The 115,343-nt window shown below is 42.3% G+C and carries 98 protein-coding genes, 3 tRNA genes and 1 riboswitch (1 of these 102 running past the window's edge); of the genes, 41 read left to right on the forward strand and 60 right to left on the reverse strand.

The genetic code is table 11. The annotated features are described in order from the left end of the window. Nucleotides 1-106: 106 nt before the first annotated feature. Together BO26_RS24785 and gmhB are read right to left on the reverse strand one after the other, a co-directional pair. Nucleotides 107-238, reverse strand: a complete 132-nt coding sequence (locus BO26_RS24785) for a hypothetical protein (RefSeq protein WP_477707004.1) — start codon at nucleotides 236-238, stop codon at nucleotides 107-109. 120 nt (nucleotides 239-358) lie between these two features. Beyond that, nucleotides 359-925 carry a D-glycero-beta-D-manno-heptose 1,7-bisphosphate 7-phosphatase gene (gene gmhB / locus BO26_RS03725; RefSeq protein WP_036768909.1) on the reverse strand — a complete coding sequence of 189 codons (567 nt, stop codon included), beginning with the start codon at nucleotides 923-925 and terminating at the stop codon, nucleotides 359-361. Between the two features lie 192 nt (nucleotides 926-1,117). On the opposite strand from gmhB, the gene metN reads away from it, so the two are divergent. The 6 genes from metN to proS all read left to right on the forward strand — a co-directional run bounded on the left by metN (nucleotide 1,118) and on the right by proS (nucleotide 6,777). Further along, nucleotides 1,118-2,149 (forward strand): methionine ABC transporter ATP-binding protein MetN, encoded by a 1,032-nt coding sequence (gene metN, locus BO26_RS03730; RefSeq protein WP_036768911.1) that lies wholly within the window; start codon nucleotides 1,118-1,120, stop codon nucleotides 2,147-2,149. Further along, on the forward strand, nucleotides 2,142-2,795 hold the full coding sequence (locus BO26_RS03735) for a methionine ABC transporter permease MetI (protein WP_036768914.1): 654 nt from the start codon (nucleotides 2,142-2,144) through the stop codon (nucleotides 2,793-2,795). The genes metN and BO26_RS03735 overlap by 8 nt, the downstream gene beginning before the upstream one ends. Before the next feature lie 65 nt (nucleotides 2,796-2,860). Beyond that, entirely contained in the window at nucleotides 2,861-3,676 is an 816-nt protein-coding gene (locus tag BO26_RS03740; RefSeq protein WP_036768916.1) for a MetQ/NlpA family lipoprotein, read from the forward strand. A gap of 144 nt (nucleotides 3,677-3,820) precedes the next feature. Next, nucleotides 3,821-4,219, forward strand: a complete 399-nt coding sequence (rcsF, locus tag BO26_RS03745; RefSeq protein WP_036768917.1) for an Rcs stress response system protein RcsF — start codon at nucleotides 3,821-3,823, stop codon at nucleotides 4,217-4,219. Next, complete coding sequence (gene tsaA / locus BO26_RS03750) at nucleotides 4,219-4,926, forward strand: tRNA (N6-threonylcarbamoyladenosine(37)-N6)-methyltransferase TrmO (RefSeq protein ID WP_036768919.1); 708 nt, start codon at nucleotides 4,219-4,221, stop codon at nucleotides 4,924-4,926. Before rcsF ends, tsaA begins: the two co-directional genes overlap by 1 nt. 126 nt (nucleotides 4,927-5,052) lie before the next feature. Then, a complete protein-coding gene (proS, locus tag BO26_RS03755; protein ID WP_036768922.1) occupies nucleotides 5,053-6,777 on the forward strand; it encodes a proline--tRNA ligase in 1,725 nt (574 codons plus the stop codon). A gap of 93 nt (nucleotides 6,778-6,870) precedes the next feature. Here the strand turns inward: proS and nlpE are convergent, their stop codons facing one another. Then, entirely contained in the window at nucleotides 6,871-7,536 is a 666-nt protein-coding gene (gene nlpE, locus BO26_RS03760; RefSeq protein ID WP_072023207.1) for an envelope stress response activation lipoprotein NlpE, read from the reverse strand. Nucleotides 7,537-7,804: 268 nt separating this feature from the next. On the opposite strand from nlpE, the gene rof reads away from it, so the two are divergent. After that, nucleotides 7,805-8,071, forward strand: a complete 267-nt coding sequence (gene rof, locus BO26_RS03765; RefSeq protein ID WP_036768925.1) for a Rho-binding antiterminator — start codon at nucleotides 7,805-7,807, stop codon at nucleotides 8,069-8,071. A 33-nt stretch (nucleotides 8,072-8,104) separates the two neighbouring features. On the opposite strand, the gene tilS is transcribed toward rof, so the two are convergent. From tilS to rpsB, 18 genes are all read right to left on the reverse strand, one after another. Beyond that, a complete protein-coding gene (gene tilS, locus BO26_RS03770; protein ID WP_036768928.1) occupies nucleotides 8,105-9,433 on the reverse strand; it encodes a tRNA lysidine(34) synthetase TilS in 1,329 nt (442 codons plus the stop codon). A 209-nt stretch (nucleotides 9,434-9,642) separates the two neighbouring features. Then, nucleotides 9,643-10,602 (reverse strand): acetyl-CoA carboxylase carboxyl transferase subunit alpha, encoded by a 960-nt coding sequence (gene accA / locus BO26_RS03775; protein ID WP_036768930.1) that lies wholly within the window; start codon nucleotides 10,600-10,602, stop codon nucleotides 9,643-9,645. 12 nt (nucleotides 10,603-10,614) lie between these two features. Further along, on the reverse strand, nucleotides 10,615-14,097 hold the full coding sequence (gene dnaE, locus BO26_RS03780) for a DNA polymerase III subunit alpha (RefSeq protein ID WP_036768932.1): 3,483 nt from the start codon (nucleotides 14,095-14,097) through the stop codon (nucleotides 10,615-10,617). Nucleotides 14,098-14,181: 84 nt separating this feature from the next. After that, nucleotides 14,182-14,769, reverse strand: coding sequence for a ribonuclease HII (rnhB, locus tag BO26_RS03785; protein ID WP_036768934.1), 588 nt, complete (start codon nucleotides 14,767-14,769; stop codon nucleotides 14,182-14,184). Next, nucleotides 14,769-15,953, reverse strand: coding sequence for a lipid-A-disaccharide synthase (lpxB, locus tag BO26_RS03790; RefSeq protein ID WP_036768937.1), 1,185 nt, complete (start codon nucleotides 15,951-15,953; stop codon nucleotides 14,769-14,771). The genes rnhB and lpxB overlap by 1 nt, the downstream gene beginning before the upstream one ends. Before the next feature lie 4 nt (nucleotides 15,954-15,957). Continuing rightward, complete coding sequence (lpxA, locus tag BO26_RS03795; protein WP_036768939.1) at nucleotides 15,958-16,746, reverse strand: acyl-ACP--UDP-N-acetylglucosamine O-acyltransferase; 789 nt, start codon at nucleotides 16,744-16,746, stop codon at nucleotides 15,958-15,960. Nucleotides 16,747-16,749: 3 nt separating this feature from the next. Continuing rightward, nucleotides 16,750-17,202 carry a 3-hydroxyacyl-ACP dehydratase FabZ gene (fabZ, locus tag BO26_RS03800; RefSeq protein ID WP_036768941.1) on the reverse strand — a complete coding sequence of 151 codons (453 nt, stop codon included), beginning with the start codon at nucleotides 17,200-17,202 and terminating at the stop codon, nucleotides 16,750-16,752. A 120-nt stretch (nucleotides 17,203-17,322) separates the two neighbouring features. Beyond that, the gene (lpxD, locus tag BO26_RS03805; RefSeq protein WP_036768943.1) at nucleotides 17,323-18,351 is read right to left on the reverse strand and encodes a UDP-3-O-(3-hydroxymyristoyl)glucosamine N-acyltransferase; all 1,029 of its coding nucleotides are present in this window, start codon (nucleotides 18,349-18,351) and stop codon (nucleotides 17,323-17,325) included. A 3-nt stretch (nucleotides 18,352-18,354) separates the two neighbouring features. Beyond that, nucleotides 18,355-18,852 (reverse strand): molecular chaperone Skp, encoded by a 498-nt coding sequence (gene skp / locus BO26_RS03810; protein WP_036768946.1) that lies wholly within the window; start codon nucleotides 18,850-18,852, stop codon nucleotides 18,355-18,357. A 109-nt stretch (nucleotides 18,853-18,961) separates the two neighbouring features. Beyond that, a complete protein-coding gene (gene bamA, locus BO26_RS03815; protein ID WP_036768950.1) occupies nucleotides 18,962-21,355 on the reverse strand; it encodes an outer membrane protein assembly factor BamA in 2,394 nt (797 codons plus the stop codon). Nucleotides 21,356-21,389: 34 nt separating this feature from the next. Further along, on the reverse strand, nucleotides 21,390-22,745 hold the full coding sequence (rseP, locus tag BO26_RS03820; RefSeq protein ID WP_081861837.1) for a sigma E protease regulator RseP: 1,356 nt from the start codon (nucleotides 22,743-22,745) through the stop codon (nucleotides 21,390-21,392). 30 nt (nucleotides 22,746-22,775) lie between these two features. Next, complete coding sequence (gene cdsA, locus BO26_RS03825) at nucleotides 22,776-23,624, reverse strand: phosphatidate cytidylyltransferase (RefSeq protein ID WP_036768954.1); 849 nt, start codon at nucleotides 23,622-23,624, stop codon at nucleotides 22,776-22,778. A gap of 9 nt (nucleotides 23,625-23,633) precedes the next feature. After that, on the reverse strand, nucleotides 23,634-24,329 hold the full coding sequence (ispU, locus tag BO26_RS03830; protein ID WP_051690869.1) for a (2E,6E)-farnesyl-diphosphate-specific ditrans,polycis-undecaprenyl-diphosphate synthase: 696 nt from the start codon (nucleotides 24,327-24,329) through the stop codon (nucleotides 23,634-23,636). 283 nt (nucleotides 24,330-24,612) lie between these two features. Continuing rightward, on the reverse strand, nucleotides 24,613-25,809 hold the full coding sequence (gene ispC, locus BO26_RS03835; protein ID WP_036768959.1) for a 1-deoxy-D-xylulose-5-phosphate reductoisomerase: 1,197 nt from the start codon (nucleotides 25,807-25,809) through the stop codon (nucleotides 24,613-24,615). 149 nt (nucleotides 25,810-25,958) lie between these two features. Next, nucleotides 25,959-26,516, reverse strand: coding sequence for a ribosome recycling factor (gene frr / locus BO26_RS03840; protein ID WP_012776835.1), 558 nt, complete (start codon nucleotides 26,514-26,516; stop codon nucleotides 25,959-25,961). Nucleotides 26,517-26,636: 120 nt separating this feature from the next. Then, nucleotides 26,637-27,365, reverse strand: coding sequence for a UMP kinase (pyrH, locus tag BO26_RS03845; RefSeq protein ID WP_036768963.1), 729 nt, complete (start codon nucleotides 27,363-27,365; stop codon nucleotides 26,637-26,639). Nucleotides 27,366-27,514: 149 nt separating this feature from the next. Then, the gene (tsf, locus tag BO26_RS03850; protein ID WP_036768965.1) at nucleotides 27,515-28,372 is read right to left on the reverse strand and encodes a translation elongation factor Ts; all 858 of its coding nucleotides are present in this window, start codon (nucleotides 28,370-28,372) and stop codon (nucleotides 27,515-27,517) included. A 152-nt stretch (nucleotides 28,373-28,524) separates the two neighbouring features. Then, nucleotides 28,525-29,250, reverse strand: coding sequence for a 30S ribosomal protein S2 (gene rpsB, locus BO26_RS03855; RefSeq protein WP_012776832.1), 726 nt, complete (start codon nucleotides 29,248-29,250; stop codon nucleotides 28,525-28,527). Between the two features lie 426 nt (nucleotides 29,251-29,676). Here rpsB and map point away from each other — a divergent pair, with 426 nt between their 5' ends. The 4 genes from map (at nucleotide 29,677) to BO26_RS03875 (ending at nucleotide 34,736) form a co-directional block, all read left to right on the forward strand. Further along, nucleotides 29,677-30,474, forward strand: a complete 798-nt coding sequence (gene map, locus BO26_RS03860; protein ID WP_036769123.1) for a type I methionyl aminopeptidase — start codon at nucleotides 29,677-29,679, stop codon at nucleotides 30,472-30,474. 137 nt (nucleotides 30,475-30,611) lie between these two features. Further along, the gene (gene glnD / locus BO26_RS03865; protein ID WP_036768967.1) at nucleotides 30,612-33,266 is read left to right on the forward strand and encodes a bifunctional uridylyltransferase/uridylyl-removing protein GlnD; all 2,655 of its coding nucleotides are present in this window, start codon (nucleotides 30,612-30,614) and stop codon (nucleotides 33,264-33,266) included. 47 nt (nucleotides 33,267-33,313) lie between these two features. Then, nucleotides 33,314-34,138, forward strand: a complete 825-nt coding sequence (gene dapD, locus BO26_RS03870; RefSeq protein WP_036768969.1) for a 2,3,4,5-tetrahydropyridine-2,6-dicarboxylate N-succinyltransferase — start codon at nucleotides 33,314-33,316, stop codon at nucleotides 34,136-34,138. 211 nt (nucleotides 34,139-34,349) lie between these two features. Further along, on the forward strand, nucleotides 34,350-34,736 hold the full coding sequence (locus BO26_RS03875) for a DUF3461 family protein (protein ID WP_036768972.1): 387 nt from the start codon (nucleotides 34,350-34,352) through the stop codon (nucleotides 34,734-34,736). A 63-nt stretch (nucleotides 34,737-34,799) separates the two neighbouring features. On the opposite strand, the gene BO26_RS03880 is transcribed toward BO26_RS03875, so the two are convergent. Beyond that, nucleotides 34,800-35,249: a flavodoxin gene (locus tag BO26_RS03880; RefSeq protein ID WP_036768975.1), complete on the reverse strand. Its 450-nt coding sequence runs from the start codon at nucleotides 35,247-35,249 to the stop codon at nucleotides 34,800-34,802. Between the two features lie 729 nt (nucleotides 35,250-35,978). Here BO26_RS03880 and BO26_RS23390 point away from each other — a divergent pair. Continuing rightward, a complete protein-coding gene (locus tag BO26_RS23390; RefSeq protein ID WP_157835522.1) occupies nucleotides 35,979-36,575 on the forward strand; it encodes a hypothetical protein in 597 nt (198 codons plus the stop codon). A gap of 69 nt (nucleotides 36,576-36,644) precedes the next feature. On the opposite strand, the gene truC is transcribed toward BO26_RS23390, so the two are convergent. From truC to BO26_RS24790, 4 genes are all read right to left on the reverse strand, one after another. Further along, nucleotides 36,645-37,391 (reverse strand): tRNA pseudouridine(65) synthase TruC, encoded by a 747-nt coding sequence (gene truC, locus BO26_RS03890; protein WP_036768981.1) that lies wholly within the window; start codon nucleotides 37,389-37,391, stop codon nucleotides 36,645-36,647. A gap of 1 nt (nucleotide 37,392) precedes the next feature. Next, the gene (locus BO26_RS03895; RefSeq protein WP_036768984.1) at nucleotides 37,393-37,725 is read right to left on the reverse strand and encodes a YqcC family protein; all 333 of its coding nucleotides are present in this window, start codon (nucleotides 37,723-37,725) and stop codon (nucleotides 37,393-37,395) included. Nucleotides 37,726-38,260: 535 nt separating this feature from the next. Further along, nucleotides 38,261-38,812 (reverse strand): SecY-interacting protein, encoded by a 552-nt coding sequence (gene syd / locus BO26_RS03900; RefSeq protein ID WP_036768987.1) that lies wholly within the window; start codon nucleotides 38,810-38,812, stop codon nucleotides 38,261-38,263. A 7-nt stretch (nucleotides 38,813-38,819) separates the two neighbouring features. After that, entirely contained in the window at nucleotides 38,820-39,014 is a 195-nt protein-coding gene (locus BO26_RS24790) for a hypothetical protein (protein ID WP_477707005.1), read from the reverse strand. A 417-nt stretch (nucleotides 39,015-39,431) separates the two neighbouring features. Here BO26_RS24790 and BO26_RS03905 point away from each other — a divergent pair, with 417 nt between their 5' ends. The 8 genes from BO26_RS03905 to xni all read left to right on the forward strand — a co-directional run bounded on the left by BO26_RS03905 (nucleotide 39,432) and on the right by xni (nucleotide 45,672). After that, entirely contained in the window at nucleotides 39,432-39,962 is a 531-nt protein-coding gene (locus BO26_RS03905) for a GrpB family protein (RefSeq protein ID WP_036768989.1), read from the forward strand. A 23-nt stretch (nucleotides 39,963-39,985) separates the two neighbouring features. Further along, nucleotides 39,986-40,387 (forward strand): hypothetical protein, encoded by a 402-nt coding sequence (locus BO26_RS03910; RefSeq protein ID WP_036768992.1) that lies wholly within the window; start codon nucleotides 39,986-39,988, stop codon nucleotides 40,385-40,387. A gap of 54 nt (nucleotides 40,388-40,441) precedes the next feature. Next, nucleotides 40,442-41,053, forward strand: a complete 612-nt coding sequence (locus BO26_RS03915; RefSeq protein ID WP_036768996.1) for a 2OG-Fe(II) oxygenase family protein — start codon at nucleotides 40,442-40,444, stop codon at nucleotides 41,051-41,053. A gap of 93 nt (nucleotides 41,054-41,146) precedes the next feature. After that, nucleotides 41,147-41,569 carry a hypothetical protein gene (locus BO26_RS03920; RefSeq protein ID WP_036768999.1) on the forward strand — a complete coding sequence of 141 codons (423 nt, stop codon included), beginning with the start codon at nucleotides 41,147-41,149 and terminating at the stop codon, nucleotides 41,567-41,569. Continuing rightward, a complete protein-coding gene (locus BO26_RS03925) occupies nucleotides 41,569-42,225 on the forward strand; it encodes a 5'-nucleotidase, lipoprotein e(P4) family (RefSeq protein WP_051690865.1) in 657 nt (218 codons plus the stop codon). Before BO26_RS03920 ends, BO26_RS03925 begins: the two co-directional genes overlap by 1 nt. Before the next feature lie 252 nt (nucleotides 42,226-42,477). Beyond that, nucleotides 42,478-43,329 carry an NADPH-dependent 7-cyano-7-deazaguanine reductase QueF gene (gene queF, locus BO26_RS03930; protein ID WP_036769002.1) on the forward strand — a complete coding sequence of 284 codons (852 nt, stop codon included), beginning with the start codon at nucleotides 42,478-42,480 and terminating at the stop codon, nucleotides 43,327-43,329. A 154-nt stretch (nucleotides 43,330-43,483) separates the two neighbouring features. Beyond that, nucleotides 43,484-44,851 carry a nucleotide 5'-monophosphate nucleosidase PpnN gene (gene ppnN, locus BO26_RS03935; protein WP_036769004.1) on the forward strand — a complete coding sequence of 456 codons (1,368 nt, stop codon included), beginning with the start codon at nucleotides 43,484-43,486 and terminating at the stop codon, nucleotides 44,849-44,851. A 65-nt stretch (nucleotides 44,852-44,916) separates the two neighbouring features. After that, nucleotides 44,917-45,672, forward strand: coding sequence for a flap endonuclease Xni (gene xni / locus BO26_RS03940; RefSeq protein WP_036769006.1), 756 nt, complete (start codon nucleotides 44,917-44,919; stop codon nucleotides 45,670-45,672). Here xni and BO26_RS03945 read toward each other — a convergent pair. The 8 genes from BO26_RS03945 to BO26_RS03980 form a co-directional block, all read right to left on the reverse strand. Continuing rightward, the gene (locus BO26_RS03945; RefSeq protein ID WP_036769008.1) at nucleotides 45,669-47,042 is read right to left on the reverse strand and encodes a TolC family outer membrane protein; all 1,374 of its coding nucleotides are present in this window, start codon (nucleotides 47,040-47,042) and stop codon (nucleotides 45,669-45,671) included. The two genes, xni and BO26_RS03945, sit on opposite strands and share 4 nt — an antisense overlap. Before the next feature lie 2 nt (nucleotides 47,043-47,044). Then, on the reverse strand, nucleotides 47,045-48,373 hold the full coding sequence (locus BO26_RS03950; protein ID WP_036769009.1) for an HlyD family type I secretion periplasmic adaptor subunit: 1,329 nt from the start codon (nucleotides 48,371-48,373) through the stop codon (nucleotides 47,045-47,047). Nucleotides 48,374-48,439: 66 nt separating this feature from the next. After that, complete coding sequence (locus tag BO26_RS03955) at nucleotides 48,440-50,170, reverse strand: type I secretion system permease/ATPase (protein WP_036769011.1); 1,731 nt, start codon at nucleotides 50,168-50,170, stop codon at nucleotides 48,440-48,442. Nucleotides 50,171-50,245: 75 nt separating this feature from the next. Continuing rightward, entirely contained in the window at nucleotides 50,246-50,641 is a 396-nt protein-coding gene (locus BO26_RS03960; RefSeq protein WP_201771245.1) for a protease inhibitor Inh/omp19 family protein, read from the reverse strand. Between the two features lie 53 nt (nucleotides 50,642-50,694). Beyond that, nucleotides 50,695-52,149, reverse strand: a complete 1,455-nt coding sequence (gene prtA / locus BO26_RS03965) for a serralysin (RefSeq protein WP_268870600.1) — start codon at nucleotides 52,147-52,149, stop codon at nucleotides 50,695-50,697. Nucleotides 52,150-53,587: 1,438 nt separating this feature from the next. After that, nucleotides 53,588-54,688 (reverse strand): 23S rRNA (cytidine(2498)-2'-O)-methyltransferase RlmM, encoded by a 1,101-nt coding sequence (gene rlmM, locus BO26_RS03970; RefSeq protein ID WP_036769014.1) that lies wholly within the window; start codon nucleotides 54,686-54,688, stop codon nucleotides 53,588-53,590. After that, nucleotides 54,681-55,076 carry a DUF423 domain-containing protein gene (locus tag BO26_RS03975; RefSeq protein WP_036769016.1) on the reverse strand — a complete coding sequence of 132 codons (396 nt, stop codon included), beginning with the start codon at nucleotides 55,074-55,076 and terminating at the stop codon, nucleotides 54,681-54,683. The genes rlmM and BO26_RS03975 overlap by 8 nt, the downstream gene beginning before the upstream one ends. A gap of 314 nt (nucleotides 55,077-55,390) precedes the next feature. Then, entirely contained in the window at nucleotides 55,391-56,311 is a 921-nt protein-coding gene (locus BO26_RS03980) for a transcriptional regulator GcvA (protein WP_036769018.1), read from the reverse strand. 433 nt (nucleotides 56,312-56,744) lie between these two features. Between BO26_RS03980 and csdA the strand changes: the two genes are divergently transcribed. Together csdA and csdE are read left to right on the forward strand one after the other, a co-directional pair. Continuing rightward, the gene (csdA, locus tag BO26_RS03985) at nucleotides 56,745-57,953 is read left to right on the forward strand and encodes a cysteine desulfurase CsdA (protein ID WP_036769020.1); all 1,209 of its coding nucleotides are present in this window, start codon (nucleotides 56,745-56,747) and stop codon (nucleotides 57,951-57,953) included. A 3-nt stretch (nucleotides 57,954-57,956) separates the two neighbouring features. Next, nucleotides 57,957-58,418, forward strand: coding sequence for a cysteine desulfurase sulfur acceptor subunit CsdE (gene csdE, locus BO26_RS03990; RefSeq protein ID WP_036769022.1), 462 nt, complete (start codon nucleotides 57,957-57,959; stop codon nucleotides 58,416-58,418). On the opposite strand, the gene tcdA is transcribed toward csdE, so the two are convergent. Both tcdA and mltA read right to left on the reverse strand, forming a co-directional pair. Beyond that, complete coding sequence (gene tcdA / locus BO26_RS03995; RefSeq protein ID WP_036769129.1) at nucleotides 58,415-59,227, reverse strand: tRNA cyclic N6-threonylcarbamoyladenosine(37) synthase TcdA; 813 nt, start codon at nucleotides 59,225-59,227, stop codon at nucleotides 58,415-58,417. The two genes, csdE and tcdA, sit on opposite strands and share 4 nt — an antisense overlap. A gap of 47 nt (nucleotides 59,228-59,274) precedes the next feature. Next, nucleotides 59,275-60,372: a murein transglycosylase A gene (gene mltA, locus BO26_RS04000; RefSeq protein ID WP_036769024.1), complete on the reverse strand. Its 1,098-nt coding sequence runs from the start codon at nucleotides 60,370-60,372 to the stop codon at nucleotides 59,275-59,277. A gap of 217 nt (nucleotides 60,373-60,589) precedes the next feature. Here mltA and BO26_RS04005 point away from each other — a divergent pair. From BO26_RS04005 to BO26_RS04015, 3 genes are all read left to right on the forward strand, one after another. Next, a tRNA-Met gene (locus BO26_RS04005) sits at nucleotides 60,590-60,666 on the forward strand. Between the two features lie 87 nt (nucleotides 60,667-60,753). After that, nucleotides 60,754-60,830: transfer RNA gene (locus tag BO26_RS04010), tRNA-Met, on the forward strand. A 30-nt stretch (nucleotides 60,831-60,860) separates the two neighbouring features. Next, a tRNA-Met gene (locus BO26_RS04015) sits at nucleotides 60,861-60,937 on the forward strand. 93 nt (nucleotides 60,938-61,030) lie between these two features. Here BO26_RS04015 and amiC read toward each other — a convergent pair. Further along, a complete protein-coding gene (gene amiC, locus BO26_RS04020) occupies nucleotides 61,031-62,278 on the reverse strand; it encodes an N-acetylmuramoyl-L-alanine amidase AmiC (RefSeq protein WP_036769026.1) in 1,248 nt (415 codons plus the stop codon). A gap of 246 nt (nucleotides 62,279-62,524) precedes the next feature. Here amiC and argA point away from each other — a divergent pair, with 246 nt between their 5' ends. Continuing rightward, the gene (gene argA / locus BO26_RS04025) at nucleotides 62,525-63,862 is read left to right on the forward strand and encodes an amino-acid N-acetyltransferase (RefSeq protein ID WP_036769028.1); all 1,338 of its coding nucleotides are present in this window, start codon (nucleotides 62,525-62,527) and stop codon (nucleotides 63,860-63,862) included. Between the two features lie 117 nt (nucleotides 63,863-63,979). Here argA and recD read toward each other — a convergent pair whose 3' ends face one another. From recD to BO26_RS04065, 8 genes are read right to left on the reverse strand one after another with little or no spacing between them, the layout of a single operon-like run. Further along, nucleotides 63,980-65,836 (reverse strand): exodeoxyribonuclease V subunit alpha, encoded by a 1,857-nt coding sequence (gene recD, locus BO26_RS04030; protein ID WP_036769030.1) that lies wholly within the window; start codon nucleotides 65,834-65,836, stop codon nucleotides 63,980-63,982. After that, nucleotides 65,836-69,444 carry an exodeoxyribonuclease V subunit beta gene (recB, locus tag BO26_RS04035; protein WP_036769032.1) on the reverse strand — a complete coding sequence of 1,203 codons (3,609 nt, stop codon included), beginning with the start codon at nucleotides 69,442-69,444 and terminating at the stop codon, nucleotides 65,836-65,838. Before recB ends, recD begins: the two co-directional genes overlap by 1 nt. Then, nucleotides 69,441-72,329, reverse strand: coding sequence for a pitrilysin (ptrA, locus tag BO26_RS04040; protein WP_036769033.1), 2,889 nt, complete (start codon nucleotides 72,327-72,329; stop codon nucleotides 69,441-69,443). Before ptrA ends, recB begins: the two co-directional genes overlap by 4 nt. A 15-nt stretch (nucleotides 72,330-72,344) precedes the next feature. Continuing rightward, the gene (gene recC, locus BO26_RS04045; protein WP_036769034.1) at nucleotides 72,345-75,716 is read right to left on the reverse strand and encodes an exodeoxyribonuclease V subunit gamma; all 3,372 of its coding nucleotides are present in this window, start codon (nucleotides 75,714-75,716) and stop codon (nucleotides 72,345-72,347) included. Next, nucleotides 75,694-76,080 carry a prepilin-type N-terminal cleavage/methylation domain-containing protein gene (locus BO26_RS04050; protein WP_036769035.1) on the reverse strand — a complete coding sequence of 129 codons (387 nt, stop codon included), beginning with the start codon at nucleotides 76,078-76,080 and terminating at the stop codon, nucleotides 75,694-75,696. The genes recC and BO26_RS04050 overlap by 23 nt, the downstream gene beginning before the upstream one ends. After that, nucleotides 76,077-76,544 carry a YgdB family protein gene (locus BO26_RS04055; protein WP_036769036.1) on the reverse strand — a complete coding sequence of 156 codons (468 nt, stop codon included), beginning with the start codon at nucleotides 76,542-76,544 and terminating at the stop codon, nucleotides 76,077-76,079. Before BO26_RS04055 ends, BO26_RS04050 begins: the two co-directional genes overlap by 4 nt. Before the next feature lie 5 nt (nucleotides 76,545-76,549). Continuing rightward, nucleotides 76,550-77,137: a prepilin peptidase-dependent protein gene (locus BO26_RS04060; RefSeq protein ID WP_036769038.1), complete on the reverse strand. Its 588-nt coding sequence runs from the start codon at nucleotides 77,135-77,137 to the stop codon at nucleotides 76,550-76,552. Between the two features lie 42 nt (nucleotides 77,138-77,179). Next, nucleotides 77,180-77,695, reverse strand: a complete 516-nt coding sequence (locus BO26_RS04065) for a prepilin peptidase-dependent protein (RefSeq protein ID WP_051690866.1) — start codon at nucleotides 77,693-77,695, stop codon at nucleotides 77,180-77,182. Between the two features lie 681 nt (nucleotides 77,696-78,376). Here BO26_RS04065 and BO26_RS04070 point away from each other — a divergent pair. Beyond that, nucleotides 78,377-78,688: a type II toxin-antitoxin system HigB family toxin gene (locus BO26_RS04070; protein WP_036769040.1), complete on the forward strand. Its 312-nt coding sequence runs from the start codon at nucleotides 78,377-78,379 to the stop codon at nucleotides 78,686-78,688. Then, the gene (locus tag BO26_RS04075) at nucleotides 78,685-79,107 is read left to right on the forward strand and encodes a helix-turn-helix domain-containing protein (RefSeq protein ID WP_036769042.1); all 423 of its coding nucleotides are present in this window, start codon (nucleotides 78,685-78,687) and stop codon (nucleotides 79,105-79,107) included. The genes BO26_RS04070 and BO26_RS04075 overlap by 4 nt, the downstream gene beginning before the upstream one ends. A gap of 163 nt (nucleotides 79,108-79,270) precedes the next feature. Here BO26_RS04075 and thyA read toward each other — a convergent pair whose 3' ends face one another. The 4 genes from thyA to rppH all read right to left on the reverse strand — a co-directional run bounded on the left by thyA (nucleotide 79,271) and on the right by rppH (nucleotide 83,797). After that, the gene (thyA, locus tag BO26_RS04080; protein ID WP_036769044.1) at nucleotides 79,271-80,065 is read right to left on the reverse strand and encodes a thymidylate synthase; all 795 of its coding nucleotides are present in this window, start codon (nucleotides 80,063-80,065) and stop codon (nucleotides 79,271-79,273) included. Then, complete coding sequence (gene lgt / locus BO26_RS04085) at nucleotides 80,062-80,937, reverse strand: prolipoprotein diacylglyceryl transferase (protein WP_036769046.1); 876 nt, start codon at nucleotides 80,935-80,937, stop codon at nucleotides 80,062-80,064. The genes thyA and lgt overlap by 4 nt, the downstream gene beginning before the upstream one ends. 73 nt (nucleotides 80,938-81,010) lie before the next feature. Further along, nucleotides 81,011-83,257 (reverse strand): phosphoenolpyruvate--protein phosphotransferase, encoded by a 2,247-nt coding sequence (gene ptsP / locus BO26_RS04090; protein WP_036769048.1) that lies wholly within the window; start codon nucleotides 83,255-83,257, stop codon nucleotides 81,011-81,013. Between the two features lie 9 nt (nucleotides 83,258-83,266). Next, the gene (rppH, locus tag BO26_RS04095) at nucleotides 83,267-83,797 is read right to left on the reverse strand and encodes an RNA pyrophosphohydrolase (RefSeq protein ID WP_036769049.1); all 531 of its coding nucleotides are present in this window, start codon (nucleotides 83,795-83,797) and stop codon (nucleotides 83,267-83,269) included. Between the two features lie 112 nt (nucleotides 83,798-83,909). Beyond that, nucleotides 83,910-84,014: riboswitch (TPP riboswitch) on the forward strand. Nucleotides 84,015-84,089: 75 nt separating this feature from the next. On the opposite strand from rppH, the gene thiB reads away from it, so the two are divergent. From thiB to rluA, 5 genes are all read left to right on the forward strand, one after another. Further along, complete coding sequence (gene thiB / locus BO26_RS04100; protein ID WP_036769051.1) at nucleotides 84,090-85,103, forward strand: thiamine ABC transporter substrate binding subunit; 1,014 nt, start codon at nucleotides 84,090-84,092, stop codon at nucleotides 85,101-85,103. Then, entirely contained in the window at nucleotides 85,079-86,683 is a 1,605-nt protein-coding gene (thiP, locus tag BO26_RS04105; RefSeq protein ID WP_036769053.1) for a thiamine/thiamine pyrophosphate ABC transporter permease ThiP, read from the forward strand. Before thiB ends, thiP begins: the two co-directional genes overlap by 25 nt. Beyond that, nucleotides 86,676-87,383 (forward strand): thiamine ABC transporter ATP-binding protein ThiQ, encoded by a 708-nt coding sequence (thiQ, locus tag BO26_RS04110; RefSeq protein WP_036769055.1) that lies wholly within the window; start codon nucleotides 86,676-86,678, stop codon nucleotides 87,381-87,383. The genes thiP and thiQ overlap by 8 nt, the downstream gene beginning before the upstream one ends. 653 nt (nucleotides 87,384-88,036) lie before the next feature. Next, on the forward strand, nucleotides 88,037-90,943 hold the full coding sequence (gene rapA, locus BO26_RS04115; RefSeq protein WP_036769133.1) for an RNA polymerase-associated protein RapA: 2,907 nt from the start codon (nucleotides 88,037-88,039) through the stop codon (nucleotides 90,941-90,943). Nucleotides 90,944-91,023: 80 nt separating this feature from the next. After that, nucleotides 91,024-91,836: a bifunctional tRNA pseudouridine(32) synthase/23S rRNA pseudouridine(746) synthase RluA gene (rluA, locus tag BO26_RS04120; RefSeq protein ID WP_236637254.1), complete on the forward strand. Its 813-nt coding sequence runs from the start codon at nucleotides 91,024-91,026 to the stop codon at nucleotides 91,834-91,836. Between the two features lie 237 nt (nucleotides 91,837-92,073). Here rluA and djlA read toward each other — a convergent pair whose 3' ends face one another. Further along, a complete protein-coding gene (djlA, locus tag BO26_RS04125) occupies nucleotides 92,074-92,892 on the reverse strand; it encodes a co-chaperone DjlA (RefSeq protein WP_036769058.1) in 819 nt (272 codons plus the stop codon). A 183-nt stretch (nucleotides 92,893-93,075) separates the two neighbouring features. Here djlA and lptD point away from each other — a divergent pair, with 183 nt between their 5' ends. The 6 genes from lptD (at nucleotide 93,076) to apaH (ending at nucleotide 99,814) form a co-directional block, all read left to right on the forward strand. After that, a complete protein-coding gene (lptD, locus tag BO26_RS04130; protein WP_036769060.1) occupies nucleotides 93,076-95,430 on the forward strand; it encodes an LPS assembly protein LptD in 2,355 nt (784 codons plus the stop codon). 69 nt (nucleotides 95,431-95,499) lie between these two features. Then, nucleotides 95,500-96,801: a peptidylprolyl isomerase SurA gene (gene surA / locus BO26_RS04135; protein ID WP_036769063.1), complete on the forward strand. Its 1,302-nt coding sequence runs from the start codon at nucleotides 95,500-95,502 to the stop codon at nucleotides 96,799-96,801. Beyond that, complete coding sequence (gene pdxA / locus BO26_RS04140; protein ID WP_201771246.1) at nucleotides 96,788-97,780, forward strand: 4-hydroxythreonine-4-phosphate dehydrogenase PdxA; 993 nt, start codon at nucleotides 96,788-96,790, stop codon at nucleotides 97,778-97,780. Before surA ends, pdxA begins: the two co-directional genes overlap by 14 nt. Continuing rightward, nucleotides 97,773-98,591 carry a 16S rRNA (adenine(1518)-N(6)/adenine(1519)-N(6))-dimethyltransferase RsmA gene (gene rsmA, locus BO26_RS04145; RefSeq protein WP_036769067.1) on the forward strand — a complete coding sequence of 273 codons (819 nt, stop codon included), beginning with the start codon at nucleotides 97,773-97,775 and terminating at the stop codon, nucleotides 98,589-98,591. The genes pdxA and rsmA overlap by 8 nt, the downstream gene beginning before the upstream one ends. 12 nt (nucleotides 98,592-98,603) lie before the next feature. Further along, the gene (apaG, locus tag BO26_RS04150) at nucleotides 98,604-98,981 is read left to right on the forward strand and encodes a Co2+/Mg2+ efflux protein ApaG (RefSeq protein ID WP_036769069.1); all 378 of its coding nucleotides are present in this window, start codon (nucleotides 98,604-98,606) and stop codon (nucleotides 98,979-98,981) included. Between the two features lie 2 nt (nucleotides 98,982-98,983). Continuing rightward, nucleotides 98,984-99,814 (forward strand): bis(5'-nucleosyl)-tetraphosphatase (symmetrical) ApaH, encoded by an 831-nt coding sequence (apaH, locus tag BO26_RS04155; RefSeq protein ID WP_036769072.1) that lies wholly within the window; start codon nucleotides 98,984-98,986, stop codon nucleotides 99,812-99,814. A 42-nt stretch (nucleotides 99,815-99,856) separates the two neighbouring features. Here apaH and folA read toward each other — a convergent pair whose 3' ends face one another. Then, nucleotides 99,857-100,342: a type 3 dihydrofolate reductase gene (gene folA / locus BO26_RS04160; RefSeq protein ID WP_036769074.1), complete on the reverse strand. Its 486-nt coding sequence runs from the start codon at nucleotides 100,340-100,342 to the stop codon at nucleotides 99,857-99,859. Nucleotides 100,343-100,520: 178 nt separating this feature from the next. Between folA and BO26_RS04165 the strand changes: the two genes are divergently transcribed. Beyond that, on the forward strand, nucleotides 100,521-101,135 hold the full coding sequence (locus BO26_RS04165) for a LysE family translocator (RefSeq protein ID WP_036769077.1): 615 nt from the start codon (nucleotides 100,521-100,523) through the stop codon (nucleotides 101,133-101,135). Nucleotides 101,136-102,227: 1,092 nt separating this feature from the next. Here BO26_RS04165 and carB read toward each other — a convergent pair. The 8 genes from carB to ribF all read right to left on the reverse strand — a co-directional run bounded on the left by carB (nucleotide 102,228) and on the right by ribF (nucleotide 113,876). Next, a complete protein-coding gene (gene carB / locus BO26_RS04170) occupies nucleotides 102,228-105,452 on the reverse strand; it encodes a carbamoyl-phosphate synthase large subunit (RefSeq protein WP_036769078.1) in 3,225 nt (1,074 codons plus the stop codon). A 15-nt stretch (nucleotides 105,453-105,467) separates the two neighbouring features. Beyond that, on the reverse strand, nucleotides 105,468-106,631 hold the full coding sequence (carA, locus tag BO26_RS04175) for a glutamine-hydrolyzing carbamoyl-phosphate synthase small subunit (protein ID WP_036769080.1): 1,164 nt from the start codon (nucleotides 106,629-106,631) through the stop codon (nucleotides 105,468-105,470). A gap of 435 nt (nucleotides 106,632-107,066) precedes the next feature. After that, nucleotides 107,067-107,888 (reverse strand): 4-hydroxy-tetrahydrodipicolinate reductase, encoded by an 822-nt coding sequence (gene dapB / locus BO26_RS04180; RefSeq protein ID WP_036769082.1) that lies wholly within the window; start codon nucleotides 107,886-107,888, stop codon nucleotides 107,067-107,069. A gap of 117 nt (nucleotides 107,889-108,005) precedes the next feature. Next, the gene (ispH, locus tag BO26_RS04185; protein ID WP_036769085.1) at nucleotides 108,006-108,959 is read right to left on the reverse strand and encodes a 4-hydroxy-3-methylbut-2-enyl diphosphate reductase; all 954 of its coding nucleotides are present in this window, start codon (nucleotides 108,957-108,959) and stop codon (nucleotides 108,006-108,008) included. Further along, nucleotides 108,940-109,410 (reverse strand): FKBP-type peptidyl-prolyl cis-trans isomerase, encoded by a 471-nt coding sequence (fkpB, locus tag BO26_RS04190; RefSeq protein ID WP_036769087.1) that lies wholly within the window; start codon nucleotides 109,408-109,410, stop codon nucleotides 108,940-108,942. The genes ispH and fkpB overlap by 20 nt, the downstream gene beginning before the upstream one ends. A 180-nt stretch (nucleotides 109,411-109,590) precedes the next feature. Next, nucleotides 109,591-110,094 carry a signal peptidase II gene (gene lspA / locus BO26_RS04195; protein WP_036769090.1) on the reverse strand — a complete coding sequence of 168 codons (504 nt, stop codon included), beginning with the start codon at nucleotides 110,092-110,094 and terminating at the stop codon, nucleotides 109,591-109,593. After that, a complete protein-coding gene (gene ileS / locus BO26_RS04200) occupies nucleotides 110,094-112,907 on the reverse strand; it encodes an isoleucine--tRNA ligase (protein ID WP_036769092.1) in 2,814 nt (937 codons plus the stop codon). Before ileS ends, lspA begins: the two co-directional genes overlap by 1 nt. Nucleotides 112,908-112,931: 24 nt before the next feature. Further along, entirely contained in the window at nucleotides 112,932-113,876 is a 945-nt protein-coding gene (gene ribF, locus BO26_RS04205; RefSeq protein ID WP_036769093.1) for a bifunctional riboflavin kinase/FAD synthetase, read from the reverse strand. Nucleotides 113,877-114,225: 349 nt separating this feature from the next. Here ribF and rpsT point away from each other — a divergent pair, with 349 nt between their 5' ends. After that, on the forward strand, nucleotides 114,226-114,489 hold the full coding sequence (rpsT, locus tag BO26_RS04210; protein ID WP_036769096.1) for a 30S ribosomal protein S20: 264 nt from the start codon (nucleotides 114,226-114,228) through the stop codon (nucleotides 114,487-114,489). 70 nt (nucleotides 114,490-114,559) lie between these two features. On the opposite strand, the gene nhaR is transcribed toward rpsT, so the two are convergent. Further along, on the reverse strand, nucleotides 114,560-115,343 hold the 3' portion of the coding sequence (gene nhaR / locus BO26_RS04215; protein ID WP_036769098.1) for a transcriptional activator NhaR. 131 nt of this gene lie beyond the right edge of the window; 784 of the gene's 915 nt are visible here — the last part of the coding sequence; its start codon lies beyond the right edge, outside the window; it ends in the stop codon at nucleotides 114,560-114,562.

Here is a 115,343-nt window from a genome sequence, read left to right on the forward strand (position 1 = left end):
AATCTCACCGTTAGTTCGTTATGAATTAACTGCGCTTCACTCTTCAAGACTTTAAAACGTATTTTTTTGTGATACGGTCTTGTGAGTGCCCACACAGATTGTCTGATTAATTGTTAAAGAGCGGGCCAACATAAAAATTATCATTCTCCGTCAGCCGGGCTGCGTATACTACGCTTTTCGCCCGCAGAGTCAAGCGCTTATTGCCTTTTCCCTGCCTGACCTCACCCGGTTTATCCACGTTGTGTCGGTCAGTGGTGGCGCATTATAGGGCCTTCTTCGGCGCTGGCAAGCGTTTATTTGAAAAAAACTTTCGTTCGCGGATTTTTTCAACAAACCGATGACATAAAGAACAAAAAGCCTATTTTTTGATGTCTTTAATCACTTTAGGCAAGTCTACTAAGCTATTTATTATCAAATCAGCTGCTTGTTCAGCTTCATGAGTAACTGGTTTACCTGTACGAACTAATACTTTGGTACCAACTTTTGCTGCCGTCGCTGCTTGCATATCTTCCAGTTTGTCACCAACCATATAAGAAGCACTCATATCAATACTAAGCTCTTTCTGTGCTTCCAGAAGCATACCTGGTTGTGGTTTACGGCAATCACAGCGCTTCTTATATTGTTCTTCAGTCGCATCTGGATGATGAGGACAATAATAGATGCCGTCCAAATCCACCCCACGGTCTGCCAATGACCAATCCATCCATTCTATCAGTTGTAAAAATTGCTCTTCATTAAAAAAACCCCGAGCAATACCCGACTGGTTTGTCACTAATACCAGTGCATATCCCATTCTTTTCAATTCAATCATGGCTTCAATTACACCATCAATAAACTGAAAACCATCTATTTCATGTACATAACCATGATCGATATTTATTGTTCCGTCACGATCTAAAAATACAGCAGGAATACTTTGTGTCACCCGATTGCTCCAAGAATGTAAGAAGGCTTCAGTATCGCATGATTTAGCCACGAATGAGAATGCAGCAATTAATTTATTCCCGGTTGACTTAGCCGTCTAGACACCTTAACATCCGATTCAACGGGTGGTTTGTTTTTTCAAAAATGTTCAAGCTATCAATTTCGAATTTTATAAGAATAAATAAGAATAAAAATGATAAAACTGTCTCATATCAACAAAATATTCCAGCAAGGTGCCCGTTCTATCAAAGCACTTTCAGATATCAGCTTACATGTCCCACAAGGGCAAATTTATGGTGTCATTGGCTCATCAGGGGCGGGTAAAAGTACACTGATTCGCTGTGTGAATATGCTTGAGCGCCCAACTTCCGGGCAAGTACTGGTTGATGGTCAAGATCTTACTATCCTATCTGATAGTGATTTGACCCATGCACGCCGTCGGATCGGCATGATTTTCCAACACTTCAATTTGCTGTCTTCGAGAACAGTTTTTGGCAACATAGCCTTACCGTTAGAACTAGATAATGTTCCAAAGACTGAGATCAAAAAGCGAGTAGACGAGTTATTAGAACTTGTTGGGCTTGCAGATAAACATGATGCTTATCCTGCAAATTTATCTGGCGGACAGAAACAACGTGTTGCTATTGCCCGGGCTTTAGCTAATTCACCTAAAGTACTTTTATGTGATGAAGCAACTAGCGCCCTAGATCCAGCAACAACGCGCTCTATTCTGGAATTATTGAAGGACATTAATCGTCGTCTGGGTCTAACTATTCTATTGATCACACACGAAATGGATGTCGTCAAACGGATTTGTGACCAAGTAGCGGTTATCAGCGGTGGACAGTTGATTGAACAGGACATAGTCAGCGAAGTGTTCTCTCATCCCAAAACACCTATCGCTCAAGCATTTATTCAATCAACTTTGCATCTGGATATCCCTGAAGACTATGTACAAAAAATGCAAAGTAACCCAGCACCAGATCTTAGTCCGCTACTGAAATTAGAATTCACAGGTCAATCTGTAGACGCACCACTGATTTCAATGTCGGTACGTCGTTTTAATATCGATATGAACATATTAAGCTCTCAAATCGACTATGCTGGGGGAGTTAAATTTGGTGTGATGTTAGCTGAATTGCACGGTGAAAATAGTAGTGTCGAATCAACAATTAAGTTTTTACAAGATCATCATGTGAAAGTGGAGGTTCTCGGTTATGTCTGAAGGAATGATTTTATTGCTAGTTAAAGGCGTCTGGGAAACTCTGGTAATGACTTTTGTTTCTGGTTTTTTTGGCTTTATTATCGGGCTGCCAATAGGTGTATTATTATATGTCACCCGTCCTGATCAGATTATGGAAAGCAATAAACTCTATCGTTTTCTTTCCGCGATAGTTAATATTTTCCGTTCCATCCCGTTTATTATTTTACTGGTTTGGATGATTCCCTTTACTAGATTAATTGTAGGAACATCTATCGGCTTACAAGCGGCCATTGTTCCATTAACTATAGGTGCAGCACCATTTATTGCTCGTATGGTTGAAAATGCTTTATTAGAAATTCCATCAGGATTAATTGAAGCAGCTCGCGCAATGGGAGCAACTCCGTTCCAGATTGTGAAGAAAATTCTATTACCTGAAGCATTACCAGGTTTACTCAACGCAGCCACAATTACTCTGATAACTTTAGTAGGTTACTCCGCAATGGGAGGTGCTGTAGGTGCAGGCGGGTTAGGTCAAATTGGCTACCAATATGGTTATATCGGCTATAATGCAACAGTTATGAATACCGTATTAGTGTTGCTGGTTATTTTAGTTTACTTAATTCAACTAAGTGGTGATCGTTTAGTTAAAGCCACAACACGTAAATAATAAAATTATTTTAATAACAGCACAGGTATCAGTGCTAATAAATCAGTATTCAATAGGGGTAAAATATGTCTGTTAAATTAAAAACTATCGCAACTATCAGCGCCCTTCTAGGTTCATTAATTCTGGTTGGTTGTGGTCAGGAACAACGAGATCCAAATCATATTAAAGTAGGCGTTATCGTTGGTGCAGAACAGGAAGTTGCTGAGATTGCAAAAAAAGTAGCTAAAGATAAATATGGTCTTGATGTAGAGCTGGTAACTTTTAATGATTTTGTACTACCAAACGAAGCACTGAGCAAAGGTGATATTGACCTAAATGCATACCAACACAAACCGTATTTAGATCAACAAATCAAAGATCGTAGTTATAAACTAGTCACTGTTGGTAACTCTTTTGTTTATCCAATTGCTGGTTATTCCAAAAAAATCAAATCTCTGGATGAATTGCAGGATGGTTCTCAAATTGCACTACCAAATGATCCAACGAACTTAGGCCGTTCTTTATTGTTGTTACAGAAGCAAAATTTAATCAAACTGAAAGGTGGCATAGGTTTATTGCCAACAGTTTTAGACATTGTTGAAAATCCTAAAAATCTAAAATTAGTTGAACTGGAAGCCCCCCAATTACCACGTTCACTGGACGATCAAAAAATTGCTCTGGCAATTATTAATACGACATATGCAAGCCAAATTGGCCTGACTCCAGCAAAAGATGGTTTATTTGTTGAAGATAAAGACTCTCCATATGTAAATCTACTTGTTAGCCGTGAAGATAATAAAGATGCTGAAAATGTTAAAAAATTCGTTAAAGCCTATCAATCTGATGAAGTTGACGAAGCTGCTAATAAGATCTTTAATGGTGGTGCAGTGAAAGGTTGGTAATCTTTCATATTACGCTCATCAATATTAGAATAATCAGGCGGACAGTTTGTCCGCCTGATATGTTATGACATCATGTTTTCGATACATTTTCACTAACCTGATCGATTAACTTAACTCTAATTGTCATAATTCAAGGAATTATTAATGCGTCAGCTACTTGCCCCTTTATTAGCACTGTTCATAGCAGGATGCTCAATGCAACAGGCAACCTTTACTGATTCTTCCCAATTATCGGATATGAGGCTCAAAAAACTATCAACCGGAGAAAAAAAGCGCCTCTCCTCATCCGTAAAATTATATACCAAGAGTGAAGAATTATTAGGTACCTCATTTAAAGAGTTAGGGATTGTCTCTGGTCAATCATGCCGCAATTCGTTACAAGACCCACCAGCTAATATCACCATAGCGCGTAACCAAATGATAACGAAAGCCACTTATTTGAATGCTAACGCGGTTTTATTACATCAATGCGAAATGTTATCAGGACAAGGATGCTACCAGATAGCAATATGTGAAGGTTCAGCTCTGCTTATTACTCAATAATGACCGACTTTCATTTCACACAAATAGGGGTTATTCACTCCCCTTATAAAGAGAAATTTGCTGTTCCCCGTCAACCAGGTCTTATTAAAGATGGTGGCGGGAAATTAGTGCTTCTTCCACCTTATAATCAACCAGACGCAATCCGCGGGTTAGAACAATTCAGTCATCTATGGGTTATCTTTATTTTCCACCAAACAATGGAAGGTGGATGGAAACCAATGGTGCGACCACCCCGTTTAGGTGGTAATGCAAAAATGGGTGTATTCGCAACCCGTTCAACTTTCCGGCCAAATCCAATTGGTATGTCTCTAATTGAGCTTAAAAGAATTAAATGTAGAAAAGGTAGTGTTACTCTAGAACTGGGTAGTATGGACTTAGTTGATGGTACTCCTGTTATTGATATCAAGCCTTATCTGCCTTTCGCTGAATGTCAGCCACATGCAATAGCCGGTTTTGCTCAGGAAGCGCCTTCAGCCAGTATGAACGTGATATTTTCACCAGCCGCCGAACAGCAACTCATCTTAATTGAAAACACTTACCCGAATTTACGGCGATTTATCAGTCAGGTTCTAGCTCAAGACCCCCGCCCAGCTTACCGTAGAGAAGAATCGAAAAATCGGGAATATGCGGTTCATTTACTGAATTTTAATGTGCGTTGGAAAGTTTGTGGCACACTTACCGAAGTGGTTTCTATAGAATCCCGCTAAAAATCAGCATATACCCTTTTGACATCTTAAACTCACTGGTAGACTAAAGGTTTATTTTCACTATTTTATTGACTGGCAAATTTTTGCCAGTCAGAAGCAATTTGCTGCTCTAATGGAACCCTAATAATGCGCACTAGCCAATATCTGCTCTCTACATTAAAAGAGACTCCCGCCGATGCAGAAGTTGTCAGCCATAAACTGATGCTTCGTGCAGGTATGATCCGTAAGCTCGCTTCTGGCCTATATAATTGGATGCCTACAGGTATCCGTGTACTAAAGAAAGTCGAAAAAATTGTTCGTGAAGAAATGAACAATGCTGGAGCGATTGAGATATCTATGCCCGTAGTACAGCCGGCAGATTTATGGCAGGAAAGTGGTCGCTGGGAACAATACGGCCCAGAGTTACTGCGTTTTGTTGATCGAGGGGATCGTCCTTTTGTACTGGGTCCAACCCACGAAGAAGTTGTCACTGATTTAATCCGCAATGAAGTCAGCTCATATAGACAATTACCACTGACTTTGTTCCAGATCCAAACCAAATTCCGCGACGAAGTTCGACCCCGCTTTGGCGTAATGCGCTCCCGTGAATTCCTGATGAAAGATGCTTACTCTTTCCATGCTACCCAAGCATCGTTACAAGAAACCTACGACAACATGTATGAAGCCTACAGCAAAATCTTTACCCGTATCGGTTTGAATTTCCGTGCTGTCCTGGCGGATACCGGTTCTATTGGCGGTAGTGCTTCCCATGAATTTCAGGTTCTGGCTGCCAGTGGGGAAGATGACATCGTTTTCTCAACTGAATCCAATTATGCAGCTAATATTGAATTAGCCGAAGCTGTTGCTCCTGCTTATGATCGCGCCGCACCCGCAGAAGCTATGCATTTGGTTGATACCCCCAATGCAAAAACAATTGCTGAACTAATTGAACAATTCAATCTACCAATTGAGAAAACCGTTAAGACTCTGATAGTTCACGCGGCAAAAGATACAGGCCATAAATTAATTGCCTTATTGGTTCGTGGAGACCATGAACTTAATGAAATCAAAGCAGAGAAATTACCTTTAGTTGCCAGCCCGCTAACTTTTGCCACAGAAGAAGAGATTCGCGCAATTGTTGGGGCAGGTCCAGGCTCATTAGGCCCCGTCAATCTGCCAATGCCAATTATCATTGACCGCAGTGTGGCAGTGATGAGTGACTTTGGCGCCGGTGCCAACATTGATGATAAGCACTATTTCGGTATCAACTGGGAACGTGATCTATCAATACCAGAAGTTGCTGATATCCGTAATGTTGTTGAAGGTGATGCCAGCCCGGATGGTAAAGGTACATTGCTCATCAAACGTGGTATTGAAGTTGGCCATATATTTCAACTCGGTACAAAATATTCTGATGCAATGAAAGCAACCGTTCAAGGCGAAGACGGCCACAACCAGATCGTTACTATGGGTTGTTATGGTATTGGTGTTACCCGTATTGTTGCCGCAGCGATTGAACAGAATCATGATAATCGCGGTATTATTTGGCCTGATGCTATTGCGCCATTCCAGGTTGCTATTTTGCCAATGAATATGCACAAATCATATCGTGTGAAAGAAATTGCAGAGAAACTGTATGCTGATCTGCGCGCCAGCGGTATTGATGTTATTTTTGACGATCGTAAAGAACGCCCTGGCGTGATGTTCGCCGATATGGAACTTATTGGCGTACCACACACTATAGTTATTGGTGACCGTAATCTGGATAACGGCGAAGTAGAATATAAATATCGTCGCTGTGATGACAAACAGATGCTAAAACTAGACTGCGTTGTTGACCATCTGAAGCAAAAACTCGGTTTTATTAATTAGAGTTATTACAACAACTCATTGAGAAATATGGTGATAATGTTCAGATCGCTAGGATAGCGTAACCATTATCACCATCAAATACTGAAACCAGAATTATTTCTTCGTATTACAAGATTTTGATTTATCGAAATGGATTTTACCCGTCTGAATTAAGGCAGGATCAAATTGTCCATCTTCCATCGACGGTCGAACGCTATAATAGCCTTCAACTTCAACATAAACAGGTGTTCCACCTTCTACGCCAACTTGATGATAGCCCCGCTCCAAATCTAAACTTTCCGTTACAGCATACTGTTTACCTGTATTACAATCAGTAAATGAAGCTGCATCAGCCATGTAACTGTATTCGCCAATCAGTTTCTCCGGTTTTACCCGTTTCAGCTCATAGTTGAATTGTGATTCAATTGGATTACCTTCAATATCCAACATCACCAAGTTTCCACCCTTCGGTAAATAGTAATATTTCTGATCATCTGATTTTGTCAGACGTATTTTTTCTCCCTCTTTCACCCATTGACCGGATTCAAAGAACGACTGCTCACCATCACGGGTACCAAGGTAAGTTTGTTCCAGAATATAACCACCATCACCATCCAATAACAGAGTGGTATCAATACCAGAACAATCAGCACAAGGAAGAATTCCCTTAAAAGTCTGATCTACCGGCTGTGAACGTGTTTGTTGTGGCAAATTACCTTTACATCCCATCAAAGTACATACGCTCACAACAGCTAACGTTGCCAAAAGTTTTTTATTCACATTTATCTCCAAACAGTATAATGGGCTTTGTGACTCGTCCTTTTAGGGGCGTTGCCCAATGATAGCGAAGTGATCTGATTTTAATACTTTTGTCAGGAACTTACTGTGAAATCAAACTTTTATTTATTTACTGTTCAAAGGAAACAACCAGAGTTATTCATTAATCACGACTGATTTCCTGTGCTATAGTCATTAATAGTGCTTTTGAGTTACAATTTTAACAACCACAGGCGGCAATAACCGCCACTAACCATAGTGGTGAGCAAATATGTCTATAAATACTGAATATCAACCAATTAACTGTGACGACTATGATAACCTTGAGTTGGCTTGCCAACATCAACTCCACCTACACATAAAGTTGCGGGGGGGTGAACTTATTGAAGGAAAAGCCTGTGATTTGGTTTTAAGGAAAAAAGTTGAATACCTGATAATCGAAACAGAAGACAATCCCCGAGAATTACGGTTGGATTATATTGCCAGTTTCAGTAATCCTAAAATTGGTACTGTTATTATCGAACACTCCGAATCCTGAATACAAAATAGCCGCCAAAGGCGGCTTAACTTATTATTCTAACAATGTTTTATTCCAATGAATTGTCAATATTGCCTGCCCTTCTGCCACTTCGCCTTCTTTAGTGACAAAAATACCCAATGCAGACATCAATTGTTCATTGTAATAAAGCAATGGAATTCTCTCTCTAAGCCACGGAGCAACCCCAAACTCCTGCCACAATTTTTTACTGTGCCGAGAGTGTTGGCGGCCCACAATACTCATCATTCCTTGAACGCCAAAACGGATAGTCACCCGCTCATTATCAATTGGAGCTCTAACTTTAATACCACAATCAGAAATATTTAGTTTTCCTAAGCTATCCGGTAATATCAAAGTGTTGCAAATATCCCATTCAAGAACAATGTCTCTCAAAGGTTGCAATTGAGGAACCAGCCAAAGTTTTTGCTTATAACGACGTACATCATGCTGACCAAATTGTAGCCGAGGCTCAGCATCAGTGCGGGCAAGAGCCACCTCATACCAAAGCCTATGAAGCTGCTCTCGCGAAGGCATTTTCATACCATGATAACCAAGCCAGCGACGCAGCAAAGCATTTCGTTTAGCTTCTGAATACCCATCCAAAGGCGAAATAGCCAGAGCACCATCCTCAGCTATCAATTTTTTCAGCGATTCATTCAATAACTCATCAAGAAGTTGTTCTTGCTCACCACATAAGTTTGCACTACGTGCGACAGACTGTGGAAAATGCGGCCAGCGTTGATTCAGTAACGGCATAATATGTAAACGCAGAAAATTTCGATCATAGCGATCATTTTGATTACTGTCGTCTTCAATCCAATTTAGACCGTGTTCACTGGCATATATTTCTAGTTCATTTCGACTATAACCAAGTAACGGTCGTAACAATAATGTCTCTGCAAATCCGGCGATTGGAGGCATAGAAGCAAGACCAGCCGGTCCACTACCACGCTTTAATGCCAATAAAAAAGTTTCTGCCTGGTCATCAAGATGCTGAGCTGTTACTAGAATTTCATCTTTTTGTAATTCACGCTTAAATACCTGATATCGGGCATCACGGGCAGCAGCTTCAATACCTTTTTGGCGCGCATCTATCGTTACTTTTTCAAAAAAGAATTCAACTTGCCAATCATCACAAATCTGTTGGCAATGTTTAACCCACTGATCTGCTTTTATGTTTAAACCGTGGTGAATATGAATTGCTCTTAATTGTATGTCCTGATTATACCGATTACGCCAATTAACCAGTAAGTGAAGCAAAACTGAGGAGTCTAACCCACCACTAAACCCAACCAAGATTTTCTTATGTTCACCAAGCTGTTTAGCCAAAGTTACAAATAGTCGCTCATCAATATTTGTCATTACAGATTCAAGAGTTCCTTAACTTGGCAACAATATGAATTGATTATTATCAACTTTATTAAGTTTAAAACCACTACTAGTCAGATAACATTTCTCGCTATTTTCATTAAGAATATAAAATGGCAAAAAAATACAATAAGAGATGAAGGTAATTGAAATTAATCAATTCCAGCCACCCCCATCCCCTATTCAAATGGTTAATTCAGATATCAGCAATAACCATATTGCATCAGGCGCTGATATCGGCGGTTAATCAATTCTTCTGATGCCAAATGATCAAGATCAGCCAGATCAATCAACAACTGAGCCTTCAATGATGCTGATATTGCTTCGTAATCACGATGTGCACCACCTAATGGTTCTGGGATCACGGTATCGATCAATTCCAGCTCTTTCAAACGAGGTGCGGTGATCCCCATCGCTTCCGCAGCTAGAGGTGCTTTCTCCGCACTTTTCCATAAAATTGAGGCACAGCCTTCCGGAGAGATAACAGAATAAGTGCTGTATTGCAGCATATTCACTTTATCGCCAACGCCAATCGCCAACGCACCACCGGAACCGCCTTCACCAATTACAGTACAAATAACAGGTACAGACAGACGGGACATTTCACGCAAGTTGCGGGCAATAGCCTCAGACTGACCTCGTTCTTCTGCACCAACACCCGGGTATGCGCCAGGAGTATCAATAAAAGTGATAATTGGCAGTTTAAAACGTTCTGCCATCTCCATCAGACGTAAAGCCTTGCGATAGCCTTCCGGTGCTGGCATACCGAAATTACGGCGAATTTTTTCTTTAGTTTCACGGCCTTTTTGATGGCCAATAATCATCACCGGACGCCCATCAATACGAGCCAAGCCACCTACAATCGCCTTGTCATCAGCATAAGCGCGATCACCCGCCAACTCTTCAAAATCAGTAAAAATATGTTGAATATAGTCCAACGTATAAGGCCGACGTGGATGACGAGCAAGCTGAGCAATCTGCCAGGCCCCTAAATCTGAAAAGATTTTGCGAGTCAATTCCAGACTCTTTTCCCGCAAACGTTGTACTTCTTCATCCAAATTTATATCTAATTTTTCATCTTGACGGCTAACTGCGGTTAGCGAATCAATTTTCGCTTCCAGCTCGGCAATCGGCTGTTCAAATTCAAGAAAATTCAGACTCATAACATTCCTATTTTAGTCAAATTCTAATTCTACCTGCTCATTACCCAGCAGAGTTCGCAAATCTGTCAGAAGGTTATCCGTTGGCGTTACCCTCCACATCGCGCCAAATCTTAAACGGGCGCGGGCGTCTTCCCGTTGGTAATAAAGATGAACCGGTATCGTACCTGAACGATATGGTTCCAATGTGCCACGAAGACGGTTCAACAATTGATCATCAATTTGCCTGTCCAACAGCGAGATAGCAAGACCACGCGCATATTTTTCACGCGCTTCGCTAATATCCATTAATTCACGAGCTGTCATTTTAAGACCACCGTTAAAGTCATCAAAGCTGACCTGCCCCGTAGCTATCAATATTCGATCTTGTTCCAGCAAATGCCGGTATTTTTCCAAGGCATCGGAAAATAACATGACTTCCAGACGACCTGAGCGGTCATCAAGTGTACAAATACCAATCCGGTTACCTCGTTTGGTCATAATCACTTTGGATGCCAGCACCAAACCTACCACAGTTGTTACCTGACCACGCGATGTCGGATTCACATCCTTTAATCGCAGCCCATTAGTATAGCGCTCAACTTCTTTTAAATAACGGGTGATTGGATGCCCAGTTAAATAGAGTCCCAGTGTCTCTCGTTCACCATCAAGAACTACCTGCTCTGGCCATTGGGGAACATTGGCATAAGAGCGCTCAATTTCTTCCGGTGCTTCTGCCAACACACCAAACATATCCGTCTGACCAATGGCCTCTGCCTTGGCATGTTGATCCGCTGCCTTCAGGGCATCTTCCAAAGAAGACATCAAAGCCGCGCGGTGCGGCCCCAGACGGTCAAATGCCCCTGACATGATCAGTTTTTCCATCACCCGGCGATTTAATTTCTTAGTATCAGCACGAGCACATAAATCAAACAATTCTCTAAAATAACCGTCTTTCTTTCTAGCTTCGATGATCGCTTCAATCGGGCCTTCACCTACCCCTTTAATCGCACCAATACCATATACTATCTCTCCATCATCATTAACGTGGAAATGATACAGGCCGCTGTTAATATCAGGTGGTAAGATTTTCAGCCCCATGCGCCAGCATTCATCAATCAATCCAACGACTTTTTCTGTATTATCCATATCAGCAGTCATTACCGCAGCCATGAATTCAGCCGGATAATGTACTTTCAGCCATAAAGTTTGATAAGAAACCAGCGCATACGCAGCAGAGTGAGATTTATTAAATCCATAACCGGCAAACTTCTCTACCAAGTCAAAGATTTTCATCGCCAATTCGCCATCAATACCGAGTTTTTTGGCACCTTCTTCAAATACAGAACGCTGCTTAGCCATTTCCTCCGGCTTTTTCTTGCCCATTGCCCGACGGAGCATATCTGCACCACCGAGAGTATATCCCGCCAGCACCTGAGCAATCTGCATCACTTGTTCCTGATAAAGGATTATGCCGTAAGTTGGCTCCAACACAGGCTGTAAAGATTCGTGCTGCCACTGTATATCTGGGTATGAAATCTCTTCCCGACCATGTTTACGATCAATGAAGTTATCAACCATGCCTGATTGCAAAGGGCCTGGACGAAACAATGCCACAAGCGCAATCATATCTTCGAAGCAGTCGGGCCTAAGCCGTTTGATAAGATCCTTCATACCACGAGATTCAAGCTGGAATACCGCTGTTGTTTCAGCCCGTTGCAGCATATCGAAACTTTTGGCGTCATTGAGTGGAATCGCTGCGATATCAATCGGCTCCAGACCTTTCTTCGCTCTGCGTGCGTTGATCATCTCTAACGCCCAGTTGATGATGGTCAAAGTTCTTAGTCCGAGGAAGTCGAATTTCACTAACCCAGCATATTCCACATCATTTTTATCAAACTGAGTCACCGGATTCAAACCTTCCGGATCACAGTAGAGAGGCGCGAAATCGGTAATCTTAGTTGGGGCGATAACAACTCCACCCGCGTGTTTCCCTGCGTTACGGGTGACACCCTCCAATTTGCGCGCCATATCTATCAGAGCCTTAACTTCTTCATCCGATTCATAGATTTCAGGAAGTTGTGGCTCTGCAATAAATGCTTTTTCCAGGGTCATTCCCGGATCAAGCGGTATTAATTTAGAAATTCTGTCAACAAATCCGTATGGATGCCCCAGCACACGACCAACATCCCGGATTACGGCTTTCGCGGCCATCGTACCGAAAGTGATAATCTGGGATACGGCATCACGGCCGTATATATCAGCCACATGATCAATCACCAGATCGCGCTTTTCCATACAGAAATCGACGTCAAAATCAGGCATGGAAACACGTTCGGGGTTAAGGAACCGTTCAAACAGCAGGTCAAACGCCAAAGGATCGAGATCGGTTATTTTCAAGGCATAAGCCACTAAAGAGCCAGCACCGGAACCACGCCCCGGACCAACAGGAACACCGTTGTCTTTCGACCACTGGATAAATTCCATCACGATCAAGAAGTAACCTGGAAATCCCATCTGGTTGATAACCCGAAGCTCAACATCAAGTCGCTCATCATATTCAGGGCGTTTTTTTGCTCGTACTTCAGGATCAGGGTAGAGAAATACCAAGCGCTCTTCCAATCCTTGTTTAGATTTCTCAATCAGATAATCTTCAGTACTCATTTCTCCTGTCGGGAATTGTGGCAGGAAATATTCACCAAGACGGATAGTGACATTACAGCGCTTAGCAATTTCTACACTGTTTTCTAGTGCCTCAGGAATATCAGAGAATAACTCACACATTTCCTGTTCACTACGCAAGTATTGCTGAGGACTGTAATTCTTTGGACGTTTGGGATCAGCCAATGTATAGCCATCATGAATCGCTACACGAATTTCATGAGCATCGAAATCTTCTTCATCGATGAAGCAAACATCATTAGTCGCAACAACAGGCAGATTCTTTTCTGTTGCCAATGCAACCACTGCATGAAGATAATTTTCTTCATCAGCACGGCCTGTACGAATCAGTTCCAGATAATAGTAGCCAGGGAAATGTTCCTGATAAAACTCAAGACATTGCTCTACCATGGCCTGATTACCGCGTAACAGGAATTTGCCCACATCCCCCATACGACCGCCAGAGAGCAGAATCAGCCCTTCTTTGCGGTTTATCAACCATTCCTGTTTAATTGTTGGGCCGACAGCACCATACCCCTGCTGATAAGCCTCTGATATCAGTAAAGTCAAATTATGATAACCCGTATTATTACGGGCAAGAATGGTCAAGTTAGCATACTCATCCCCGAGCAGCTCACTTTCCATATAAAAATCAGCACCAATAATCGGTTTTATCCCAGCCCCATGAGCACTACCATAAAATCTCACCAACCCACATAAGTTAGTAAAATCAGTGATCGCAAAAGCTGGCATGCCTAGCTGAGCTACTTTTTTAACTAAAGGGCTAGTTTTGGCTAAGCCATCAATCATTGAATAGTCGCTATGAACACGTAAGTGTACAAAACGGGGATCAGCCATATGTTTGTCCAGATGATTAATTGATTGTGCTTTATATCTTTAATATCAGTTTGAAGAATAACTGTACTCAATCAACAAACTCACTTAAAGACCAATTGCTCTTTTAACCGGCGCAAAACTTTTACGGTGATGTTTTGTCGCTCCCAGCAGAGCCAACTTTTCTAAATGAAGTGCCGTTGGATAGCCTTTATGCTTAGCAAACCCATATTCAGGAAACAGTTGATCAAGTTCAACCATTTCCCGATCTCGGGTAACTTTCGCCACAATAGAAGCAGCACTAATCTCAGCAACCAATCCATCGCCTTTTATAACCGCCTGTGCAGGCATTGGCAATCTAGGGCAACGATTACCATCAATCAGCACATATTCAGGAGAAATAGATAAACCAGCCACAGCTCTTTGCATCGCAAGCATGGTTGCATGCAAGATATTCAGTTGATCAATTTCTTCCGGCTCTGCACGACCCAGGCTCCAGCATAACGCCTTTTCTGTGATTTCCAGATACAACTCTTCACGGCGCTTTTCACTAAGTTTTTTAGAATCGGCTAACCCGGCAATCGGGCAAGATGGATCCAAAATAACCGCCGCAGTCACAACCGCACCGACTAATGGGCCTCGGCCAACTTCATCAACTCCAGCAATCAGATTCACCGGAGGGTATATAAATTCCATCATTTTCCTGCTAGTTCTAGTATAGCCTGTGCAGCTTGTTCATCAGCATTACAACGAATATTTTCATGCAGATGTAAAAATGTCTGTTTCAGCACTTCAACTTTTTCACTGCCTTGTAGTAACGGCAGCAATTCATCTGCAAGTTTCTGTGGCTGACATTTTTCCTGCAATAATTCTTTAACCAGCTCTTTACCAGATAACAAGTTAGGTAATGAAACATAAGGTGTTTTTACAAGGCGTTTTGCCAGCCAGAAAGTAAACGGCTTCATTCGGTAACCCACTACCATTGGACATTTTGCCAACATACATTCCAGAGCAGCAGTTCCAGATGCCAAAAGTGCAGCATCACTTGCAATCATGATTTCCCGCGCTTTGCCATCCACAAGATGAACATCGAGAGCCGGCGCAATTTCCTGTTTAATTCTCTCAAATTGTTCACGTCGTTTAGCATTTACCAGTGGCACAAGCACATACAAACTTGGAATTTTTTGCCGTAATAACTGAGCAGTTTTAAGAAAATCAGCACTCAGCATCTCAACTTCGGAATGGCGGCTCCCCGGCAACAAAGCCAGACAAATAGATTTTTGTGGGATTCCTAATCGCTCACGCGCTGCCGCTCTATCTGGTTTTAATGGCATAGTATCTGCCATTGTATGTCCAATAAATCGGCAAGGAACATTAAACTTATCGTAAAACGCTTTTTCAAAAGGCAAGAAGGCCAAAACCATATCTGTGGCTTTACCAATTTTGAAAACACGTTTCTGACGCCAAGCCCATACCGATGGGCTGACATAATGAATGGTACTGATGCCTTGCCGTTTTAACCGGCCTTCCAAAGTGATGTTAAAATCTGGCGCATCAATACCGACAAACACATCAGGTTTTAGCTCCGTGAAACGGGCTGTCAGGTCCTTGCGTATCTTCAGCAAACGAGGCAAACGTTCAAGAACTTCGACAATCCCCATTACAGCTAGTTCTTCCATCTCATACCAAGCTTCACAACCTTCAGCTTGCATAAGGGGACCAGCAACACCAACAAAACGCGCATTGGGTACTTTGGCTTTTAATGCACGGATTAAACCTGCTCCAAGGATATCACCGGAGGTCTCTCCGGCGATTAATCCAATAGTCAGCGGGCGTAGACTATCAATAGAAGAAATGGTAGCCAAAGGAGTATCCTTCATCTACTTAACGGATAATGCCACGGGTAGAACTTGCCAGAAAATCGCTGAAGATTTTTACATACTGATTATCTTCAGCCAGCCCAGCAATTTCTTGTTGTGCTTCTTCTAAAGTTTTTCCACTACGATACAACAACTTATATGCATTTCTGATTGCATGTAGTGATTCTTTATCAAAACCACGACGTTTCAGACCTTCGACATTAATGCCAAAAGGTGTTGCATGGTTACCCTGAGCGATAACATATGGTGGAACATCCTGCACCACACCAGAGCAGCCACCCACCATGGAATGAGAACCAATCTGACAAAATTGATGAATCGCACTCATACCACCGATGATGACATAATCTCCCAGAATAACATGTCCACCCAAAGTACCATTGTTAGCAATGACACAGCGGTCACCAACAATACAGTCATGAGCAATATGGGCATTAATCATCAGCAAATTATCATTGCCGATTTTCGTTATCCCGCCTCCCTGAACTGTTCCACGATGAACGGTTACATTTTCACGGATACGATTACGATCACCAATTTCAACCCTGGTTGGCTCACCGCGATATTTCAGGTCCTGATTCATTTCCCCAATAGAGGCAAACTGAAAGATCTGGTTATCACGGCCAATTTTAGTTATTCCATTGACAACAACATGAGATTTCAGCTCTGTACCTTCGCCAATCTCAACCTGAGAACCAATGCAACAAAATGGGCCAATACGAACATTGGCACCAATAATTGCGCCATCTTCCACAATAGCGCTGGGATGTATATAAGCGGTTTCATCAATCATAGACTAAACCTCACGACGGCGAGCACACATCATTTCTGCTTCGCACACCACTTCTCCATCGACTTTTGCTACGCCTCTACAGCGAGCAACCCCGCGACGTTCTTTAAGAAACTCCACTTCTAACACCATCTGATCCCCTGGTACTACCGGGCGTTTAAAGCGAGCACCATCAATAGCAGCAAAGTAATAAAGTTCATCTGACTTTAGTTTGCCTACACTCTTAAATGCCAGAATTCCAGTAGCCTGCGCCATAGCTTCAAGGATCAAAACACCCGGGAAAATAGGTTTGCCCGGGAAATGTCCCTGAAAGAAGGGTTCATTAAAAGATACGTTTTTGACTGCACGTAGGAATTTACCTTCCTCAAAATCAAGAACGCGATCCACCAATAAAAACGGATAACGATGCGGAAGCAAATCCAAAATTTCTTCAATGTGCAGAGTATGATTTTCACTCATCTAAATACTCTTCCTGTCTAAAAAGGACTAATGATATCAACGACACGGCCCGCTTAAACCCCAAATCCAGAGTTCCCAGGCAGGCCGCAAAAATAAAACACAACCAAAAATACGGTGTAATTACTCGTTTTTGTCTTCCAGCTTACGCTCCACTGACTTAAGACTCTTATTCATTTCATTAATATTCATGACTAAGGCTGCCGTCTTACGCCAAACTTTATTTGGTTGTGCCGGAATGCCAGAAGAGTATACACCAGGTTCAGTGATTGGACGCATAACCATACTCATGCCCGTAATTGTCACCTTATCGCAGATTTCCATATGCCCGTTAATTACACTAGCACCACCAATCATACAATAACGACCAATTTTCAGGCTACCCGCCATGATCACACCGCCAGCAACTGCTGTGTTATCTCCAATAATAACATTATGAGCAATTTGGCATTGGTTATCGATAATGACGCCATGGCCAATAATGGTGTTATCCAAAGCGCCCCGGTCTATAGTCGTACAGGCGCCAATCTCAACCCGGTTGCCAATTATAACTGAACCTAATTGAGGAATCTTAACCCAATTACCACGATCATTTGCATAACCAAAGCCATCAGCCCCGATAACTGTCCCTGACTGAACCAAACACTGTTCACCAATTTCAATCTCGTGATAAACAGAGACATTCGCCCAAAGACGGCTACCTGCGCCAATATGAGTATTTTTACCAATAAAACAACCCGCACCAATCACAACACTGTCACCAAGAACAACGCCAGATTCTATAACAGCATTAGCTCCAACAGAGACATTTTTACCTAACGTTGCCTGAGGCGAAATCACTGCCGAAGGATGAATATCTTGCGCAGGAGCCGGTGTTGTATCCATAATCTGAGCCATATAGGCATATGCCAGATAAGGATTAGAAACAACCAAAGCCGGAATATTACAATAAGGGAGATCGGGTTCGCTAAGAACCACAGCAGCAGCCTGACATTCACCTAAGCGCTCGCGGTAACGACTATCAGACAAAAAAGTGATTTGCTCGTTATTAGCCGAATGCATTGGTGCAATACCAGTGATGACAACATCGCCATCACCATGTAATTGCGCATTCAACTGCTGAGCTAAATCAGCTAATCGAATTGAAGACATCTATTATTTAACCTGTTTCAATACATCTGCGGTAATGTCTTTACCGGATACTGAATAAGCAACAACATTCGCATTAATTACGACGTCATAACCTTCTTTAGCTGCAACCACTTTGATTGCATCCTGAATACGACCCAGAATTTTATTACTCTCTTCCATATGGCGACGGCGGTTATCTTGTTCAAAAGCCTGAGCTTTCTTTCCAAATTCTTCACGCTTAGCCATAACGTCTTTTTCCAGATTAGTTCGCTCGCTGGATTTCATGGTAGAACCATCGCGTTGTAACTTCTGGATTTTAGTCTGCAAATCACTTTCCATACGTTGCAGTTCAGATGCGCGGCCTTTGAACTCATTTTCCAACTGCTTTTCAACAGCTTCACGGGCAGGCAACCGCTGAAAAATCTCACCGACATTTACAACGGCAATTTTGTCTGCTGCCTGAGCACCAGCAGAGAAAGCTAATGCAATACCAAGGCTTGCTGCACACAACAATTTCTTCACTATAAACTCCTTAAACCACGCTATCTGTAACATCTTGGAAGATTTATCGATGTCCTGAAACCGAAAATTTCAAGACTTGCCTTATCAATAATAAGATAAAAACGCATTATCACCAGGTTTTGCCAATATTAAATTGGAATTGCTCTGCTCTATCGCCTTCGTAGTCTTTGATCGGCTTAGCATACGAGAATACCAATGGCCCCAAAGGAGACAACCATTGCAATGCAATACCTGTCGAAACACGGATATTACCTGGTTTGCTATAATCAGGTATTCCTCTGTCTCTCATCGTCGCAGAATCACTCCAATTAGTATCCCAAACCGTACCTGAATCAATAAAGAATGAAGTCCGAACAGAGTTCGAATATTTACCATCAAGGAATGGCGTTGGTGTGATCAACTCAAGGCTAGCCACTGCCATTGCGTTACCCCCGATAGCATCACGGGATGGGCTATCTTTCTCAGGATCACCATTTTTATCCAGGTAAATAGCCTTAGGACCGATATTGTTAGAACGGAAACCACGAACAGTACTGGAACCACCGGCATAGAAGTTCTCATAGAATGGCAATTCTTTACCACCTAATCCATCACCATAGCCTAAACGACCACGCCCCAGGAGCACCCAGGTACGAGCATCATTAATTGGATAGTATGCAAAGGTATCAAGGGTAATCTTATAAAATTTGTTATCCGAACCAGGGATCGTCACTTTACCATTCAAAGTCGATTTCACACCTGATGTCGGGAAGAAACCACGGTCAAGATTGTTGTATGTCCAGCCCATAGTTAAAGCAAAGTCATCCGCTTTGAACTCGGCTTTCTTTTCATAATCAGGTTTCTCACCCATAGACTTCAAATAACGCCACATCGCTGCCTGCGGGAGCATATCAGACAAGGAGTTATGAACATAACCCAATCTAAGATTCAGAGAGTTATTTTCATTAACCGGGAAACCGAGGAAACCATCTAATCCATAGGTTTTATTGGTATAACCAGACAGGTCAGCATCATCAGCTCTAAAATCATTGTAGAACACCCGACCACCAAGACTCACACCATTAACAGTGAAATAAGGATCAGTTAAAGAGAGTTCCGCATAAGTTGAGTAATCATTCTTACTGGCATTAATCCCAACAGAGTTACCCGTACCCAACCAGTTATCCTGCTGAGCGCCAATCTGGAAACTGACACCGCTTTCTGTACCGAAGCCAATACCAAAGTTCATAGAACCGGTATTGCGCTCTTTAACTTTATAAACGATATCTACCTGATCAGGGCTGCCTGGTATACGCTGAGTTTCAACATCAACAGTTTCGAAATAACCCAAGCGATTAAGCCGCTCTTTGCCCAGTTCAACCAGATCACTCCCCAACCATGCCCCTTCCATCTGGCGCATTTCACGGCGCAAAACGGAGTCTTTACTGGTGTCATTACCAGAGAAACGAATTTTACGAACATAGAAACGGTTACCTGCATCAATGTTGACATGCAGTTTTACAGTTTTGTCCTGATCATTGATTTCAGGTTGAGTCATCACCCGTGGGTAAGCATAACCATAACGGCCAAGCAGGTTTTTGATTTCACTTTCCATTTTAGTCACCTGAGTCCCGTTATATAAGGAACCAGGCTCAATGGTAGCCAATTTAGTGATTTCTGATTGATAACCCGCCATGTTACCATTCAGATCAATACCAGATATTTTGTACTGATCACCTTCAGTAATATTCAACGTGACATAAATACTTTTTTTATCTGGTGTCAAACTGACCTGAGTCGAATCAATGTTGAAACGGGCATAACCGCGATCAAGGTAAAAACTGCGTAGGGCTTCAAGGTCACCGGCCAGCTTCTGCTTCTGATATTTCTGATCAGCCGTCAAGTTCCACCACGGCACATCATCTCTCAGTTGGAAACGATTCAATAACTCATCAGAAGGAAATGATTTATTACCAACGATATTAATCTGCTGAATTTTTGCAGACACACCTTCAGCGAAAACCAATTTTAAATCGACGCGGTTACGTGGCAACGGTGTAACAACAGCTTTCACATTGGCATTATATTTCCCCACGCTGTAATAGAAATCTTCCAGCCCTTTTTCGATATTGGACAGCATCGTGCGATCAAGAGCTTCACCGACCCGAACACGAGATACTTCAAGGTTCTGTTTCAGCATGTCATCTTTCACCGATTTATTTCCGGAGAAAGTAATGCTAGCAATAGTCGGCCGCTCTTTTACCTGAACAATAAGTGTATTGCCATCACGCAGGACACGAACGTCTTCAAAGTTACCAGTAGCAAATAGTGCATGAATGGTACGACCGATATCTTCATCGCTGACCGTATCACCTACGCGAACTGGCATATTCAATAATGCTGCACCTACGGCGACGCGCTGAAGACCTTCAAAGTGAATATCTTGAACCACGAATCCGTTTGCACCGTATGCAGTGGCGCTGCCGAACAGCAGCGACGCTATGAGTAACTTTTTCATCGCCATCGTTGTAATGCGTCTTCCTAACCAGTCTTCCGCTCTAGAAGCGGGAGAAATCATTGAAAAGTGCAAGCCCCATCAATAACACCAGTAACATGGTACCAATGCGATAGCTGAAGTCTTGTACGCGCTCGGAAACTGGCCCACCTTTTATCTTTTCGATAATCAGAAAAAGCAAGTGTCCACCATCTAACACAGGGAATGGGAGCAAATTAATGATCCCAAGATTGACACTTATTAGCGCCAAAAACATCAGATAATACACCAAGCCAGAATCAGCCGACACCCCCGCCCCTTTGGCAATAGAGATAGGCCCACTCAGGTTGTTAATTTTCACATCACCAACGATCAGCTTGCCAATCATACTGACAGTTAACCGCATCAGTTGCCAGGTCTTATCTCCTGCCTGATAAATGGCAGAGAAAGGCCCATATTGCTGAACTATCTTATATTCATCTGCCAACGGTATAATTCGCAGTTCTACGCCTGCAAAACCCACCTCTTTACCACCGGACTGCCGTCGTGCTTCCGGTGTCATTGAGAGAGAAATAATATGACCAGCTCGCTCTACTGAAAGTTCCAGCGGAACATTAGGATTATTACTGACAGAAGATGTAAAAGTATGCCAAACATCTATTTCCTGGCCGTTGACTTTAACTATCCGGTCCCCCTTTTGTAAACCGGCTTTTTCTGCCGCAGTATCAGGAGTAACCTTGTCCACCAAAGAATCCAATCGGGGGCTAACAGGCATAATCCCTAATGACACTACTGGATCTTGCTTATCAGGATTAAAGCTCCATTGCCGCAAATCCAAAATTTTCTCTATCGGATGGGATGAACCAGGAGGGATGACCTGAACAGTAATGTTGTCATCACCTATCTTACCAACCAAAGCAAAACGAGCCGCATTCCAATCAGGCGTTTCGATACCATCGATAGCTTTTAATTCCATTCCTGACGAAATATTTGCCTGAGCAGCAATAGAATCAGGTTTGATATCTGCAATGATTGGACGTATTGCAGGCACACCAATAATAAACACCAACCAATAAGCCACAATCGCCAGTAAAAAGTTAGCGATTGGCCCTGCACTAACAACCGCAGCACGCTGACCAATAGTTTTATTATTAAATGCCATATGCCGACGTTCAGGAGAAACAGGTGAAACACGCTCATCAAGCATTTTCACATATCCCCCCAAGGGAATAAGAGCTATGACATATTCAGTTCCCTGACGATCCGTACGCCGCCACAACGCTTTACCAAAACCAATGGAAAAACGTTCAACATGAATACCACACTTTCTAGCGACCCAGAAATGACCGAACTCATGCACAGTGATCAATATACCTAACGCAATAATAAAAGCCGCCAGATTCCAGAGAATTCCCATCATATTCCTTTAAATGCCGTCAAAACAGAGAGATCAAGATACCAGCAACATCAGGCCGGCAAAGACAGGGATCGCCGCAGTCAAGCTGTCAATACGATCCATAATACCACCATGTCCAGGAATTAACTGACTGCTGTCTTTAATACCAGATTCACGTTTGAACATACTTTCTGTCAAATCACCAAATACTGAAGCGATAACAACAATTGCAGAACACAACATGAGTTTTTCAGGCATTGCAGGCACTGGAGCATATTTTCCGAACAACCATGAAATAATAGCCGCAGTAATTAAACCACCAATTAATCCTTCCAGCGTTTTTCCCGGAGAAACTTTTGGTGCCATTTTATGTTTGCCTAAAGTACGTCCAAATAGATAAGCACCAGAGTCGGCTCCCCACACCAGCAACATGACATACAATAGCCACCATGCACCGTGATATGAATTATCATCATATCCCTGAACCCGTAAGGCGATCATTCCACAGTAAAACGGCACTAATGTCAGGACACCAAACAAAAGGCGCAATAAAAAGGATCTTTTCCAGATTGCAGCGGAAGAAGGATAGGTAACGACCAGAAGGGTGGCAATAATCCACCAGATCATCCCCGCCCATAAGATAAAAATGATTTGCTGTTGTTTAATCAGATCAGTGAAACTTGGCAAAGTATATTGTAAGGCCAGTAAACTTATCGCAAACAAAGCAGCCAAAATAACCCGTTTCTTTTGGCTAAATAAGCCAACAAACTGCCCCCATTCCCATGCAGCAAGGACTGACACAGCAATAATGACCAATCCAAACTCTGTTGGCGGCAACAAAAACAAAGCTGCAATTACAAGAGGGATTAATATCACAGCCGTTATAAGACGGTACTTTAGCAAGAGTTCCTCCTATGATCCCGCATCGGCATCGTCTGGTATTGTTCCGCCAAATCGGCGTTCTCTTTTGGCAAAGGCATTAATTGCACCTTCAAAAACTGTTTCATCAAAATCAGGCCAGAGTATATCGGTAAAATATAATTCTGCATAAGCTATCTGCCATAACAGAAAATTACTTATACGGTGCTCACCTCCGGTTCTGATTACCAAATCAACCTGAGGCTGCTGGCTCAGGTTAATGTAATTATTAACCAATTCTTCAGTAATATCCTGTGGTTCAAGCAAATTATCCTTAATCTGTTGAGCAATTTTCTGAACACTTTGAACTATATCCCAACGACCACCGTAATTTGCAGCAATATTAAGTTGCAAACCAGTATTATTAGCAGTCAGTTTAACTGAGCGGCGAATACGCTCCTGCAAACGCTCACTGAACCGGCTGATATCACCAATAATAGACAATTTGATATTATGTTTATGTAAGCTTTTGATTTCATTATCTAATGCAAAAATAAATAATTCCATTAGAGAACTAACTTCTGGTTCTGGCCGGTTCCAGTTTTCACTACTAAAAGCGTACAGAGTCAACGACTCAATTTTATGTTTAGCTGAGAAACTCACCGCACTCCGTACCGCCTTAATCCCCGCACGATGACCAAAGACTCTTAATTTCCCACGCTTCTTTGCCCAACGTCCATTACCATCCATAATAATAGCAACGTGCTTAGGTAATAATGACGACAAATCGTTATGATGATCGCTGGATAATATCACTCAATTAATCCTTTACTGGTCAAGGTAATTCTCTTACAAATGCAGGCACTCAGATATAAATAAAGCCGTGTCTGGCATCACGGCCTGAGTAACAGCCCAATTATCTATAAGATAATCCTCCAAAAATTTAAACTGCCAATTATATCAACCCAAAGTTATACACAAACTATACCATCAGGTAAAAATGCGAACAAATACCCCTTGACTACCAAGAATACTACCTGATAAACGAACTGATAGTCTTTATAGCCAAATCTCTTGCGAGCCTATCAATCTGTAAGACTTCTTCAATGCTCTGAGGTTCCGGTAAATTCAGTTTTTCTACAACCTGCCGATTTATAATCGCAATATCTGTGAAAGAGATTCCATTTTGTAAAAAAACCTTAACGATTTCTTCATTTGCCGCATTCAACGCCGTAGTTGCAGCCTGACCTTCGTGACACGCTTCAATCGCCAGCTTCAGGCATGGATATCGTTCATAATCTGGTTTTGAAAAACTCAATGTACCCAAGGAACAAAAATCAAGAGGTTTAACACAAGAAGAAATACGTCTTGGATATGCCATTGCATAGGAGATCGGCGTACACATATCCGGGGTCCCTAATTGAGCAATAACGCTACCATCCAGATAACGGACCATAGAATGAATGACAGATTGGGGATGAATCACCACTTCCATTTCGGCAGCAGACGCATTGAACAGACAACAGGCTTCAATGTATTCCAAACCTTTATTCATCATTGTTGCGGAATCTACAGAAATCTTACGCCCCATCGACCAATTAGGATGAGCACATGCCTGATCTGGTGTAACAAAAGGCAATTGTTCCAAAGGCGTATGACGAAAAGGCCCGCCAGATCCCGTCAGAATAATACTAGCAATACCGTGTTGTTTCAGCTCTTCGCGCCCAAGGTTTTGTTGTATTACCTCAGGTAAACTCTGAAAAATAGCATTATGCTCACTGTCGATAGGTAACAATTGAGCATTGTATTTAACTACGGCATCCATAAAAAACCGGCCACTAGTGATCAACGATTCTTTATTAGCAAGTAAAATCTGTTTACCCGCCCGGATAGCAGCCAACGTCGGTAATAGACCGGCAACCCCGACAATCGCAGACATAACCTGATCAACATCATTCAACATCGCCAAATCACACGCAGCCTGTTCCCCGAAAAGCACTTCTGTTTTACAACCTTGTTCAATCAGCAACTGACTAAGCTCTTTTGCAGAAGATTCATCTATCATTGCCGCATATTTAGGCTTAAATTCCACGCATTGTTCAACCATAACCTGAACATTCTTCCCAGCAGCTAATGCCGTTACTTCAAATTTATCAGGATTATTGCGAACTACAGTGAGTGTACTTCTGCCTATAGAACCCGTGGAACCAAGGATGGTCAACCTTTTCATACTGACGCTCTGAATTGTTCTGTTTGATGTGTGTTAATACTCGTCTGATTTGTCTGGCTCAGAATATGAATATCCATGACTTCAGAGAAGTGCTGGATAAAAAATAGCGCCGCACGATAGCGACGCTTAGTCTATCTCATGTAAAGAGATTAGAACTCCATCAGCTCTTCTTCTTTCTTGGCTAAAGCTTCATCAACTTTTTTAATGAAATTATCAGTCAGCTTTTGAATTTCATCCTGTGCACGACGCTCATCATCTTCACTGATTTCTTTATCTTTCAGCAGAGCTTTGATTTTATCGTTAGCATCACGACGAATATTACGTACAGAAACACGTCCTTGTTCAGCTTCACCACGCACAACTTTAATCAGATCCTTACGACGCTCTTCAGTCAGTGGTGGTAAAGGAACACGAATAATTGTACCGGCAGAAGATGGGTTCAGCCCCAAATCAGAAGACATGATAGCCTTTTCAATCGCTGGGGTCATAGAACGGTCAAACACCGTGATAGCCAGAGTACGGGCATCTTCAGCTGTGACGTTAGCAATCTGACGCAGAGGTGTTGGTGCACCATAATATTCAACAGTGATACCATCCAGCAGACTTGGAGAAGCGCGGCCAGTACGAACCTTGCTGATTTGGTTTTTAAGTGCTTCGACGCTTTTTTCCATACGGTCTTGTGCGTCTTTTTTGATTTCATTAATCACGTTACAAACCCTTGGGAACTGGTTGTTTTTCAAGCCATAAGTCATTATGACCATGTATTGTTAAATTTGGCATATCAGGCTGCTAATCATAGCGCCAAACATAACTGGTGTCTCTGAACATTATTCATGAGAAATCAGAGTACCTTCATTTTCACCCATAACCACACGACGCAACGCACCGGGTTTATTCATATTGAATACACGAATGGGTAAGCTGTGATCACGAGCCAGAGTAAATGCTGCCAAATCCATGACTTTTAATTCACGTTCTAACACCTGCTGATACGACAACTTATCGAACAAGATTGCTTCCGAGTCTTTCGCCGGATCCGCAGAGTAAACACCATCTACTTTAGTTGCTTTTAGCACAACATCCGCTTCAATCTCAATACCACGCAAACAGGCCGCTGAATCTGTAGTAAAGAACGGATTGCCAGTACCCGCAGAGAAAATAACCACACGGCCATGGCGTAATAAACTAATCGCTTCTGCCCAACTATAGTTATCGCAAACGCCATTTAAAGGAATAGCAGACATTAGACGGGCGTTCACATAGGCGCGGTGTAATGCATCCCGCATTGCCAGACCATTCATCACTGTTGCCAACATGCCCATGTGGTCGCCTACTACACGGTTCATCCCTGCTTCTGCCAAGCCAGCGCCACGAAACAGGTTACCACCGCCAATAACGACACCGACCTGGATGCCTAGCTCAACCAGCTCTTTGATTTCCTGAGCCATGCGGTCTAAGACGCTGGCATCTATACCAAAACCTTCTGCACCTTGCAGGGCTTCGCCACTGAGCTTAAGCAGGATACGCTGATATACGGGTTTTGCATTGGTTGCCATGGTGTTCTGTCCTAAGCAGAAAAGTATATTGGGGATTTACATACATCCGGGTCACTCTGACCAGATGCAAAAACTCAATGCCTACTGGGATAGGCCGTTTAGATTGGAGATAAAACAGAACCGCCATTTGGCGGCTCTGCTTACAAAAATTAAGACTGTTTACTCATTGCAGCAACTTCTGCTGCGAAGTCAGCCTCAACTTTCTCAATACCTTCACCAACTTCATAACGGATGAAATTAGTTATTTTAGCATTGTTTTCTTTCAGCAGATCGCCAACCGTTTTACTTGGGTCCATAACGAAATTCTGACCTGTCAGAGAAATCTCGCCGGTGAATTTATTCATTCGGCCAGAAACCATTTTTTCTGCGATTTCGCGTGGTTTTCCTGACTGCATTGCGATATCCAGCTGGATTTGATGCTCACGCTCAACAACGTCAGCTGGTACATCACTTGGGTTAACATATTCTGGCTTGCTTGCAGCAATGTGCATAGCCACATGCTTAATCAGCTCTTCATTAGCGCCTTCAGCCGCAACCAGAACACCAATACGTGCACCATGCAGGTAAGTACCCAGTTGTTCACCTTCTAATACAGAAACGCGACGAATATTGATGTTTTCACCGATCTTAGCAACCAGTGCAGTACGCTGTTCTTCGAATTTAGCTTTCAGGGTTTCAATGTCAGAGATTTTATCAGCTAATACTGCGGCCATAACTTCTTTACCGAAAGCAATGAAGCCTGCGTCTTTAGCAACGAAATCAGTTTCACAGTTCAGTTCAACCAAAGCGCCGAATTTTTCATCAGCTGCTACTTCTGCCAGGATGATACCTTCAGCAGCAACACGGCCAGCTTTCTTAGCTGCTTTTGCCTGACCTGATTTACGCATGTTGTCAATGGCTAACTCGATGTCACCATTAGCTTCAACCAGCGCTTTTTTACATTCCATCATACCTGCGCCAGTACGCTCACGCAGTTCTTTTACCAAAGCAGCGGTAATTCCAGACATTTGTTTTATTCCTCGATGTATCCCGCGGGAAAATAATATTCCACATGGATAGTTCTTATATCAGATACGTAAAAGGGGGCCATAACAGGCCCCCCTAACCAATATATTCCAATACCTGGTTAATAAGGGCTCAACTCACTGAGCTTGCCTTATTATTCAGCTTCTACAAAGCTTTCTTCTGCCTGAACAGCCAGATCTTGAGAACGACCTTCACGAACAGCGGTAGCAACAGCACCCAGATACAGTTTTACTGCACGGATTGCGTCATCGTTACCAGGGATGATGAAATCAACACCATCTGGATCAGAGTTAGTATCAACGACAGCAAATACTGGAATACCCAGGTTGTTTGCTTCTTTGATAGCAATGTGTTCATGTTCAGCATCGATAACAAACAGAGCGTCAGGTAAGCCACCCATATCTTTGATACCGCCCAGGCTGTTTTCTAACTTACCAAGTTCACGAGAACGAATTAACGCCTCTTTCTTGGTCAGTTTATCAAAAGTACCGTCCTGAGACTGTGCTTCCAAATCTTTCAAACGTTTAATGGACTGACGAACGGTTTTCCAGTTAGTCAACATACCGCCTAACCAACGGTGATTAACGAAGTACTGATCACAGCTCTGAGCTGATTCTTTAACCGCTTCACTTGCAGCACGTTTGGTACCAACAAACAGGATCTTGCCTTTACGTGCAGCAATTTTGTTCAGCTCAGCTAACGCTTCATTGAACATTGGAACAGTTTTTTCCAGGTTGATGATATGCACTTTGTTACGAGCACCAAAGATGAATGGTTTCATTTTTGGGTTCCAGTAACGAGTCTGGTGACCGAAGTGAACGCCCGCTTGCAGCATATCGCGCATGGAAACAGTTGCCATTGTAAACCTCTGTAAAATATTAAGTTGGGGTTATGCCTCCACGAGCCCCATAACACCGACTCCTAACCGCATATTCTGCATGAGAGCACCCCGGTGTATGTGCCGGCCCGTGTGTGTTATTTACACAATGAGTATATTTAGCGTCCTTATTGTTTCGTCTCAGTGACAAATACACAAAACGCCGGCGCGCTTTATACCATAAACCGCCCCAAGACACCAACTTTTGTTGTCATTTTTTGCCAGTTGAATGAGGTAAAAAAGTGTCATTTATAGCGGGTATTGTTGGTAAGAACCGATAACGAGGGAAAGATGGCTGCCGACGGTTATTGGCAGATATTCTGTAGGCTGATACCATTAGTTCAACAATTTTTCCTTGTTAATAATCATACAACCAGCAAATTTGCTGGCTTTGAGTGGGCAAATTTCATGGCAATCTCAATTAAGACATCTGAAGATATTGAAAAAATGCGCGTCGCTGGTCGACTGGCCGCGGAAGTGCTAGAAATTATTGAACCTTATGTAAAACCCGGTATAACAACTGGTGAATTAGACCGTATCTGTCACGAACATATTACCAATAAGCAACAGGCTATTTCCGCTTGCCTTGGTTACCACGGTTTCCCAAAATCTGTTTGTATTTCTGTCAATGATGTCGTCTGTCATGGGATTCCAAGTGATGATAAGACGCTGAAAGATGGCGATATCGTTAATATCGATGTTACCGTCATAAAAGAGGGTTTCCACGGCGATACCTCAAAAATGTTTATTGTCGGTAAGCCAACTATTCAGGGTGAGCGCCTGTGCCGTATCACTCAGGAAAGCCTCTATCTGGCCTTGAAAATGGTAAAACCCGGTATTCGTCTGAGAACGCTTGGTAAAGCCATTCAACAATTTGTTGAAGCTAATGATCTTTCCGTAGTTCGTGAATATTGCGGTCACGGCATTGGTGCCGTCTTCCATGAAGAACCACAAGTACTGCACTATGATGCAGATGATGGCGGTGTTGTACTACAAAAAGGTATGGCTTTCACTATTGAGCCAATGGTTAATGTCGGTGATTACCGCATCCGTACCATGAAAGATGGCTGGACCGTCAAAACCAAAGACCGCAGCTTATCAGCCCAATATGAGCACACAATTGTTGTTACTGATAATGGTTGTGAAATCATGACATTACGTAAAGAAGAAGAGCCTGCCCTTTCCGCAATACTGATTAACCAATAATTAATCGTCAATGATGAAGCCTTGTCTTGTTGAAATCAGACAAGGCTTCCATCTCCTCACTATAATCTCTCCTGTTCAACACAACATTTTCTCAGTAATCTGGCTGTTATGATTCGCTTTCTCTTGGGTTCATACTTATGTCAGCAGATATCGCCGCAATTCAAGCACCTATCCCGCCGTTTTCTCCATCTGATTTCTCCAGTAAAGACCTTCGCTACCCAGTATTGAAACAACACCTCGAAGAATTTCAGCTTTGGTTGGAACATGCATTTAAAGCGGGTATTTCCGCAGAAGCTTTGATTTCTGCTCGTAGTGATTACATAGACCAATTACTGAGACGGTTATGGCATGCCTATGGATTTGGTAAAATTCCTTCACTTTCATTGATTGCCGTCGGCGGATATGGCCGACAAGAATTGCATCCACTATCTGATATCGATTTGCTGATACTTAGTGAACACCCACTCACACCACATCAGGCACAGAATGTCGGGCAATTTATCACCTTATTGTGGGATATACGGCTAGAAGTAGGCCACAGCGTCCGTACATTTGAAGAGTGTTTACTGGAAGGGCTATCAGATCTGACGGTTGCGACGAATTTAATTGAATCACGTTTAATCTGTGGCGACTTACCTATTTTTCTCCGCTTACAACGATACGCATCTAGTGATGGTTTTTGGCCTTCTACTGAATTCTTTGATGCAAAAATTGCTGAACAACATGAACGCCACAAACGCTATCACAGCACCAGTTATAACCTGGAACCTGATATCAAAAGCAGCCCTGGGGGATTACGGGATATTCACACCTTACTATGGGTTGCTCGCCGTCACTTTGGTGCAACCTCAATGGATGAAATGGTTGATTTCGGCTTCCTGACAGATGAAGAACGTAATGAATTAAATGAGTGTCAAAGTTTCCTCTGGCGTATCCGTTTTGCTCTTCATTTAGTCGTTAGTCGTTATGATAATCGCCTGTTGTTTGATCGCCAATTCAGTATTGCTCAGTTACTGGGCTATCAGGGAGAACGTAATCAACCCGTAGAACGGATGATGAAAGATTTCTACCGGATGACACGCCGTGTCAGCGAACTCAACAACATGCTACTGCAACTCTTTGATGAAGCCATTTTGGCACTGGAAACCCATGAAAAGCCTCGTCCATTGGATAATGAATTTCAGTTACGCGGACAATTGATTGATCTGATCGATGAAACGCTGTTCATCAAAGAACCTGCCGCTATTATGAGGATGTTTTACTGCATGGCTGAACATGTAGAAGTTCAAGGCATCTATTCGACCACACTACGCCAGCTCCGTTATGCCCGCCGCAATTTGCATCAGCCACTATGTGAATTACCCGAAGCCCGTCAAATCTTTATGGACATCCTGCGCCACCCCAGAGCGATTGAAAGCGCATTTGTGCCCATGCACCGCCACAGCGTTCTTGGCGCTTACACACCGCTCTGGGGCAATATCGTCGGCCAAATGCAGTTTGATCTGTTTCACGCATATACCGTCGACGAGCATACAATCCGAGTATTAAAAAAACTGGAAAGTTTTGCCGATGAGAATAATCGTGCAGCTCACCCACTTTGTGTCGAATTATACCCTCGTCTGTCTCAACTTGAGATCCTACGCCTTGCCGCGCTGTTTCACGATATCGCCAAAGGACGTAATGGTGACCATTCCGAACTTGGTGCTGAGGACGCGTTAGCATTTTCACTACAACATGGGCTTAATTCACGAGAAGCTGATTTGGTGGCTTGGTTGGTTCGTTACCATCTATTAATGTCAATCACTGCTCAACGGCGAGATATCCAAGATCCAGAAATCATCAAGCAATTTGCCCATGAGATACAGAATGAAACTCGGTTACGTTATCTGATCTGCCTGACAGTCGCTGATATCTGCGCAACCAACTCCAGCCTGTGGAATAGTTGGAAGCAGAGCCTATTACGGGAGCTCTATTTCTCTACAGAGAACCAATTGCGCCAGGGAATGCAAAATACGCCGGACTTGCGGGAACGCATCCGCCATAATCGTTTTCAGGCACTTGCTCTGCTGCGTCAGGATAATATCAGTGAACAGAAACTTCATCAGCTCTGGAGCCGCTGTCATGCCGATTATTTTCTGCGTCATACACCTAAACAACTGGCATGGCACGCTCGTCATTTGGTGAAACATGATTCTCAAGAACCGCTGATCCTGATAAGTACCAAACCCACCCGCGGCGGTACAGAAATTTTTATCTGGAGTCCAGACCAACCTTCCCTATTTGCCGCAGTTGTTGGAGAGCTGGACAGGCGCAATCTCAGCGTTCACAACGCTCAAATATTTACCAATCGTGATGGCATGACGATGGATACCTTCGTGGTACTGGAACCTAATGGCCATCCTTTAGCATTGGATCGCCACGAAATAATTCGCAATGCACTTTTGCAGGTTGTTCTGAACCCACATACCAAAACACCAAAAGCACGAAAATTGCCAACCAAACTGCGTCATTTCAATGTATCAACGAAGGTGAGTTTCCTGCCCACTAACAATGAACGGCGAACCTATATGGAACTGTTCGCACTCGATCAACCGGGATTGTTGGCCAGAGTCGGCAATATCTTTGCTGAAATGGGCGTTTCACTACACGGCGCGCATATCACCACTATTGGCGAACGTGTCGAAGATTTTTTTGTACTGGCAGATAAAGACCACAAGGCACTGAATAAAAAAGTCAGAGAAGAATTATCAGAAAGGTTGACAGAGGCCCTAAATCCAAAGGATAAAATATAACTGAATGCAAGCTCATAATTCGGCTGATAACTAAGGAACCAGATGCAATGCAGCAATTAAAATCCATTATCGAAAGTGCTTTTGAAAATCGCGCAGCTATTACTCCAGCGACAGTAAACAGTGAAACACGTGATGCTGTTACTCAAGTCATAAATCTGTTGGATAGTGGAAAACTGCGTGTTGCAGAGAAAATTGATGGTCAGTGGGTCACGCACCAATGGCTGAAAATGGCTGTATTACTCTCTTTCCGTATTAATGAAAATCAGCTCATAGATGGTGCTGAAAGTCGTTATTTCGATAAAGTTCCGATGAAATTCTCTGACTATGATCAGGCAAGATTTGAAAAAGAAGGCTTTCGCGTTGTTCCTCCTGCGGCAGCACGTCAGGGAGCTTTTATTGCCCGTAACTGCGTATTGATGCCTTCTTATGTCAACATCGGTGCTTATGTTGATGAAGGAACAATGGTAGATACGTGGGCAACGGTTGGCTCCTGTGCCCAAATCGGTAAAAACGTCCATTTATCCGGAGGTGTTGGTATCGGTGGTGTATTGGAACCCTTGCAAGCCAACCCGACTATTATTGAAGACAACTGCTTCATCGGTGCCCGTTCTGAAATTGTAGAAGGTGTCATTGTCGAAGAAGGCTCTGTCATTTCAATGGGAGTCTATATCGGCCAAAGCACCAAAATTTATGACCGTGAAACAGGCGAAATCCATTATGGCCGCGTTCCTGCTGGTTCTGTTGTTGTCTCTGGCAACCTCCCATCGAAAGATGGAAGTTACAGCCTGTATTGTGCTGTCATTGTGAAAAAAGTGGATGCTAAGACGCAGGGAAAAGTGGGCATTAATGAACTCTTAAGAGCGATAGACTAAGCCTTAAAATATAGCGGATAATAAGTCCGCTATTTTTTTGCTTTTTATCATCTTTACCGATCTCAGTCAGTGTTATTAATACGGATAATCTGAACATGGATAACGTGCATAACCCAAGTGTACATAGAGTACGTAAAGAGTTTGCAATCGTCCCATATTCAAAATGACGCACAAAATAACCAACTTGGAAAAATACCCTTAAGGTGGTGCCATGTACGATAACTTAAAGAGTCTGGGAATCACATATCCCGAAGAAATTGACCGCTATAGTCTGCGTCAGGAAGCCAACAACGACATTTTGAAAATCTATTTTCGCAAAGATAGAGGTGAATTCTTTGCCAAAAGCGTGAAATTCAAATATCCGCGTCAACGAAAAACGGTTGCTGTAGACAATGCAGAACAAGGATACAAAGAGATCAACGAAATCAATACTAACTTACGTTATGTGATTGAAGAGTTAGATCAAATTTGCAAGCGTGATCAGGTAGAAATGGATTTAAAACACAAAATCCTTGATGATCTACGTCATCTTGAACACGTTGTTGCCAATAAGATTGCAGAGATTGAAGCCGATCTGGAAAAACTAACGCGTAAATAAGACGGTTCTATTAATTACACCGCTTATACCCTATCAGGTATAAGCGGTCTATTAAGAGCTTGCTTACTCAACTAGCTCGCCCCACTGTTTAATCCAGGGCTGAGCAAAAACTTCCGGCTCAGCTTCTTCCACTGCATCCACCAGAAGAATTTCACCTATTCTTATTGCACCTTGCTCTTGTAGCAGCTCATCAAAAGTATGACCACCACCGCAAAAATTCTCGTAACTACCATCACCCAAAGCAATAATGCCATAGCGTAATTCTGGCTGATAACCTAATTCATCTCGCAAGGAGCAATAAAGTGGATGAATATTATCAGGCAAATCCCCTTGTCCAGTCGTTGAAGTGATAACTAAAATCACCTGATCAAGATAGGATTGCCACTGCTCCAATTCCCCTTCTTCAAATACTTCTATCTCATGACCCTGTTGTTCAAGGATCTGCTGTGCTTCTTCTGCAACTGCCAGGGCATTACCGTAAACAGTACCAACAAAAATACCAATTTTCGCCATAGCTTCTAATCTCTTTTTAAAGGAACTATTAGTTATCCTCGCTGGCAACAACAGAAAACTCAACCCTTGCCAAATCAGGGATAATTACCTTACCAGCTAAGCCATCGCACCAAATATTGCCATTATTAAGTTCAATCTGTCATGTAAACAATATCTCACCAGCACTAATGACTAACGATATATCTGCCAGACTAATTACAGACAGATATATTGATCAATGGCAGTGGCTATTCTACATAAAACGGTAACAGGTAATCATCAAGCACATTGTTATCTGTGACAAATATTATAGAACAGCCAACATGAAGCGACATTAAACCCCAGTTATTTATCCGATAATAATTTAGTGTTAACGTTACTTTCTGAAACAACTTTGGCAATAATATTCTTATTCATATGAAAAAACATTATATACTCTATTTCAATAAAAATAATGGCTATATGAGATTAATAGAATAGAAAAATATTTAACAAAAGGAGAAAATCACCATGTTTAATAATATATACCCAATAGATTTCAAGTTGCAGGGCGGCGGCAAGTGAACGCATCCCCAGGAGCATAGATAACTATGTGACTGAGGTAAGTGAACACAGCCAACAAAACTGCGAACATTACTGGCTCATCTGGTCTAATGACTTGGGTAGATGCAGTGCTTAAAGATAGTGGTATGATTTTAAATGCTTACATTCCTGTTTTTTCCTATCTGCTCGGACATCTCTTTAGGATGTGTGACAATATCCTTTATTATCCAAAAAACCAATATCACTTTATTTAATAATAATATTTTCATGTTATTTTTATTATTAGCAACACTCAATTTTACTTTACTTTCAGGGAAAGAAATACTTATTCCAGTTTGGCTGGACACTCTGCAAAGAATATTACGGGGAATAATCAGTGGATTTATTGTGATAATGGGAAGAAATATTCTTGTAATAAAAGAGGATGAAAATAAAACTAGCAAGGATTTCTCTATTTTAAGCCTTACGTTATTAAGCTTGCCATTTTTAATCCCTATCATTTTTTCCTTATTGAATTTCAATTCCCGTACATCAGCAGACTTTTTTGCTTCTTTTATTTATTCTATTTCTCTGGTTGTTTATTTTACCAGTCCTAAAAATAACGCCTTAAAAAAATCAAAATACAATATTCAACATTCTGTTATGACAACAAATAAGTTAGGTATTTTTCTTGCTCTTATTAGCTTGATTATAATAAACATTTATTTTTTCTTATCCTTAATGATTATACCGGCAGTAAAAGCAAAGTATTTTGAATATACCTATTATCTTTCAAGTTGTCTCTTAATCAATCACACTAATTAAGAGACAAGAAATGTTATTATATAATAAAGAGCTTAATTTATTAAATCTTTCTAGCCTATTGGCTTCACTCTAATTACTATCATATTCCAAATCAGGGATAATACCTTGCCAACCAAATTGCTGCATCAAATATTGCCAAGACGAATCCCATTTTGCCGTAAGCGATAATTTCTCGCCCGTAACAGGATGATCCAACTCAAGACAACTGGCATGCAGCATTAACCGACTAGTTTGATAATGGGTGCTAACCCCTCTATTTTGCCGTAAATCACCATGTGTCGTATCACCAATAATTGGATGACGAATATGTGCCATATGGCGTCTTAATTGATGTTTCCGACCTGTTTTCGGCGTCAATTCCAATAAACTAAAACGGGATGTCGGATAACGACCAATTTCCACCGGACATTCTACTTTTGCCAGTGGACGATAATAAGTAATACTAGGCTGCGCCTCTTTATCACTATCTGCAAATTTATCTGCGATCTTATCCAGCTCTTCAATTAAAGCATAATCAATAATATCTGATTCCAATACATAACCCCGCACGACAGCATGGTAGGTTTTCTGTAACTGATGATGTTCAAACTGTTGAGAAAGCTGACGGGCAATATCACTGGAAAGCGCCATCAGTAACACGCCTGATGTCGGCCTGTCCAGACGGTGTACAGGGAAAACATGCTGACCAATTTGATCACGTAATGTCTGCATAACAAAGACTGTTTCATGACGCGCTAGCCAACTACGATGAACTAACCAACCCGCCGGCTTATTAACCGCCACAATATGATCATCCTGATATAACACTTCCAACATATCAGGCATTATCCTGAATAAATAAGCGATCTAATGCGCGAAGATGTTCAAGTAGTTGCTGATAACGCCCGGTCATATCTTCTTTATAAGCTTCCTCAAAATAAGGCGCAATAACGAATGCCGCCGGTAACTCCGCTCCCTGCTCCAATAATGCATACATTCTCGGAATTAATACCCACTGCAACCACTCTTCAGCTAGCATCGTATCAATTGAAAATGGCTCAACACTTTCAAAAGCCTCCGCTTTAGGCGGGTATTCTTGCCACAGATCAATTTCCCTCATAGTTTCTTCAATTAATTGTAATATATGCAGAATTTGTTTTTCAGTACTCATATTTTCAGCCTAATAAATATTTGCCCGAAGCGACAAAGCTGATAAGAATATCACTGATACCCCTTAAGCTGAAAATCTTACTTCTTCCGTCAAACATAAAGAGAAGGGAGCGAACAAGCGCTCCCTTTAAGTTGATTATATAGCAATCCCGCTAATAGTTTGCTCCCTGCTCACTCCCTGACAAATTGTCCTTTAATGGTTATCCTTTACCCATCATTCTTATTTATATTGCATACAATCCGGTTATGCATTGTGTCAGTCATACTGACCATCATCACCTAATCTATCCCTGAGAAATTGTAGGCAGAGATTCCTTTCCCTGTGGAAGACAGAATGAATTAATTTGATTTATGAAACAAGCCATATAAATGGGACCATTAAATTAGTGAAAAGGGGATAAACTCCGTAATTATTTATAGGCTATTGAAATAAAATAAAAATAATAAACCAATGTGAAACTCACCGTAGTAAACATTGATATCTCTTACATGAAGTGTAAGAGATATCTCACAAACGCTGAGTTAAAAATCCGGGCTTAACAAATGAAAACCGGCTTAATTGCACCAAGAAACCCAATTAAATCGGTAAACAACAGAGTTCTCTGATTACTCCCAAACTGCTCCAGGATCACTTCGCCGGTCAAATTACACAGAGAAATAATACTCATATCCGAATCCACCGTCGCAATGAATGCCGTTGGTGACAATTTTAGTCGCTTCTGGGTCACCAAATGTCCTATTAAGTTTTCCTGTAAACGGATAAAGTCCTCTTCACTCCAGACCTGAATCAAACTAAGTTGTTGGCCTTCAAACACTGCAGCCATATCACCAGCCAATTGGGAGGTATAAAAATCATGAATCGCTGGCTGCAATTGGATATCCAGCGCAACTTCAACTTTATTCAGCTTATCTGCCGCAGGAAAAGGTCGCGGAAGCCAATAAACAATGTCATTACCAGTATGAGTAATACAAGGTGATGGCACACCATAAAGTTCACTGCTGGCAGGTGCCCCTCCTGTTTCCTTTTGCCACAAATCAACATAACGACGGGTAAAATCAGCCAACGCCTCTGTAAAATTAGAAATCATATTATTTTCAACCAGTAACTGTTAGGGTGTACTTAATGTTTTGATATATAGATGGTATCTTCCCTGCAAAAAACTCAGTAGAAGATTTCTGTCCAATAAACGCCATTGTACAACCTGACTGTACCATTCCTCCATTCAAGGACAATAGCGGAGAAAGACGAAGCTCAGTACCACCAATCAGGAAAGCGAGTTTATGTATCATTCTATGGCTGGATAAAAAAGTGATTCATATCACATAAATTTGTCATCAATAATTTATAAATATATTTAAATTGTGATTAACATTAAATTTATTGCACTATATTAATAAAACTCGTGTAAATAATTTAAATTATGTTTATATATAAAAAGTTAAAAATAATAGATTACTTGAAGTGAACGACAAACACGCGACTACTCCAGCAATAAGTCAAACACTTATTAACCCGTTATCAAGGATAATCAATAACTCTATACCCAATAGATTTCAAGATGGATCGCGACGGCAAGGGAGCGAATCCCCGGGAGCATAGATAATTCTGTGACCGGGGTGAGTGAGTGCAGCCAACAAAGAGGCAACTTGAAAGATAACAGGTATATTACTGAAAACCATAAATATATCCCTGATGGAATAAAGCATATGAAAAAAAGAATAATTGAAGTTGTTGAGTACGACTCACAATGGCCGGAATTATATCAAAAAGAAGCAAATTTATTAAATAATATACTAACCGGAAATATACACCGAATCCATCACATTGGCAGTACCAGCGTTGAATACCTCGCGGCCAAACCAATCATCGATATTTTAGTAGAAGTCAATGATATTAACGAACTTGATAACTATACAGATATTATGCAGTCTCACGGCTATAAGGCCAAAGGTGAATTCGGCATCACAGGCCGGCGCTATTTTCAAAAAGGGGATAATAACAGGACACATCAGGTACATGCGTTTAAAGTCGGCGATCCACAGATTACAAAGCATTTAGCTTTTCGTAATTATTTAAGAAGACATCCCAATATTGCAAAAGAATATGGCGATCTCAAAAAACAAGTAGTCGAAATCTGTAATAATGATATAGACACATATTGTAGTGGTAAAGAAGCCTTTATCATTCATCATCTTGTTGAAGCCCTGAAAGAATATCCAAATTATATAACTGAATAAATGCAAGCTAACAACTGGAAAAAATGTTTAATATATCTGAATGCAACCAAAAAAAAGCAATCATCACCAACTTTTACCAATTAATTTATCAAAGGAAACTGTACGATAGTGCTAACGATATCCTGGCCGAAAATTATTCTGGATTTTTCCTTAAATATCCACAAATTAAAGGAATCAGTGATTTTATAGATAGCGTAAAAATATTTCACTCAAATTACAGTAATATATCTATTGATATAGAAAAATTTTATTTTAATAATGAAAATGAGGTTTGTATTATCGCTAATATGAACAGGACACGAAAAACAAGTGTTAATCCACATTTTAGTGAGGGAATTCCCGAAAAGCTTAAGCTTGTTGACATCTATACCTTTGATGAAAAAATCAAAATCACATCAAGACGACATTACAAAATAAACGATTAATGCAGAATATCATTAATATTTTTCACTTAAAATATAGATTATTAGAACAACGAAATGATTGATTTTAACGCAATAAAAAATGCCGAGTTATTAGTTAAACCTTTTAAAGTTGGCATCACAACCAATCTATTTACTGATCCCACACTACTTTTTAAGTCTTATCCCAATAGTGGTTTTGACGATATAGAAAAAGGAACAGAACATGAGAAACAGTACCGTTTTTCAGTTCGTGAAGTCACATCTTCCGATCTTAAGAATAATTTTAAAAACCTCGGGAAGTGCTGGAAAATGCTATATCAGGAAGTTTCTGGTACTCAATATCGAGATGCAATTCTTAAAGCCATAGATTTAGATATATCAGGGCTAAAATTCAAAATGGGATTTTATAAATATTACCGTGCTGATGATTGGGTTTCACCTCATAAGGATAAACCTGAAAAAATCATGAATCACGTGATGTTTTTTAATGAAACCTGGAATCCTGCTAATGGAGGACAATTTTTAGGTTTAAGATCGAAAAATATGGATGATATCGCTTTTGAAGTTGAACCATTAGTCGGTAACTCAGTGTTTTTTGAACCGAGAGAAAATTCGTGGCATGCCGTGAGGCCATTACTCTGTAACCAGCCACGGCTTTCCGTCCAGATTGAAAGTTTCAGAACTTAATTTTAGCGTGCAACTCTGTGACCGGGGTGAGTGAGTGCGGCCAGCAAAGAGGCAACTTGAAAGATAACAGGTATATCCAAAAAAAGATGAATTATGATCATATTGTTATTAGGTGCTCCAACCACAGGAAAAAGTACTCTTGGGCCTTTATTAAATGCAATTATCCGGTTAAATGAGAGAGTCTGGAAACTGGATTTCCTCAAGCTGAATACTTTACTTGACCAATTAATTGAATCATTTGCCGGACAACGTTTTCAATCCGACGATACAACAGCATTAGAACATCTTCTTCGCATAGGTAATATCTCGGTTCCAGACTTCCACTGTCTAAAAAGTCTCAGAAGAAGTGACTTTTCATGTGCAGAAATTGATAATTTCAGAGACTACCGTGATGGTAAAGGAAATTTGAACACAGATTTAACGTTTAAAGCCTATGCTTTTATTCAGCAACAAGTTATTTGCGATATCAGCCGAATTCTTATTCCAGGTACCGGAATGTGGCTTAACCGACATTAGTGGCACAAGCTTTTAATATGGCAAAAGACGCGTTTGATCGTGCAGATAATATACCAGGTAAAAAGAAAGCTGTTGTGGTAGATCTTGATGAAACTATCTTAAACAGCACATCATATAACGCTCAACAAATTAAAAGTGGTGAGTTGTCTAACCAGAAAAACTGGGAGGAATGGGTATCAAAGGAAAAATCCAGCCCCATACCTGGTGCTGTGGATTTTGTAAATTATATCATCAATAACGGGGGAGAAATATTTTACGTTTCGAATAGAAAATCAGAAGATTATCGGCATACTATGAATAATTTGATCAAACATGGCTTCCCGCATGTCTCAGAAAAAACATTACTCTTACGGAATAAAACGTCCAACAAACAACACCGTTTCAACACAATTACTGCGTCCGGTTATAACATAGTCGTATTGATGGGCGACAATTTAAATGATTTTGGCGATATTTTTTATCGTAAAAAAGATAATAAACGTAAAGAATTAGTCATGATGAATGCCAAAAATTTTGGTTATAAATTTATTATGATGCCAAATCCTATTTATGGCTCCTGGGAATATGTATTAACTGACAATTACCCTGGATTAAATCTCAATGAAAAAATTAAAGCGCGTAATAAACTCATTCATGATAAGAGTTATACTCAATAGATTTCAAGATACATCGCGACGGCAAGTGAACGCATCCCCAGGAGCATAGATAACTATGTGACTGGGGCAAGTGAACGCAGCCAACCAAGCAGCAACTTGAAAGATAACAAGTGCCGAGCATTCCCCCGACTTGTTTCAGGTAGTCATAGGAGAAAAGCCGCGCACCGGATAAATAAAATTCTGATAAAACACCGTAGCTTGATAAACTTGAGCAATGACTACGATCACGACTATCAGATTTCGAGGAATAACATGTCGTTATATCAGGATCATCAAGCTGCTCTTGAGCAGCTTACTCTCGGTAAAACCACGTCATATCACGACCAATATGATGCCAATTTGCTGCAAGCAGTACCACGCAGTATGAACCGTGAACCTCTGAACATTTTCCCGGACAATTTGCCGTTTCACGGGGCTGATATCTGGACACTTTATGAACTTTCATGGCTAAATAGTCGTGGTCTGCCACAAGTTGCTGTCGGGCATGTCAGCCTGAATGCAGCAAGTAAAAACCTGATTGAATCTAAAAGTTTCAAACTCTATCTGAACAGCTTTAATCAAACCCGTTTTGAAAGCTGGCAAACCGTTGAAGAAACATTACAGCGGGATCTCGCCGCTTGTGCTGATGGTCATGTAGAAGTGACACTTCATCATTTAAATCATTTCAATAACCAACCGATTTCCTCTTTCACCGGTGAATGTATTGATAATCAAGATATTGACATTACTGAATATAATTTCAACCGTGATTATCTGCAAGGCGCCGCACAAGGCCCGCTAGTGGAAGAAGTTTTGGTTAGCCATCTACTGAAATCCAACTGTCTGATTACCCATCAACCTGACTGGGGGTCTGTCCAGATTCACTATAAAGGAGCAAAAATTAACCAAGAAGCGTTACTACGTTATCTGGTATCATTTCGGCACCATAATGAATTTCATGAGCAATGTGTTGAGCGTATTTTCAATGACTTACAACAGCTATGCGCTCCAGAAAAACTCTCGGTCTATGCCCGTTATACCCGCCGCGGGGGATTAGATATCAACCCATGGCGCACAAATGGTACCGACTTCGTTCCAGAAACAGGCAGACTAGCGCGCCAGTAAATAAACTTTTCTGAGTACAGTCGGTGAAAAATCAATCTGAACAGGAAATGTGATAGATTTAGCAAAAACCATCGTGAACCCTCGTCCAATACGGGCGGGAGCAGTCAATTAACGATATTGAGGTTAAACCCATACTCGATATAAGGAGTCATTCTTGATTACACATATCAACCCACTCGGTTCAATGGATTTATTATCTCAACTTGAAGTAGATATGCTGAAGAGCACCGCAAAAAGCGATCTTTATCTCTTATTCCGAAACTGTTCACTCGCTGTACTCAATTCGGGTAGCCAAACAGATAATAGTAAGGAACTCCTCTCTAAATACACAGATTTTGATATTAACGTATTGCGCCGTGAGCGCGGAGTAAAACTGGAATTAGTGAATCCACCAGAAGAAGCGTTTGTTGATGGGAAAATTATCCATTCACTACAAGCTAATTTGTTCGCCGTGCTTCGGGATATCTTGTTTGTTCATACTCAGATTACTGATTCAGGAAAACAGCATCATCCCAATCTGGAAAACGGTGCATATATTACCAATACCATCTTCTCTATTCTGCGTAACGCCAGAGCGTTACATACCGACGAAGATCCCAATATGATCGTCTGTTGGGGCGGCCATTCAGTGACTAAGCCAGAGTATCAATACAGCCGTAAAGTCGGTCATCAACTTGGACTGCGAGGACTTAATATCTGTACCGGCTGCGGCCCAGGTGCAATGGAAGCACCGATGAAAGGTGCCGCCGTAGGTCATGCACAACAGAATTATAAAGATAGCCGTTTTATCGGTATCACCGAGCCATCAATCATTGCCGCTGAACCACCTAACCCATTAGTGAACGAATTGATTATCATGCCAGATATAGAAAAACGTCTGGAAGCCTTCGTTCGTATTGCTCACGGTATTATTATTTTCCCAGGTGGTGTCGGCACAACAGAGGAATTACTCTACCTGTTGGGTATTCTGATGGACCCGGAAAATCAGGAACAAATATTGCCATTGATTTTTACCGGTCCGAAAGAAAGTGCAGATTATTTCCAGGTCCTGGATGAATTTATTGTTCATACATTGGGGAAAGAAGCACGACGCTACTATCACACTATTATTGATGACGCTCCTGAAGTTGCCCGGATAATGAAAGAAGCAATGCCATTAGTCAGAGATAACCGCCACAGTACCGGGGATGCATACAGTTTTAATTGGTCAATGAAGATCAACTATGATTTACAACAACCGTTTGCACCCTCTCATGAAAATATGGCTAATCTTAATCTCCATCCTGCTCAGTCTCCTGACAAACTGGTGGCTGCACTACGCCGTGCTTTTTCTGGGATTGTTGCCGGCAATGTGAAAGAGATCGGTATTCAAGCGATTGAAAAATATGGCCCATTCAAAATCCATGGAAATGCTGAAATAATGCGCCATATGGACAAGCTGCTGGCAGACTTTGTGGAACAGCACCGGATGAAACTACCAGGTGGTACTGCCTACGAACCCTGCTACGAAATTATCCGATAAAACTTACTACCCGAAAAAATATCTGCTCCATGGATGGAGCACAATGCGGCTTAATAGTGAACCCTATGATACACCTTCTAATTGTTGATGCTCTTAACCTTATCCGCCGCATTCATGCTGTGCAGGGCAGCCCATGTATTCCTGCCTGTGAGCATGCACTAAGGCAGTTGATCCAACATACCAATCCTACCCATGCTGTCGCAGTCTTCGATGAAGAGGATCGTAGTAACAGTTGGCGGCATCAAATATTGCCTGACTACAAAGCCGGTCGCTCGCCTATGCCTGACAATCTGAAACAAGAAATGCCGCAGATCAGAATATCATTTGAACAACAAGGCATTGCCTGCTGGCATGCCCAAGGACATGAAGCTGATGATCTAGCCGCGACGCTGGCAGTAAAAGTCGCTTCTGCCGGTTACGTTACGATTGTTTCTACTGATAAAGGTTATTGTCAGTTACTTTCACCCAATATCCGTATTCGTGACTACTTCCAGAAACGCTGGCTGGATATGCCATTTATTCAACAAGAATTTGGCGTTTTTCCGCAACAATTACCTGATTACTGGGGATTAGCGGGGATCAATAGCAGTAAAATCCCCGGAATTTCGGGGATTGGACCTAAAACTGCCACTATTTTACTGCGACAGTTCGGTACACTGGATAATCTTTTCCAGAACCTCGAGCAACAACCGGATAAATGGCGCAATAAGTTGGAATCAAATAAAGAAATTGCGTTTATCAGCCGGAAAGTTGCGTCATTACGTACCGATTTAGCTTTAAATGGCAACTTACAACAACTCCGGCTGACAACAGCAAATTAACGAAAATACCCTGCGACCTTATCCAAATGTTCACCTTTTAACTCACCGGCCTCATTAAGTAGGCCGACCCAAGCTTTAATATAATTATATTTGGCCTGAGAAAGATCACGCCGGGCAGTATATAGCTGCTGCTCAGCATTCAGAACATCCACATTAACCCGCTGTCCAAGAACAACGCTTTTACTGGTTGCATCCACCTGCAAGCTAGCTGATTCAACGGCCATTTCATAAGCATTAATCCGCTTTTCGCTATTCAGATACTGATTATAATTCCGGCGTAATGCATTAAGCACTTCTCCTGCCTGAACATCAAGCTCATATTTGGTTCTTCCATATTGCGCCGCTGCCTGACGTACAGCAGCAGATGTACCACCACCATTATAGATATTCATGCTCATCCGTAAGCCAATAGTATCAGTTCGATACTTCTGATCGACAGTATTATCGCTGCTAGACTCACTTTCAGAATGGGAAGCATAAAGTTCTAACTTAGGTAAATAACCAGCCCGGTTACGTTGCACTTCATGGTACGCCGCTTTCACTTCCTGACGGGAAGCGGCCAGAACCGGGTTGTTAGCTAATGCCCGTTTTTCCCATTCTTCATAATGGCCTGGCGACAATTTCAACATCTTAAACTGCTTTTTATCTGATAATCGCTGCACCGGTAAATCAATGGGAAGAGGAATACCAACAATCAATTGTAAGCTGCGCATTGCGGCATCCAGATCATCCTTGGCTGCTATCTCATCCGCAATAGCCTGGCTGTAACGGGATTGTGTTTCCACTACATCAGTGCGTGTCCCTTCACCAGAAGCAAACAATTTCCTGTTCAGTTCCAACTGTTTTTCATACGCTATTCTCTGGCGTATGACTAAGTCAATCTGATCCTGCGCATAAGCTACATCCACGTAAGCATTCACTACCCGGACAGCCAGTTGCTGAAAATCTGCCCGAAAACGTTCATTGCTCATCAACGTATGCGCTTGACTGGCTTTATACCGCGCCCATATCTCAAAATCTATCAATGGCTGGGTCAACACAATCGCCGCGTTATAACTGCGATATTGGCGATCCCGACTTGCAGTTATCTTATTTCCCCGAAGATCATACGAAGGTTGCTCCATATGTTGCCAATTTCTCGGTGAATTTTGATAAGACATCATCACCTTAGGTAACAATTCTGCCCTGCCTATCTTTTCATACTCTTCTCCACCTTCTCTTTCTTTTACCGCTGCGAGAAAAGTAGGATCATTTTCTAATGCCAGCGCATAAGCCTCTGTCAGACTCAGCGCCCATGCAGGAAAAGAGAACATACTGACGATGAAAAGAATCAACAAACCCACTGATAAAGAAGCATGATTCAGTCTCATAATTACTCCTCTATCAATGATGTCGAAGCCCGATCCCACAATGGCTTAAACAGATAACTTAACAAGGAACGTGAACCAGTTTTGACAAATACCTCAACTGGCATCCCCGGCCTGATATCCAGCCCTTTCAATTTTTCCATCCCTTCAGGGGACACGACAGCTCTCATCTGATAATAAGGTTGGCTAGTCACGGGATCCACCAGTCTATCTGCGGAAACCATGATCACTTTTCCTTCAATTTTGGGTGTCCGATTCTGATTAAAAGCGGTGAACATCAGATCTACATCCAATCCTTTGCTGATTTTATCTGCCAAATTAACCGCAACACGGGTTTCCACTTCAAGCGCCATTTGGTTCGGCAGGATTTCCATCAGTTTTTCACCGGGAGCAACGACACCACCCTGCGTAAAAATATTTAACCCAACAACCGTGCCATCAACGGGCGCCACAATTGAGGTATGCATCAGTTCAAACTGGGCTGTGTCCAGCTTATTTCGGTATTCACTGGCAGCAACCTGCACCTCTGCCAATTGCGTGCGCACTTCGCGCTGATAGTCTGCTTTACGTTGAATAATGTGCTGCTGGGTTTCCTGTAACTGTTTTTCAAGCTGACCGGCACGCCCTTCCATTTCCGCTATGCTGCTGTTCAGCTCAGCCTGTTCACGCAACAGTTCCAAATAACGATTACGCGGGAAATAACCCTCATCTGCTAAAGATTTAAGATTAGTTATCTGCTCTTTAAGTGCGGTCTGTTGCACTCGCTTACTGACAAGAGAAGCTTTCAGTCCTTTAATCTGAAAATGGATCCCTGCAACAGCCTGCTCCAGCCCTTCAAGATCGCTTTGCAGCATTTCACGGCGTGATGCGAACAGTTGTTTTTGCAGTGCGATAATCTCTTTCACCCGAGGTTCAGACTGTAATTGCTGCAATATTTCGGGAAAAACCAGCATGTCATCACCATGCTGTTCAGCCAATAAACGAGTTTCCGTTGCTAGCGTGGTATACAGTTGATCCTGAAGCGCATCTACCTGGGCTTTTGCCTGCACCTGACTAAGCTGAACGAGGGTTTGACCCGCTTTTATAGTTTCTCCCTCAACAACCATAATCTGGCTGATAATACCGCTTGCCGGAGCCTGAACCGTTTTGCGATTGCCATCTACAACCACTACACCTGAAGACGCAACCCCTTTATCCAACGGTGCGAATGCTGCCCAAATGAGAAATCCCAAGATCCCCACACCAATCACCAACCATCCTAGTCGTAAAAAATGCCCTTCTTCCAGTGGCAATAATCCTTTGCCATCCACTACCGGCGTATTCTGATCAGACATATCCACTCCCGGACAGAAATCTCCGTCTCAGCTATTTGATATTATTATAATTAAATGCCTACTTACTTATGATGCCTGAGCAACTGCCTTAGTTGCTGAATGTTCCTGGCTCTTATTCTGTTGTGATAAAGCTGTCATTACCTGCTGAGATGAACCAAACATCTTCATTTTTCCCTGAACCAGCAGCAATATTTTGTTCGTCTGTGACAACAATGATGTGCGATGAGTAATCACAATCACGGTTTTTCCTTGCGCTTTCAGCTGAGCAATAGCTTGATTCAGTGCTCTTTCGCCCGCTTCATCGAGGCTGGAATTCGGTTCATCTAAGACCACAAGTGACGGTTCATCATACAACGCACGAGCAAGACCAATTCGCTGCTTCTGCCCACCAGATAACCCAATACCTCCGGCACCAATAACGGTGTCATAACCCTTATCAAGTGCTAATATCAGTTCATGAACCCCAGCTTTTTTTGCCGCCTGAACAACTTTTTCTGGTTCTACCTCATTGAAACGAGCAATGTTCTCAGCGATAGTGCCGCCAAACAGCTCAATATCTTGTGGTAAATATCCTATTGAAGAACCCAATTCATCTTTGTTCCACTGATAAATATCTGCATTATCCAAGCGGACCACACCTTCTTGTGCCGGCCATATCCCGACCAGTAACCGGGCGAGGGTCGATTTCCCTGAAGCACTGGGGCCAATTAATCCCATCACATCACCCGCATCCAGCGCGAAACTAACATCTTGCAACACAACTTTACTGTTTCTTCCCGGAGGCGCCGCTGAAACTTTTTCTACAACCAAATTGCCTTTTGGTGCAGGTAATGACATTCCCGATTTCCGTTCAGGTTGTTGTTCCAGCAGATCGGTTAACCGTTGCCATGACAAACGAGCCGAACTCCAACCTTTCCAGGCTTGAATAAGCTGTTCAATCGGCGAAAGTGCCCGCCCCATCAGAATTGAAGCTGCAATCATCATTCCCGGCGTAATATGCCCACCAATCGCTAACCAGCCACCTAATCCGAGGATCAGCGACTGTAACGCCAAACGCACCGTTTTCGTGACCGAATTAATCACTGAAGCCCGTTCACTGGCAATCCGCTGGAAATTCAGAAAACGTTCATGTAATCCGAACCATCTCCGGCGCAGTACCGGCAACATACCCAACGCCTCTATCACCTCTGCATTACGCAGGTTGGTGCTGGCAAGGCTAGCTGAACGCAAAGCAAGTTTATTGGCTTCGGATAACGGCTGTCTTGATACCCACTGATTCAATACAGCAAGGGCAATCAATACCAACGCACCCACCAATGACAACAAACCAAGCCAAGGGTTAAAAAGAAAAATAACCAACAAGTAGATTGGAAACCAAGGAGCATCAAAGAAAGCAAACAAAGCATTACCCGTCAGAAACTGGCGAATATTTGCCAGGTCATTGAGCATCTGGCCCGCATCTGTTGTGCCATTTTTCAGATTTGATTCGTAAGATGCTGTATAAACCCGATTATTCAGCTTCATATCAAGCTGGCTACCAATACGAATAACAATCATGCTGCGGATATATTCCAGCATTCCCATCATGGCAAACATACCAAGAGTAATCAGAGTCAACATCAGCAAAGTGATTTCATTGCCCGATGGCAACACTCTGTCATAAACCTGCAACATATAAACAGACGGAACTAACATGAGCAGGTTAATAAAAGCAGTGAACAACCCGATAGTCCAAAACACCCGACTACGGGCACGAATGACATCAGCAATCTCATCCTTTGGGAGTAGTAATTTCACGGCATTTCCTTAATAACTATCTGATATATCTTGTTGTTATAAATATATGACTATCTGATGTTAACGTTCCTTGCCTTATTCCCTTTGCTCACCAGGTTTCATTATCAGTTCCCGACCATCAGCAAACCGGGCAAACCAACCATCTGATTCATGCGCAAAGAAAGCCAATCCACTTCCCTGATTATCTGTAATCGTGATGCCATCAGGTGTAGGTCGCCAACCAGCAGGGACTTCGCCAAACATATCCGCCAAACAAGCGTTATCACCATTAAGTGACCAAATTGAGCCTTCCGGTAATGGTTGGTCAGTCAATGACACATCGCATTGTTGACGTTTATCTGACAGTTGCCATATGCCTTTCAATTCACTGGCGTGTGGGAGATCAAGACTACTTGCCATACTTCCTCCGATAATGCTGAATGTAAGAGCAACAAAGCATGCAAATTTCAGATACCAAGCGGCAAAAACCATGCTGCCTCCAAACAAATAACCGCATCCAAGTCAGATGCGGTTGTGTTGTTGTGTTATGAAAGGATGAAATCAGACTCTAATATTGGTTCTCCGACAATTTTTACCCAAAAATCATCGTAAGATAGCTTTCCACCCATATTAATTACGAAATCATTCACCTTATCAACAGTGTTATAACGAAGCACAGCTTCTCCAACGGCACCAGTGAACTCCTCAACAAACTTAACGCCTCCTTTCCCTGCTTCGCCCAGGTCGAACAATGACACATCAATCTTGTCCTCACCTGAAACAAAGTCATGGATCCAATCACGCTCAAGAGGAGGTGATTCCTTGGCGCTCAGGTAGACAAATGTATCTTTACCTTCTCCACCCCAAAGATTATCTGCTCCCAGACCACCATAGATGATGTCATCACCAGCACCACCCTTCAGAGTATTGTCAGCATCATTGCCTATCAGAATGTCATTACCACTACCACCAATTGCATTTTCAATCGTTACACCACGAGCAATAGAAACGTTTCCTTTCAGACCACCAACATCCGAGAAAGAAGCTTCATTCAGGTTAATGCGCTGATCCTGGGTAAAACCAGAGAAATCAAACGTATCATTACCGCCCGCATCCCAGGCAGTGAACAACAGTTTGCTGTTTTCATCTTTTGCCGTATAGAAGTCGCGATCTGTGTTGGAATTAAAACCATATACAGTGTCATCTGTTCGGGTTGTATTATTAGCACCGTACACTTCCTGAATGGCAGAAATATCGTTAAGTAATGGTGCAGAAGAATAAATACCTTTAAAATCCTGCCCGGTATTTTTCTCACTGAAATAACTCATAACGGTATAAGCACGACTATCTTCAAAATAAGTGGCGCTATTCTTATAAGTAGGGCTTACCTTATCAGAGGCATTATAATCAGCCGGATGCTGTAACCCCAGAGTATGGCCGATTTCATGAGTAAACGTTTGACGGCCATAACCATTCACGTCGATATCATTATTTGTGAAAGTACGGCTTTTAGCGTTATACCAGGTTCCTAATTGTGTCTTCTCTGGTCTCGGCAGATAAGCAAACGCATAACTCCCCGTCAAACTAACATCAAAGAACCCAAAGGTGATATTCGCCTCTTTGGCATCAGAAGTTTCAACAAAATTAATATTAGCAACATCAGCCCAGGATTGTATTGACAGTTTTGCCGCTGCTTTTTGCTCTTCATTAAATGCTGAAAATTCAGAAATATGCCATGGCATATCATCCGGTTTACTTTCCAGGAAAGTATACTTTAATGGGAAAGCTTTAGATTTATCGTCATCCTGATGCCCCCAACGATAATCACCTCGGATTAATTCTTTAGCAGCATCTTTACTTGGCTCATGTTCAACGACAATATTAGAATCCTTACCTGGTATATAAGCCTGTAACCATTTCAGCAACTCATTTGCCTTTTCTGAACCGCTAACTTCTTCCGAGTATGAAATTTTTTTCTTTAAAGACATATATTTCTCCATAAATTCAGGACTTAGATATAAAAACCTTTTTATTTTATTAAATACAAGTCAATAAAACCTGAAAACAACAGACCTCCCATGGTCATACAAATTAAGAACTAAAATCCCTTTCACATAAAAGTAACACTAAAGCTAATTATATAAAAAGCAATTAACATACTTTTTTAATATAAACGTGATAAAAATAACATAAAACAAATAAGCGATTGTTTTACATAACATAACTATTTAAGGCAAAAAAAATACCGCTAATTTACTGGCGGTATTTTCTTACGCATTAATTATTTATTACTTAACTATCTCATAAAGTAAACTTTAAAAAATTTATAGAATTATTGTTGATAATTCTAATTATAAATTATCTCGAACCGTTATATGAATAGATAAAATAGGAATACCCCTCCCCTTCGAATGCAATATTGAACGATATAACGCATATGGAAGGGAGCTAACCCCCGTAAATACCTATATACCCGTCATCTTTCAAGTTGCTTCTTTGTTGGCTGCACTCACTCACCCCAGTCACATAGTTATCTATGCTCCTGGGGATTCGCTCCCTTGCCGTCGCGATGCATCTTGAAATCTATTGGGTATATATTATTAAGTAAAGTAATAACAACTTGATTAAATAAATAAAAAAATATACATCACAGATATGGTTAATACTTTTCTTATTTTAAATAATTCTTTTTATATATAATAAAATTATATTTTTGGTTTTTTTAAAATCAAATAAAAACATCAATAAAGTTGATTGAATACTCTTAAAAACAAGATATGAAACCAATAACTCAATATATTCATAAAGATATATACCCGTTATCTTTCAAGTTGCCTCTTTGTTGGCTGCACTCACTCACCCCGGTCATATAGTTATCTATGCTCCCGGGGATTCGCTCCCTTGCCGTCGCGACGCATCTTGAAATCCATAGGGTATAGAATTTAAAACAGAAACTTAAACTTGATATAATACAAACATTATTTTAATTTAACATCATAATTAAACTTCATATTTTAACCTTGGTTAAATTAATTGAAAAAAAATCCATTTAATTATTTTCGAGTTTATAATATTAATTTACTGGCTTATTACACATTAATCTCATGCCTCATTAAACTGTTACAACAATATATTAATTTTGTTATTTATTTTAAGTCAAGTAAAAAAATCAATAATTTTCCGACAGAAATCATACTATATTAATCATTAGATTAGATAATAACAACCTCACAACAGAATATTATGTAATATTCTCTCTGGTGAATAAATGAGTTAAATTATTTAAATATGCTACTTTTACTACACACATGGAAATGAAAAACAAAATGCAATAATATCATTCAATATTAAAATAAAAACGCCTCAGAATATCATAGAGGCGCTTTGTAAAGTCCTATTTTAGGAATTTATTCCAGGATAATGATGAACAACAATTAATTAGTCATTATTCCGGCTAGCTGCATAAGCAGACCAAATACGGCGAACATGAACCGTTATTTCTTCCCTGTCATGATAAAGGTGTTTTGCCTGAATTTGTGCATTTATACCATTCTCTTTTAATTGCAGATTCATTTTCTGCAAATTATGCGCGACTTCTTCATAACGCTTTTTCATAGGCAATTTAAGATTAAAAATAGCCTCCCGGCACCAACCATTAACCAGCCAATCTGCCATTAATTGCGTCACTTTTGCTGGCTTTTCTACCATATCGCACACCAGCCAATAAATGTTTTTTACCAAAGGTTCAAACTTAAAACCATCCACTTTGTGATGCCGAACCTGTCCCGTATCCATCAGGCTTTGCGACATTGGGCCATTATCCACGGCATGCACCATCATACTGCGTTTCACCAATTGGTAAGTCCAACCACCAGGACACGCCCCCAAATCAACCGCATATAGACCACTGGCCAACCGCTCTTCCCACTCGTCATAAGGAATAAAAACATGAAAGGCTTCTTCCAACTTCAGTGTTGAACGACTTGGTGCATCTGAAGGGAGCTTCAGTCGGGGAATACCCATATAAAATGGTGAATTGTTATGACTGTAAGAATAACCAACATAACAGCAACCCGGCGCAATAAAAAAAACGTGTATGACAGGACAGTTGGCGCTTTCCCTAATCTGCAAAATTTTTTCCTGGCGCATCGCATTACGCAACGGCACAGTAAATTTCCGGCAGAACTTTAGCAACTCTTTACTTTCATTAGTATCAGGCACTTCAACCCTTAGTTCGCCAGCACGTTCAATGACGCCGTGCAACATACCCACAATTGGACTTACCCGATCTTCTGGCGGTAAATCGCGCAACAATTCACCCACAACCAGCATTTGGCGAGCAAAAATCAATTCCCGAAAAGGTATCTCACGAATAAGCCGATCTGCATCTTCACGCTGATAACACTCAAACAGAACATAACCACTGTTGTCTTTTACCCGGGCAAAACCATAGATCTCTTTTTGACCCGCTTTATCGGTGATTTCTGCCGCGCACTCTTTTTCAAAACCAGAGCGACAATATAAAGCAATTTTATTCATGGCAAAGCGCCGATTTCCTTAGACGCAAAGCGCCAATTAATACTAAGAGCCAGCCGATAAGAAAGCTGCCCCCTCCAATTGGAGTAATATAAGAGAAAAATTTAACCTGTAATAAGGCCATACAGTAGAGACTGCCACTAAACAACAAAATGCCTACCGCGAAAAAGACACCACTCCAGTAAAACCAGAGAACAACTTTACGCATCAGCATGGCAGATATAGCCATCATTGCCAGAGTATGAATCCCCTGATATTGCAAACCAAGTTCAATCCAATCTAACTGATATTTTGCCATAATCAGGGATAATAAATGCGACCCGATAGCACCAAACGCCACATAGAAAAAACCACTAATACCAGCAAAGATAAGCATTAAACGACTATTCACTGTTATCTTCCTTTTTCATATTTATACCTTTCATCTTTCAAGCTGCTGCTTTGTTGGCTGCATTCACTTACCCCAGTCACATAGTTATCTATGCTCCCGGGGATGCGCTCCCTTGCCGCCGCAATGCAACTTGAAATCTATTGGGTATATACCCTTCATCTTTCAAGCTGCTGCTTTGTTGGCTGCACGCATTCACCCCGGTCACAAAGTTCGCTATGCTCCCGGGGATTCGCTCCCTTGCCGTCTCGATCCATCTTGAAATCTATTGGGTATATATCTGAGAACTCTCGTAACCCAAATGACATATCCTTTTCTTATTCATTGGTAATAAAACCCAATTTCTCCTGTTCGCTAGCAGCTTGCGCCAGAACCCATTGACGAAATGCCGCTATTTTCCCTAACTCAGCCTGACTATCATGACAAACAAGGTAAAATGCATTCTTACTCACTAACACATCATTAAATGGGCAAACTAAACGTCCGGCATCAATTTCAGTCTGAGCCATGACATTATTTGCCAATGCAACCCCTTGTCCATGAACAGCCGCCTGGATCACCATTGCGCTATGGCTAAAGATCGGCCCTTGCTGAACATTTATCTGCTGCTGCATATCAAGTTGACGTATATAAGCCTGCCAATCACGACGAGAAGAATCGTGCAACAATGTATGACGTGCCAAATCTGCTGGCGTTTTCAAAGGATTCCCCCCTGTCAATAGCGAAGGAGAGCAAACAGGGAGCAAATATTCCGCATAAAGACGATCCGTTCGCAATCCTGGCCAGTTTCCACGACCATAAAATATAGCAACATCTACATCATCCGCGAGCTTATCTTCTTCCCTGTCCACCGCTTGTATCCTGACATCAATTCCTGGATAAGCTAAATTAAAGCCAGACAACCTTGGAACTAACCACTGAATAGCAAAGCTGGGTGAAAGACTGACTGTCAAAGCCCCTTTCGCACTCCGAGCCTGAAGTTTACGCGTTGCTTCATTTATCGACGTGAAAATTTCTTTAATATCTAAGTAATAGCTTTGTCCCTCTTCAGTTAACAACAATGATCGGTTGCGACGACGAAACAGCTTTAGCCCCAGGAAATCCTCTAAACTTTTCATCTGATGGCTAACTGCGGCCTGCGTCACAAATAACTCCTCAGCCGCCTTAGTAAAACTCAAATGGCGCGCCGCCGCATCAAAAACCCGCAACGCATTAAGTGGTGGTAAACGTTTGGACATGTGGGCCCTTATTCAATATTGGTGATACCGGTAACTCTTTATATTTAGTTATTAGTTTTTGTAATCCGAACCATTATAAATTGTCCATTGAGGATACACCAGTAAATCCCTATAGTGGCGCCACTTCCCAAGCCGGAACGAAAAGTGAATTAGCAGTAACGCTATGAAACTTTTGGCTTTGTGGTTGTGATGTTGTGTTTGCAAGTTGTCTGGGACACCAGACTATGTAGCTTAAGCTACTGTTTTTTTTCACTTCCTGTACATTTACCCTGTCTGTCCATAGTGATTTTTTAATGCACCGCAGTTGCGGTGCTTTTTTTTGGCATAATTACTAGAACGTGGCACTATTATTTAATATTTAACGTAACAACCTATCCACTTACTAATCACTATCACCAACAGAATAGCCTGATAAACAACAACGAAATCAACTATGAAAAAGTTCGAACCAGAACAATTCCGCCAGCAATTTCCAGCCCTACAACAACAAACCGTATTTTTGGACAGTGCCGCAACTGCACTCAAACCACAGGCCATGATTAAAGCAACGCTGGATTATTATCAGTGCAGTAGTACTACCGTACATCGCAGCCAACATCACACTGCACTGGAAGCCACATCCCGCTATGAAAATGCTCGGCAACAGGTTGCTGAACTCATCAATGCCCCAAAACCTGAGAATATTATCTGGACAAAAGGAACAACAGAATCCCTCAATCTAGTTGTTCAGAATTATTTCCGTACTTATCTCCAACCTGGCGATGAAATTATAGTTAGTGAGCAGGAACACCATTCCAATCTGATCCCTTGGTTAATGCTGGCAAAGCAAGTTGGCGCCAGGGTTATTAAATGGCCGTTAGGCAACAGCAAATTGCCAGATATAAATATCTTGCCTGAGCTTCTGAACCAACACAGTCGAGTGATAGCAATTAGCCAAATGTCCAACGTAACGGGAGGAGCAGTCGATTTAGCTGCAATAACAAAAATAGCACGCCAGTATGGTTGCCTGATTGTGGTTGATGGCGCACAAGGTGTTGTCCACAATCCTGTTGATGTTCAACAATCAGATATTGATTTCTATGCATTTTCGGCTCATAAGCTCTATGGACCGAATGGCGTTGGCGTACTTTATGGTAAAAGTGAGCTACTTGAAACCATGTCTCCCTGGCAAGGCGGCGGTAAAATGCTTACCCAGGCATCATTCAGTGGTTTTACACCGGAAGCTGTACCATTCAGATTTGAGGCGGGTACACCAAATGTTGCAGGTGTCATTGGTTTTTCTGCCACACTGGAATGGCTGAAAAATATTGATATTGCCAAAGCTGAAACCCACGCTGTCACTCTCACTGACTATGCCGAAGAACAACTTTCCGCTCTACCCGGATTTATCAGTTATCGTATTGCCGGTTCCAGCTTATTGGCTTTTAATTTTGCTGGTATTCATCACAGTGATTTGGCGACCATTCTGGCAGAACAAAATATTGCCTTACGCTCTGGTCAGCACTGTGCTCAACCACTGCTCAAGACTCTAGGTATCAGTGGCTGTTTACGGGCATCCTTTATGCCTTATAACAATCAGCAAGATGCCGATTCTTTAATTCAAGCGGTAAAATTCGGTCTTTCTCTACTACAAGATGAATGATATATGACACACTCCACTGAAGCCTTGACCGCACCACATCCATTTGGTCAAGAAATTAGCCAACAACAGTTAATCGAAACCTTTAATCAATGCCACCAATGGGAAGAACGTTATCGCCAGTTAATCTTACTGGCAAAGAAACTACCAACACTGCCTGACAATTTGAAACAACAGAATATCGAAATGTCAGGCTGTGAAAACCGAGTTTGGTTAGGACACCAATTACTGCCAGATGGTAATTTACACTTTTACGGTGACAGCGAAGGCCGCATTGTAAAAGGTCTTCTAGCAGTAATACTGACCGCCGTAGAAGGAAAAACACCGAAACAAGTTTCGGAAACTAACTTACTGGCGTTGTTCTACCAGCTTAGACTAGAGCAACAGTTAAGTGGTTCACGGTTGAACGGCGTGAAATCGCTGATTCATACTGTGCAAAACATCGCAAGACATTACACCAAGGGCTAAAGCTCACCCAAGCGTTGAGCTTTAGCCACCATCTTTTTCAATGCATGGGAAACCGCAACAAACCCAAATGTTGCCGTGACCATCGTCGCGGCACCAAAACCGGAAGCACAATCCATGCGTTTAGTCCCTTCGGCTGTACTTTTAGCGGCACAAACAGAACCATCGCTTTGCGGATACACCAATTGCTCAGTTGAAAACACACAATCAATTCCCAATTTGCCTTTACTATTCTTCACAATGTGATAATCAGATTTCAGCCGTTCCCGCAACTTAGCTGCTAATGGATCCTGAATAGTTTTCGCTAAATCAACAACCTGAATCTGTGTAGGATCGAGTTGCCCGCCAGCTCCACCTGTTGTCACTAACGGAATTTTATGGCGACGGCAATAAGCCAATAAAGCTGCTTTTGGCCTGACACTATCGATAGCATCAACCACATAACTGAACCCAGCAGACATAATTTCCTCAACATTATCTGGCGTGAGGAAATCATCAATACACGTCACTTTACACTCAGGGTTAATTGCCAGAATACGTTCTGCAATCACTGCCGTTTTAGGTTGCCCAATATGTTGCTTTAAAGCATGTAATTGGCGGTTGGTATTCGTAATGCATACATCATCCATATCAATCAGGGTGATCGCACCTATTCCGGTACGAGCCAAAGCCTCGGCGGCCCAGGAACCCACACCACCGATGCCTACGACGCAAATATGGGAATGAAAAAATAAAGAAAGCGCTTTTTGGCCATATAAACGGGCAGTACCCGCAAAACGTTGCATGTACGCATCAGAAAGGGAAGCTTGTATCACTGAATATCAATCCTGAAAACCTGTTATAAAATCCATAGAAAGCATTACTGATTTACCATCAGCATAGCCGGTTGCTCTTTTTTCAGCACCCAAACCCGACCATAGTGGTTATAAAACCCTGCCATCATACCAGCATCACGACCAATACCATGATAGATATCGAAGTGATGACCTTTTATTGCACCACCGACATCTAATGCAATCATCAGGCGCATCTGGTACTGACCGGTAAATTTACCCTGTTTATCCAACAAAGGTACTTCTGCCAACAATGTTGTTCCTGGTGGAATAAGCGTTTTGTCTGAAGCTACAGAAGCTTTTGCAATCAGAGGAACAGCACTCGCTCCCCGCACCGGGGCATAAACCTCAGGTTTAAAGAAAACAAACGAAGGGTTCTGCTCCAGTAGCTTACGGACTTCCGCCTCACTATGAGATTCAATCCATCTGCGAATCGTCAGGATAGATATATCTTCCTGCGCGATTTCTCCGCGTTCAATCAATATCTTACCAATACTGCGGTAAGCCCGCCCATTTTTACCTGCATAACCCAAAAAGGTCAGCGGCCCGCCATCACCAAAATCAACATAGCCACTGCCTTGTACTTCCATAAGATAATTATCAATCAGTGAACGACTGTAACCAATAACCAGATTAGAGCTGAGGGCACCATTATATATCTCAGCCCGGCTTGGTAAGCGGTATCGACTTTTAGGCGGCATACGATACAACGGATATTTAAATTCACCTTGTTTAACACGGCGAGCTTGTAATATCGGCGTATAGTAACCCGTGAACTGAACATTACCGTAATTATCCACACCTTCCATCTGATAAGCATGCAAATTAAACAGATTCAATTTACTGGTTTCACCACCAGCTAACATCCAGTTCTGAACAGCATCAAAGGTTGAGCTATTATCCTTATACAAACGCGGGGCAGACTGACTAATAAGCGCAGCCTGCTCTGAAAAATCTTTAGCATTAACCGGCCTATCCTGAGCATTGGGTTGATTCACCGGCAATAAATCCTCAGTAATATGACCATCTTTATATTGTTGGCCCTGATCTGTTGGACGAGAATGACATCCAACCAGCAGTGAAATCATAGCCCCACACAGAAGATACTTATTCCAAAGTCTCATTATTGCTCTCTCTCACCAACATGCTCCGCGGCAAACAATACCAAACCAACAAAAATAATGAAACTTACCATAAAAAAATAACGTAACGAGACAACGGCACAAACGAACAAAAATACGCCAATACGCAGAGTAACTAATCAAAAACGTAACGAAACAAACAATAATTAATAAAAAAACTTGCAACGGATCTCATCCTGAGTATAGTGCCCGCATCGGACGCGGGGTGGAGCAGCTTGGTAGCTCGTCGGGCTCATAACCCGAAGGTCGTCGGTTCAAATCCGGCCCCCGCAACCAACACTATGAAATAGTTAGCTATTTGCGAATAAGAACCTATTCCGGCAAGCCCTATCCATGCAGGAAGACAGAATAGGTTATAACGGACGCGGGATGGAGCAGCTTGGTAGCTCGTCGGGCTCATAACCCGAAGGTCGTCGGTTCAAATCCGGCTCCCGCAACCAATTCTTCGCAACTCAGAATACTAAAACGGACGCGGGGTGGAGCAGCTTGGTAGCTCGTCGGGCTCATAACCCGAAGGTCGTCGGTTCAAATCCGGCCCCCGCAACCAATTCTCTGTGCATTTCAGCATACAAATCCCAAAAACAATTCCTCGATGCTTTTATCTCCATCATGTCTGCGTTCAGTTTAAATGGCGGATATTTCACCGCCTAACTAAATCACCACCATTCCTGAAATAAGCTTTGATACCCGCAAAAATTGACTCAGCTACCTGTTGCTGGAAACACGCAGTTTTCAGTTTTCGTTCCTCTTCCAGGTTACTAATAAACGCAGTCTCCACCAGAATAGATGGGATATCCGGGGCTTTAAGTACCGCGAACCCTGCCTGATCTACCCGGTTTTTATGCAATTTATTCACTTTGCCCATGCGCCTGAGCACTTCACTGCCAAATTTAAGGCTGTCGTTGATTGTCGCGGTCTGTAGCAAATCAAACATAGTATGATCCAGATACTTATCGCCGCTTTTACTTACCCCTCCAATCTGGTCAGCCTCGTTTTGAGTCTGGGCTAAAAAACGTGCAGTATTACTGGTCGCACCTTTAGTAGAAAGTGCAAAAACCGAAGAGCCGCGTGCCGCCCGGTTAGTAAAGGCATCAGCGTGAATAGAAACGAACAAATCAGCCCTCATCTTACGTGCCTTTGCCACCCGAACTTTTAGCGGAATAAACACGTCTTCATTACGGGTCATATAAACTTTCATATTCGGCTCACGCTGAATAATACTTTTCAATCGACGGGCAATTTGCAGAACAACGTCTTTTTCTCGGGTTTTATATTTACCGATAGCGCCGGGATCTTCCCCTCCATGCCCGGGATCAAGCATGATAACAATCGGCCTATCCTTACCTGCTTTGCCTGGTTTTGGTGTTTTTGCCGGTAAGTCCTCGGCCAAATTACCTTTATTGTACTCCTCAAGCAGAGCAAGTAGCGGATCATCATCAGTATTAGCACCCACTGCCGGATAAAGATCCAATACCAGACGATGCTTAAATTCTGCCACTGGTTTCAACGTAAACATGTGTGGGCTGACCGGTTGTTTAACTTCAAACACCAAACGAACAGTTTTAGGATCAAATTGCCCTTCTCTAACCAATTTAAGATAAGGATCACGGGATTGGATCTGCTCTCCCATCCCTTTTAAGGTGTGATTTAACTGCACACCCTCAAGATCAACAACAATTCTGTTTGGATTTGTCAGCGTAAACTGGCGATATTTGAGTGGAATATTAGACTCAAGCGTTACACGGGTATAACTGGATGCAGGCCAAATACGTACAGCAATAATTTTTGATGACGATGCGTAACCCACGTGGCTGACACTAAGCAACCACATTGCCGCGGCTCCCTGCAACAAGCGGCGCCGTGACAGATTATGATCCGAATGACTCATCTACTATTTTATTCCATTCATAAAATACAAATATTCAGGGTAATATTTACCAAAGAAAACAACTGAGTGAAAAACTCTAACCAATCAACATTATGCTGTCATCAGCAAAAGACATTTTATATTCTGCAAATTATTAACGTCCACATCTATATCGCAATGTTTTTGTCTTAATTGCCTCTTGCCATTCCGCCCCAAAAGGAATAAAAATACATAAATTTCGAATAAAAATTCAATTGAGAGCCTGTTATGAAAGAACGAAGCACCGAATTAGTTGAGGGATTTCGCCACTCGGTTCCATACATCAATGCACACCGTGGCAAGACTTTTATTATTATGCTTAGTGGGGAGGCAATTGCTCATGAGAACTTCCCGAACATCATTAACGACATCGGATTACTGCATAGCCTAGGCATCCGTCTGGTTGTCGTTTATGGGGCCAGACCACAAATCGAACAAAATATTGCAGACCATCATTATGAACCGGCTTATCACAAACACACCCGTGTTACTGATAACAAAACATTGGAATTAGTCAAGCAATCTGCTGGCTTAGTGCAATTGGATATCACCGCTCGCCTTTCCATGAGCCTGAATAATACTCCATTACAAGGGGCGAATATTAATGTTGTCAGCGGTAACTTTATTATAGCTCAACCTCTGGGCGTTGATGATGGTGTCGATTATTGCCACAGCGGCAGAATTCGTCGCATTGATGAGAACGCAATTAACCTCCAGCTAGACCACGGCGCAATAGTGCTGATTGGCCCTGTTGCGGTTTCTGTCACTGGTGAGAGTTTTAATCTATCATCGGAAGAAATTGCTACCCAGTTGGCTATCAAACTACAGGCTGAAAAACTGATTGGTTTCTGCTCTTCTCAAGGTGTACAAGATAGAGATGGAAAAATTCTGTCCGAAATTTTTCTTAATCAAGCACAGGAATACATTGAAGAATTGGCAACACAAGATGATTACTATTCAAATACAACCCGTTTTTTACGCAGTGCCGTGAAAGCTTGTCGTGGTGGTGTTCGTCGTAGCCACTTATTAAGTTATCAGGCAGATGGTGCTCTGGTTCAGGAATTATTCTCCCGTGATGGTATTGGCACCCAAATAGTCATGGAAAGTGCGGAACAAATACGCAGGGCTAATATTAATGATATTGGTGGCATTCTCGAACTTATCCGCCCACTGGAACAACAAGGGATTTTGGTTCGCCGTTCAAGAGAACAACTTGAGAGAGAAATTGATAAATTCACCATTATCGAACGCGACAACCTGACTATCGCCTGTGCTGCACTTTACCCCTATCCTGATGAAAAAATCGGTGAAATGGCTTGCTTAGCCGTTCATCCCAAATATCGAAGTTCTTTAAGAGGTGAAGCTCTATTAAATCGCATCTCAGAGCATGCTCAGCAATTTGGACTAGAAAAACTTTTCGTCCTGACTACCCGCAGTATCCATTGGTTTCAGGAACGGGGTTTTGAACCTGCAGAAATCTCCATGCTACCGATTCAGAAACAAGCGCTATACAACTACCAGCGCCGTTCAAAAATCCTTATGTTGAATTTGGAACCACAGCAATAAACTGACTCGTGCCGAAAGTCTTACATTGCCCTTGACGCGTCAGCAATGATATTAAACCTACGGCACAGACCTATCCATTCAATGGCCCCTGACAACCTGCATTTAAGATGTTTCTTGCTAATCCACCTGCCGGCTAAGACGTTCAGCCAACCCGCTACGCCTTTGAGTTGGAGTTTGAATGGCCTGACGCAATACCGCATCATGTGTATAAAGCGTTAGCTTCTTTCTAGCCCTGGTCATCGCTGTATAGACCAGTTCTCGGCTAACAACTGGTGCAAACTGCGTTGGCAGTACCAGAGCCGTATGTTCAAACTCTGATCCCTGCGATTTGTGTACGGTCATCACATACGCTGTTTCATGCTGTGGCAAACGACTTGGTTGAATACCTTTAATCTGTCCATCAGGTAGTTGAAAATAAGCACGTAGTTCATTATTTTCATCCCTGAGCATAATACCGATATCACCATTAAACAGGCCAAGTGTGCTGTCATTACGGGAGATCATAATTGGTCGGCCTGCATAACCACGACTGAAAATCCCCATAGGACGACGAATAAGCCCCTGACGATGTAATAACTGTTCTATACGTTCATTGAGTCCACTAACACCAAATGGCCCTTCTCTAAGTGCACACAACAGGCGATAGCGGTTAAATTCATCCAAAATTTCTTTGACAGGTGCTTGCTTTGCTACTAGTTGCAAATAAGCGCGATAACTTAATACCGTTTCAGTCAGTAACCGCTGATAATCTTCATCGTCAAATAATGGGTAAAAACAGATATCATTTAATGGCTGTTGCAGGATAGAGAGAGCTTGCCGACTCTTTCCCTGATTAACTGCCGCAGCAAGTTGACCTATCCCTGAATCGACATCAAAACGATAACTTCTGCGCAAAAGGCACAAACGATCACGAACTTCCGGGATATTCTCCTGCTCGCCCGCTGTTAACTGGCATCCAGTTAATCGGCTTAGCTGCTCCGCCCTCACAGCGCTATATCCCATCTCAACAAAACGGCATACATCTCCCAATACAGCCCCTGCCTCCACTGACGCCAATTGATCACGATCACCAAGCAAAACAATTTTTGCATATGACGGTAACGCATCAACCAATCTAGCCATCATGGGCAAATCCACCATTGAAGCTTCATCTATCACCAATACATCCAAACTCAATGGGTTATCTCGGTCATAACGTAACTGCTGACTATCCGGCTGAGCCCCTAATAAGCGGTGAATTGTCTGGGCCTGATCTGGCATAGATTCAAACTGTTTCTCCGTCAGAGAAAGCTTTCTGACCGCACTGTTTAGAGATTCTGTCAATCTGGCAGCAGCCTTTCCCGTCGGAGCAGCCAGTCGGATCACCAGATTTTTGTCAGGATTAAGTTTGATTAAGGCCGCCAATAACTTAGCAACGGTTGTTGTTTTCCCTGTTCCCGGCCCACCAGAGATAACCGAAACCCTGCTAGTTACCGCTACTGCAGCAGCCACCTTCTGCCAATCCATTGTTTCATCAGATGACGTAAATAATTCGTCAAGAATAGCTCTCAATGACTTTTCTTGAATATTATCAGTTGATTGATGACTGGCAGAAAAAAAAGCGGCAACCTGGCACTCACTTTGCCACATCCTTTGTAAATAAAGTCGGTTATGCGAAAGAACAACAGGCGTTGGCTGAAAACCATCACTAACAGCAGTACAATCCTCCAATGCTTCGCGCAAGATCTGCTCATCAGGTTTCCCTGCAACCTGCCATAACTGTTCTGCAAACTCACGCTGCCGCCCATCAAAAAAATACTCAGGCATTATTCGGCTAACAGGTAGGCAAACATGCCCAGCACCAGCTTCAGCACTTAATAGTGCCATTACCAACAACAGAGCAGGATTTTCATCCCCAATCAATGCATGAGCGAACTGTAAATCCAACGAACGCAGGAGCCTGAGATCTACTGCCTGTTGTAATAACGAAATCATCAATTTTTCTCTTTCTCAGGTTGTTCATTACCACTGAACAGCAGATCCAAAGCATTAACAAACTCGGCTGATGGCCGACAACTGAAAATACCATTTCCCGGTTGTTGCTTATCAATTCCTCTCAGGAACAAATAAATCACTCCGCCAAAATGTTGCTGGTAATCATAACTGACCAGCCGATGACGCAAGTAACGATGCAGTGCTAGTGTATAAAGCTGATATTGCAGATCATAGCGATGCTCAATCATAGCGGTTTCCATCGCTTCATGGGTATACGCCTGGCTACCATTTCCCAACCAGTTTGATTTGTAATCCAATACATAGAACCGATTTTGCCAGCAGAAGACTAAATCGATAAACCCTTTCAGCATCCCTTTCACTTGCTGAAACTCCAGTTGGGGACAACGGGCAGAAACGGGGTCATAGCGACGCATTACCGCATCTAGCTCCTGAGATCGCAAAAGTTGTTCAACAGGCAAATAAAACTGCATTTCATCCTGTTGGTGATGAGGCGATATTTCTGAAAGCCGCATACCTTCATTATTCAAAGGAGTTGTAAAAATATCTACCATCCACCACTGTAATATCTCACTCCAATGTTCATCAAACCCCGCTGATTTCAGTCGTTCAGCCAGCCATTTTTCATCAGGTAATTGGCTGAAGTTGAGTCCTTCCAATATCGAGTGCAAAAAAGTACCGGCAGAAGCTCCCCGTGGAAACGTATGTGGCGTCATTTCATGTTGTTCTGCTATTTGCTTTTCACCATTAGCGTCAACATCCAACTTTGGTGAAATAGATTGAACAATCACATCAATAGGTTCCTCGCCAGCAAAATAAGAGGAAGCAGTACCGCGATGAACAACGGCGTTTTGTAAACCAGAATAACTGGTGATACGCCAGTCATCCTGAATACTGCGCTTAAACTGCTTTGCCGACAGCCCCAAATCATGTTGGCTTTGTAACTCCCAAGGATGATCACTCATATCATTGATTGATGATACAGCGATTCCATCTCCACTTAACTCTTTAAGGCATGTGGATAAAAAATCAGCATCACCTTTAGCACCATTTTGCAAAAGGTAACCCAGAGCGCACTGATGCAGATCAGTATCCCCAACCTTTTTCTTATTACCTTTTATCAGTGGAGCCACGCCGACGCTGCAATGGTAAACCGAACGCGTCAATGCGACATAAAGCAAACGCAAATCTTCTGCCAATCGTTCTTGCTCTGCCAATTTGATGGTTGCTTCATCAGGGAAAATATCAAGACAAGCATCGAGGCTTGTACGATCATGATATATCGCCTGTTTCTGCATCCTGAAATTACAGGCAAATGGCAACCATACCAGCGGGTACTCCAGACCTTTAGATTTATGGATAGTACAGATTTGTACCAAATGACGATCACTTTCCAGCCGCATCTGCTGGTTTTCTGCTTGTGGATCAGGATGAGATATTTGCTGAGCCAACCAACGAGTGACTGCATGTTCACTATCGAGTTGTAACGATATCTCTTGCAATAGTTCACCAATATGCATCACATCCATTAAACGCCGTTCACCGGCATAACTGGCAAGTAAATTCTCAGCAAGATGATGGTTTGTCATTACTGCCCGTAACATAGGCAGCACCCCACGACGCTGCCACAAACGGAAATAGCCATCAAACTCCTCAACGAGCTGATCCCACGCCTTTTCATCATGATTCAATTTGTCTATCTGCCGGGCAGTCAAACCAAATAAACCACTAGCGAGCGCACTTCTCAAAATCCGTTCTTTTTCTGGTGACAACACAGCTTGCAGTAACCAAAGAATATCCTTTGCTTCTGCGGTATCAAATACACTCTCCCGGTTAGAAAGAAACACAGAAGGAATAGATAACAGATTAAGTGCATCACGGATCAGTATGGCTTCTTTTCTACTACGAACCAGAACCGTGATATCAGCAGCCGTAACAGGACGAACCTTCTCATCTTTATGTAACAGAGCACGCCCTTCACTACCAGCTTGCAACCAATCACGAATTTGTGCCGCACAGAATCGTGACATCGTTTGCTCATAATCTCCGGCAGAAACGCCTTCTCCTGGCTGTAACCAGAAATTCAATGCGGCTTGTTCCTTCGCATCATAGCTAAAAACAAGCCCGCAGTTTTTCTCCGCTGCAGCAACCTCAATAAAGGGAATTTGTTCAAACAAGAAGGGATTTTCTGAACGCATAAACAACTTATTTACTGCCTGTACCATTGACTCAGCAGAACGCCAGTTTGTCTCCAGAGTATAGTGAGCACTTACCTGAGAACGAGCGCGAATATAAGTGAAAATATCGGCGCCACGAAATGCATAAATAGCCTGTTTAGGATCACCGATAAATAACAATCCATTTTCAGGCTGATCGCCATAGATGGTGTGGAAAATTCGATATTGCTGTGGGTCGGTATCCTGAAATTCATCAATCAACGCAACTGGATAGCGCTGACGGATAGTCTGAGCAAGCAAATCACTACCAGGGCCTTTCAAAGCATCATCAAGGCGGGTTAATAAATCACCAAACCCCATCTGACCACGCATTAATTTTTCCTGACGAATTGACTGGCGAACCTCGATAATAGCTTTAGAGATAATCAAATCACGTAAGGTCAGTGGTTGCTGATACAAATTATCTATCGCAACAAAAAGTGAGTGCTCTGGTGCATCACCTTTTTTTGTCTTTTCTACTAATACTGACTGCCGGAATTTCTCCAACTCTTTTGGCAACTGATAATCCTCCGTAGGCTCTTTAGCCCAATCAGTCACTCTGTTCAACCAGTTTGGTAAGTGCTTACTACTGTAACTTCTTTTATCTACACCAGAACCCGCAATTAAATCATGCAACTCTCCAGCGACTTCATTCCATTGACATTTAACTCCACAGATCAACTGTGTAATCTTCTCATGACGGCTTAACAGCGTTTCATCACTGCCTGGTGCATCAACGATATATGGCATATCCCCTTGCAAATAAGGATGTAATTCGGCTAATAGTACTTTCGGGCCACTCCAATCCTGACTGATAACCTGAGCCATTGATAACGGCAACGGATAACAATGGCGCCGCCAGAAATCGGCACAGCCCTGCCTCTCTAATGGATGTTCATCCTGAATCAATGTTTGTTCAAATAAGATCCCGGATTCAAAAGCATTATGTGCCAGCATTCTTTGACAAAAGCCATGAATGGTATAAATCGCAGCCTCATCCATCTGTCGCTCTGCGGTCAGCAACCAGATAGCGGCCTGCTCTTTATCCTCGATTTCATCCAATAGCTGCTGATAGACAGACTCAGTACCTTCTACTTCGTTTCGAATACAATCAAGGCGAAGTGTATGGATGTTTTCACGGATACGCCCACGTAGCTCATCTGTTGCCGCCTCAGTAAATGTCACTACCAAAATTTCTTCCACGCTTAAGGGGCGAGGAAAAGCAGCATTTTTCCCCAACCCAAGTAGAAGACGTAGATATAAAATACCAATAGTGTAAGTTTTACCCGTCCCGGCAGAGGCTTCAATCAGCCGCTGACCATTCAGCGGCAAAGTTAATGCATTAAGCTTGTGGACAGATATCTCTGTACTCACTGACTTCTTGCCTCAACAGGTAACTGTTTCTGAAATTCAGTAACATCATGATAAGTTTTCCAGCCTTTCAGTTTTGCATATCCATCTGAGTTCCCTGATTTACCAATCACTTGTGAAATAAATGACAGCCCCTGATGCTTGATTACCGCGTCACGATAAAAATTAATCAGTTGTTTCTGTGTAGTTTTCTTCAGTATCTCCAGCATTTTATCTCTACTGTCAAAACTAAAGTTATTACGGCTGAAATCACCAGAGAAACGAGCAACTTCGCCATAGAATGTTTGTGGCGGTTGCTGACGTGCATTAATCAATGCATTCTTGTACTGCTCAAAATCAGTTTGGGACATGGTTTCCAGTTTACTACTCGCCTTTTGGTAGAAATCCCGATAGCGCTGATTCAAATATTTTGGTTGCTTGCTATTACTTTGTAGTAGAAAACCCATCCCCCACTGCTCCCCAACACTGATATTGAAAGCAAACACCGCATATCCCAGCTGTTCTGCTGTTCTCAATTGCTCATAGAACCATGGCTTGAGCATATTGCTTAGCAAGCTCGAATAAACATAGCTTTCTATACGGTTATAACCCGTCGGAATATAAATTTCTGCCAGGGCACCATCAGTACTGCTACCAACACGCTGAAAATTAACCCGGTAATTTTTATCAATCACTACCTTATCGCCCCCCCACCAACGATTTCCCTGGTTCGCCAATTGATTATGGGCAGATTCAGCAATTATTTTGCTCTGCTGTTCAGTCAAATTTCCAATTATCATCATCTGTAAAGCAGAATTTTTTATTAATTTATGGCGATACTCAACAATATCCTGAACGGTGATAGTCTCTAATTCTTTCAAACGAACAGACTGTTCAGTGTAAGGCACCACAGAAAGACGTTTCAGCGGCTGCATTGCCATATCATAAGCTTTAGCGTTATTAGAAACCTCTATCTGTTCACGATACCAAGATTTAGCTTGCTCCAGTTGATTCTCAGTTGGCATAAACGCCATGTAATCATTAATTAGAGAGGTTAGAAGTTCTGGAAGATTCTGAGTGTAACCACTTACTCCTAATTGCAGCCCGTCCGCTGAACCAGTAGAAATATTCATGCCTGCAACAGAAGCTTGATAACCAAGTTGATCAAGGGAAAGCCGAGCCAGATAATCAAGTAAAGAGAAAGTTACCTGCTTACGGGCACTATTGAAACTTTCGGCGTTGTGTAAATCAAGAGCAATGCTGGCTTTTGGTTCATCAGCAAAATATTGGCTTGGCATATAGAGCAAGCGAACATTCTGCTGTTCAAGAATCATCGTTGGATGTTTCTGACTTTTATTTGCCTTTATTAACTGCAAATCATCGGGAATATAAGGATTTGGTACAGGCAGAGAAAAGTTCATCTGTTCCCCTAACTGCTGCCATTTCACTCGTTGCTGTGATGTGATCCGATCAACCTGATAAGGTGCCTGAACAAAATAAGCTTGTTTATTATGCGGTTCTTTTGGACTGATATACCAAATACGTGCATTTTCGGGGGTCAATTCATCAAGTCGGCTGGCGATCGCTTTTGGGTTATAGTCATCAGCCAAGTAACCAGCATTGAGTACATTGGAAACAGGAACCCTCAGCATAGCATCCGATAACCATTCGATATAATTCATATTACGAACAATGGAGCCATATCGGAAAGACAGGTTCAAAACCTTTGCGATTTCATCAAAATAACTTTTCTGGATGCCTTTCTGTTTTAACAAATTAATATAAGCAAAAATGGCCGCAACAACCTGATCCCGCTGTTCAAGCCCTTTGTCTGTCAAGGTAACATAAATAAAAAATATACCTTTGTTACGGTCAACCATCGGTTCAGCTCCGGCACTGATACTTTCTACCAGCCCCTGAGTTTGCAACCAGTCTGATAATGTATTCAGACTACGATTACCTATCATATAACCGAGATATTCATCCGTTTTACTGCGGAAATCAGCACTGTTATTGTCAATACTGAACTCCAATTGCAATGCTTTTTGCGGCTGAGCAGGAACATAATGAATGATGATCCCTTTCTCTTTTTCTGTTACTGCTGGAACTGTAATAGCAGGCACACTGGCTTTTCTGTCAGGTATCCGACCAAAAGTATCAACAGCTATCTGAGTCAGTTTATCGATAGGCTGATTGCCGTAAATGACACCTTTCATCAGATTGGCTGAGTAATAGCGTTGATAGAAATCCACCAGCTCTGTTTGTAATTTACTCCCTGGTTTATCTTTCAGTGTTTCCAGATTACCACCTGAAAAGCGCGCATTTGGATGCACAGGATTCAAGGTTTCTGATCGTATTTGGGCAACTCGCATCCCATCACGGGAACGCGCCATTGTCAGCTCTGCATTAACGGCATTTCGTTCCCGATCTGCATTGACTGGGTCAAGCAAAGGTTCTGCCAATGCATCAGCCAGACGATCTGTAGCATTAGCTAACGCTTCATTTTCCACTTCAAGGTAAAAAGCCGTGCGATAAGAGGCAGTGCTGGCATTATAACTACCGCCGTGCTTTTGCAAAAATTCAGATAAACTACCGGACTGTGGATAACGCTGAGATCCCATCAGAACCATATGTTCCAGATAATGAGCAAGCCCTAACTGGCTGTCAGGGTTTTCCATACTACCAACAGGAATCGCTACCGCTGCCAGAGATTTTGTTGCCTTTTCATCAGACACCAGCAAAACCGTCATATTGTTCGCCAATTTTATTCCCTGATACTGACGATGATCATTGTCGCTTTTATAAATTGTTTCTTGCAGTGGCTGCCACTGTTGTGTTTTCGCATAGCTTACTGTTCCCCAAACAAGCAGAAACATCACAGTAATCATGCGGACAAAATATTTATGCATTATCCGATATTCTCCCTATGTATTCTGATATCGCGCTATCGGTAACAAATAACTGAGCGCTTCCTGTTTAACTTTTGCCAAAAATAATTTATCAACTTGTCTGAAAGCTCTCTGAATATAAGGATCATCACCTTCACCTTTGCGTCCTTGATCCCCAAACCATGTTTTCAGTAACTGACCTTCAGCTTTTAACTGAATCTCATCACTGTCATCAATTTCACCCGTTTCTTTATTCATACATGCAGAAAGCCACATCCAACCACTTTTACAAAACAGCGGTAAAGGCACCGATATTCCTCGTTGATAACCTTCAACCAATTGATTCAGATAATCTTTCGCTTGTTCTGAAGCTACAGGAACAAAACGCCATTCGCTGCCGTCACGCCCATAACTACGGCTTTCACCCTGACCACCAGCAAGACAGTAAGCCAGATGTTCAATCCATAATTGCATGCCATCATTTGCTGTCAGACTGGCTGGACGCCACCGTAACAAGCCATCCGGCTGCACCTTATTAATTCGGCCTGTCAGAATGATCTTCCCTAAATCATGATGTAAATCGACAGACAAAGCTTCCATTTGTTGTTCACGAATCTTATCCGCCAAAGGTTGCATCTCTTTCTGCTGCTTCAACCAATAAACCTCACCAAAAGCGCCAAAAGGTAATCCCCCAGCAGCACGAAGGCGATTGAAAAGCAGTTCAGGTGATTGCTGCTCAATCAGCGTGTTCAGCAATAACTGATTAAATTGATAACGTTGAAGGTTATCCAAAACGAAAGGTTCTTCCTCTGGCAATTCCGTTTCTTCAATGACAAAGTTTACTTTCAAACAACGTTGGAAAAAAAACCTAACAGGATGGCGATAAAAGCGACTCAAATCATCAAGCGTAATCTCCTGAATTTGTTCCGCTTCAATAGACTGACAAAATTCGGAATGCGCAGCACCTTGTTCAGATGCTGCCGGCAGCCATTCTGCTGCATAACTTTGCTGATAACTGCCCGGTATAAAATTTCCTGGCGCAAATGGAACACGAGTATGGAGACACAACAGATGTTTTCTTACATTAGCAGCACTTTCATCAACATTTAATTTCTCATTTCCAGGTAAACAGAAACTTTGGCAAACATAATCCAGTAATTCATTAACTAGTACTGAAGGATTACATTCCGTATCATCACGAATGGATTTACCAATGTAACTGATATAGAGGAATTGTTCGGCAGATATCAGAGCTTCAAGGAATAAATAGCGGTCATCATCCCGCCGTTTTCTGTCTCCCCTTTGGCTTTTTTCTGCCATCAAGTCAAACCCAAGCGGTGGAATTGAACGGGGATAAATACCATCATTCATCCCCAATAGACAAACAGCCTTAAAGGGGATAGAACGCATCGGCATCAGAGTACAAAAGTTGACAGATCCAGCGAGAAAACGTTGACTGATTTTTTCATTATCAAATCGGAGCGCCAATTCATCCCTTAACAAAACCAATGGCACGCTTTCCTGATAGCGGGCATTCAATCCATTACCTATGACTTTCTGCCACTGCTGTTCTATCATTGCCAAAACTAATTCAGTTTCACTGCCTGATGCAAAAAATGCTTCCAGCAACTGTTGGCAGACAGGTAACCAATCCTCTAATGTCTGACTCCCACTAAGAATTTTGCGCCAATAGCTCAGTTGCATTAAAAACTCAGCCAATTGACCCGCAAGCTCCGCAGCTAAACCACTAGATTCATCGTAAGGCAACACATCTTTCCAAGGGCCTGACCGACTATCCATTGCATAACCCAATAACATTCTGGTCAGCCCAAAACGCCATGTATGCTGACCTGTTACAGGCAAGGATAACTCTTCCACGTTATCGTCATCCAATCCCCAGCGAATACCTGATTCATCAACCCAACGCCTTAATAAACGCAATCCATCTTCATGAATTCCAAATTTATTTGCCAACGCCGGAACTTCCAGCAATGCTAAAACCTGTTCAGTGGTAAAACGACTTTGAGGTAAATCAAGCAGTGTAATAAATACCTGTAAAATTGAATGTGCCTGACGAGCCTTACGATCAGAAATGGCAAATGGAATATAGCGTTCAGCAGAGGCATTACCAAACACCGCCTGAACATAAGGGGTGTAACTATCAATATCCGCAACCATCACAATAATATCTCTTGGCGTCAGTGATGGATTATCTTCCAGTAATCTTAGAAGCTGATCCTGTAAAACTTCCACTTCGCGCTGAGGACTATGGCAAATATGGAAAGATAAAGAACGATCTAACGGATTAAGCAGCCGTTTTTTCAGGCTATTTTCAAATGTTTCCTTCGTTGAACCAATTTGAGCATGATCTTCCAGATAAAGGAGATCCCTTTGCAACTGATGTAATACATTATCGGGTTCTAATTCAACAAAAGCGTGGACATCTGAACTTTGCTCAAGTTGCGACAATAAATAAAGATTATCACGACCTAATCTCCCCCATGACGCTAACAGAGGATTACTGACATCCTGTTCACCTTCATCATTAAACAATGATTGAGCATTTCCAGGATCTTTAAAATACTCTAGCTCTTGCTCGCTCTTATAGTGACGTGGCTTACGGCTACTCATTTTTGCCAAAAAAGTATAATTCTGAATATCTCCCCAATAATATTTACATGGATTAGTAAACATCAAATGAATATCAATATGCCGTCCCAATGCCTGTAAAGCCTGTAAATAAACAGGCGGTAAAGCCGAAATACCACAGATAAATACCCGTTTTGGTAAACAAGCTGAAAAGTCAGCACTGTTTTCCAGTGTTGAAATAAAACGCTGATATAAGTTAGCACGATGCCATTGCGGTTGTTGCAACTGGTGAGTATATTCCGTCAGTTCCAGCCACAATCTTTTTTGCCACAACTGATTATCACTCAAACCATCAATAAGCTGCCCTTGCTGCCAACTTTCCAACCATTGCGGGCGATAAACAAGATATTGGTCAAACAAGTCAGCAACCCGTCCAGCCAATTGATGAATCTTCCGTTTATCAAAGTCTTGATCAAGGTAATGCCTGAGTGCGACAAATTCTGCTTCTGGCAATAATTGCGGCAATAATGCCATCAATTTCCATGTCATAGCATCTTTACTGAAAGCACTTTCTTTAGGAATATCAGGCAATACTTTAGTAAACATATCCCAGATAAAAGTAGCCGGAAGCGGGAACGAAATATTAGCTGATATGCCTATTCTCTCAGCTAGTTGGATTTGCAGCCACTGTGACATTCCTGGGCTTTGTACCAAAATAACTTCCTGTTCAAACGGATCAGGCAGCGGATTATCCCCGATAAATATTGCTATCAATTCTTTAAGAAGATCTAACTGATTAGAATGATAAACCTTGAACATCAGGACTCCCGTTTGAACAAATCCATCGGCTTGATTTGCTTTGCTGATTATAAGGTGTTGTTACTGTAACTGTAAGCTGATAGCAACCGGATGACTGATAAGTCGTCTGAAATTCAGCATGCCATCCCAGTGGCGGTGTTATTTCGGGTAAAGAACTTTGACCTGCAATTAATTCATATTGTTCCAGGTATTCATAAGATAATTTGTCTGCCTTTGATTGTTGCCAATGTTGCTGAAACCCAAATAATAACGCCTGATGATAACGTATTAGTCCTAATAAAGAGACAGAAAAGACCATAACGGCAACCATAACTTCGGGTAAACTCATTCCTGACTGATGTTCATGAAAAGGAGCCGATTTCATGAACAAAACCCTATATCTACTTCGGGACAAAAATCCAACCAACCACTTTCTACCGGAACAAGAGAATCACTTCCGCCATAAGAGAGTAATTTCATCCATTGATATAATCCAACAGATTGCCCAGATGCCACATCTGCCACACCTTTCAGCAGAAAAAAATTGCTCGATAGCCTTTTCAAACAGCTTGTCAGATAGAACTCACTCTGTTGCTGACAATACCACTCTTCTGTTTTATCACTATGAAGTGGCCATGACTGAGCCATTCCCCATGCTAATGAAGATTCTGCTTGCTGAAAAGCATTTAAATATCTGCGTTCATCAACCATCATGATTAATGCGTTATCCAGATGATAGTGCAAAGCTTTCAGCATCATAAGACTCACAGCCAACAACATTAGTACTGAAATCAGCAATACATTACCTTGCTGAAATTGAAGACAGATATTCGGAGACTGCTCAGCCATGGTACCTATTCCCTGATATTGCGCAAACGTATTACTGCCTGATATTGGTAGTTTATTGATGGATGTTTAAACCAACGTGCAATCAGCATCAATTTAATAAAAACTAAGCCATCGTTTGTTCGTAATTTTTCAATTGTAAATGAATCTATTCCTATTTCATTTGGATCAAATAATCTTTCCCAACCATTTTCCTGGCAGTTACCAGCGCCTCTTTTCCACTCGACAGACTTATTACTAAGACGATAGCCGAAGAATTCTGATTCACTGTGTTCTGGTAGCTCCCATCGGTTATTAATGTTAAGATCATAAGCAATAATCAGGCATGAGTTCTCACTTTCATCACTTTTATTATTGATGAATATCGGATTCCCATCGCAATAATGTTGGCAATATCCAGCGCGACGAATGTCTTTCTCTATAATATGCAATGTTTGTTTAACGAAGTAAGCCAAACGATATCGCTGATATAATTCCATTATTTGTCTGGTGAAAACCGGATAACTTTTGGCAATCGCCATTAAAATAATACTACCAATAGCCATTGCTACAATCACTTCTAATAATGTCATTCCAGTTTGTTTTTTATTTTTCATTATTCCAATATAACACCATTTATTGTATAGGAAAAAACATAATTAACCACAAGCTGGAATACTATTAAACTTATTATTACTACATGCTCTTACCCTACCTCGTGAAGAAAAAATAACAGATATTTCACCAGCGGAATTCGCCAAAGTAAAACTCGCAGGTATCATCGTGTTTCTTATCCCATGAAACGCTATCTGTTCCTTAGTTGCTGAACTTATAACAACATCCTGATAAGGTGATTTTATTCCCTCTATATTCGTCAAATCACAATCAACAGATGCGGTATTAGAAAGTACTATGCACCAATCTTTACCCGTTTTTAACCCTAGTACCACCTCTTTGTTCAGATAGTTTGCTAAAGATTGCTGCCTGGCTATAAATGTCAATATCTTCTGTACTGATTCCTGTAATCTAGTCCTTTCTTGATGATTACTCCATTCTTTTACTCCCCATAAAGAAAATATTGAAACCAAAACAATAACAATCATCAATTCCAATAAAGAAAAACCTAATTGATTATCTATACCATAACTGCCAATTATATTAATATCATTTCCCATTAGTAATTCCTATATCCTTTCGTAAGACATTCTATTTATTTTAAAGACATAATAAAGATACAATTGGACTTTATGCGAGTACGCATCAATAAAAAAATAACAACATATTATTGTTACATTTAAATTGCGTAGAGCTTCGCAAAAATCAATAAGGATAAACATTTTTGTTTCTTATTATTGTAATACACAGTAAATTCACATGATTATGAGAAAAATGGACTCCAAAAATGCAATCGGAGAAAAAATAATGTATTTTCAAATAAGAAACTCATTTTATTAAAGAGTTATATAAAGATAAATAATATCAGGCCGAAAAATAATTAATCAAAGAATATATGCAAAATGCATTGCGACGGTAAGGGAGCGAATCCCCGGCAGCATAGATAACTATGTAACCAGGGTGAGTGAGTGCAGCCAACAAAGAGGCAACTTGAAAGAAACGGGTATAGATATCAGCAATGACTCTTTCTATAGGCCCTAAGCACAATGAGCCCACCAGGACATGTTTGACCAATGGCCATTCTGGTTGGTGCCTTAAACAATTTCGGTACCGATCCCTGTAAAGTCTATTTTATTAATATCAACATCCATTTAATATTCACATTTTGCAAAATAAAAATTCACATATTGTAAAATTTTGTTTTTAGAGTATACTATTTGAACAACTAAGGAAGGGGAACCATGCGGGTTATATCCAGAACACCATTTATTGAGGCGCAAAAGCGTTTCCCCAATGAACGTGACGCTATACAGGGTGTATATCTCCTACTTAAGTCACTAAATGTCAAAACCCCGCTTGAATTACAGCAGTATTTCCCCAGTCTTGATCGTTTTAAGTATCGCGCTCGATGGTGGTGTATTGATATTGGTGGTAACAATGTTCGGTTACTGGCCTTTATCGAGTTTTCAATGGGGCACTGTTACATTAAACACATCGTATCCCACACAGAATACGACAAGTTAACCGACTACTACCGGAGAAACAGAGCATGATCAATTTTGTAGTCGTCCAGGAACGGGCTAACGCTCTGTTTTCAGAGATCCCTTGGCTGACCTACATCAATACCTCAGAACAGCACAAAGAAGCACTGGATTTGATTGATGAGCTTTTTAAAAACTATGAAAATAACAAAGGGTTAATTGAAATTCTAGCTACTGCAATTGAACGCTATGAAGATACTGCCCCTGAATTTGCAGAATTTAACCGGGCTATTGAAAATATTCCCACGGGGGTTGCAGCCCTGAGGGTTTTGATGGATCAACACGGCCTTAAACAAGCCGACCTTAAAAACGAAATCGGGGGAGCTTCCCTCGTATCACAAATTCTGAGTGGAACGAGGTCGCTGACAGTAACCCATATAAAAGCCTTGAGTACACGCTTTAAGGTTTCTAGTGCAGTTTTTATCGATTAGCGTTATCTGTTCCCTCAGGGAGACAATTTATAATAAATTGTCTCCCTCAGACCGCTGACAAACCCCATTGAAAATAATGGGGTTTGTCAGCGGTCTGAAAGCCATTTAGGCTTTTCGCTTTATATTCCCGTCCGCACTGGGCAAAGGTTTACGGCGGTTTTTGCTAAATAGCAACCGGCGCCTTTATTCCTGGGTGCGGGTCATAATCAACAATTTCAAAGTCATCAAATTTATAATCAAAAAGTGACTCTGGTTTACGTTTAATCACCAGTTTTGGCAATGAACGCGGCTCGCGGCTGAGTTGTAATTGCGTCTGCTCCATATGGTTACTATAAAGATGCGTGTCACCACCGGTCCAAACAAAATCACCCACTTTCAAATCACACTGCTGCGCTATCATATGAACCAGTAATGCGTAACTGGCAATATTGAACGGCAAACCAAGGAATACGTCGCAAGAACGCTGGTAAAGCTGACAAGAAAGTTTGCCATCAGCAACATAAAACTGAAAAAAAGCATGGCATGGCGCTAATGCCATTTTATCCAGTTCACCCACATTCCAAGCCGAAACGATAATTCTACGTGAATCTGGATCACTTTTAAGCTGTTCCAGTACAGTCTTCAATTGGTCGATTTGGCGGCCATCCGCAGCCCCCCACGCACGCCATTGCTTACCGTACACAGGTCCCAAATCGCCGTTTTCATCCGCCCATTCATCCCAAATAGTGACACTATTATCATGCAGATATTGAATATTCGTATCACCATTAAGGAACCAAAGCAGCTCATGAATAATCGAGCGAATATGGCAACGTTTAGTTGTAACCAGCGGGAAACCATCCTGCAAATTGAAACGCATCTGATGCCCGAAAATGGAGACAGTTCCAGTCCCGGTGCGGTCTGCTTTCGAAGTGCCCTCTTCAAGCACTCTTTTCATTAAGTCCAGATACTGTTTCATTTTACCTCTCGTACCTTATTACCTTGGCATTTACATGCCCATACCATCATTAAAATTCCTGCCAAAATCATCGGAATAGAAAGAATCTGTCCCATACTGATCCCATCAAATAATCCCAGTTGTGCATCCGGTTGACGGAAGAATTCGACTATTATCCTGAAAGCACCGTAACCAATTAAGAATAAGCCAGAAACACTACCCATTGGACGAGGTTTACGGATAAATAAATTTAAAATAATAAACAGGACAATCCCCTCTAACATCATTTCATAGAGCTGTGAAGGATGGCGGGGAAGAACACCATATTGTTCAAGTATTGATAGCAATGAGGGATCAGCCGCCGCCAGGGCAATATCTTCACCACGGGAACCAGGGAACAACATAGCCCATGGCGTATCCAATGTGACACGTCCCCACAATTCGCCATTGATGAAATTACCGATTCTTCCCATACCTAAACCAAAAGGTACTAACGGTGCAACAAAGTCAGAAACTTGTAAGAAATGGCGTTTAGTTCTACGGCCAAACCACCACATGGCACAAATAACCCCAATCAAACCACCGTGGAAAGACATTCCTCCATCCCAGACTTTAAATAGATAAAGAGGATTATCGAGAAATACCGGGAGATTATAAAACAGCACGTAACCAAGACGACCACCAACAAAAACACCAACAAAACCCGCATAGAGTAAGTTCTCTACTTCATTTTTTGTCCAACCACTATTTGGTTTTGCTGCCCTGCGTGTTGCCAGCCACATGGCGAATACAAACCCTACCAAGTACATAAAACCATACCAATGGAGGGATACAGGACCTATTGAAAAAATCACCGGGTCAATATTAGGAAATGCCAGGTAGCTGTTACTCATCGTTCCCCACTTAATTTAAAATTAATGCCCTGAGGCAAATGATTGTGAATTACAGCACTGACCATTAAACGGATTAAATGCCACCTCTGACCAAACCGCCAACCCCATGCTGCTCCATAAATGTTGCAGATAGCTCCTTTACTCTTGCGCTAGTTTCAGCCCGTAGTACTTCGGCCATTAACTTTTCAACCTGAACCATCTCCAGGTGGCGTAATAAATATTTAATCCTTGGCACACTACAGCCACTCATACTCAAACTGCGATAACCAAGGCCAATCAATATCAAAGCTCCCATAGGAGAACCCGCCATCTCACCACAAATACTAATAGCAAGATCTGCTCGCTGGCTATTTTCAAATACCAATTTTAATGCCCGAATTACAGCCGGATGCAAACAATCATAAAGGGGAGCAACGTGAGTGTTATTTCTGTCTACAGCTAACAGATACTGTGTCAGATCATTAGTTCCAATCGAAACAAAATCGACCCTGTTTTTTAATTGTGGCAGCAGAAAAATAACCGAAGGAACCTCAATCATTACACCAAGCTGTGGCATAGGTATTTGGCGCACCAAAATTTGTTCAACTTCCTCTTTCGCTCTGTCTATCAAGCACCTAGCTTCATCAACTTCCTCTATGCTGGTCACCATTGGCAACAGTATTTTCAAATTACCCGTCTTGACATTAGCTCTGAACATTGCTCTCAGCTGAATAAGAAAAATTTCCGGTTGATCCAACGTTACTCGTATCCCACGCCACCCCAAACAAGGATTTTCTTCCCTAATCGGCATGTAAGGTAGTTGCTTATCTGCACCAATATCCAGTGTACGTAATACCACAGGTTTATCGGGAAATAATTGTAGCATCTCCTGATAACGGGCTTTTTGCTCATCTTCTGAAGGGAAACCACTGTGCAACATAAAAGGTATTTCGGTTCGATATAGACCAACACCATCAATACTATCAACTATCTGTAATTCATATTTCAGGCTTAAACCGGCATTAAGCTGAACAAGAACACGCTCACCACTTTTGAGCCGGGCTTCCTGATCAACATTTCCCTCAGCCAGCTTACTCAGCGCTTTTTCCTCTTCGATTATCTGCTTATATTCCTGAGAAATTAGTGGTTCAGGTTCAATAAAGACTTCTCCGCGGAAACCATCAAGAATAAGCATACGATTGTGAAGAAGTTCTGGTTGAATATCAGCACCCATAATCGCAGGGATACCCATTGCACGAACCAATATGGCAGAGTGTGAGTGAGTTGCGCCATCACGAACAATAACCCCTGCCAATCTTTCCTGCGGCATTTCTGCCAACAAATTAGCACTCAATTCATCAGCAACCAGAATAAACCACTCAGGCCACTGATGGCTGACAGTAAGTGAATCATCCAGATGAAATAGTAACCGCTGCCCAAGTGCCCGTAGATCTGATGCCCTCTCCCGCATATAGGCATCCTGCAAACCAGCAAATTGCCCCGCATATTTTTCAATAACTTGTTTAACAGCCCATTGTGCAACATATCCCTGTTCAACACAGGAAAACAGATCTTGTTTTAATTGGGGATCATTCAAAATGTAGGAATAGAGATCAAAAATAGCAGCAGTCTCTTTCTGAGAACCAGAAGTAAAGCGCTTACTCAGCCGCCGGCATTCTGCTGTCGTATCTTCCAGTGCTTTAATCAGCCGAGAACGTTCTGCTGCATGATCAAGAGTTGATGCTTCAAAAATTTGTTCAAGTGAAGGTTGGGAACAATCCTGCCAACCTTGAGCCATGACTATTCCATTGGAAATTGCCAATGCTTTAATTCTGGTTTGTCGGTAATGGCCAAACAAGCCTTTTGTTTGAGCCTGAGCAAGAATCACAGCCAGTTGCGTCGCCAACGTCACCATAAAAGACTCTTCGCTTTCATTGAACAAACGTTGTTCCTGCTGCTGAACGACTAAAACACCTTGTAACTGGCGACGATAAATAACCGGAACCCCCAGAAAAGCGCGGAAGTCATCTTCTTTAACCTGAGGTAAGTATTTGAAACTTGGATGACTACGTACATCAGCTAGATTGATCAGTTCAGATAATTGACCAACTTGTCCAACTACCCCCTCATCAAAAGCCAGACTGATAGCCCTTCCCCGGGGTTTCTGCAATCCCCGAGTAGCCATCAGGTAATAACACCGCCGTTGATGATCAGCAAGGTAGATAGAGCACACATCCGTGTTCATCGCCAGACAAGTTTCGTTCACCAATAGCTCAAGCGCTTCGGCTAGATTAGTCGCCATAGCGACCTTTTCAACAATTTCCCGTAAACGCATCAACATGGGGCTAACCTAACTTCTTTTACGGCGATAAGAATATGAAGGACGCGGCAGCGATAGGTTTTCCTGTATTGGCATTACAGCCGAAGCAAATTCTTTCATCACACGCCGGTAAACATCACGTTTAAAAGAGACCACCTGCCGGACAGGATACCAATAGCTGACCCAGCGCCAACCATCGAACTCCGGCGTATTACTGTGTTGCACATTGATATCTTCTTCATTACAAAGCAGTTGTAATAAAAACCACCGCTGTTTTTGGCCAATACAGACAGGTCTTGTATCCCAACGCACCAAACGCTTGGGTAATTTGTAACGTAACCAATTACGAGTAGAAGCCAGAATACGTACATCTTTCCGACCTAAACCAACTTCTTCATACAGTTCCCGGTACATAGCCTGTTCTGGTGATTCCCCCGGATTAATGCCTCCCTGAGGAAATTGCCAAGAATGCTGCCCATAACGACGGGCCCACAAAACCTGGCCTTGCCGATTACAAATTACAATTCCTACATTCGGGCGGTAGCCATCATCATCGATCACAGACTACCTCGATAAACTAAATTTGAAAGATACCTAATTGTTTCATACTACCCTCAAGTGGTAAACCTCTATCAATGGACTTTGCAGTAGCCAGCTAAATCTCTACAATAGCGCCATCTCAACGGGGTGCTGGCTGTTTAAAACAGCCTTGCTGAGAGTAAACCCGCCGAACCTGATCCGGCTAATACCGGCGTAGGGATTTGAGCTGCTAATCATTTCACAACGGAAATTATCTTTCCGTTTAGCGTTTACTCAGATCCTTTGCCAATCCTCTTGAATTAAGGAGAGCAAAGTGTTTAAGACGTTATTTTCTAAATTAATCGTACTAACAATACTGCCAACCTCTGCTTTGTTACTTAGCCAAATCGCACAGGCAAAATCGGTATTAACTGTTTATACCTATGATTCTTTTGCCGCAGAATGGGGGCCAGGGCCTGCGATTAAAAAAGCGTTTGAGGCTAAATGCGACTGTGAACTGAAACTGGTCGCTCTGGAAGACGGTGTATCTCTACTTAATCGCCTAAGAATGGAAGGAAAACAGACCGCTGCTGATATTATTCTTGGGCTGGATAACAACTTAATTGAAGCCGCTCAACAAACAGGTTTGTTTACTGAAAGTAAAGTGGATATCAGCAAACTGAAACTCCCTGTGCAATGGCATAACAATGTCTTTATTCCTTATGACTATGGCTATTTTGCCTTTATTTACAACAAAAATAAGTTGCCACACCCACCTAAAAGCATGGATGAGCTGGTTAACAGCCACAATAATTGGAAAGTTATCTATCAAGACCCACGTACCAGCACACCAGGACAAGGTTTATTGTTGTGGATGCAAAAGATTTATGGTGATGACGCCAAACAAGCCTGGCAAAAACTTGCTAAGAAAACCCTAACTGTTACTAAAGGTTGGAGTGAAGCTTATGGTCTGTTCCTGAAAGGGGAAAGTGATTTGGTCTTGAGTTACACTTCTTCACCGGGTTATCACCTCTTATTTGAGAAGAAAGACAATTATGCTGCGGCAACTTTCAGCGAAGGCCATTATCTACAAATCGAAGTTGCCGCTCAATTGGCGTCTAGCAAGCAACCGGAGCTTGCCCAAAAATTTATGCAATTTATGCTGACTCCGGCTTTCCAACAGGAAATCCCAACTACTAACTGGATGTATCCAGTCATTGATATCCAGCTCCCTGAAGTATATTCGCAGCTTTCAGTACCAGAAAAATCTCTGCAATACAGCTCGGAAAAAGTCGCCAAACACCGCAACAAATGGATTCGTACATGGCAAAGCGCTGTCAGCCACTGATTGCCGGATGGCTGTTGCCGGGGGCTATCGCCTCCGGTTTTTTACTCCTGATCGCCTTATTGGCGTTCGGTACATTTTGGTTTAACGCACCTGAAAGTGATTGGCACCTACTGTTAGAAGATAGCTATCTTTGGCACATTGTACGTTTTACATTCTGGCAGGCTTTTCTGTCAGCTCTGTTTTCCATTATTCCAGCCATTTTTCTTTCCAGAGCGCTTTACCGACGCAATTTTCCAGGCCGAATCTTATTTTTGCGCCTGTGTGCAATGACACTGGTTTTACCCGTACTAGTCGCTTTGTTTGGTATTCTGACTGTCTATGGCAGAGTCGGCTGGCTGGCACAGTTTTGCGAGTGGATCGGTATCAATTACCATTTCACACCTTATGGTTTATCCGGGATTTTGCTGGCACATATTTTTTTTAATATGCCACTGGCAACACGACTTTTACTGCAATCACTGGAGAATATTGCGGTAGAACAACGGCAGCTAGCGGCTCAGTTAGGTATGAATGAATGGCAACATTTCCGTTTTGTTGAATGGCCTTATCTGCGCCGTCAGCTCCTGCCAACAGGTGCTCTGATTTTTATGCTCTGTTTCGCCAGTTTTGCCACTGTACTTGCTTTAGGTGGCGGCCCTGCTGCAACGACGGTCGAGCTGGCAATTTATCAGGCGTTAAGCTATGACTACGATCTTAACCGTGCGGCTTTGCTAGCTTTGATTCAGCTTACCTGCTGCCTTAGCCTTGTTCTCCTCAGCCAAAAGCTCAACAGCGCTCTATCTGTTGGCTACAGTAGCCAACAACAATGGCGTAACCCACAAGATACTTTGCCGAAAAAAATCTGTGATTGTTTGTTAATTATCGCAGCCTTATTACTGCTGGTACCACCATTGCTGGCTGTCGTCGTGGATGGCCTGAATAGTGGGATACTTAACGTACTACGTCAGCCTGCATTGTGGCAGGCGTTTGTTACTTCAGTTGTCATTGCCTTAGGTGCAGGATTTCTGTGTGTTTTGTTCACTATGATGTTGCTGTGGAGCAGCCGCGAGCTATATCTGCGCCACTCCCCCCGCTGGGGACAAGCGATGGAAATAAGTGGTTTATTGATCCTGGCTATGCCCGGCATTGTACTGGCAACAGGATTCTTTCTGTTATTTAACGATACCATCGGCTTACCCCGTTCACCTTACGGTCTGGTGATTCTAACTAACTCGTTAATGGCAATCCCTTATGCACTGAAAGTTCTGGATAATCCAATGAAAGATTTGGCTGCACGCTATAATCCACTGTGCCGATCCCTGGATATTCAAGGTATTAGCCGACTACGCTGGATTGAACTGAAAGCACTGAAAATTCCGCTAGCACAAGCTCTGGCTTTTGCTTGTGTCCTCTCGATCGGTGATTTTGGCATTGTGGCTCTGTTTGGTAATGAAGATTTCCGTACACTGCCCTTCTATCTTTACCAGCAAATAGGGGCTTACCGTAGTCAGGATGGCGCTATCACCGCTTTATTGCTGTTATTATTATGTTTTATACTGTTTAGTTTACTTGAACTCTTACCAGGACGACGTAATGCTTAAACTTGAGAATCTGACTTACACCTATGAACATCTGGTGATGCTCTTTGACTTGCAGATTCAAGCAGGGGAACGTATCGCCATTCTTGGACCCAGTGGAGCAGGTAAAAGTACGCTACTGAACCTGATTGCAGGTTTTCAAACAGCAAAAAAAGGTTCCCTATGGCTGAATGGAGAAAATCACACCAGTACTCCCCCTGCTCAGCGTCCTGTATCCATGCTATTTCAGGAAAATAACCTCTTTTCTCACCTGACAATTGAACAAAATATTGGGCTGGGGTTACATCCCGGATTGCGCCTTAATAGCAAACAGAAGCAGACGTTACGGCAAATAGTCTCCCAGGTCTCGTTGGAAGACTGCCTTACCCGTCTGCCTGCTCAACTTTCTGGAGGACAACGGCAGAGGGCCGCATTAGCGCGTTGTCTGGTGCGCCAGCAACCCATTTTATTACTTGATGAGCCTTTTTCTGCCCTTGACCCAGCACTGCGTAATGAAATGCTGATATTACTGGAACAAGTTTGCAATGAACGCCAACTTACATTGCTGATGGTTTCACATAATCTGGATGATGCCACCCATATAGCTGACCGCTCTTTATTAGTCGTTGACGGCAATATTCACTATGACGGTTTAACAAAAGCACTGGCTACTGGTACTGCTCCTGAAGCGGCAATTTTGGGAAAGAAAGCCAACTCTAATTAGGCGTTATTAATGTCATCGCCGTCAGAATAAATGATATACCTGTTATCTTTCAAGTTGCCTCTTTGTTGGCTGCACTCACTGACTGACACCTCTGGCGCTGGATTCCCAGAACCAATTGTATTCACTAATTTTTTATGAGCAATCCTATCAGAAATTTATTCATAGCTATGTTACCAGTATCCTACAAGGTAAATTTGATGATAAACTAACCTACCGTAAAAGGTTGAGCCGTAAACTGTCTGACTATCAGCGTAATGTGCCACCATATTGTAAAAGCAGCAAGACTGGCAGATGAACACAATCCGAGCTAGTACCGCAGAAAAACCAGCGTACACCGCTGGATTATGATCACAATATCAATAAGCAACTTCAGCCTATCTCTGATGCTATCTTGCTATTTTTACAAGATAATTTTATAACTTTACCTACCGGGCAGAGGGTAATGCCTTTTAGCTAATCACTATTTGGCTAATTACTATTTTTTGCAGGTGACGACTAGCTTTGCTTCCATTAACATATCGCCCCTTTAACGAGTGATAAGGGGATTTATGGGGCATCTTTGCATCTGCCCATTATCTCCGTTAGATCAAATAAAAAGCTGTCGTCCTTCACCTATCAATAACATTTATCTAACAGAAACTGAGTCAAAATTTATGCCATTTACCCTCGGTCAACGCTGGATCAGCGATACAGAAAGCGAACTTGGATTGGGAACCGTTGTTGCATTGGACGCACGAATGGTCACTTTGCTTTTTCCTGCCAGCGGAGAAAACCGCCTTTATGCACGCAATGATTCCCCTATTACCCGTGTGATGTTCAACTCAGGGGATGTTGTCACCAGCCACGAAGGCTGGCAACTCAAAGTAGATGAAGTCCAACAAGAAAATGGCCTGATTATTTATACAGGTACACGCCTTGATACCCTGGAAGAAAATGTCAGTCTGCGCGAAGTATTCCTCGACAGTAAGCTCACCTTTAACAAACCACAGGATCGCCTGTTTGCGGGTCAAATTGATCGGATGGATCGCTTTGCCCTGCGCTTTCGTGCCCGTAAATATCAAAGCGAACAATTTAAACTTGCTGAAAGCGGTCTGCGTGGTATTCGTGCAAGCCTGATCCCTCATCAGCTTCATATCGCTAACGAAGTAGGCAAACGCTATGCCCCAAGGGTGCTACTGGCTGATGAAGTTGGCTTAGGTAAAACTATCGAAGCCGGGATGATCATCCACCAGCAGCTGATGGCGGGTCGTGCTGAACGTATTCTGATTATTGTGCCGGACAGCTTGCAACATCAATGGCTGGTAGAAATGTTGCGCCGCTTCAATTTGCGCTTTGCCCTGTTTGATGATAGCCGCTATACCGAAGCACGACACGACAGCGATAACCCATTTGAAACAGAACAATTGGTGTTGTGCTCGCTGGATTTTGTCCGCCGTAATAAACAACGTTTTGAGCATATGCTTGAAGCCAATTGGGATTTGATGGTGGTGGATGAAGCTCACCATCTGGCCTGGAGTGAAGATGCACCAAGTCGTGAATACCAAGTTATTGAAGAATTGGCTGAACAAATCCCAGGTGTACTGCTGCTAACTGCGACCCCGGAACAATTAGGACAAGAAAGCCATTTTGCCCGCCTGCGCCTGCTTGATCCAAGCCGCTTCCATGATTATCAGGCTTTTATTGACGAACAACAAAACTATCGCCCGGTTGCTGATGCTGTCACTCTGCTGTTATCCGGTGAACAGCTTAATAATCATCAATTAAATCTGATGGGTGAGCTGATTAGTGAGCAGGATATTGAGCCTCTGCTGAAAGCAGCCAACAGTAATAATGATGAAAGTGAAACCGCACGCCGTGAACTGATTTCCATGCTGATGGATCGCCACGGTACCAGCCGTATTCTATTCCGTAACACCCGTAATGGCGTGAAAGGCTTCCCTCATAGGGAACTGCATCAGATTAAATTGCCTCTGCCTGCCCAATATCAGACAGCAATTAAAGTCTCCGATATTATGGGTGCTAAAAAATCGCTGGAATCTCGTGCCAGGGATATGCTTTATCCAGAGCAGATTTATCAGGAATTTGAAGGTGAAAACGCCACCTGGTGGAATTTTGATCCCCGCGTAGAATGGCTACTTGGTTTCCTGACGGCAAACCGTAATGAAAAAGTGCTGGTAATTTGTGCTAAAGCAACCACAGCTCTGCAACTGGAACAGGTACTGCGTGAACGTGAAGGCATTCGCGGCGCTGTTTTCCATGAAGGATTATCATTGGTTGAACGTGACCGCGCTGCCGCCTACTTTGCTTCTGAAGAAGAGGGGGCTCAGGTATTACTGTGTTCCGAAATTGGCTCAGAAGGTCGTAACTTCCAATTCGCCAACCAACTAGTCATGTTCGATTTACCATTCAATCCAGATTTACTGGAACAGCGCATTGGACGTCTGGATCGTATCGGCCAAAGCCGTGATATCCAGATTAATGTGCCATATCTGGAGAATACCGCCCAAGCTGTCTTGATCCGCTGGTACCACGAAGGTCTGGATGCATTCGAGCACACCTGTCCGACAGGGCGTACTATTTACGATCACTATTACGAAACTCTACTAAATTATCTTGCCAAACCGAACGAGCAGGAAAAATTTGGTGAATTTATTGATCAGTGTCGCCAACAACATGAACAACTCAAACAACAACTAGAGCAAGGACGTGACCGACTGCTGGAAATGAATTCCAATGGTGGAGAGCACGGTTTGTTGTTAGCAGAAAAAATTGCAGAGTATGATAATGATACTGATTTGGTGAATTTCTCTCTTAACTTGTTTGATATCGTTGGTATCAATCAGGAAGATCGCAGTGACAACATGATAGTACTCACCCCCTCTGATCATATGCTAGTCCCAGATTTCCCAGGGTTGCCACAAGATGGCTGTACTATTACATTTGATCGGGAACAGGCATTGTCTCGTGAAGATGCCCAGTTTATTAGTTGGGAACATCCGATTATCCGTAACGGATTAGATTTGATTCTATCTGGCGATACAGGTAGCTGTGCTGTTTCTCTTTTGAAAAATAAAGCATTACCTGTTGGAACGCTGTTAGTAGAGCTGATTTATGTGGTTGAAGCACAAGCACCAAAGCATCTGCAATTGACCCGTTTCCTTCCACCAACCCCATTGCGAATACTGATGGACTTGAAAGGTAATAATCTGGCTGGTCAGGTAGAATTTGAAAGCTTTAACCGCCAGCTGAATGCTGTAAACCGCCATACCGCGAGTAAGCTGGTTAATGCCGTGCAAAAAGAAGTTCATGCTATTTTGCAACAAGCAGAAGGTTTGGTAGAGGCTCAAGCTCAAGCATTGATTGAACAGGCAAAGCAAGAAGCTGATGAAAACCTCACTGTCGAACTTTCCCGTCTGGAAGCATTGAAGGCAGTCAATCCAAATATCCGTGATGATGAGTTGGAAGCAATTGAGTCTAACCGTCAACAGTTGCTACTTAACCTGAATCAAGCAAGCTGGCGTCTGGATGCTATTCGTCTTGTTGTTGTTACACATCAGTAAAAAAGGTTAGAAATATTCGGATGTCATGCGGGATGGAATAAACCCCATTCCCGCATTTCCCCAGACAATCTGACTTTTTAATGAGCAATATCACTATACCCAATAGATTTCAAGATGCATCGCGACGGCAAGGGAGCGAATCCCCAGGCATAGCTAACTATGTGACCGAGGTGAGTGAGTGCAGCCAACAAAGAGGCAACTTGAAAGATAACAGGTATATACTGTCCTCTACCGGAGTCTCAATGGAAGCTTATAACCCTCCCACCAATCCCTGGCTACATGTGCTCTATCAGGATCAGCATATTATTGTGGTCAATAAACCCAGTGGGCTACTCTCTGTTCCTGGCCGAACAGAGGAACACAAAGACAGCATTATGACGCGGATACAACAACAGTTTCCTGCTGCAGAATCTGTTCACCGGTTGGATATGGCAACCAGCGGCATAATGGTAGTTGCACTGACCAAAGATGCAGAGCGTGAATTGAAGCGCCAGTTCCGTGAACGGGAACCGAAAAAAACCTATATTGCGCGAGTTTGGGGATATCTAAAGCCAGAAACTGGCACAGTTGATCTTCCCCTGATTTGTGACTGGCCAAACCGACCAAAGCAGAAAGTGTGTTTTGAAACTGGGAAATCAGCGCAGACTGAATATGAAGTACTCGCTTACGAAGATCAAGCAACCAGAGTTAAGCTCTCACCAATAACAGGTCGTTCACATCAGCTTAGAGTACATATGCTAGCTCTTGAGCACCCTATTCTGGGAGACCGGTTTTATGCTCATCAGCAGGCAAGAGCAATGGCGCCTCGCCTGCAATTACATGCACAGGAGCTATATATCACCCACCCGGCCCATGGAACTCCAATGCATTTTCAATGCACAGCTGATTTTTAATCAGTTGACAAATACAGTAATCGAATCTAATGAAGCCAATATCAAACACAAAGCTACGCCAAAACCACCCAAGAGAGCACGGATATTTGCCATCTTTTGTATCCCCCTTTAGTTAAAGTAAAAAATAAATCATAAAAACATCTAATATTTTAGAGAATTAAAAAATAAACTCAATAACGGTAGGGGAGGTTATTCCCCTATGTATTTAATAAAATGTTTTTTAAAAAGAAAATTCGATTACTTAAAACCTCTTTCTTTTTTAATGAGATCATACGCAGCCTGAATTGACTGGGCTTTTTGTTTAGCAATTTCCATCATTTCCGGTGGTAAACCTTTTGCCACCAGCTTATCTGGATGGTGCTCACTCATCAGTTTGCGATAGGCGCGTTTAATCATTGTCACATCGTCATTTTCAGCTACACCCAGTACCTTACAAGCATCTGCCAATGTTGGCCCCTGAGCGGCTCTCTGATAGCCACCATACTGTTGTTGCCACTCTTCGCCACCACCGAAATTGCGGCCACCTTCCATCATGGCAAGGAATTGTTCAAATTGGTTACGAGAGATCCCAAGTTCATCAGCTATGATAAACAGCACTTTCCTCTCATTCGGATGCAACTGACCATCAGAAAATGCAGTCTGTAACTGAATTTCCAAAAACATCCGCACTAAATCAGACCGTCCAAAACAGGCACGACGTAATTGTCTCAATGTCTCACGCAAAGGAAAATTGGGCTCTTTACCCTCACGAAAAGCTTGCTGAGCCGCTATTCGAGCTTGCCCATGAAGTTGCATTCGGTCCATTAACCGGCTGGCGAGCTGGATATCTGTTTCAGTTACCCGTCCTTTTGATTTAGTTATATGCCCCATCACTTGAAAAGTACTACTAAAAAATAGTGTCTGACGAGACTGATTATTTGCAAAAAACCCCTGGCTTCTGCGTACACTGGCCCTATCAAACATATGACCGATAAATAAACCAATGACAATGCCCCAGAAACCTGCTCCAGATATCACGCCAAAGATCAATCCAACCAATTTTCCCCAATAATGCATATACTCCTCAATTCACCAATGCCCTGAGCGCAATTTTGCATTATCATACTATTCATTCAGCTCCGTGCCTAACGGCAAGATAAGTAAAGGTGTGACTTTACGCTGGCGCATATTCATCGAGTGCGCTAGTCTCTTGAGGTTTGCCGGCATAATGCCACTGATGACGGAACCGCATAAATATCTATGAAGAAATGTTATCCAACTTTGCTGGCCACAACGGTATGGGCCGCACTTTATAGTCAGCATGCACATGCTGATCTCGCAGCACAATGTATGCTGGGTATACCTATCTATGATCAGCCAATCATTAATGGCGATCCCAATCAATTACCTGTCAATATTCTGGCTGATGATTCACGTGCAGATTATCCACGCTCTGCTGAGTTCAGCGGTAATGTCAATGTTAAGCAAGGTAATAAAACATTGACCGCAGATAAGGTACAACTTGATCAAACAGAAGGTGAAGTTCCAGTAAGGACTGTTACTGCAACGGGTAATGTTCATTACAATGATCCGCAAATTATTCTAAAAGGTCCACGCGCCTGGTCTAATTTAAATAATAAAGATACAGATGTTGAGCAAAGTGATTATCAAATGGTCGGGCGTCAGGGGCGTGGTACCGCAGATAAAATGAAGTTACGCGGTGCAAACCGTTATACCATTATGGATAACGGTACTTTTACTTCTTGCCTGCCGGGTAATGATAGTTGGAGCGTTGTTGGTTCTGAAGTCATTCTCGACCGTGAAGAAGAAGTGGCCGAAATATGGAATGCTCGTTTCAGAGTAGTTAATGTTCCGATATTTTACAGTCCATATCTTCAATTACCGATCGGTAGTAAACGCCGCTCCGGTTTTCTTATTCCTAACGCCAACTATTCCAAAAATGACGGCGTTACATTTCTGCTGCCCTATTACTGGAATATCGCACCAAATTACGATGCTACGATTACGCCGCACTATATCAGTCAACGCGGTTTAAAACTGAATAATGAATTCCGTTATTTAACTAAAGCAGGTACAGGTACACTGGCACTGGACTGGCTGAATAATGACAAACAGTATATCGAGGATAAAAAGACCGGAACTCGTACTGCCAGAGAGAGTGATAATCGCTGGTTATTTTACTGGAATCATAGTGGTGTTATGGATCAGGTATGGCGTTTTAATATCGACTATACCAAGGTCAGCGATCCTGGATATTTTTCTGACTTCTCTTCTCAATATGGCTCTACCACTGATGGCTACGCTACACAAAAATTCAGCTTGGGATATGCTCAACAAAACTGGAATGCCACATTATCAACTAAACAGTTCCAGATATTCTCAACCGGCGGTAACAAAAATGCTTATCGAGCAGAGCCACAATTGGATCTGAATTATTATAAAAACGATCTGGGTCCATTTGATTTTCGTATCCATGGTCAAGTGGTAAAACTTACCAGCACGGAGAAAAATAACCCTGAAGCAGCCCGTTGGCATCTGGAACCATCCATTAATCTGCCGCTCTCCAATGGCTGGGCCAGTATCAATAACGAAGTTAAATTGATGGCAACCCACTATCAACAGGATATTCCTGACATCAGAAAAAATTCTGAGTTAAAAGAATCTGTTAACCGGGTTCTGCCACAGTTTAAAAGTGAAGCCAAAATGGTGTTTGAACGTTCAATGTATATGAACAGCGATTACACCCAAACGCTAGAGCCGCAGATTCAGTATCTGTATGTGCCATATAAGAACCAAGATAATATCAATAACTACGATTCGGCACTGTTACAGGCTGATTATACAGGTCTGTTCCGTGACCGCTTTTACGGTGGTTTAGACCGCATTTCATCCGCAAATCAGGTTACTACCGGTCTGACCACTCGTATTTATGATGAAGATTTAGTTGAACGTTTTAATCTGTCATTAGGTCAAACTTACTATTTTGAGCGCCCACGTACTGGTACCAATAAGGAAAATCTCATCAATAGTAAAGATGGGTCAGATATGATGGCCTGGGCTGGTGACACCTACTGGAGGATTAATGATTCTTGGGGCTTGAAAGGTGGCTTACAGTACGATAGCCGCCTGAGCAGCGTGACAATGGGGAATGCTGTACTGGAATATCGCCGTGATGATGATAGGCTTGTGCAATTGAACTACCGTTTTGTTGACCGAGATTATATCCAGGCAACCCGTTTGCGAACCTGGGATCAAAAAGTAGCAACTGCCCCCGCATTTCAGCAAGGGATTTCTCAAATTGGTTTAGTTGCAAGCTGGCCGTTAAATGATCGCTGGGGTTTAGTTGGTGCTTACTACTATGATACGAAGAAACAGCAACCCGCAAGTCAGCTGGTAGGCTTGCAATACAATACCTGTTGCTGGGCAGTTAACGTCGGCTATGAGCGCAAGATCATTGGCTGGAAAGATGATAGTAGCGAATATGACGACAAATGGTCATTTAACTTTGAACTCAGAGGCTTAAGTAACAATCATAGTCTGGGTAGCCAGAAAATGTTGCAGTCTGGCATCATGCCATACCAACGCGCATTTTGATGTTAATAACACTTTGATATTAAACACTATAAATCCGCTAATGCGGAATTTACATATGATGGAAAAAGTATGAAGAACTGGAGAACTCTCATTCTTGGATTGATGTTTTCAGTAAGTACTGCCTTCGCTGCGCCTCAACAAATGGATAAAATTGCTGCGGTTGTTAATAACGGGGTAGTTCTGGAAAGCGACATCAACAACCTCTTACAGTCCGTTAGACGGGATGCACAACATGCTGGCCAGCAAATACCGGACGAACAAACGCTACATCATCAGATCCTTGAGCGACTGATTATGGATAATATCTTGTTGCAAATGGCAAAGCAGATGGGGATCACTATTTCTGATCAGACACTGAACTCTACCATTGCCAATATTGCAGCCCAGAACCACATAACAGTGGATCAAATGAAACACCGTATCATTGCTGACGGAATGAGTTTCGATACTTACCGGAATCAGATTCGTAAAGAGATGCTGATAGCAGAAGTGCGCAACAATGAAGTTCGCCGTCGTGTCACGATCCTGCCGCAAGAAATCGATACCTTAGCGAAACAGATTAGTAACCAAAATGCTAATGATAGTGAGCTGAACATCAGCCACATTCTGATCCCATTGCCAGAAAATCCTGATCAGGCACAAATGGAAAAAGCCACAGCAGTAGTACACAAAATTATGTCTGAGCTCAAGAATGGCGTTGATTTTGGTAAATTGGCTATCGCCTATTCCGCTGATCCACAAGCCCTGAAAGGCGGTAATATGGGTTGGAGTAAGCTTCAGGAATTACCAACCCTGTTCGCTGCACAACTACAATCAGCACCGAAAGGCGCTATCGTTGGCCCAATTCGTTCCGGTGTTGGCTTCCATATCCTCAAGGTAAATGATATCCGTGGTGGTAATGCAACAATCGCAGTTACTGAAGTTCATGCCCGCCATATTCTACTGAGAATTTCTCCTGTCATGACCGATGAGCAAGCACGAGCCAAGTTGCAACAAATCGCCAGCGATATTCGCAGTGGAAAAACTGATTTTGCCGATGCAGCAAAAGAGTTTTCAGAAGATCCTGGTTCAGCCTTGCGTGGAGGTGATCTCGGCTGGAGTACACCTGATATTTTCGACCCTGCTTTCCGTGACGCGTTAATGCGATTGAATAAAGGTGAAATCAGCCAACCTATTCATTCATCTTTCGGCTGGCATCTGATCCAACTGCTGGACACCCGCAAAGTTGATAAAACAGATGTCACCCAAAAAGATCGTGCTTACCGTATGTTATTCAACCGTAAATTCACTGAAGAAGCACAAAGCTGGATGCAAGAACAACGTGCCTCAGCTTATGTGAAAATTTTAGATGGCAGCGATGCACAACAATAAACCTATTGTTATTACCCCCGGCGAGCCCGCCGGGGTTGGGCCCGATTTAATTATCGTTCTTGCTCAGCAAAGTTGGCCAATACAATTGGTCGCCTGTGCAGATCCCAACTTACTTCTGGACAGAGCCAGACAGCTCAATTTTCCTTTGCAATTACACGAATATTCTCCGAATACAGCACCAGAACCACAAGCTGCCGGAACATTGACAATATTGCCAGTTCCTCTTCATTCGCCAGTGGTCGCTGGTGAACTAAATCGGGAAAATGGCAGATATGTCACTGAAACTCTGGCAAGAGCCTGTGACGGTTGTTTGAGCGGAGAATTTTCAGCGTTAGTCACAGGACCAGTTCATAAAGGAAACATCAATGATGCTGGTGTGCCTTTTATCGGCCACACTGAATTCTTTGCCGATCGCAGTGGATGCCAGCGGGTTGTCATGATGCTTGCTACAGAGGAACTCCGCGTTGCTCTGGCAACCACCCATCTACCCATTGTTGATGTGCCAAAATCCATTACTTTCGATAGCTTGCGGGAAGTCATCACGATCCTTAATCATGACTTAAAAACAAAGTTTGGCCTGCCAAGACCCTGTATTTATGTTTGTGGTTTAAATCCCCATGCAGGAGAAAGCGGTCATATGGGACATGAAGAGATTGATGTCATTATTCCTGCATTAGAAAGTCTGAGAGCAGAAGGCATTGTACTGGAAGGTCCCTTACCAGCAGATACCCTGTTTCAGCCCAAATATCTTCAACATGCTGACGCTGTCCTTTCGATGTATCACGATCAGGGGCTGCCTGTGCTAAAATATCAAGGTTTTGGCAGAGCTGTGAATATTACGTTGGGCCTGCCGTTTATCCGTACTTCTGTCGATCATGGCACAGCATTGGAATTGGCTGGTAAAGGTCAAGCTGATGTGGGAAGCTTTATTACCGCATTGAATTTAGCAATTAAAATGATACAAAACAGTAATGAATAACAGAGTCCACCAAGGGCACTTCGCCCGTAAACGCTTCGGGCAAAACTTTTTAACCGATCAATTTGTCATTGATAGTATTGTTGCAGCTATCAACCCACAACCAGGCCAGGCCGTGTTGGAAATTGGCCCTGGTCTTGGTGCATTGACTGAACCGGTTGGAAAGCGCATGGATAAAATGACTGTGGTTGAACTTGACCGAGATCTGGCAGCGCGCCTGCAAGTTCATCCACAACTAAAAGATAAACTTACCATTATCCAACAAGACGCAATGACCGTTAATTTTGGCGAACTGTCTCAACAAAGAGGGCTGCCACTGCGGGTCTTTGGTAATTTACCTTATAATATTTCTACGCCATTAATGTTCCACCTTTTTAGCTATACTGATGCTATTGCTGATATGCATTTTATGCTGCAAAAAGAGGTCGTTAACCGTCTGGTAGCTGGTCCCGGCAGTAAAGCCTTTGGACGTTTAAGTGTCATGGCCCAATACTACTGTCAGGTTATTCCGGTGCTGGAAGTACCACCAACAGCATTTACTCCCGCACCTAAAGTCGATTCAGCCGTTGTACGTCTGATACCGCATAAAAGCATACCTTACCCGGTCAAAAATATTCGTATGCTGAGCAGGATCACCACTCAAGCGTTCAACCAAAGGCGTAAAACTATCCGTAACAGCCTGGGTGATCTTTTCACTGTGGAACAACTCACCGGATTTGGTATCGACTCAAGTACACGTGCAGAGAATATTTCTGTTGAACAATACTGCAAAATGGCAAACTATCTATCGGAACAACCTGAAATGCAGTTATAACAGGAGTCAATCATGATTAATGCGCCCAGAGTTTCTATTCAAGTACAAAGTGTTTATGTAGAAAGCCAATCGTCTCCCGAACAACAACGTTTCGTTTTTGCCTATACAATCACTATCCGCAATCTTGGGCGCGAACCGGTTCAACTGCTTAACCGTTACTGGCTAATTACCAACGGTGATAACCATCAAACTGAAGTCCAAGGGGAAGGCGTTGTTGGTGAGCAACCAGTAATCCTGCCAGGTACAGAATACCGTTACACTAGTGGCGCTATATTGGAAACACCTTTGGGTACGATGGAAGGCCATTATGAAATGGTCGATCACAATGGTGATTCATTCCGCGTTGACATTCCGGTTTTTAGGCTGGCTATACCAACTTTGATTAATTAATTATGTCTACATATCTCATCGGTGATATTCATGGCTGCTATCATGAATTACGTGCTTTATTAACTAAAGTCAATTTTGATCCCAATAGAGATACATTGTGGCTGACAGGAGATCTTGTTGCCCGCGGCCCTGATTCCCTTGATGTTCTCCGATATGTTAAACAGTTGGGTTCAGCGGCAAAAATAGTATTAGGCAATCACGACCTTCATTTATTGGGAGTTTATGCCGGGATTAGCCGTAATAAACCCAAAGATAAAGTCGATGAGTTACTATCTGCTCCAGATGCTGACGAATTAATTAATTGGTTACGTAAGCAACCGCTATTACAAATCGACAATGACCTGAAACTGATCATGACTCACGCGGGTCTCACACCTCAATGGGATCTGGAAACCGCTAAAATGTGCGCCCTCGAAGTTGAAACTATGCTCAGCAGTAGCAGCTATCCCCTGTTTATTGATTCAATGTATGGGGATATGCCAAACAACTGGTCGCCGGAGCTATCTGGACTGGCACGTTTACGTTTCAGTACGAACGCATTGACACGTATGCGTTACTGCTTTCCTAATGGTCAATTAGATATGGTTTGCAAGGATAAACCCGAGAATGCGCCTGTGCCACTACAGCCTTGGTTTAAGCTACCTCAGCAGATCCCCGAAGAGTATTCTATTGTTTTCGGCCACTGGGCATCACTGGAAGGTCAAGGAACACCGGGCAGATTTTATGCATTGGATACCGGTTGTTGCTGGGGAGGCAAACTGACAATGCTGCGTTGGGAAGATAAGCAATATTTTACTCAACCATCGTTGTCAGCAATAAAAAAGTCGTATTAAGACCAGACACGCCGTGAAAAAACCATCGGCGTGTTTTATCAATTAGGTACGTCGTTGTAAAACCTCAAAGCAGTAGCTGTGAGAATTTAATTCATCCGCGTCGTGGTATTCAGTAAATTCAGAATCCCATTCATCTGGTTCGTAGTCAGGAAAATACGTATCACCTATCACCTCTGCATCAACATGAGTTAGATACATACGGTTAGCCAATGAGATAAATTGGTTATAAATTTTACCACCGCCGATAACCATAATCTCTTCAGCATCACCTGCTACAGCCAGTGCTTCATCAACTGAGCTTACCCAGGTTACACGCTCATCATCACCCGGTTGATTACTCAGTACAATATTGAGCCGTCCTGGTAATGGTCGGCCAATGGACTCATAAGTTACTCGCCCCATAATGACTGGTTTATTCAGTGTATTACGTTTAAACCAGGCCAGATCCCCCGGCAGATTCCACGGCATTGTCTTATCCATGCCGATGATCCGATCCATAGCTAAAGCAGCGATCAAGCTGATATTCATTAAGTCACCTTATAGGCAAATAGTATAAAAATTGATGACACTATACGGAAAGGGATGTACCCAGTCGATAGGATCAACGCTTTCTTAAGCATAAAAAATTAATTTATACTTAATTTGCCACTTAAGACATTCATTGATCTAAATAATAACAAATCTAATATTAACTATAGGGTACATTATGCTAGAAACATCATTAGTTGTTGCCATTATTTCAACGTTGGGAATGCTCTCTCCGGGTCCCGATTTCTTTCTAGTAGTTAAAAATGCCATACGTTATCAACGCCCCGCCGCGATGATGACGGTGATGGGTTTAATTGCCGCTATCGCCTGTCATATGTCTTACTGTGTCGCTGGATTGGCTCTTCTTATCACCACAACTCCGTGGCTGTTCAACCTGATGAAATATGCCGGAGCTGTCTATCTCATTTGGATTGGAATCAACAGTTTGCTTTCTCGCAATGGGAATACCATCACTCTTGATGATCAGACACAACAGGTTGTTTCTTTTAAAAAAGCTTTTATGCAAGGATTTTTATGTAATCTGCTGAATCCTAAAGCAACTCTGTTCTTCCTGGCGATATTTACTCAAGTGCTGAATGTCAATTCCGGTGTTGGGGAGAAATTATGGTATGCCTTTATTATCTGGAGCCTGTCGATAATCTATTGGCCACTATTGGTCATATTAATACAAAGTGCACCGGTACGCTGCGGATTAGCGAAGATTCAGAAGATTATTGATAAACTGCTTGGCGTTGTTTTGATTGGTTTAGGTGTCAAAGTAGCATGGGGATAACAAGAGTTTATCCATCCCTTAACGTTTTCAATAAACATAAAAAAGTGCGTTTAATAAAGCGCACTTCAAAATCCAGCCACGATTTATTTAGAGATTTTGTTATTCCTGTTTCTTACAATCGATTATTTAATTAAATTTTAAAAAACCATTCCTCGGCTAAAAGCATTATTAAAACCAGTTCATTTTACTAAATATATCTTTTGATTAATCTATTCATATTCTTACTTACCTTTTTTCAGATCTTAAACCCTTCCTCATTAACCTTTTCATCCCTTTTCTTATTACATAATTTTTATGGTTTTATTCATAATACGATAGCGGAATATGACCTTAATATAAGTGTTTATGGATAGTATTTTTTATTTGATAATTTCTTTCAATTCTATATTAATGATTAATCAACTTCGATCAAATACAATAAACCGCTTTAATGAAATTTAATTTATTAAGAAAAATCAATAACATAAATAAAAAATTAATCTCAATACATTTTCTATTTTAAATACTCATGGTAGGTTAAATAAATGTAAAATAAACTGACGACGGTATTGAATATAAATATATTAAATATATTAAATATATTAAATATATTAAATAATCAGTTTTTTTAATTACATTTTACCTTTTAAAAATCATAAATTAATGAAAAAATATTTTTTAAGCTTAAAACCAGAGAAGGTAAAAGATAGGATAATTGAATTAAAGTTACAGTCTCAATTAATACCCATATTCTTTAATCATTCTTAATGATTATAAATAAACCATTTTGTTATTTTTACGCAGTTAATTTACTTAATGAGGTTAATCCTGTTAAAGGTTTAAATACCATCTCATTCCCTTATTATTAGGTTAACTCGGTCATTTTGGTCACCCCATTAATCAACTTAACACCCGTTTTTCCTGACATTTTCTCTTCCAATATCAATAAAACGTCAAAGCTGGCATCAGGAACTATCTCAGTTTAATTTACCTAAAGGTAACTATTCTCTCATCCGTTATACTCTGATCCCGACAACGATGGTAATGTAAGAACGAGTAAAATAAGGTGCGCTTAACAAAACGCACCTTAGCTTCAGTTAGTCAAAATGCGGGCTAGCTATTAATCTTCGCATGCATTTCCTGTACAGAAATGACTTGTTCTGTTGGATCTGCACTTAGTGCCATTGCTGTCGCAAAACCACCATTCAATGTAGTGTCATAATGAACTTTATATTGCAGTGCACTACGACGAATAAGTTTAGAATCTTCAATCGCCTGACGACCCTCGGTAGTATTCACAATATAGCTATACTCACCGTTTTTGATTCTATCCTGAATATGAGGACGTCCTTCGTGAACTTTATTCACCAGACGAGGATTAATACCTGCTTCACCCAGCACAATCGCCGTACCGTGAGTCGCATCCAGTTCAAAACCCTGTTTCAACAACTTAGCGGCCAAATCCACAACCCGACATTTATCACCTTCACGCACTGACAGAAGCGCCCTACCACTTTGTGGCATTTTGGCGTTACACCCCAACAATGCTTTTGAGAAAGCTTCAGCAAATGTACGCCCAACGCCCATTACTTCGCCGGTTGACCGCATTTCAGGCCCAAGAATCGGATCCACACCCGGGAATTTGTTGAAAGGTAATACAACTTCTTTCACCGAATAATATGGTGGAATAATCTCCTCAGTTGCACCCTGTTCAGCCAGAGATTGACCAACCATCACACGAGCTGCAACCTTCGCCAGCGGTAAACCAGTAGCTTTAGATACAAACGGTACAGTACGCGCTGCGCGTGGGTTAACTTCAATTAGATAAACTTCGTCATTCTTAACGGCAAACTGGACATTCATCAAGCCACACACACCCAATTCAAATGCCAGTTTTTCTACCTGTTGGCGCATGACATCCTGGATTTCCTGACTCAGTGTATAGGCTGGTAATGAACAAGCTGAGTCACCAGAATGAACGCCTGCCTGCTCAATATGTTCCATAATGCCACCAATCAGCACGCGCTCACCATCACAGATAGCGTCAACATCCACCTCTATAGCATCATCCAGGAAACAATCAAGCAATACCGGAGCATCATTAGACACGCTTACCGCAGTCTGGAAGTAACGGCGCAGATCGGCTTCATCATATACAATTTCCATCGCCCGGCCACCCAAAACATAAGATGGACGAACCACCAGCGGGTAACCCAGAACATTTCCCTTCTCAACTGCACGGTCAATCGTTGTCACCGTAGCATTTGCAGGTTGTTTCAGGCCAAGACGATTTACTGCTTGTTTGAAACGTTCACGATCTTCAGCACGATCAATCGCATCTGGGCTAGTACCAATAATTGGAACACCTGCTATCTCCAACTCACGAGCCAGTTTCAACGGAGTCTGTCCACCATATTGAACAATCACACCTTTTGGTTTTTCAACGCGCACAATTTCCAGCACATCTTCCAGCGTCACTGGTTCAAAATAGAGACGATCTGAAGTATCGTAATCCGTTGAAACTGTTTCCGGGTTACAGTTCACCATGATGGTTTCATAACCATCTTCACGTAGAGCCAGTGCTGCATGAACACAACAGTAATCGAATTCAATCCCTTGCCCGATACGGTTAGGACCACCGCCCAATACCATTATTTTTGGCTTATCGCTATTCGGATTAGCTTCACACTCATCTTCATAAGTGGAATACATGTATGCGGTATCGGTCTCAAATTCTGCCGCACAGGTATCAACTCGTTTGTAAACCGGATACAAATTATACTTGTGACGTAGTTTACGGATCTCTTTTTCAGCCACTCCAACCAATTTCGCCAGACGCGCATCAGCAAAGCCCTTGCGTTTCAGATGACGCAGAAAGTCGGTAGTTAAGCTGTTAATTCCCTGCTCTGCCACTTGCTCTTCCAACCGTACCAGCTCTTCAATCTGCACCAAAAACCAACGGTCAATTTCCGTCAAATTAAAAACACCATCAACGGACATACCTGCACGGAAAGCATCAGCGATATACCAGATACGCTCACCACCAGCATCTTTCAATTCACGGCGAATTTTAGTTAATGCTTCAGGATCATCCAGATCGACTTTTGGGTCAAAGCCAGTTGCACCAACTTCCAAACCGCGTAATGCTTTTTGCAGAGATTCCTGCTGAGTGCGGCCAATCGCCATCACTTCACCCACAGATTTCATTTGGGTTGTCAGGCGATCATTAGAACCGGCAAATTTCTCGAAATTGAATCGAGGAATTTTAGTTACCACGTAATCGATAGAAGGCTCAAAAGAAGCCGGTGTGCGGCCACCCGTGATATCATTCATCAGCTCATCAAGGGTATAACCCACCGCCAATTTAGCGGCGATTTTCGCAATCGGGAAACCCGTCGCTTTTGAAGCCAACGCAGAAGAACGAGAAACGCGCGGGTTCATTTCGATAATAACCAAACGGCCATTTTTCGGGTTCACCGCAAACTGTACGTTAGACCCTCCAGTTTCCACACCAATTTCACGCAGTACCGCCATCGAAGCGTTACGCATGATTTGGTACTCTTTATCTGTCAGCGTTTGCGCCGGTGCGACAGTAATGGAATCACCGGTGTGAATCCCCATAGCATCGAAGTTTTCAATAGAACAGACAATGATGCAGTTATCATTTTTATCCCGCACCACTTCCATTTCATACTCTTTCCAACCAATCAGAGATTCATCAATTAATAGCTCTTTGGTTGGCGAAAGATCCAGACCACGCTCACAAATTTCTTCAAATTCTTCTCGGTTATAAGCAATACCGCCACCACTTCCCCCCATAGTAAAGGAAGGACGGATAATACAAGGAAAACCGACTTTTTCAGCAACTGCCAACGCTTCTTCCATCGAGTGTGCGATACCAGAACGCGGCGTTTCCAGGCCAATCTTTTTCATTGCTATATCGAAACGACGACGATCTTCGGCTTTATCAATCGCATCTGCGGTAGCGCCAATCATGGTCACACCAAATTCTTTCAGAACGCCTTGAAATTCCAGTTCCAACGCACAGTTCAGCGCTGTTTGTCCTCCCATTGTTGGCAGGATCGCGTCAGGACGCTCTTTTTCAATAATTTTACGTACCACTTCCCAGTGGATTGGCTCAATATAAGTAGCGTCGGCCATTTCCGGATCAGTCATAATGGTGGCAGGGTTTGAATTCACCAGAATGACACGATAACCTTCTTCCCGTAACGCTTTACAAGCCTGTGCACCTGAATAGTCGAATTCACAAGCTTGGCCGATAACAATTGGGCCAGCACCCAGGATCAGGATACTTTTAATATCAGTACGTTTTGCCATTTTATTTGCTCCTGATTACTTGGTGTTATGACGATTATTTTGCTGACAATACTGTTCAATCAGTTCGATAAAGTGATCGAACAATGGAGCAGTTTCATGCGGCCCAGGGCTGGCTTCCGGATGCCCCTGGAAGCTGAATGCAGATTTATCTGTACGATGAATCCCCTGCAAAGTACCGTCAAACAGGGACTTGTGGGTAACACGCAGATTTGCCGGTAATGATTTTTCATCTACAGCAAAACCGTGGTTCTGTGCAGTAATCATCACAACATTACGATCAAGATCTTTTACCGGATGGTTACCACCGTGATGACCGAATTTCATTTTCACTGTTTCTGCGCCGCTAGCCAGTGCCAACAGTTGGTGTCCAAGGCAAATACCAAAGATCGGAATATCTGTTTCAAGCAGGGTTTTGATTGCTTCAATTGCATAGCCACAAGGTGCCGGGTCACCCGGCCCGTTCGACAAGAAAATACCATCTGGATTAAGTTTCAGTACATCTTCAGCGGGTGTCTGGGCGGGAACAACAGTCAAACGGCAGCCTCGATCCACTAACATCCTCAAAATATTGCGTTTTGCGCCAAAGTCGTAAGCAACGACGTGATAAGGCAGCTCCTGCTCTTGCTTCTCTGCTGGTAACCCATCTGCCAAAGTCCAGCTTCCCTGTAACCACAGATAAGCCTGTTCCGTTGTCACTTCTCTTACCAAATCCATTCCTTGCAACCCTGGAAATGCCTTAGCTTTTTCCAGAGCAACCTCAGCATCAATCTGCTTACCTGCTATAATACAACCATTCTGTGAACCTTTTTCCCTTAACAAACGGGTCAGTTTACGAGTGTCGATATCCGCTATCGCAACAATATTATGGCGTTTAAGGTAATCAGAAAGCGTTTCTTCGCAGCGGAAGTTACTGGTCAACAGTGGCAGATCACGAATTACCAGCCCTTGAGCTTGTACTTTCAATGATTCTTTATCTACTGAGTTAATACCGACATTACCAATATGGGGATAAGTAAGAGTGACAATTTGGCTGGAATAGGAAGGGTCTGTGAGAATTTCTTGATATCCGGTCATTGAGGTATTGAAAACCACTTCCCCAACTGCCGCCCCTTCAGCACCTATGGCGCGACCATGGAATTGGGTTCCGTCTTCCAGAACCAATATAGCTGACTTAATCAAAACACCCTCCAAAGAATAATTAATCGCAATTAGTGCATATTAATTCAGATTTATTCCTCAAAATCAATGCCAAAGCCTGCTTTTTAGGCAAAATTTTGGCAAATTGCGCGCATTCTAATGATGAGATAGGGGGTTGTCTACAAAAAATGTTACTTTTCTTATTTTTTTGCTCACTTCGCTAGAAAAACAAATAAAATGAGACTAAAAATAGAAACAAAATCAGTTTAGAAAACGATTACTAGCATAGAAGATTTAGTTTTCAAATTAAGAATTGAAAATAATGATGAAAGTGAGGAAAAGGAAGATAATAAAGGGTAAAAACAAGACAAAAATAAATAAAACAAACAAAAAACAAATTTAATAAAACAAAACAATTAAAAATCGCATAATTTAAAATTTAATTATGCGATATCAATCAGTTACAAAAAAACAAATTTAAATTAAATCTAGATTTAAAACATCTTTCATATCAAAAAGACCGCCATTTTTACCATTTAGCCATAATGCTGCTTTTACTGCTCCATTTGCAAACGTCATCCTACTGGAAGCCTTATGAGTTATCTCCACTCTTTCACCAATATCTGCAAACATAGCGGTATGTTCACCAACAATATCTCCCGCGCGGACAGTAGCAAAACCGATACTTTTCGGATCACGCTCACCAGTATAACCTTCACGGGCATACACAGCACACTCTTTGAGATCGCGCCCTAAAGCATGAGCAATAGATTCTCCCATCGCTAACGCTGTGCCTGATGGTGCATCTACTTTATGACGGTGATGAGCTTCGATAATTTCAATATCAGTATACTCACCCATCACTTTCGCCGCTTTTTCCAGTAGCTTAAGCACCAGATTCACACCAACACTGAAATTTGCCGCAAATACAACCGGGATATCAGCAGAAGCATCTTTAATCGCCTGCTTACCTTCGTCATCAAAGCCAGTTGTACCGATAACTATCGCTTTACTATGCTGGCGACAGATTTCAAGATGTGCAAGCGTTCCTTCCGGACGGGTAAAATCAATAAGAACATCAAAATCATCAACAACATTTTTTAGGTCATCGCAAACCATCACACCGATATGACCAATACCCGCTAATTCTCCAGCATCTGCACCAAGCAAAGAAGAACCAGAACGTTCCAGAGCTACACCAAGAACGACCCCACTCAACTGATGGACAACCTGGATTAACTGACGTCCCATACGTCCACCAGCGCCAACAATAGCAACACGAATATCTGTATCAGCCATAAATCCTCACTATGAATAGCCCCTTTCCTGATTTAACACAGGCGATCAATCAGATGAATATATTAAGTAAAATATTTACGTGCTGCCTTACGCTTAATTCGTCGTCCCTTAGATTACTTAACTAATCTCTTTAACTTCGACACGCAGCTCTTTTGGCACTTCAAAAACAATATTTTCTTCCCTGCCATGTAATTCCTTAACAAAATCAGCACCAAGATTTTTCAAGCGATCAATCACTTGCTGAACTAAGATATCCGGCGCCGAAGCTCCTGCTGTTACGCCAACCGCAGAAATGCCTGTAATCCATTCCTCTTTTATATCATCAGCCGAATCTATCAAATAAGCCGGTTTACCCACCCGCTGAGCTAACTCAGCAAGACGATTAGAGTTAGAAGAATTCTTCGAGCCAACAACTAAGACAACATCTGCATCAGATGCCAGATCCCGTACCGCTTCCTGACGGTTAGTCGTCGCATAACAGATATCATCTTTACGAGGACCTACGATATTTGGGAATCGTGCATTAAGTGCATCAATGACTTCTGAAGTATCATCAACAGATAATGTTGTTTGCGTCATAAAACACAGGTTATCTTCATCTTTGACTTTCAGATTCCATACATCCTCAGGAGACTCAACCAGATACATTCCACCTTCCGCATTGTTATACTGGCCCATTGTTCCTTCAACTTCTGGGTGCCCGGCATGACCAATCAGAATAGCTTCTTTACCTTTCCGGCTTGCTCTGGCCACTTCCATATGGACTTTAGTCACCAGAGGACAAGTCGCATCGAACAACATTGTCAAATTGCGCGAACGAGCTTCAGCACGAATAGCCTGTGAAACTCCATGGGCAGAAAAAATCAGAATTGCATCATCGGGTACTTCTGCAATTTCTTCAATAAAGATAGCGCCCCGTTCACGCAAGTTATCTACAACATAGCGGTTATGCACAACCTCATGACGAACATAGATAGGCGCACCATATAATTCCAGAGCACGCTCAACAATACTGATAGCACGGTCAACACCGGCACAAAAGCCTCGGGGATTAGCCAGCAATATCTGCATGGTCTTTCTCCAATTGTGGGTCAATTTCCAGCACTTCAATTTCAAAAGTGATGTTCTGATCTGCAAGCGGATGATTAAAGTCAACAGTAACAGATCCTTCTGCTACTGCTTTCACTACGCCTGGCATTTCACTGCCATTCATTGCCGTAAATAACATTATAGTTCCAATTTCAGGAATACCCGTTTCGGCAAAATCACGCGGAGTAAAATATTGGATCAGGTCAGGATTTGGCTTACCAAATACCGCTTCACCAGCCAGAGTGAATGCATGTTTATCACCCTCCTTCAATCCAGTCAGCTGTTGCTCCAAAGGTGAGGAAAGTGTCCCATCACCTAAACAGAATAATGCAGGTTTACCCTGATTATGAGAGGAATCAGCAACAGAGCCATCTTGCAGCTTTAAAGTGAAATGCAGTAAAACCGCACTATGCTCTTGTACCTGCTTTGACATATTATTCAGAACCTATTTTATTTGTCATTCTTTGCCATAAAAAGCGAATTTGGCTAGTGCTTAGAAAAGCACTAGCTTTTACATTTTAATGCAGCCTAAAACGAATCACTCTTACGCACTAAATGTACGACTTAGTTTCCGCACACTGCTTAAATCCAAATTATCTACTAAAATAGGTTTTTATCCTGCATTGATCGTCTTTTCATCTTGGCTGAAAAAACTATCAATAATCACTAATGCAGCCCCGATACATATCGCCATATCTGCAATATTAAAGGTTGGCCAGTGCCAGTCTCCGACATAAAAATCGATAAAATCGATGACAAAACCATGAACCAACCGATCAAACAGATTACCCAATGCTCCACCAATAATCAGAGCATAAGCAATATTACTTAGCTTCTTCTTGGCATTGGAACGATACATCATTACCGTCAACACAACTGAAATACCAACAGCAACCAATGCAAAGAACCAGCGCTGCCAACCATCTTTATCTGCAAGAAAACTAAAAGCCGCTCCCAGATTCTGGGCATAAGCCAGATTGAAATAAGGTATCAGTGGAACAGATTCATACAGATGAAAATGCTTAAGCACTAACTGTTTACTACCCAGATCCAAAATCAATACCACAACAACTAACCAAAGCCAGCGAAGGCCGGTGGAACAAATGGGTCTATTCATCAGGCAAACTTACGCTCTTCGCCGTTACCGGCAACATTAGTTACACAGCGGCCACAAAGTTCTGCGTGCTCCGCCACCAATCCCACATCTTTAGCGTAATGCCAGCAACGAGGGCATTTTTCACCATCCGCTTTACGGAAAGCAATTTTCAAGCTATCAATTTCGCTTTGCTGTGCATCTTCACCAGCCAGCTCATAACTTGCAACAGAAGCCTGAGATGTCAACAGAACGAAACGTAATTCATCTCCCAAACTGTTCAGTTTGTTTGCCAGTTCATTACCTGCATACAGAGTCACCGCGGCTTCCAGTGAGCTACGGATGTGTTTGTCTGCACGGGCCTGCTCCAACACTTTATTAACCTCACCGCGAACAGCCAGCAGATCAGCCCAGAAAGTATCATTCATTTGCTCTCCTGCAGCCAAGCCAAACAAGCCGTCATACCACTCTTCTATAAATACATACTCAACACGTTTGCCAGGCAGTTCATTCCAAACTTCATCCGCTGTGAAAGAGAGGATAGGCGCCATCCAGCGAACCAGGGCTTCTGCAATATGATACAAAGCCGTTTGGCAACTGCGACGAGCCAAGCTATCACTCTTCGCTGTGTATTGACGGTCTTTAATGATATCAAGATAGAACGATCCCATTTCCACAGAACAGAATTGCATCAGACGCTGAACAACCGTGTGGAAATCATACTCTTCGTAGCATTTGGCAATGTCTACTTGAGCCGCCTGGGCACGACCTACAGCCCAGCGATCCAACACAGCCATTTCTTCTGGCTTTACCATATGCTGTTCAGGATCAAAGCCATTCAAGTTTGCCAACAGGAAACGTGCTGTGTTACGAATACGGCGATATGTATCAGCAGAACGTTTAAGGATTTCATCTGATACTGCAATTTCGCCAGTGTAATCGGTAGAGGCAACCCATAGACGCAGAATATCTGCCCCTAATTTATTCATTACATCCTGCGGGCTGATTGTGTTACCGATAGATTTAGACATCTTACGGCCTTGACCATCGACAGTGAAACCGTGTGTTAATACCTGACGGTAAGGTGCTTTACCTTTCATTGCAGTTGATATCATCAGAGAAGACATAAACCAGCCACGATGCTGATCTGAACCTTCAAGATAAATATCCGCCGAGTTACTCTGGAATTCAGAACGGGCATCAACCACCGATGAGTGAGTTGATCCCGAATCGAACCATACATCCAGCGTATCAAAGATTTTGACATAATTAGCTGCGTCATCACCCAACAGTTCGGCAGGGTCCAGATCCCACCACGCCTGAATGCCATCAACTTCAACACGCTTGGCAACTTCTTCCATCAGCTCAATAGTACGTGGGTGAAGTTCTTCCGTCTCTTTATGAACAAACAGGGACATCGGCGTACCCCAAGTACGCTGACGTGAAATACACCAGTCAGGACGGTTTTCAACCATTGCCTCAATACGGGCCTGACCCCAGCCAGGAATCCACTGAACCTCATTGATCTCTTTCAGAGATTGCTTGCGCAGACCATTTTTATCCATGCTGATAAACCACTGTGGCGTAGCACGGAAAATGATAGGTGTCTTGTGACGCCAGCAGCAAGGATAACTATGCTGTAATTTTTCCAAATGCAGCAATGCATTGTTTTCACGCAAGATATTCAAAACAACATCATTCGCCTTAAAGACAAACATGCCATCTAAAGAAGGATAAGTCCCAGGCAGATAGCAGCCATTCGGCCCAACCGGGTTTGCTACTTCCAAACCATATTTCTGACCAAGAACGAAGTCGTCTGGACCATGACCTGGTGCAGTGTGAACAGCACCGGTACCCGCATCTAGCGTAACATGATCGCCCAGTACAACAGGTGAATCGAAGCCCATAAACGGATGTTTGAAGCATAACAGTTCCAACGCAGAGCCTGCACAATGGCCCAGCACTGTCCATGAAGTAATACCTGCTCGCTGCATCACACTTTCTACCAAATCAGCAGCCAGAATCAGACATTCACCTTCAATCTGTACTAATTGATAATCCAATTCAGCATGCAGAGCAATCGCCCGGTTAGCCGGTAACGTCCACGGCGTAGTTGTCCAGATAACCAGAGATACTGGCTGACCCGACGCTTGCACACCAAATTTCTCGCAGACAGCTACTACATCAACGGCATTAAAGCGCACATCAATGGATGGGGAAGTTTTGTCATAATATTCAACTTCCGCTTCCGCCAATGATGAACCACAATCAGTACACCAATGAACAGGCTTAGCACCTTTCAGCAAGTGACCATTAGCAATAACACGGCTTAATGCACGGATGATGTTGGCTTCGGTCTTAAAGTCCATCGTCAAATATGGACGCTCCCAGTCACCCAATACGCCCAGACGGATAAAGTCTTTCTTCTGTCCTTCGACCTGTTCTTTGGCATATTTGCGGCACTCGGCACGGAATTCAGCGGCGGAAAATTTTTCCCCCGGTTTACCAATAATCTGCTCAACCTTGAGCTCAATAGGTAAACCGTGGCAATCCCAACCGGGAACATATGGCGAATCATATCCCGCCATCCCTTTGGATTTAATAATAATATCTTTGAGAATTTTATTGACTGAGTGACCAATATGAATGCTGCCATTCGCATATGGAGGACCATCATGCAGAATAAATGTTTTTTTACCGGCTTTTGCTTTACGAATTACCTGATACAACTCATCCTTGTACCAACGTTTTAGCATATCGGGTTCGCGCTTTGCTAAATCTCCGCGCATTGGAAACCCTGTTTCTGGTAGATTCAGGGTGTTTTTATAGTCACTCATTCGATTCTCAATTCCAATTTTCCGCTAGATACATGACACAGGCCGCTGCTTAAAAAATTCCCTCGCAGCAACCAAATCATTAGCAATCTGCTGCTTGAGTGCATCAAGGGAAGCAAACCGCTGCTCATTACGCAGTTTTTTGCGTAACACCACATCAATATAACGCCCATACAGATCCAGTTGGGTATCAATTAGATGTACTTCAAGTTGTTGCCCCTGACCAGAGACGGTTGGACGTGTACCAATATTAGCAACACCCGGTAAAGGCTTGTCTCCTAAACCATAGACTTCAACAACATAAACGCCCTGTACGGGAGCAACTAAACGTTTTAGTGGTAAATTAGCCGTGGGAAAACCAATAGTGCTTCCCAGCCGTTTACCATGAACGACTCGACCACAAATGCTATAGGGATGTCCCAATAGTGTCTCTGCTAATACCAAATCATCATTTTGCAGTGCCTGACGGATAGCCGTGCTACTGATCCGTAAGCCGCTATCACAAAAACTTTCGCTGTTGGTCACTTCAAAATCATATTTCTCACCCGCCTGCTGTAAAAAGGTGAAATCACCGCAGCGAGCCTTACCAAAGCGAAAGTCATCTCCGACAGCCAGAAACTTAACACCCAATTTTTTCACGAGCAACTGTGAAACAAAGGCTTCTGGCGTATTTGCCGCAAAACTTTTATCAAATTTCACGCATAATAAATAATCCACGCCACACTGGGCGAGATATTTGGCTTTATCCCTCAATCTCGTCAGACGCGCAGGAGCATTACCCTTAGCAAAAAACTCCAAGGGTTGTGGCTCAAAAATCATAACCATTACCGGTAATCCCAGACGCTGCCCTTCGTGTTTTAAGTGCTTCAGTAATGCCTGATGACCTCGGTGAACGCCATCAAAATTACCAATCGTCAGCACGCAACCGCGGTGACATGCCCGGATATTACGTATACCGCGAATTAGCTCCATAGCTGGCTCAATACCCTGGAAATTGCCAAATTATACCTTGTACAAAGCTCAAGGTTAACCCGCCATCGTAAGATGGTTTAAATTAATAGCCATGATTCATACAACAAAAGCGGGCAAGAATCCCGTAAAATATTCATTTTATTTCTTATCTGGACTATTCAATCAGATTTTTATTGTGAAAGACTGTATTCCAGCTAAGTAAGCTGATAAAATCCTGCGCCATCACAACGAAACAAGTGCCGCAGTACAACGGCGCTTATTTGCACAAATCCATTGACAAAAGAAGGCTAAACAGGCATATTCCTCGGCCTTTAATTGTCCTCGATAGAATATATTTGGGAGTTGGACCTTGGCTAATATCAAATCAGCTAAGAAACGCGCTATACAATCTGAGAAACGTCGTCAGCACAACGCTAGCCGTCGTTCTATGGTGCGTACCTTCATCAAGAAGGTAAATGCTGCTATCGCTACTGGCGATAAAGAAGCTGCGCAGAAAGCATTCCATGACATGCAACCTATTGTCGATCGCCACGCTTGTAAGGGTCTGATCCACAAAAACAAAGCAGCACGTCATAAATCTAATCTGACAGCTCGAATCAACGCAATGCAATAATTTGCGGTTGAATCGCTAAAAAACCGGCCTTTGCCGGTTTTTTGTGTCTGCAATTATTATCAATTATTTTTCAAGTGCGCTTCTTAGATGGCACATTAAACAAAGCAGAAAAATCTTTATTGCATACCCGTTGAACAGCCGGATGTTGAATCATTCGTTCAGCAAAAATCACATAATACTCTTCCTGCACTGCATCTAACCGACCAATTTCAGCAATGTCATTGTCAGCAAAAATATCATTGGTATACAAAGATGGAGCAACGAAAATCGCATTATGGTACATACCAAACGCTTTCATTAATGCAGCATCGTCAAACTCACCCAAAACTTCAACCTGAAGATTTTTATTACGAATCCAAGTCAACAACTTACGCCCCAACATAGAACGACGCCCTGGAACCAATAAGCGCCGTTCCTCCAAACATTCAGGGAACGGCTTTTCCGGGATAGGTTGCCGGCAGAAGAAACTCACACTACATTCACCCAGTTTTACCGAAAACAGCCCTTCCTGTTGGGAAGAATCCACCGGGCAATCAGACAATATCATATCGAGTTTGTGCTGGCTGAGTTGTTCCAGCAATAATTCATGGGTTGATTCAAAACAACGTAGATGGATCTGCTCATGTTCTACAACCGCCGTTTCCAATACCTGGCTAACCAAGCGCTTGGACAGTGCATCCGCAACACCGACATCAAATAAAAGGTTAGATTCACGGCTATAATTAACAATATCTAACATCTCCTGACTCAGCATAAACATCTTATCTGCATAGCGGAAGATAAGCTGCCCCAATTCTGATGGCACTAATCCCCTGCCCTGACGTTTGAACAGTTTCCCTCCTAAGCGTTCTTCC

This window comes from Photorhabdus australis DSM 17609, assembly GCF_000711895.1.
Lineage (GTDB): Bacteria > Pseudomonadota > Gammaproteobacteria > Enterobacterales > Enterobacteriaceae > Photorhabdus > Photorhabdus australis.

Excerpts from the sequence above, each read along its gene's own strand:
- metN (WP_036768911.1), top strand. The coding sequence starts at position 1,118 with ATGATAAAACTGTCTCATATCAACAAAATATTCCAGCAAGGTGCCCGT.
- BO26_RS03735 (WP_036768914.1), top strand. The coding sequence starts at position 2,142 with ATGTCTGAAGGAATGATTTTATTGCTAGTTAAAGGCGTCTGGGAAACT.
- BO26_RS03740 (WP_036768916.1), top strand. The coding sequence starts at position 2,861 with ATGTCTGTTAAATTAAAAACTATCGCAACTATCAGCGCCCTTCTAGGT.
- rcsF (WP_036768917.1), top strand. The coding sequence starts at position 3,821 with ATGCGTCAGCTACTTGCCCCTTTATTAGCACTGTTCATAGCAGGATGC.
- tsaA (WP_036768919.1), top strand. The coding sequence starts at position 4,219 with ATGACCGACTTTCATTTCACACAAATAGGGGTTATTCACTCCCCTTAT.
- proS (WP_036768922.1), top strand. The coding sequence starts at position 5,053 with ATGCGCACTAGCCAATATCTGCTCTCTACATTAAAAGAGACTCCCGCC.
- rof (WP_036768925.1), top strand. The coding sequence starts at position 7,805 with ATGTCTATAAATACTGAATATCAACCAATTAACTGTGACGACTATGAT.
- tilS (WP_036768928.1), bottom strand. The coding sequence starts at position 9,433 with ATGACAAATATTGATGAGCGACTATTTGTAACTTTGGCTAAACAGCTT.
- accA (WP_036768930.1), bottom strand. The coding sequence starts at position 10,602 with ATGAGTCTGAATTTTCTTGAATTTGAACAGCCGATTGCCGAGCTGGAA.
- dnaE (WP_036768932.1), bottom strand. The coding sequence starts at position 14,097 with ATGGCTGATCCCCGTTTTGTACACTTACGTGTTCATAGCGACTATTCA.
- rnhB (WP_036768934.1), bottom strand. The coding sequence starts at position 14,769 with ATGGAATTTATATACCCTCCGGTGAATCTGATTGCTGGAGTTGATGAA.
- lpxB (WP_036768937.1), bottom strand. The coding sequence starts at position 15,953 with ATGAAGGATACTCCTTTGGCTACCATTTCTTCTATTGATAGTCTACGC.
- lpxA (WP_036768939.1), bottom strand. The coding sequence starts at position 16,746 with ATGATTGATGAAACCGCTTATATACATCCCAGCGCTATTGTGGAAGAT.
- fabZ (WP_036768941.1), bottom strand. The coding sequence starts at position 17,202 with ATGAGTGAAAATCATACTCTGCACATTGAAGAAATTTTGGATTTGCTT.
- lpxD (WP_036768943.1), bottom strand. The coding sequence starts at position 18,351 with ATGTCTTCAATTCGATTAGCTGATTTAGCTCAGCAGTTGAATGCGCAA.
- bamA (WP_036768950.1), bottom strand. The coding sequence starts at position 21,355 with ATGGCGATGAAAAAGTTACTCATAGCGTCGCTGCTGTTCGGCAGCGCC.
- rseP (WP_081861837.1), bottom strand. The coding sequence starts at position 22,745 with ATGATGGGAATTCTCTGGAATCTGGCGGCTTTTATTATTGCGTTAGGT.
- ispU (WP_051690869.1), bottom strand. The coding sequence starts at position 24,329 with ATGGATGGTAATGGACGTTGGGCAAAGAAGCGTGGGAAATTAAGAGTC.
- ispC (WP_036768959.1), bottom strand. The coding sequence starts at position 25,809 with ATGAAAAGGTTGACCATCCTTGGTTCCACGGGTTCTATAGGCAGAAGT.
- pyrH (WP_036768963.1), bottom strand. The coding sequence starts at position 27,365 with ATGGCAACCAATGCAAAACCCGTATATCAGCGTATCCTGCTTAAGCTC.
- tsf (WP_036768965.1), bottom strand. The coding sequence starts at position 28,372 with ATGTCTGGAATTACCGCTGCTTTGGTAAAAGAACTGCGTGAGCGTACT.
- rpsB (WP_012776832.1), bottom strand. The coding sequence starts at position 29,250 with ATGGCAACTGTTTCCATGCGCGATATGCTGCAAGCGGGCGTTCACTTC.
- map (WP_036769123.1), top strand. The coding sequence starts at position 29,677 with ATGGCAATCTCAATTAAGACATCTGAAGATATTGAAAAAATGCGCGTC.
- glnD (WP_036768967.1), top strand. The coding sequence starts at position 30,612 with ATGTCAGCAGATATCGCCGCAATTCAAGCACCTATCCCGCCGTTTTCT.
- dapD (WP_036768969.1), top strand. The coding sequence starts at position 33,314 with ATGCAGCAATTAAAATCCATTATCGAAAGTGCTTTTGAAAATCGCGCA.
- BO26_RS03875 (WP_036768972.1), top strand. The coding sequence starts at position 34,350 with ATGTACGATAACTTAAAGAGTCTGGGAATCACATATCCCGAAGAAATT.
- BO26_RS03880 (WP_036768975.1), bottom strand. The coding sequence starts at position 35,249 with ATGGCGAAAATTGGTATTTTTGTTGGTACTGTTTACGGTAATGCCCTG.
- truC (WP_036768981.1), bottom strand. The coding sequence starts at position 37,391 with ATGTTGGAAGTGTTATATCAGGATGATCATATTGTGGCGGTTAATAAG.
- BO26_RS03895 (WP_036768984.1), bottom strand. The coding sequence starts at position 37,725 with ATGAGTACTGAAAAACAAATTCTGCATATATTACAATTAATTGAAGAA.
- syd (WP_036768987.1), bottom strand. The coding sequence starts at position 38,812 with ATGATTTCTAATTTTACAGAGGCGTTGGCTGATTTTACCCGTCGTTAT.
- BO26_RS24790 (WP_477707005.1), bottom strand. The coding sequence starts at position 39,014 with ATGATACATAAACTCGCTTTCCTGATTGGTGGTACTGAGCTTCGTCTT.
- BO26_RS03905 (WP_036768989.1), top strand. The coding sequence starts at position 39,432 with ATGAAAAAAAGAATAATTGAAGTTGTTGAGTACGACTCACAATGGCCG.
- BO26_RS03910 (WP_036768992.1), top strand. The coding sequence starts at position 39,986 with ATGTTTAATATATCTGAATGCAACCAAAAAAAAGCAATCATCACCAAC.
- BO26_RS03915 (WP_036768996.1), top strand. The coding sequence starts at position 40,442 with ATGATTGATTTTAACGCAATAAAAAATGCCGAGTTATTAGTTAAACCT.
- BO26_RS03920 (WP_036768999.1), top strand. The coding sequence starts at position 41,147 with ATGATCATATTGTTATTAGGTGCTCCAACCACAGGAAAAAGTACTCTT.
- queF (WP_036769002.1), top strand. The coding sequence starts at position 42,478 with ATGTCGTTATATCAGGATCATCAAGCTGCTCTTGAGCAGCTTACTCTC.
- xni (WP_036769006.1), top strand. The coding sequence starts at position 44,917 with ATGATACACCTTCTAATTGTTGATGCTCTTAACCTTATCCGCCGCATT.
- BO26_RS03945 (WP_036769008.1), bottom strand. The coding sequence starts at position 47,042 with ATGAGACTGAATCATGCTTCTTTATCAGTGGGTTTGTTGATTCTTTTC.
- BO26_RS03950 (WP_036769009.1), bottom strand. The coding sequence starts at position 48,373 with ATGTCTGATCAGAATACGCCGGTAGTGGATGGCAAAGGATTATTGCCA.
- BO26_RS03960 (WP_201771245.1), bottom strand. The coding sequence starts at position 50,641 with ATGGTTTTTGCCGCTTGGTATCTGAAATTTGCATGCTTTGTTGCTCTT.
- prtA (WP_268870600.1), bottom strand. The coding sequence starts at position 52,149 with ATGGAGAAATATATGTCTTTAAAGAAAAAAATTTCATACTCGGAAGAA.
- rlmM (WP_036769014.1), bottom strand. The coding sequence starts at position 54,688 with ATGAATAAAATTGCTTTATATTGTCGCTCTGGTTTTGAAAAAGAGTGC.
- BO26_RS03980 (WP_036769018.1), bottom strand. The coding sequence starts at position 56,311 with ATGTCCAAACGTTTACCACCACTTAATGCGTTGCGGGTTTTTGATGCG.
- csdA (WP_036769020.1), top strand. The coding sequence starts at position 56,745 with ATGAAAAAGTTCGAACCAGAACAATTCCGCCAGCAATTTCCAGCCCTA.
- csdE (WP_036769022.1), top strand. The coding sequence starts at position 57,957 with ATGACACACTCCACTGAAGCCTTGACCGCACCACATCCATTTGGTCAA.
- mltA (WP_036769024.1), bottom strand. The coding sequence starts at position 60,372 with ATGAGACTTTGGAATAAGTATCTTCTGTGTGGGGCTATGATTTCACTG.
- amiC (WP_036769026.1), bottom strand. The coding sequence starts at position 62,278 with ATGAGTCATTCGGATCATAATCTGTCACGGCGCCGCTTGTTGCAGGGA.
- argA (WP_036769028.1), top strand. The coding sequence starts at position 62,525 with ATGAAAGAACGAAGCACCGAATTAGTTGAGGGATTTCGCCACTCGGTT.
- recD (WP_036769030.1), bottom strand. The coding sequence starts at position 65,836 with ATGATTTCGTTATTACAACAGGCAGTAGATCTCAGGCTCCTGCGTTCG.
- ptrA (WP_036769033.1), bottom strand. The coding sequence starts at position 72,329 with ATGCATAAATATTTTGTCCGCATGATTACTGTGATGTTTCTGCTTGTT.
- recC (WP_036769034.1), bottom strand. The coding sequence starts at position 75,716 with ATGTTCAAGGTTTATCATTCTAATCAGTTAGATCTTCTTAAAGAATTG.
- BO26_RS04050 (WP_036769035.1), bottom strand. The coding sequence starts at position 76,080 with ATGAAATCGGCTCCTTTTCATGAACATCAGTCAGGAATGAGTTTACCC.
- BO26_RS04055 (WP_036769036.1), bottom strand. The coding sequence starts at position 76,544 with ATGGCTGAGCAGTCTCCGAATATCTGTCTTCAATTTCAGCAAGGTAAT.
- BO26_RS04060 (WP_036769038.1), bottom strand. The coding sequence starts at position 77,137 with ATGAAAAATAAAAAACAAACTGGAATGACATTATTAGAAGTGATTGTA.
- BO26_RS04065 (WP_051690866.1), bottom strand. The coding sequence starts at position 77,695 with ATGGGAAATGATATTAATATAATTGGCAGTTATGGTATAGATAATCAA.
- BO26_RS04070 (WP_036769040.1), top strand. The coding sequence starts at position 78,377 with ATGCGGGTTATATCCAGAACACCATTTATTGAGGCGCAAAAGCGTTTC.
- BO26_RS04075 (WP_036769042.1), top strand. The coding sequence starts at position 78,685 with ATGATCAATTTTGTAGTCGTCCAGGAACGGGCTAACGCTCTGTTTTCA.
- thyA (WP_036769044.1), bottom strand. The coding sequence starts at position 80,065 with ATGAAACAGTATCTGGACTTAATGAAAAGAGTGCTTGAAGAGGGCACT.
- lgt (WP_036769046.1), bottom strand. The coding sequence starts at position 80,937 with ATGAGTAACAGCTACCTGGCATTTCCTAATATTGACCCGGTGATTTTT.
- ptsP (WP_036769048.1), bottom strand. The coding sequence starts at position 83,257 with ATGTTGATGCGTTTACGGGAAATTGTTGAAAAGGTCGCTATGGCGACT.
- thiP (WP_036769053.1), top strand. The coding sequence starts at position 85,079 with ATGGCAAAGCGCTGTCAGCCACTGATTGCCGGATGGCTGTTGCCGGGG.
- thiQ (WP_036769055.1), top strand. The coding sequence starts at position 86,676 with ATGCTTAAACTTGAGAATCTGACTTACACCTATGAACATCTGGTGATG.
- rapA (WP_036769133.1), top strand. The coding sequence starts at position 88,037 with ATGCCATTTACCCTCGGTCAACGCTGGATCAGCGATACAGAAAGCGAA.
- rluA (WP_236637254.1), top strand. The coding sequence starts at position 91,024 with ATGAGCAATATCACTATACCCAATAGATTTCAAGATGCATCGCGACGG.
- djlA (WP_036769058.1), bottom strand. The coding sequence starts at position 92,892 with ATGCATTATTGGGGAAAATTGGTTGGATTGATCTTTGGCGTGATATCT.
- lptD (WP_036769060.1), top strand. The coding sequence starts at position 93,076 with ATGAAGAAATGTTATCCAACTTTGCTGGCCACAACGGTATGGGCCGCA.
- surA (WP_036769063.1), top strand. The coding sequence starts at position 95,500 with ATGAAGAACTGGAGAACTCTCATTCTTGGATTGATGTTTTCAGTAAGT.
- pdxA (WP_201771246.1), top strand. The coding sequence starts at position 96,788 with ATGCACAACAATAAACCTATTGTTATTACCCCCGGCGAGCCCGCCGGG.
- rsmA (WP_036769067.1), top strand. The coding sequence starts at position 97,773 with ATGAATAACAGAGTCCACCAAGGGCACTTCGCCCGTAAACGCTTCGGG.
- apaG (WP_036769069.1), top strand. The coding sequence starts at position 98,604 with ATGATTAATGCGCCCAGAGTTTCTATTCAAGTACAAAGTGTTTATGTA.
- apaH (WP_036769072.1), top strand. The coding sequence starts at position 98,984 with ATGTCTACATATCTCATCGGTGATATTCATGGCTGCTATCATGAATTA.
- folA (WP_036769074.1), bottom strand. The coding sequence starts at position 100,342 with ATGAATATCAGCTTGATCGCTGCTTTAGCTATGGATCGGATCATCGGC.
- BO26_RS04165 (WP_036769077.1), top strand. The coding sequence starts at position 100,521 with ATGCTAGAAACATCATTAGTTGTTGCCATTATTTCAACGTTGGGAATG.
- carB (WP_036769078.1), bottom strand. The coding sequence starts at position 105,452 with ATGGCAAAACGTACTGATATTAAAAGTATCCTGATCCTGGGTGCTGGC.
- dapB (WP_036769082.1), bottom strand. The coding sequence starts at position 107,888 with ATGGCTGATACAGATATTCGTGTTGCTATTGTTGGCGCTGGTGGACGT.
- ispH (WP_036769085.1), bottom strand. The coding sequence starts at position 108,959 with ATGCAGATATTGCTGGCTAATCCCCGAGGCTTTTGTGCCGGTGTTGAC.
- fkpB (WP_036769087.1), bottom strand. The coding sequence starts at position 109,410 with ATGTCAAAGCAGGTACAAGAGCATAGTGCGGTTTTACTGCATTTCACT.
- lspA (WP_036769090.1), bottom strand. The coding sequence starts at position 110,094 with ATGAATAGACCCATTTGTTCCACCGGCCTTCGCTGGCTTTGGTTAGTT.
- ileS (WP_036769092.1), bottom strand. The coding sequence starts at position 112,907 with ATGAGTGACTATAAAAACACCCTGAATCTACCAGAAACAGGGTTTCCA.
- ribF (WP_036769093.1), bottom strand. The coding sequence starts at position 113,876 with ATGGAGCTAATTCGCGGTATACGTAATATCCGGGCATGTCACCGCGGT.